A 111,492-nucleotide genomic window follows, 5' to 3' on the forward strand; every position below is an offset into this window, starting at 1 on the left:
CGGATCCAACACCGGCGTTGGCGCGCTGCAATCCGTCGAGACGGATGATGTCGAGCCCGGCATCCTCGGTGTACGGCCCCAACACCCTGGCCGCCGTGGAGCGCTTGCCGACGATCTCGATGATGTCGCCCTCGGAAAGGTTCATGTCCTTCATCAGCTTGGCCGGAAGGCGCGCGATGCCGTGCCCGCTGTCGATCGGAGGAAGATGGGCGACCTGGACTCGCCTCACCAAAGTATCGACCGTCGCCATCAAAATTCCTCTCGCTGTAGCTGTCACAAGACCCTTGGACGCGCCGCGTAAGGAACGGCAGCAGGGCATTCCGGTTCAATCTGGGGCCGGAACGAGCAGAAAAAAAGGCCGGGCGTCGCCGCCCGGCCTAAGTATCAGGAGAGGATGCCTTTAAAAAAGGCAGTTCTTTATCGCACTGCACAATGGATTTCGCAAGTGCAAAATCGCACTGCAACATGAATAATTCTTCAACTTCCCCTCTGAGTCGGCGCGACGCCCTTAATCTGGGGCAATTGCTGGTTTTAAGGTCGTGCTGCTGGTAGGTGATCGCAACTTTGGTTGGGGTGAGTGCAGCCATGGAACGCCGCTTGGCCGCAATATTGGCCGCCGATGTGGTCGGTTACAGCCGGCTGATGGGGGCTAACGAAGTCGGCACCCTGCAGGCCCTGCAGGACCTTCATGGGGAGCTGGTGAACCCGACGATCGCCGAGCATGGCGGCAGGATCGTCAAGCTCACCGGTGACGGCCTCCTGGCGGAGTTTTCGAGCGTGGTCGGCGCAATGGAATGCGCCATCACGATCCAGGATTCGATGCCGGCACGTAATGCAGACATCCCCGAAGATCGCCGGATCCAGTTCCGGGTAGGGATCAACCTCGACGATGTGATCGTGCAGGGCGACGATCTGTTCGGCGATGGCGTCAACATTGCTGCCCGCCTGGAGGGGGTGGCACGGCCAGGCGGAATCGCGGTCTCGCAATCGGTTCGGGACAATGTCGAAAGCCGGCTGAAGTTGAGTTTCGCCGACCGCGGCCAGCAACAGCTCAAGAATATCGCCATGCCCATCAGGGTGTTCGACGTCCTGCTGGAGTCCGGCAACGCTCCTGCAATGACCATGGCCGACCCGATGGCGGTGGTTATGGCAAGTCCTTCTATTGCCATCCTCCCCTTCACCAACATGAGCGGCGATGCGGAGCAGGAATATTTCTCCGACGGCATCACCGAGGACATCATCACCGACCTGTCGAAGATCAGCGCGCTGTTCGTTGTCGGGCGGCACACCAGCTTCGCCTACAAGAATATGTCGGGTCATCTCGACCGGATCGCAGCGGAGCTTGGGGTGCGTTTCCTGCTCGAAGGCAGCGTCCGCAAGGCCGGCAACCGGATCCGCATCACCGCGCAGCTGATCGACGGCTCGACCGGCGGTCACCTCTGGGCCGAACGCTACGACCGCGACCTCACCGACATCTTCGCCATTCAGGACGAGCTGACCAAGGCCATCGTGGAACAGCTGAGGTTGCGCTTGCTGCCGGAGGAAATGAGCATCTTCGGCGCGGCGCCGACCGAGAATGTCGAAGCCTATTCGCTCTATCTCAAGGGTCGGCAGTTCTTCCACAATGCGACCAAGAGCTTTCTCATGCTCGCCCGGCAGATGTTCGTCCGGGCAACGCAGCTTGATCCCAACTATGCGAAGGCCTTTGCCGGGATCGCCAATTGCGATGCCAGGATGGTCGGGTGGTACGGGGAAGATATCCCCGAGGAGCGCATCCTTGCCAATGCGGACAAGGCCTTGGCGATCGACCCCAGCCTCGCCGAGGCGCATGCAGCACGTGCCGATTCAATGAGCTTTGTTGAAGGGCATGACCCGGCCGAGGTTCTCGCCACGTTCGAACATGCGCTTTCGCTCGACCCGCACAGCCACGACGTGAATTTCCTCTATGCGCGCTACTGTACGCGGACGGCGCAGTTCGAACGCGCGGTTCCGCTCTATGTCCGAGCGCTCGAAATTCAGCCCGACGACTACACGTCGCCCGCAATGCTGGAGACGATCTGCAAGACGCTCGGGCGCTTCAACGACGTCTTCCTCTACGGCGAAATGGCCATCAAGCGGGCGAAAGAGGCGATGAGGCAGAATCCGGAATGGTCTCGCCCCGCCCAATTGGCTGCGGCAACGCTTGCGGGCATCGGTCGCAGGGAAGAAGCAATCGAATATCTGGAACGGGCCGTGGCGCTGGATCCGGACGATAGCCAGACCCTCTACAACGCTGCTTGTACCTGGTCGCAGCTAGGGGAACCCGAACGCGCCTTCGAACTGCTGGAGCGATGGTTTCCGCACGCCGGTCGCGAAAAAATGCTTTGGCTGAAGATCGACTCCGATTTCGATCCGCTTCGCGACGATCCCCGATTCCAGGACATTCTGGCTCGCGCGGACGCGCAGCTTACAGTTTGATCGAGCCTGCGGCCTTGCGCACCCAGCTGCGCGGGAAGAGGCGGTGCGCTTGTGCAGTCGACTTGTTCATCAGTCCCGGAATCACGATCGCCCGGCCCCTTTCGAGACCCTCCAATCCGGCGCGAACGACCGAGGCTGAATCTGCCGCCATGTCGACGAATATTTTGGCTGATGGCCCCGCGGGCTTCCACCCCGCGACCTCGCCGAATTCGGTCGCGGTGGGACCCGGGCACAGCGCAGAAACGATTACGCCGTTCTTCCGAACCTCCTCGTGCAGCGCCTCGCTGAACGACAGGACGAAGGCCTTGGTCGCGAAATAGACCGCCATGCCCGGACCGGGTTGGAACGCAGCAGTCGACGCGACATTCAGAATTGCGCCGGACTTTCGCTCGATCATGGACGGCAGAACCGCGTGCGCCAGCTCGACCAACGCTCCGCAATTGAGGTCGATCATCTGCCGCTGGCGCTTCGCGTCCAGCTTTGCGAATCGGCCCGCAAGACCGAAGCCCGCATTATTGACCAGCAACTCGACATGCTCGCCGTGAGCCGAGAGATCGGCCATCAGCCGGTCGGCCGCGCCGGGAACGCTGAGGTCGGCTTCCACCGCCCTTGCATTCCCGATCGCCGCCGCAAGCGCATCGAGCCGGTCCTTGCGTCGAGCCACAAGGACCAGTCGCTTGCCCTTAGACGCCAGTTGACGGGCGAAATCGACCCCCAGCCCGGCGGAAGCGCCGGTAATCAGCGCGATTGGCTGCGTCATCTGTTCACCTCGTCATTGCGAGCCGCGAAGCGGCGCGGCAATCCATGGATTGCTTCGTCACTACGCTCCTCGCAATGACAAGCTAACTGATCAGGCGACGGTCGCCTTCAGGATCTTGCCCGGCTCGCGCGGAGGCTCGCCGACGGGAAGCGCGTCGACATGCTCCATGCCGCTCTCGACCTGGCCCCAGACCGTATATTGCCGGTCAAGGAAGGTCGCATCGTCGAAGCAGATGAAGAACTGGCTATTGGCGCTGTTGGGGTTCTGCGCACGCGCCATGGAGCAGACGCCGCGCACATGCGGCTCGCTGTTGAATTCCGCCTTGAGGTCGGGAAGGTCGCTGCCGCCCATGCCCGTTCCGGTCGGATCGCCGCCCTGTGCCATGAAGCCCGGGATCACGCGATGGAACACGACGCCGTCGTAGAAGCCATCGCGCGCCAAACCGGCGATCCGCTCGACGTGGCCGGGCGCCAGGTCCGGACGAAGCTTGATGACGACGTCGCCGCCGCTGGAAAGGCTGAGGGTGAGGGTATTGGCGTCGGCCATCGTCATGTCCTTGGATAGATTGGTGTGGCCGCCATCTAGTCGCGTTGTGCGGGTTGCGCCAGTAGTCGCTCGGGCATAGGGAACTGGCACTCAGCAAAGAAGTCGAGCGAGGGGACGATCATGAGCGACAGCGACATCATCGCCACCCCTCCGCATGAGCCCGAGGCCGTCCACGCCGAAGATCGGATCCACGATGAGGAGGATCGGCTGCTTCCCGCCTTCGTTCGGGAGGTGCTCGACGCAGTTGCCGACGGCGACGACGAAGCCGCGCGCGAACTGGTCGCGGAACTCCACCCCGCTGACATCGCGGACCTGATCGAACTTGCCCCGGGCGACGAGCGCGGGGACCTGATCGAGGCGCTGGCCGGCATCGTCGACGCCGACGTTTACGCCGAACTCAACGAATATGTCCGCGAAGATGTCATCGACGAGATGGAGCCGCAGCAGGTCGCTGACCTCGCCGCGCAGCTCGATACCGACGACGCCGTCGCGCTGATCGAGGACCTCGAGCAGGACGAGCAGCTGGCGGTGCTTCGGGCAATGGAGCCCGACGACCGCGCAGCCGTCGAGGAAGCGCTGACCTATGGCGAGGAGACCGCCGGCCGCCTGATGCAGCGCGACCTGATCGCGGTGCCGGAGCATTGGAAGGTCGGCCAGGTCATCGACTATCTCCGCTCGTCCGACGAGCTTGCGACCGATTTCTGGGAAGTGTTCGTCGTCTCCCCGAACCACCACCCGGTCGGCACCTGCAAACTGTCGACCATTCTTCGCTCGCCGCGATCGACGCTGGTGAGCGAGATCATGGCGCGCAAGCAGACCCTGATCCCGGTCGACCTCGACCAGGAAGAGGTCGCGCTGAAGTTCCAGAAATATGCGTTGATCTCCGCCGCCGTCGTGGACTCCAGCGGCCGGCTGGTCGGCATGATCACCGTCGACGACATCGTCCACATCATCCAGGAAGAAGCGGGCGAAGACGTCCTGCTCCTGTCCGGTGCCGGCGAAGGCGACATCAACGAACCGTTGGTCGATACCTACAAGGCACGGGTCCGCTGGCTCGCCGCGAACCTGCTGACGGCGCTGGTCGCTTCGATGGTCATCAGCCAGTTCGAAAATGCGATCGAGCGAATGGCTGTGCTCGCCGCGCTGATGCCAATCGTTGCCGGCGTTGGAGGAAATGCGGGGACCCAGACGCTAGCCGTGACCGTTCGGGCGATCGCCACCAACCAGCTTACCGGCTCCAACCATTGGCGCGCGGTATGGCGTGAAATCCGGGTTGCGATGATGAACGGGCTGACGATCGCGGTGCTGATCGGCATCGGCGTGACGCTGGTGCTGGGCTCGGGCACCTTGGGAACGGTGATCGCCCTGGCGATGCTGACCAACATCGTCGTCGCCGGCCTGGCGGGCGTGCTGGTTCCGCTTGGGCTGGAAAAGGCCGGCGCCGATCCGGCCGTGGCGTCCAGCGTGTTCGTGACCATGGTGACGGACTCGATGGGTTTCCTCGTATTTCTCGGGCTTGCGACCGCCGCCGGGCTCTAGCCTATTGAAAGGGCGGGCCAATCCCGCCAATTCAGACCTGTGCCGTCCCTTCATCTGACCAAGGTCGCGGTTGGTTGTGCCAGCCTCGAAGCGCTTCAGAACCGCATCGCACGCCGGGTTTCGGGCGAGGGCGTCGTGCGCGTTCCGACGCGGATGCGGCCCAAGCGAATGGAAGAACTTGTCGGCGGCTCCCTTCACTGGATCGTCAAGCACCGGATGATCGCCCGCCAGCAGATCCTTCGGTTCGAGGACCGCAGCGACGGGCGGATCGACATCGTCTGTTCGGCCGAACTGGTCGTCATTCCGCCACGGCCAAAGCGCGCGCACCAGGGATGGCGTTATCTCGAGGACGGAAATGCCCCGAGCGGCGAGGACGACGGCAGCGGCCTGTCGGAGCTTCCGCCGCGTTTATATGGAAAACTGGCGGCGCTCGCGCTCGTCTGAGCTAGTAGCGCCCTTCCTTGCATCCGACGACACTGGCCGATCCCTTGGCGTTGACCGTGCAGGCGGGTTCGCCCGTCAGCGTAATCGAGGCGAGGCCGGTGGCGTCGACCTTTGCGCTGTTGGTGACCTGGGTCCGCACCGTCGACGGGCCTTCCGCGCCGATGACCGCGTCCTTGACCTCTAGCCTGTCGGCTTCGAACGTCGATGTGCCGCGAATGGTGCTGGTGAGCTTCGCGACCCGGCCCGCCATCCGGATGGTCCCCGCACCCGAAACGCTGATCTTCATCTGGTCGACATCGACCTCGCCCACGGAAGCGATGCCTGATCCCTGGATCGACATTTCGAATCCCAGGCCCTTCACGCGATCGACGTTCAGTGCACCGGCGCCATTGATGTAGGCGGCACTAAGATCATGAGTGCCAAGCTCAATCGTCACCGGTCCCCGGCCTTCGCCCGGATATCCGCCCCAGCCTCCACCACCGGAGCGGACGACCAATGTACGACCCTCGACCTTGATCGAAATATCATCGAGGGAGGCAGGCGTGCCGCTGGCCCGCGCATAGGGGGCGACATTGGTCCGGAGCTCGACCCGATAGGGGCCGTCGATCCGGATCCTGTCGAAGCCGTTGACGGAATAGTTGCGCTGGGTTGCCGGCGTCGCGGCGGCAACCGGCAGGCTGGCCAGCGCAAGCAAGGCAATAATGGGCAGACGATCGATCATCTGCCCATCTTCGCCTTACATGGTTAACGAATGACTACCCGCAGTTGACGCTGCCAGAGCCCGCCTTCGATACGGTGCACTTGGCGCCGCCGCTGATGTCGACGTCGCCCGACCCCATGATCGAGACATTGGCGCTTTCGCTTGCGCTTGCCTTGACGTTGCCGGAACCAGCGATCGAGACTTCGGCGGTGCGGCTAGCCAATCCGCCAAGGTTGATGTCGCCCGATCCCGCAATCGAGATGTCGACCGCGTCGGCCTTTCCGGCTGCCTCGACGCCGCCCGATCCGGCAATGTCGAACTTCACCTTGCCACCCGCAATCTGGCCGACCTTTAACCCGCCGGAGCCCGCGACTTCGCCTTCGAAGTCGCCGGAAACCTTGTCCACTTTCACGTCGCCCGACCCGGCGATCGACGCGCCGTGCAGCGCGGCTGCGTTGACGGTGAAGACGGCCTTGCCGTTCCGCCAGTTCCAGCGGACGCCCTTCTTCTTCTTGGGCTGGATCTTCAGGACACCATTCTCGACGAGCACGTCTGTCTCGGCGAGCAGGTTTTCGCCGCCCTTCGCGGTCACGCCGGCCTGTCCGCCGGTCACCACATTGACTTCATAGGGGCCAGCGACCTCCAACCGATCGAACGCGCCGACCTGGTAGCTGCGGGTTACTTCGGCGCCGGCTTCCCGGTCCTCGGCATCTGCTCCGACATGACATCCTGCGGCCAGCAAGCCCACGGCGGCCAGCGATGCGAAACGGATCGACATTAATATCCTCCTTTTGGCGTATTGCATTAGTAATACACCAAGGCAGTGAATGAGTGCAATGCAAAATTACCGGATTAGCGCCGGCAAACCGCGCCCTTGTCCTCGGACGACAGGCGCGTCAGCGATGTCGGCGCGGTGCTGATGACGATCCCTACGGATCCGCAGCGCCTCAACTGGAACCGGACCTTGCGCGACCGAAAATCCAGCGAGATTCGTCGAAACGTCTCCAACAGATCGGTTCCAAGCAGCAGCGCCGGTTCGTTGGTAAGTCCGAACACTTCGAATGGCGGAACATCGGCGAATGCGATCGGCACATTGCGAAGCGTTATGGACCCAAGCTTCAACTCGCCGATCCGGGCAAGCTGCATGTTCATGGTGACCCCCGTGACGCCGGTCGCGGCGATCGTAACGAACTTGTCCCGGTTTCCCTTGATCAACTTGTCGCGCAGCAGCGTGTTGCCGATCGTGATTTCCGATCCTGTATCGACCACCGCGTCGAGCGGAAGTCCGGCTGCCCTGACCTGCGTCAGGATCAACTGGCCGCGTTGGCGCCGGGCCCTCACAACGATTTCGCCATCCATCCGGATCGCAGGCTGGCTTGCGTCCTCCGCCTTGATCACGCGCTTCTCGAAATCCATCATCAACCGCTGTTCGACCAGCGCGTCGATCCCGATCATGCCCGCGCCGCCCAGGTCTCCTTCCTTCAGCGCGGGCAGCTCCAGGTTCTGGACGATGCTTGTGCCAAGGGTGAGCTCGTCGACCTTGACCCGGTCGACGATCGCGCTTCCCGTCATGCCGTGGACGGTGACCGGCGTCGTCAGCGGCAGTTGAAGCTGCTGCGCAAGGCGAAGTCCGACGACGGAACTATCGGCGCCGCTGTCGACCAGGAAGCGGTACGGGCCCTGCCCATTGATGCCCACCTCGACGGTCATTCGTGTTCGTATCTTGCGGGCGTCGATATCTTCGCCGGCGATTTGCAGCGTATCGTCGATGACCGCGGGCGGGAGCGGCGGCATGGGGGTGGTCGGAACTGGAATGGGCTTGTTGGGCTTGGGCGCCTGGGCCGAAACATCGCCGCCGATTGCCGAGCAGGCCAGCGCCAGAGCCGGGATCATGCTGAAACGAAACATCGACAAGCGCATCTTCTCCCCAAGATGACCGGTGGATCCTATCCTTCGCCTTCACCGGTTTCCATTCAAACTAGACGGATGGTCGCTTCGTTCGATGTGCGGAGGTGCCGAACGTCGAATTCCAGCCGGTGAACGCTCAAAATGAAAAGGGCGCCCGGTGAGGGGCGCCCTTGTTCGTTAGAAGGAAGCGAAGCCTATGCCGCTTCCTTGGCCTTGTGATGGATCAGCGCGGCCTTGTTCAGGACCTCGAGGATCTTGGCCAGCGCGGCCTTCTCGTCGGTCTGCTCCATCGCGGCCAGCTCGCGCGCCAGGCGCGACGAGGCGGCTTCGAAGATCTGCCGTTCCGAATAGCTCTGCTCCGGCGCATCGTCCGGGCGGAACAGGTCGCGGACCACTTCGGCGATCGACGTCAGGTCGCCCGAATTGATCTTGGCTTCATATTCCTGGGCGCGGCGCGACCACATGGTGCGCTTGACCTTCGGCTTGCCCTTCAGCGTTTCGAGCGCGTCCTTCATGGTCTTGTCGCTCGACAGCTTGCGCATGCCGACCGAGTCCGCCTTGGCGACGGGGACGCGGAGAGTCATCTTTTCCTTCTCGAAACGAAGGACGTAGAGATCGAGACTGGTTCCGGCGATTTCAGTGCTTTGTAGTTCAACTACCCGGCCAACGCCGTGCTTGGGGTAAACAACATAATCGCCAACATCGAAGCTAAGGGCCTTTGCAGCCATTCCGTCACCTCTTTCAATAGCCCACTTGCGTCATGCCGTTGCGCACCGTAATCGCCCCCCAATAGCGACCCCCCGGTCCGGCAATGACTCCGTGTGAACTTGAACCTGTATGAAACAACCGCCGCAGGTCGCGACGGCTGATGACAATTATATATCAGAAAAATTATCAGATTTCGAGTCCCAGCTGACGGGGCGATGACTCATCCTCATCCATGATGGAATGAAGCCCGAGGCCAAGCAGCCGAATCCCCTTCGGAACGGGAAGCAGCGCGTCCAGTAACGCCTGCCCTGCACTTTCGAACGACGCATAGTCCGGGACAGCCGCGGTGAAGCTTTTCGACCGGGTAATCTGCGTAAAATCGCCGAACTTGACCTTCAGCGTGACCGTCCGCCCGCGTACTTCCGATCGCTCGATCCGCTGCCAGGCATAGCCCGCGACGCGGCTCAATTCCCGCTTGAGGTCGTCCGCTTCGACATAGTCGACATCGAAGGTCCGTTCGGCGCTGACCGACTTGTACGGCCTGTCCGGTTTCACTTCCCGCTCGTCGATTCCGCGCGCGATTCGCCAATACCATCGTCCGGATGATCCGAACTGGGCTTCCAGCTCCGCGATCGGCCAGCGCGCCAGGTCAGCGCCGGTCATTATCCCGAGCTTCTCCATTTTTGCCGCAGTGACCGGACCAACTCCGTGGAAGCGTTTGACCGGAAGGGTCGCGACGAATTCGGGGCCCTTGTGCGGAGGGATGACGCAAATTCCGTCCGGCTTGTTCTGGTCCGACGCCAGCTTGGCGATGAACTTGCAGTAGCTGACGCCGGCCGAAGCGGTGAGCCCGGTTTCGGCTTTGATGCGGGCGCGGATATCCTCGGCGATTGCCTTGGCGCTGCCGAGACCGCGCCGATCCTCGGTAACATCGAGATAGGCCTCGTCGAGCGACAGCGGCTCGATCAGGTCCGTATAGTCGGCGAAGATCTCCCGGATTTGCTGCGACACGGCACGGTAGACGTCGAACCGCGGCTTGACGAAAACCAGGTCCGCGCAGCGCCGCTTGGCCGTCACCGACGGCATTGCGGATCGAACGCCGAATTTGCGGGCTTCGTAGCTTGCGGCAGCCACGACGCCGCGATGGCCGCCGCCAACCGCGACAGGCTTTCCGCGTAACTCCGGATCGTCGCGCTGTTCGACCGACGCATAGAAGGCGTCCATGTCGACGTGGATGATCTTGCGGATGGGTGGCACTGACCGTTCGTTTTCCCTGTCCTACCACCCCTTGCGAATCTATATCGCCTGCCGATGCGACACACTATCGCTCCCGGCCAGACTCGTTCGGGGCGGGCGCTTAACTTCACGAAAATGGTCGAATCGCCCATGCAAATAGTGAAGTTAAGGGGCCATTCGCGAGCTTTCCATTGCGCGCGCGATCTGCTTAAGGGCGCGGCAATTCATTCCATTGGGACGTGACTCATGAACATCCACGAATATCAGGCCAAGGATCTGCTGGCGAAGTTCGGCGTACCGGTCCCGGCGGGGCATGCCGCGATGACCGTCGAGGACGCGGTTCGCGCTGCCAAGATGCTTCCCGGGCCGCTGTGGGTCGTGAAGGCGCAAATCCATGCCGGTGGCCGCGGCAAGGGCAAGTTCAAGGAACTGGGCCCTGACGCGAAGGGCGGCGTCCGCCTCGCCAAGTCGATCGACGAAGTCCGCGCAGCAGCAGAAGAGATGCTCGGCAAGACTCTGGTGACGATCCAGACCGGCGCCGAGGGCAAGCAGGTCCAGCGCCTCTACATCACCGATGGCGTGGATATCGAAAAGGAATTCTACCTCGCATTGCTGGTCGATCGCGCGACCGGCCGCATTGCCGTCGTCGCCTCGACCGAAGGTGGCATGGACATCGAAGCTGTCGCTCACGACACGCCGGAAAAGATCGAAACCATCACTATCGATCCCGCTACCGGCCTGATGCCGCACCACGGCCGCGCCGTCGCGGCTGCGCTCGGCCTGTCCGGCGACCTCGCCAAGCAGGCGCAATATGTGCTGGCCAAGCTCTACGACGCATTCCTCGGCACCGACGCGTCGCAGATCGAGATCAACCCGCTCGCGATCACCGGCGACAACAAGCTGATGGTCCTCGATGCCAAGGTCGGCTTCGATAGCAACGCCATGTTCCGCCACAAGGACCTCGCCGAGCTCCGCGACTTCTCGGAAGAGGATCCGATGGAGATCGAGGCGTCGAAGTATGACCTCGCCTACATCAAGCTCGACGGAAACATCGGCTGCATGGTCAATGGCGCCGGCCTCGCCATGGCGACGATGGACATCATCAAGCTCAATGGCGCCTTCCCGGCCAACTTCCTCGACGTCGGCGGCGGCGCCAACAAGGAAAAGGTCACCGCGGCCTTCAAGATCATCCTTTCGGATCCGGCCGTGAAGGGCATCCTGGTCAACATCTTCGGCGGCATCATGCGCTGCGACATCATTGCCGAAGGCATTGTCGCCGCGGCCAAGGAAGTGTCGCTGTCGGTTCCGCTGGTGGTTCGCCTCGAAGGCACCAACGTCCAGCAGGGCAAGGACATATTGGCGATGAGCGGCCTGCCGATCGTCGCCGCCGACGACCTGGGCGATGCCGCCCGCAAGATCGTCGCCGAGGTAAACGAAGCCGTTGCGGCATAATTTTCCGTCACCCCGGCCTTGAGCCGGGGTCTGCCTTCCTTTCGAACGAACGAAGGAAGGCAGGCGGATGCCGGATCAAGTCCGGCATGACGAAGAAGGGACAGGTGGAATGAAACTATTGGTCGCCGTCAAGCGAGTGATCGATTTCAACGTCAAGCCGCGCGTCAAGATGGACGGCTCCGGCGTCGATCTCGCCAATGTCAAAATGTCGATGAACCCGTTCGACGAGATCGCGGTCGAAGAAGCGATCCGCCTCAAGGAAAAGGGCGCCGCGACGGAAATCGTTGCCGTCTCGATCGGGCCGGCCAAGGCTCAGGAAACGCTGCGCACCGCGCTGGCCATGGGCGCGGACCGCGCAATCCTGGTCCAGACCGAAGAAGAGGTTGAGCCGCTGGCCGTCGCCAAGATCCTGAAGGGTATCGCAGGCGAGGAGAACCCCGACCTCATCATCCTCGGCAAGCAGGCGATCGACGACGATTCGAACCAGACCGGCCAGATGCTGGCGGCGCTCCTGGGCTGGCCGCAGGGCACCTTCGCTTCGAAGGTCGAAGTCGCCGGCGGCGACCTCAACGTCACCCGCGAAGTCGATGGCGGCCTCGAAACGGTGAAGCTCGCAACGCCGGCGGTGGTTACCACCGACCTTCGCTTGAACGAGCCGCGCTATGCTTCGCTTCCGAACATCATGAAGGCCAAGTCGAAGCCGCTCGCGACCAAGTCGCCGGGTGACTACGGCGTCGACGTCGCACCGCGGATCGAAACGCTGAAGGTGACCGAGCCCGCCAAGCGGCAGGCCGGCGTAAAGGTCGGCTCGGTCGACGAGCTGGTGGGCAAGCTGAAGGCACTGGGAGTTGCCAAATGAAGACTCTGGTTCTCGTCGAACATGACGGTTCGAGCATCAAGGACGCGACCCTCGCCGCGGTAACCGCCGCGTCGCAGCTCGGCGAAGTCCATCTGCTGGTCGCTGGCTCGGGCGTTGGCGGTGTCGCCGACGCTGGAACGAAGATCGCTGGCGTTCAAAAGGTTCACGTCGCTGACGGCGGTCATCTTGAGCACCAGCTGGCTGAAGATGTCGCCCCGGTAGCGGCGAAGCTGATGGAAAGCCATGACGCCTTCCTCGCTCCGGCCACCACCACCGGCAAGAACGTCGCTCCGCGCGTCGCGGCGCTACTCGACGTGATGCAGGTTTCGGATATCCTGTCGGTCGAGGGTGCTGACACCTTCACCCGTCCGATCTACGCCGGCAACGCCATTGCGACGGTAAAATCCAAGGACGCCAAGAAGGTCATCACCGTTCGCGGCACTGCCTTCGAAAAGGCCGCACGCGACGGCGGCAGCGGCTCGGTCGAGGCCGTCGATGCCGGTGGTTCCTCGGGTAAGTCCAGCTTCGTTTCGGCGGAGCTGTCGAAGTCGGAACGTCCTGAACTCACCAGCGCCAAGGTCATCGTCTCGGGCGGCCGGGCTTTCGGTTCGAACGACCAGTTCCATGCATTGCTCGATCCGCTGGCGGACAAGCTTGGCGCGGCGGTCGGCGCGTCGCGTGCCGCGGTCGATGCCGGTTATGCGCCGAACGACTATCAGGTCGGCCAGACCGGCAAGATCGTCGCCCCGGAAGTCTATATCGCGATCGGTATTTCCGGCGCGATCCAGCACCTTGCGGGCATGAAGGATTCGAAGACGATCATCGCCATCAACAAGGACGAAGAAGCCCCGATCTTCCAGGTCGCGGACGTCGGCCTGGTCGGCGACCTGTTCAAGATCGTGCCGGAGCTGACCGAAAAGCTCTAGAGCTCTCTAGCGAGCCTGCATGACGGCGGCAGCGATGTCGATCGCCCGCCACAGGTTACCGATGCGCAGGTTTTCATCCTCCGCATGCTGGTTGTTGTCATGGTTGGCGAGGCTGACCGACACCGTCGGTGCACCGAGCGTTTCGCGGAACAAGTAGAGCGGAAGCGAGCCGCCGAGCGACGGCAAAACTACGGCGCCATAGGGCTTCATCGCGGCCGCGACGGACTGTGCGAGCGGATTGTCTAGTGCTGTGCGTTCGGCATTATAGCCGGGACCGACAATCACCGTCGCGATCCTGGGATTGCCCTGCCGTTCGGCCATCGTCGGCTCCCGATCGAGCACTAGGAAGCCCTGTGCCTGGATATGGCGGATCAGCTTCTCAACCTGCCGCTTGCTGTCGTTGCCCTTGACCAGGCGGAGGTCGAGCGCCGCGGCTGCCGATATCGGGATGACATTCCGAGCCTTGTCGCCGACATCGGCCGCACGGATTCCGTTGATGTTGAGCGATGGCTGCTGGATGGCATCGAGCAACGAGATCCCATTGCCTTCGGTCCAACCGAGGCCAAGCTCGGACTTCAGCTGGGCATCCGCTGCCGGAACCGCGCGGATCGCCGCTTGCTCCGCCTCGGTCAGCGGCACGACATCGTCGTACCAACCCGCGACGGTCACCCGGCCATCCTTGTCCTTCATCGAGGCAAGCAATTGGCTGAGCACCATCGCCGGATTGGGAACCCAATTGCCATAATGACCGCTGTGCAGCGGGCGGGTCGGCCCATGTACGGTCACATCGACATTGATGTCGCCGCGAACGCCGAGCGAAACCTGAGGGGCGCCGGACGGATGGGACGGACCGTCGAAGATCACCCAGCCGTCGGACTTCAGCGTATCCTGGTGCTTGGCGAGCAGGGCTGCGAGATTCGGCGATCCTTGCTCCTCCTCGCCTTCGAAGAAGACCTTGAGATTGTAGGCCGGACGTTTCCCCTGTGCCTTGAGCGTGTCGACTGCCTTCAGGATCGCCATGACGCCCAATTTGTCGTCCGACGCCGAGCGCGCGTAGATCCGCCATTCCGGGTCGATCGGCCGACCCGCGGCTGGGACCGCAATCTGCTTGCCGCCGCGGTCCAATCGGTCGGTGTAATATTTGGGCTCGAACGTTTGGGTCGACTTCCAGTCCTCGGGCGTAACCGGCTGGCCGTCATAATGCGCGTAGAGCACGAGAGTCTTTTTCGCCCCGGGCACCGGCCATTCGCCATAGATCGCCGGCGGTACATTGGCATTGTCGCCCTCCAGCAGGCGTGGAGCCAAGCCGCGCCGGGTCATCATCGCCATGATGTGATCGGCATTCCGCCTAATATCGGAAACGTTGGTCGCAACGTTCGGGATCGCGAGCAGGTCGATATACTCGGCCAGGATCGCTGCCTTTTCCTGTGCAGCCGGTTCCGCTTGGGCAGGCGCTGCCGCGATCACCGCAGCGACGAGAAGTAGCTTCAGCGTCATCAGGCTCTCCGCCTTAGGGTTTCAGGTCGCTCGGCAGCGTCGGCTCGGACAGGATCTTCTCCATCCGCGCCCAGCGTGCCTTGGGATCCGTTCCGGCCGCCTCGACATAGGCGCGCACCATGTCCTGCCCGAGGCCGTAGTTGATTACATAGGTCCGATACTGCTTGGTGAACTCCGTCATCTGCTTGGCTCGCTCGGCACTCACCAGCCCATATTTTTGGGTTAGTCGCGCGGCCTCGGCATCATCGATCCGGCCTTCCAGATATTCGCGGGCAATGGTGAAGCGCGCACCGGCTAGGTCCCGCATCGCATGGGTAAGCGCGAGGTAATCCGCCGCCTGCGCGGTCGGCAGTCCTGCCAGCGGATAAAGCGTCTTCGTCCCGAAGTTCAGCTGATCATCGCCCGGAAACGCCAGGTCGATCCCATAGTTGGCGGACCCTTCGGCGATCAGCGATTGCGGCGAATAGAGCGGGTAAACGCTGAACTCGATCCAGCCCCTTTCCTTCGTCAGCCGCTGCTCAAGCAGTGCATTCAGGACATGGTGTCCCGGATAGCCCTCATGGCATCCCAGATCGACGGCGCGGCTGATACGGATCGGAAGGTCGGTGTTGATCTCGATCCGGCTGTGGGCATTGCCCTGGTAATAATTATAGCCGCTCCAGCTTTTGCCGGTGACGAACGACATGTCGAACCGTTCGTCCTTCGGCATCTGGATATGCTCGAGCGTGCGGCGGCGGCATTCGCCGATCGCCGCGTCGAACACCCGCTTCAGCCGCTCCTTGGGAATGTTGAAGCGGTTCTGGAAGGCGTCGACACGATCCGCCAGTTCGCCGGTTCCGGGAACGAGCTTCTCGATCTTTGCGAGCACCGGATCGTAGCTGCTGAGCGGCTTCAATTCCGGAGCAACGCCGAACAATCCCTTGGCTTCTTCGTCGAAGGCCAGCTTCTCGCCCTTGAGCATCCGCAGCCGGGTCGCTGCTGCGGTCAGCTGCGCGGAAATGAACTTCGCGCGGCGCGCCTCCATCGGATCATCGGAAATGACCCCTTCCAGCTTCTTCCGGAGTTCGTCGGTCCGGTGCGCCAGTGCATCCAGGTCCTGGCCAGCTGCGTCGGCCTTCGCCTTCGCCTGCAGCTCTGCCGGGCCGTAGTAGGCATCGATATAGCCTTCTTCCTTCTCGCCGATCGTCAGGCTGAGAAGCACATATTCGCGGGCAATCGAGTCGAGACCATCTTGCCCTGCCGGTTTGGCTCCTCGCTGGCAGGCGCCGAGCGCGGTGGCGGCCAGGACGAGCGCGAGCAAAGGTCGGTTCATTTATGCACTCCGGAAGGGAGCGGTTGGTTTATCGGCGGAGTAATGACTGTCAATCGCGCGACCGCAGCCACTCCGGCAGCGGCAGCGAAGCGGCATCGGCGAGATCCAGCCGGCGCCTGACGAGCGCCCATCGATCGCCATCTACCAGCACCTCCGGCGTCAGCGGGCGGCTGTTGTAGCCGCTGGACATCGCCGCCCCGTAAGCGCCGGCTGTCCTGAAGATGATAAGGTCGCCTTCCGCGACCTCGTCCATCTCGCGCGCCATGGCGAACGTGTCGCCGCTTTCGCAAACTGGACCTACGACGTGTGCAGTTGCTCGCCGGCCCGAAGGGTGCACGGCTTCGACATGATGGTAGGCATCGTAAAGCGCCGGCCGCATCAAGTCGTTCATCGCCGCATCGACGATCAGCCAAGGATGGGTTTCGCCGGGCTTCACTCGCACGACGCGTGTTAACAAGACGCCAGCATTGCCGCTGATCAGCCGGCCAGGCTCAAAGGCCAGCCGGATGTTCCAGTCCCGCGTGACCCGTTTCACCATGTCGCCATAGGCTTCCGGTGTCGGCGGTTCAGGCTGGCCTGCCCCGTAGGGGACGCCGAGTCCGCCGCCGAGGTCCGCTATCTCAAGCTCGAACCCGTCGGCGCGAAGCTCGGCGATGATTGCGCCCAATCGTTCGAATGCGGCCTGCAACGGCGCAAGGCTGGTCAGCTGGCTTCCGATATGGACGGTGATGCCGGTGACGTTGAGATTGGGCAGGCCACGCAGCTCGCGGAACGCCGCCAGGGCATCCGCGGCTGGGATGCCGAACTTGTTGTCGCTCGTCCCCGTGGTGATCTTGGCGTGCGTGCCGGCTTCGACATCGGGATTGATGCGCAGTGCAACCGGCGCGATCGCGTCCATCGATCGGGCGACGATCGAAAGCGTATGCGCTTCTTCTACGGACTCCAGGTTGAACTGTTTGAGCCCACCCGAAATCGCCTCTGCCATTTCGGCGGCCGTCTTGCCCACGCCGGAAAATAGAATGCATTCGGGATCGATGCCCGCGGCCCGCGCCGCCCGATACTCGCCGATCGAGACGATGTCGGCGCCAAGTCCTTCGCGCGCCAGGACGGAAAGCACCGCAGGATTGGGATTTGCCTTTACCGCATAGGCGATTAGCGGGTTGTCGAGGTCGGCAAGGGCTGCCTTCAAGACGCGCGCATGACGGCGCAGCGTTGCAGCAGAATAAACATACACCGGCGTCCCGACTTCATCCGCGATCAGCTCCAGCGGAACCTCCTCGCAGTGAATGCTGCCGTTCTTAAGGTCGAAATGGTCCATGAATGGAAAACGCCTAGCGATCCTCGTCGGCGCCGAACAGCTCCGATGCATCACCGCTGTCCTGGCTTCTGCATTCCGATGGCGGCGCAAATCGAAGCACAAGGAAGCCGACAATCGCGGAAAGCAGTGACCCGGCGAGGATGCCTATCTTGGCCGCATCAACCAGCTGCGGCGATGCTGGGAACGCCAACGCTCCGATGAACAGGCTCATCGTGAACCCGATCCCGCAGAGCAGCGAGGCGCCATAGATTTGGAGCCACCCGGCACCGCCCGGGCGAGCGGCAATCCCCAGCTTTTCCGCCACCCAGATGGCGCCAAAGATCCCGACCTGCTTGCCGAAGAACAGTCCGGCGACGATGGCAAGAGGCAGTGGCTGAATGATTGTGCCAATCCCGTCGACCAGTTCGACGCCTGCCGAACTGAACCCGAATAGAGGTACGACGCCGAACATCACCCAGGGATGCACGCGATGCTCGAGCCGCTTTAACGGCGAATGCGCCTCGCCGCGGCCTAGCGGGATCGCAAGGGCGGTGAGCACCCCGGCAATTGTCGCGTGCACACCGCTGGCCAGCATCAACATCCACAGAAGCATGAAACCGGCCATGAAGGGCCATAGCCGCCGCACGCCAAACTGTCCCAGCGCTCCCAATGCGCCAGTTACCGCAAGTGCAGCGGCCAGCGCGGGAACGTTGAGATCGGCCGTATAGAATAGCGCAATGATGATGACCGCGCCGATATCGTCGACGATCGCGATGGTGACCAACAAAAGCTTGATCGACGCCGGTACGCGCCGGCCCAAAATAGCCATCACGCCAATTGCGAAGGCGATGTCGGTCGCCGCAGGAATGGCCCAGCCGTTGCGCAGCTGTGCATCGTTACCGACAACCGCGAGATAAATAAGCGCGGGGACCGCCATGCCGGCAGCCGCGGCGAGTATCGGCAGCCGGCGGTCGGCCGGCGTCGACAACTGCCCGTCGAACCATTCGCGCTTCACTTCAAGCCCGACGAGCAGGAAGAAGACGGCCATCAATCCGTCCGCGATCCAGTGATGCAGGTTCATCTGCCCGACGCGCGGCAATACGGGTCCGAGCTGCAGGTGAAGAAGACCCTGATATGTGCCTGCGAAAGGCCCATTGCCCGCCACGATCGCCAGTGCCGCTGCCGCGATCAGCAGCAGGCCGGCGTTTCGTTCCTGCTTCTGCTGGCGGTCAGTCTGGGAGTTCATCCCAGGACCGATAGCAAGCAAACATAGAGCTGGTCGAGAAGGTCCGACCGGCGCAGCTTCCGCGCCTCATGTGCCTACCGGCTTGTGGGGAGATGGGATCATTATGGTGCCAATCTGCAACAGAACAGATTCACTTGATTGAAGAACCGACAGTGAGAGGCGCTAGTTGAATGCCGTTCAGCAGCTGTAATCCAACGTTCAGCGCGCTTTCTAACGTTTGACTGCACTAAACGTCATGTCGCGGCCAACTGGCTTCAATTCCGCCCCTGCTGCCCGAAAACTGCACCTCTATGGACCGCGCCATCGCATTGATGGCCGCGGACAGGGAGGCATTATGAATCAGTATCGTTTGGTTACCAAGGCGGGCTTGCTCGCAAGCTCGGCAGCAGCGGCTTTCGCATTCTCATCGCCCGCCTTTGCTCAGGAAGCGCAGGACGCTCCTTCGATGGACGCGCAGGATAGCGGCGCAACCACGGGAGAGGTCGCCATCGAGGAAGCTCCGGCGGGCGACGAGATCGTCGTTACCGGAACGCTGATTCGCAACCCGAACCTGGAGCAGTCGACCCCGGTCAACGTGACCACGTCGGACGCCATCGAACTGAAGCAGTCGAACGTCGCTGAAGAAGTCCTGCGCGAACTGCCGGGCGTGGTTCCTGCGATGGGTTCGGCCGTCAACAACGGCAACGGCGGTTCGTCGTTCGTCGACCTTCGCGGCCTCGGCTCGATCCGCAACATCGTTCTGCTCGACGGCAACCGCCTGGTCCCGACCGGTCTTCAGGGCCGCGTCGACTTGAACAATATCCCGCTGGCCCTGATCGAGCGCGTCGACGCGCTGACCGGCGCCGCCGTGACCACCTATGGTGCGGACGCCATCACCGGCGTCGTCAACTTCATCACCCGCCGTGACTTCGCGGGCCTCGAACTTGCAGCCTCGGAGCAGATCACCGAAAAAGGTGACGGCAACTACCTACGCGCCGACCTTACTCTCGGTGCGAACTTCGATGACGGCCGCGGTAACGCCGTGGTCAGCTTCGGCTATCAGCAATCGGATCCTGTCTACCAGGGCGAGCGTGACTTCTCCGTCTTCCAGGTCAGCTCCTACTCCGGCGGACAGTCGGGTTCGGGCACGGCGGTTCCATCGCGCTTCTCGGGTCTTCGGTCGATTGACCCTGCGACCTGTGCGCTGGTCCCCAACACTCCGGATACCGGCAACCGCGGCGTAAGCCAGATCGAATGGCGTGACGGGCAGGCCTGCCGAGGTGGTTCCATCGCCAACAACTACGCGCCGTTCAACTTTAACCCGTACAATATCTTCCAGACGCCGTTCACCCGTTACAACATCTTCGGCCAGGCCAATTATGAAGTATCCGACGCCGTCGAAGTTTACGGTCGCGGTCTTTTCTCGAAAAACAACGTCAAGACCATCATCGCGCCTTCGGGCTCCTTTGGCGGATCCATTCCGATCAATCTCAACAACCCCTTCTTGCCAGCAACGCTGCGCAACCAGTTCTGCGCATTCGATGTCAATCCTTCACCAGCAGCCTACCAGGCCCGGTTCACGCAGGCGGAATGCGACGCGGCAGCGCTGGCAACCGGACCGAGCGATCCGAGATATCGGGTAATTGGCCAGGGTGGCGTGTTCACCCCTTACGACGTTAACGGCGACGGCGTAATCGGCCGGCATCCGATTACTCAAGCCATTATCGAAGGCTTTAATACCAATCCGGCAGTCGCCTTCAATCGCCGCACGACCGAGAGTGGACCGCGTATCAGCGAATTCCAGGCCACGACGTTCGATTCCCGCATTGGCCTCCGAGGTCCGCTGACCAGCACCGTCGACTGGGATGTATCCGGATCCTACGGCGTGGCAGAGAACATCCAGGACATTCAGGGATATACGCTGCAGTCGCGCTGGCGGGCGGGCAGCATCGTCCATGGTACTCGCGAAAACCCCACTTGCGCCACCGTTTCGGGCCAGCCGGCCTGCGTGCCGCTCGATCTCTTCGGCCCGGAAGGCAATCTAACGCCGGAAATGATGGATTTCCTGAGTGAAGATAGCTCAAGCAGCAACAGAACCTCGTTGGGCCAGCTTCGCGCAATTGTCTCCGGTGACTTCGGTTACGCACTTCCGTGGGCAGCCCAGCCGATCGGCTTCGCTGTCGGCACGGAATTCCGGAAGTATAAGGGCGAGCAGAAGTCCGACATTCTCGCAAAGACGGCGGGCGAACTAGGCGGAGCCGGCGGAGCGACGCCGGACGTGGTCGGCGGCTACGCGGTTTACGAAGGCTATGCCGAGCTGATTGCGCCATTGGTGGAAGACAAGCCGTTTGCCGAAAGCCTGACCCTCGAAGCCGGCGCGCGATATTCCCAGTATGAGATCGACGGAGCCGACGGCAGCACGGAGGCTTGGACCTGGAAGGCTGGCGGTAGCTGGGAACCGGGTTACGGCGTCAAGATCCGCGGCAATTACAGCAAGGCGGTTCGTGCGCCAAATCTCGCCGAGTTGTTCACGCCGCTGGTCGTAGGCCTGACCAACTTGGGCATCGATCCCTGTGCCGGTAGCGCACCGGCCAACAATGCGAACCTTCGCGCGGTCTGCATTGCGCAAGGCGCGCCGGTAGGAGCGATCGGCCTGATCGCAAACCCCACGGCCGCCCAGGCCAATGCGCAGCTGGGGGGCAACCTCCAATTGGACCCGGAAACGGCCAAGACGTGGACGCTTGGCGTCGTGTACCAGCCGGAGTTCCTGCCGCGTTTCTCGGTCTCGGTCGACTACTACAATATCCGCGTTACGGACGTTATCGCGAACAAGTTGCCGGGCGATGCGATCGGCGCATGCTTCGATAATCTTGATGCTTCCAGCGTCAACAACCCGGATTGCTTGATCATTCGCCGCAACCCCATCACCGGTGGTCTCGACGGCGATCCGGCAACCACTCCGGGCCTGTTCCTCCAGCTAGACAACCGCGGAGAGTTGTTCACCGATGGTGTCGACCTGATTGCCAACTATCGGACCGACGTTGGTTTTGGCGACCTGGCGCTGTCATTCGTCGGCAACTGGACGAACAATTCGGAATTCAACGCCAATGTTGAAAACCCGAATGGTTTCTTCCGTGAATGCGCCGGTCACTACAGCGTGAACTGCTCCTTCACCGGTTCAATCCAGCCCAAGCTGCAGTTCTCGCAGCGCACAACCCTTACCATGGGCAAGGTCGACCTATCGCTGCTGTGGCGCTGGATCGACAAGGTTACTCTGGAACCGCAGCAGATTGAAGATGATGCGCTTGCAGCTGACGCCGCAAACCGGGGATCGAATGGCCAGCTATTGCCGATTCACCCGAATGCGGCGGCCGGCGGCGGGTTCGGTAACGCTGCGTTCCAGCAGTGCCCGCTGTTCGACACGGACGACTACTACGGTTGTATGATCGAAGAAGAGTTCCGATCGATTTCGTCAGAGCATTATTTCGACCTGACGGCTCGCTTCAACGCTACCGACAACATGACCTTCACTGCGACGGTCCAGAACCTGTTCAACAACCAGCCGAAAGTCGTCGGCAACACGATCGGCAATACCGCCTTCAACAGCGGTAACGTCTTCCCGTCGTCCTACGACGCTCTGGGACGCCGCTACGCGGTCAGCGCCAAGTTGAAGTTCTAAGTTCCCCGAGCAAAGCACGCTCGATCCTATGGGGCGGCCAGAGATGGCCGCCCCTTTTTTCGTGAGTAACGCAGGCTGCGCGCAATCTAGAGCCAGGCTGTACGGTGAAGGTCGAAGGACGGAAGATCATGGAACCCGGCGACGGGCGCCTTAAGCGACGGTGCTAGTTCGGCGCGCGGTGCGCGAACTGCCGTTCAGGTCAACGCTTGCTTCAGCAGCTTGTTGTAGACCCGGCCGACCTTCAGCCTGGTGCCGTTGGTCAGATGCACTTCTCGCGAACTGACACCATTCCGCTTCACGGCTTCGATCGCGTCGATCCTGACGACTGACGATCGGTGGATCCTGATGAACTGAGCCGGATCGAGCCGGCTGAGGATGCCCCGAATGGTATCGCGGAGCAGATGGTTGCCAGTGCTGGTGTGAAGGCAGACATAGTCGTCGTCGGCCGAGATCCATTCGATCGATTCCACTGGTACGCGCAGCAAGCCGGTGACGTTCCTTCGGACCCAAAACTCCGCTTCGAACCGCTGGACGGGTTCACTACGCACTTCCTCGCGAAGCGTGCGGATGACTTCCTTCAGCTCGGCAATCCGTTCTTCCGAGGATCGGTTCTCAATCTCCGACCTGGCGCGATCAAGGGCCGATCGCAGCCGATCGTAACTGACTGGCTTCAGGATATAGTCGATGGCCCGGACCTCGAAGGCCCTTGCGGCATGATTATCGAATGCGGAAACGAAGATGACTGCGGGAGGGTCGCCGCCGATCAGCTTTTCGACAATGTCGAAACCGCTCCCGTCACGCATTCTGACGTCCAAAAGGATGACATCGGGCTGGTACTTCTCAATCAACTGCAACGCCTCGGCTTTGCCGCGAGCCGCTCCGACATGGGCTACGTCTGGAACATTCTCCAGGGCGAGCTGCAAGCGCCGCAGCGCCAGCGGTTCGTCATCAACCGTAAGGACGCGAAGCTGGCTCACAGGGCAAAGCTCTGTGGCAAAGTCTGGTGGGCGAGTAATGATCGAGGCGAGATGCGGCAGGCTTCGGACATGCGGCAATCATCCATTCGCCAGCTCGGGTTCATGCGGGCATTCGCGACCCCAACTGCCTTGCCGAGACGTACCTTGCGGTTCGCTCCGGACGATCCACAGTCATCCATGCCGATTGCCTTCAATGTGTTGCGAGGGGGGAATTGTGCCTGTTCCGTGCCGAGAGCTATCGAGCGCCGTGGGCGCCGCCGGACGCCGTTATCTTGCCGCGGCTGCGTCGCTACGGTCTCGTCATCTAGCGCGAGGCGATGAACGTTCATCGCTGCCTGCTCTCCAATGCAGCCAATTCGACCCGGTTCGCTCCCAGCGTCCTAAAAGCATATGCGTGAACGCCCGCACCGTCGATTGCCGTTAAGCCGCACAAAACGACCGTTTGCCGCACTCCACCATCCGCGTCCCTAGCGGCCTACCTGGTTCGGCAGCAACCGAGCGATTCCCGATATTTAGCACAAAACCGGGAGAGGTCGGACAAGTACCGCAACCGCGCCGCACGAAATCAGCCCGCGCATCAGATCCGTTCAGCCACACTATTCTGCATTTGGCCTAAGTTCCAACCGGCTGACAGGCATCGACGGGGAAGTTTGCCTCAGCCCGCTCCAACTCGAGATCGTCCACGCTTACCGAAAGAACGCTTGGGTACCTGGAGGATTCTGCCGACAGGTCAGGAGGATGGAATTTGACGCGCATCGTACATCTCGGAACGAAGCGGTCGGAACTAAGAAACGCCGAGCGGTTCACCCGAGCGGCGCTGGCTTCTCCAGCCCAATCTACGCGATCGGCTCCCAACATGTCTTCAAAGCCCCCGAAGGCGCGTTCCCTGGGTGCCGTTAGGCGGGTCCGCCCGGGGTCCGCTTCACAGAACCCGGCAGGCAGCTTCCGCTGCCTGCCGGGACCCGGCTCGATCGCTGCCGCACAACGGCAAGGGCGCGTACTGGCCTGCACCGCTTGATCGCCTCATCATACATCACCAGCGCGCATCGATCTCGCTCTTAAGGCGTCGTCGTCCCATCGAATCTTGATCAGCCTGGTTCCCGATCAACTGTGCTCAAGATGCGCACGGCGAAACGAAATGGATCCGATTGATTACCTGAACGTGCGCCGTTCGACCGCAGTTTCGTGAGGCTTACCGCGATACAGGCCGTCTGATTGCCGCTGGGCCAATCCGAACGGCCAATTAGCTGCTTAGCGCTATTTCTCGGATGCAGCTGGGATCACTGTTCTCGGACTGGCGGCGAGCCGCTGATCGCTCGCCGCAAACTGAGAAAGACAGCCGAGTGCAACAGATACGCTCCCAGTCGTTCAGCCTGGCCACCGCCGAACCGCCGATGGCCTTTGACTGGCAGGACATGCTAGCCAGGCAAGGTCGGGACGTCGACGGCACCGCGCAGTCATCCGATGCTGAAATTCACGAGATCCAGGGCCCCTTCCGTCATTGTGATGATCGCAGGTATCGCATTTTCCTGCCGACCAAGGGGGCCTTTGCCTATCGCACTTCGGATGGCCGCCGCATCGTGGCAGATGCAGTTCATCTGTTCGTCATCGCACCGGGAGAAATGCTGGATGTCGAGCCGTTGGGCAGGGTCGACAAATTCCGTGGACTGGTGCTCGTCGCTCCCGAAGAGTTGCGCCCATTGAACGCTGCGCCCAAGCGTCGCTTCAATGGCCAGGCGGAAGTCATGGCTGCCAATGCGCCGCTGGAAGCGCTGCTCCTCGCCAACCGCATTCATGTCATGTCATCCTTCGAAGAGAAAAATGCCTGCATGGAAGCGGCGACCCGACTGATTGCGATCGGCTTGTCGGCGCCGATCCTGCCCCGGATTTCGAAGAGCTCGCCAATCGTCGATAGACTCAAGGTCCAGCTGAATGAGACATTCCACCAAAGGTCGAGCCTGACCGACCTTTCCGCGCAGGTCGGGAAGTCGCCGAGCCTGCTTACGCAAATGTTCACCCGGTCGCAGGACATGTCATTCTACCAGTATCAACTGAAGATCAGGTTGAGTGCCGCGCTTGCCGGCCTGTTCGGTCGCCACAACATCACTGAAGTGGCCTATGACGTCGGGTTCTCCAGCCACAGCCATTTCTCGGTGCAGTTCCGCAGGGCGTTTGGCATGAGTCCATCACAGTGCCGGCTCTATCTGGCTTCACTATGAAGCTTGACGGTGCGGGCGCGATTATATTCCCGCTCGGACTGCTCCTGCTTGGAATAACAAGCCTTGCAAACGGGGCCTTTCTGCCAAATCTGCAACCGGTTCCGGCTACGTTCGAGATGCCTGGCAAAGCGGCGCACCTCAATGGCATTTTGATTGCGGTTCTTGCCGCAGGGATTTTCGTCAAGCGCTGCCAAGGGCCCGCCGCTGCGCTGCTGGCAGCCTATTTGTCTTCCTGGCTACTCGTCGCCCAACTTCCGCAACTTGGCCTGACGACCTTTGATATCACGCATCTCGTCAGCCTGCTGGAGCTCGCGGCAATTGTCGCCGCACTGACCGTCGTTGCATTTGGGATTGATGCGCGATCGGGTGTTCCCGCCAAGCTGGGGAGGGGCATCTACGGCTGCATGCTGCTGGTAATCGCGCTGGCACATATTCGACATCGAGACCTCATCACCTCGATGGTCCCGGCAGGGATTCCGCTAGCGGCGTTTTGGCCCTGGTTCACTGCGGCCGCGAGTCTGGCAGTCGCCATCAGTTTCATTACCGGGATTAAGGCTCAGCTGGGCGGCGCACTGATCGGTGCCATCTACATATCCTGGGTTCCGATCGTGCATTTGCCGCGAGCGCTCAATACGCCGGCAGCCATCGGCGAATGGACCGGGGGAGCCTTGGCAATCACGTTGGCGGGCGCAGCCTGGATCATCGCCGGTTGGGACTGCGACAAAGGCATCGAAGTCGCCCCGCTAGCCCCGGAACAAAAAGGCGCACTGCATTGAAATAAGGATTGGGCCTGATCCCCTGTCGCCGATTTAGCATCCCCAATATTGCGTGATCGGTAGGGGTCAGTCCCAAGGGCGGCGCCACTTCACCCTCTAGGCGTCGCCCACCTTCCCATCGCAAAATTGCTACGAATTGTTGGGAGGGCGCGACCCGTCGACGGGTCAGACTTGGTGGTTGTTGAAGGGATGGAGCGGAGGGGTGGATGGCAGAACCGCAGCGGCACTAGGGGCTCGGATGGCCCTCCGAAAGGTCAGCTCATTCCTCGCCTTCGTCGTCGATAAGGATCCGCATCGCCGCGCCATCCATGTCCTCGAACTGGCCGTCGCGCATGGCCCAGAAGAAGGCAGCGAGCCCGCAAAGTCCGAGGAACAGGGCAATCGGAATGAGAATGGCGATTCCGCTCATTTCGCCGCATTTCTCAGGCGCAAGGCATTCGCGACGACGATGATCGAGGAGCCGGACATGGCCAGCGCCGCGATCAAGGGGGTCACCTTGCCCATGAATGCCAGCGGCACGGCAACGACGTTGTAGGCGATGGCGATGGCGAAATTCTGCCGAACGATATGCATCGTCCTGCGTGCCGCCACGATGGCTTTCGCGACCGGAGCAAGGCTGTCGCCCAGGAACACGGCGTCGGCCGCATTCTGGCCCACGTCGCTTGCCGATCCGGGTGCCATCGAGACATAGCCGGCAGCCAGCGCAGGACCGTCGTTTAGCCCGTCGCCGACCATCAATACCTTACTTCCCTGTCCTTGGAGCCTGGCGATAAGATCCAGCTTGTCCTGGGGCTTCATGCTGGCCTGCGCGGTGACGCCCAGCCCACGGGTGACTGCGGAAACGGCGGACGCTCGGTCGCCGGTCGCGATTGAGGATTCAATCCCAAGCGAACGCAGCCGTTCGATCGTAAACCCGACATCGGGCCTGAGCTTGTCCTCAAAGTGAAGGACCACCGGGCCGGCCGATCCCTTGCAGAATGCCGTAGCGAGCGAATCCGTAGCCAACTGCTCCACGCGACCGAGGAAAATCGATGTTCCGTTGAATGTCGCGGTAACTCCGGTACCGGGCCGTTCCGCAAGATCCACGACCGTTTCCGGAACGACGCCCCTACGGTCGAGCTCCTTGCGTATCGCTTCCGCCAGGGGGTGGCGGCTCGCCCTGGCCAGCGCCAGGAGGATTGGAAGATTCGCCTCAGCTACGGCGTCGATATTGGTCCAGGTGGGACGGCCCAATGTTAGCGTACCGGTCTTGTCGAACAGGGCACGGTCCGCCTCGGCCAGCCGTTCGAGTGCGGTTCCATCCTTAACCAGCACGCCGGCACGCATCAGCGATCCCGCCGCGACGATCTGAGCCGCCGGAACCGCGAGTCCGAGTGCGCAAGGACAGGTGATGATCAACACTGCGGCGGCGATCAGAAGTGCCTGGTGCGCTCCGGCTCCCAGCCATAGCCAGGTCAGGAAGGAGCAGGCCGCCAGAGTATGCACGGCCGGCGCATAGAGACGAGCGGCACGATCCGCGACCCGAACATAGCGAGAGCGGCTCTGGCCGGCATGCTCCATCAGTCGCGCAATTTCGGCAACGCTGCTTTGGTCCGCCGCCGCGGTCACCCGAATCGTCAGCGGCCCGTCGAGATTCAACGCTCCGGCATGGATCCGGTCGCCCACCGTTATGGACTGCGGCGCGCTTTCGCCCGTCAACAAGGAAAGATCGGCGCTGCTCCCGCCGCTTTCGACAATGCCGTCGGCGGCAAGCCGTTCGCCCGCCGCTACCAGCATGAGCATCCCAGGCTGCAGGGATTCGGCCCGAAGCCATTCATTGCGGCCATCCGCTGCGATCGTCATCGCTCCGGCCGCGCGCTGTTTCAGCAGCGACGTGACACCGTCCCGCGCCCGGTCCCGCATGACGCTGTCGAGCGACCGACCGGCCAACAGGAAGAAAAGCAGCATAACCGCGCCATCGAAATAGGCATGTCGGCCGCCGGTCAGCGCCTCGTAAAGGCTGAGTGCGGTCACCAGCAGCACACCGATGGTGATCGGGACGTCCATGTTGGTCCGGCCATGCTTGAGCGCGCCCCAGGCTGAGCGGAAGAATGGCATGCCCGAATAGGCAACGGTCGGAATTGCGATCATTCCCGAAAGCAGGTGGAAGAGGTCGCGCGTCGCACCTTCCGCGCCTGACCAGACCGAAACGGACAGCAGCATGATGTTCATCGAAGCGAAGCCTGCGACCGCCGTCGCCCGAAGCAGCTGCCGGCTGTGACTGTCTGTTGAAAGCGTGGCCGCTTCCGCCAACGGCTGCGCCTCGAACCCGAGCCGGCCTACGGCAGAGACCAGCTCCGGCACTGTAAGTTCAAATGTATGAGCAACTGATAGTTGCTTGGACGTGACGTTGAGCCGTGCGGATATCAGACCGGTCAGGCCGGCGAGGCCGCTTTCGACCTTCGAGATACAGCCCGCACAATGAACGCCTGGCACCGCCAGCACCGTATGCTGCACCTCGCTGCCCGCGGAGACGACATCCAGCGCCGTCATTGCAGGGACTCGATCAGGCGGGCTTCGTCGGATCCGCGCTTTACCAGCAGGTGAACGTTCCAGCGGCCGGCAGGAAGTGGATTTGCCGACCGGAACCCGCCCTCCTGCGCAATGAATGTGAGAGGTACATCAGCCTCTCGGCCCAACGGATGCCGGGCAAATCCGCGCACCTCCGCTCCGGCCAGAGCGAGGCTAACGGTCACTCGTCGATCCGTATCGACGCCCGGAACGATCTTCCAGTTGAGCTGGTTCTGCCGCTCTGCCGCAGCCAGCCAGTCATTATATTTCTGGCTCGCGACATAGCTGTTTTCGACAACGACACCGCCAAACGTTCTGGTGGCGAAGGCAGCCATGGTGAGGTTGACCGCGACCACGACGCCGAAAAAGGCGACTAATGCCGCTGTGGCATGCCAGCCGGTGATGGGCCGAGTTGCCTTCATTTCCTTGGCCGCTCGAAAATCGCCTCGGTGCTGTCCATCTCGCCCTCTCCGTCGGTGGACCGGACGGTAAAGCCGAACTTCTCGCTTGCATCTCCACTACCAGGCGCAACGACGAACATCGGTAGTTTTGCCAGGGCGTCTGGTGGAACAACGACCTGGATCGACCGGCTCGCCTGGTCGCGGGTCTGACCGTCGCGCCACATGGACGCCCCGGGCAAGTTCGTCAGGTCAACGCGCATCTCGCGAGGCCGGGTCTGCATGTTTCGCAGTTTGATCGTATAGCTGTTGCGAACGCCCCCATCGGATAGCTGGACGTAAACCGGGTTGCGCTGTTGCTGAGCGCTGATGTCGAGCCGCGTGCGGTTGCCCAGCGCGAACAGCATGCCAAGGCCAACCGACGACCAGATAAGAGCATAGGCAATGGTTCGTGGGCGGAGGATGGATTTCAGCAGCGGCTTTGGCGGCCCTCCGGATTTTTCGACCGCGCAGTCCTCCAAAGTGGCATAGTCGATAAGACCGCGAGGACGGCCGGTCTTCTCCATCACCCGATCGCAGGCGTCGATGCACAGTGCGCAAGTGATACATCCGATCTGCGGTCCATTGCGGATATCGATGCCCGTTGGGCAGACAGCGACGCACTGGTTGCAATCGATGCAGTCGCCAAGCCCAAGGTCGGACAGTTCCCCCGTACGACGTCCCTTGCCTCGAGGCTCGCCTCGCCAGTCCTTGTAGGTGACCAGGAGCGATTTCTCGTCCATCATCGCGGTCTGGATGCGCGGCCACGGGCACATGTAGATGCACACTTGTTCGCGCATGAACCCGCCGAAGACAAAGGTCGTCGCCATCAGGATGGCCACGGTCGAATAGGCGACCAATGAAGCCTCGCCCGCAATGAACTGGCGAAGCAGGGTCGGGGCGTCGGCGAAATAGAAGATCCACGCCCCGCCGGTCGCAAGCGAGACCAACAGGAACAGCGAATATTTGAGGCTGCGCTTGCCGATCTTTTCAACGCTCCAGGGGGCTGCGGCGAGCCGGACTTGCGCGTTCCGGTCACCTTCGACCGCCCGCTCGATATGCTGGAAAACATCGGTCCAAACGGTCTGGGGACAGGCATAACCGCACCATGCGCGTCCGACGGCGGAGGTCACCAGGAACAGGCCGATCCCGGCCATGATCAGCAGGCCCGCGACGTAATAGAATTCGTGCGGCCAGATTTCGATCGGGCCGAAATAGAAGCGCCGGCTCGCAAGGTCGATCAGCACTGCCTGATCCGGGGCATAAGGTCCGCGATCCCAGCGGAGCCAGGGCGTCACATAATAGATGGCCAGGGTAACCGCCATGATCGCCCATTTGAGCCTGCGGAAATGGCCGTCGATCTTCTGCGGATAGACGGGCTGCCGCTTCTCGTAGAGGCTCTTGGGCCCTGTGGTCGAAACCTCGTTCATCTGTCTAAGGCTGCTGCATGCAGTCCGGCAGGAAGGCCGGCCTACTTGGCGGCCGTCTGCACCCTTTCCTCTTCGCCGCCACCTAGGGAATGCACGTAGGCAGCAAGCATGTTGATGGTCGCCGGGCTGAGCTTTTCTCCCCAGCGCGGCATGACGCCATAACGCGCATCGTGGATCGACTTGCGGATGCTGTCCGCGTCGCCGCCGTACAGCCAGATCGCGTCGGTCAGGTTCGGTGCGCCAAGCTCGCGATTGCCCTTGGCGTCCGAGCCGTGGCAGGCCGCGCAATTGGTCGCGAACAAGGCTGCTCCGCGCTGGGCCGCCGCATTGGCCGGCTGCTGCCGGCTGGCCGCACGAACGAAGGCGGTCAGTTCGTCGATCTCGGCGGGCTTCAGAAGGCCGTCGCGGCCGAACGCCGGCATCTGCGACATGCGCGTCTGCTCATGATCGGGATTGCGAATTCCATGTTCGATTGAATAGTGGATCGTGTTGATGTCACCGCCCCAGAGCCAGTCGTCATCGTTCAAATTGGGGTAACCCTTCGAACCGGCTGCCCCCGTTCCATGGCACTGGACGCAGTTGACGCGGAAGGCCGCGCGTCCGCCTTCGACGGCCGCCTGCAAGAGCTGCGGGTTGTTCTTCAGCTGGTCGACCGGCGTGCTGGCGATCGCGTTCACGATGGGCGCCTTGCCGGCATCCACCGCCGCCATTTCCTTCTTTAGCTCGTCACGGCTAGTCCAGTTAAGGACACCCGCGGTTGCCTCGCTGATCAACGGCCATGCCGGGTAAGCGACGGTATAGGCGATGCCCCAGACGATCGTGGCATAAAGCGTCCACAGCCACCAGCGCGGCAAAGGCGTATTCAGCTCCTCGATGCCGTCCCACTCATGGCCGACAGTCTCGGTGCCAGTGGGCTCGTCGATCCTCTTTTTTTCAGCCATTGTCGCGGTCCTTGAAAATCATGTTCGCGGCATCGCGATTGCGCTTGCGATTGCGCGGCAGGAACGCCCAGCCGACCAGCAACACATAGGCCAGCGCCATGAAGACCAGCCCCCAGCTGTCGGCAAAGTGGCGGAAGCTGTCGTAGCTCATCTCACCTGCTCCTGCGGTGCCGCGGCCTTGGTATCGACCAATGTTCCGAGCATCTGGAGATAGGCGACCAGCGCATCCATTTCCGTCAGCCGTTTGGGATCGCCGTCGAAGTCCCGGATCTGGGCCTTGGGATAGCGCTGCGCGAGATCCTCCGGATCAGCGTCCGGATTGGCCTGGGCCTGAAGGTCGTTGTTCGCCTTGTCGATCGACGCCTGGCTGTAAGGCACTCCGGTCAGCTTCAGGGCGCGAAGGTCGGAGCTCATGTCGCCTGTCACCAGATCCCGTTCGGCCAGGAATGCGTAACCGGGCATAATCGATTCAGGCACGGTGGAGCGCGGATCGATCAGGTGCTGGACATGCCACTCGTCCGAATATCGGCCGCCAACTCGCGCCAGGTCGGGTCCGGTCCGCTTCGACCCCCATTGGAAGGGATGGTCGTACATGGATTCCGCGGCCAGGCTGTAATGGCCGTAGCGTTCCACTTCGTCGCGGAACGGCCGGATCATCTGGCTGTGGCAATTGTAGCAGCCTTCGCGCATGTAGATGTTGCGGCCGGCCAGCTCGAGCGGGGTGTAGGGCCTGACGCCCTTCACTTTCTCGATCGTCGAATCGATCCAGAACAATGGCGCGATCTCGACAATGCCGCCGATCGTCACCACCAGCAGCGACAGCACGGCAAGGATGGTGACGTTGCGCTCGATCGGGCCGTGCGAAAGTTTCTTCTTCATACTGGCTTTCCTATTCGGCCGCGATCGGCTGGGCCTGGCTGGGCAGTTGGCGTGCCGGGACAGTCCGCGGTGGCAGCGGGCGATCCTTGACCGGATCGAAGGCGGCGTCGGTTAGCGGCTTTTCCTCGCGCAGCCGGCCCTTGGTGGTCTGGTAGATGTTCCAGACCATGATGCCGAAGCCGGCCAGGTACAGCGCACCACCTGCGGCCCTGATCAGGTAGAATGGGATCATCGCCGAGACGACTTCGCTGAACGAGTAGACCAGGTAGCCGTCAGCCCCATATTCGCGCCACATCAGCCCCTGCATGATGCCGGCGACCCACATCGACGCGGCGTAGAGTACGATGCCGAGGGTCGCGAGCCAGAAGTGCCAGTTGATCATGCGCAGCGAGTAGAGCCGGGTGCGGCCCCACAGCCGCGGTGCCAGGTAATAGACGCAGGCGAAGGTGATCATTCCGTTCCACCCAAGCGCGCCGGCATGGACATGGCCGACCGTCCAGTCGGTGTAGTGGGACAGGGAATTGACCGCCTTGATCGACAGCATCGGGCCTTCGAAGGTGGCCATTCCGTAGAACGCCAGCGCGACGACCATCATGCGAATGATCGGATCCGTGCGCACCTTGTCCCACGCCCCGTTGAGCGTCATCAGCCCGTTGATCATGCCTCCCCAGCTCGGCATCCACAGCATGATCGAAAAGACCATTCCCAGCGTCTGCGCCCAGTCCGGGAGCGCCGTGTAATGGAGGTGGTGCGGGCCGGCCCAGATGTAGAGGAAGATCAGCGACCAGAAGTGGATGATCGACAGACGGTAGCTGTAGATCGGACGTTCGGCCTGCTTGGGCACGAAATAATACATCATGGCGAGGAAGCCGGCAGTGAGGAAGAATCCCACCGCATTATGGCCGTACCACCACTGGGTCAGGGCATCCTGCACGCCGGCAAACAGGGAATAGCTCTTGGAACCGACCAGGCTCGCCGGAATGCTAAGGTTGTTGACAACATGCAGCATGGCAATGGTCAGGATGAAGCTGAGGTAGAACCAGTTGGCGACGTAGATGTGAGGCTCGTTGCGCTTCGCGATCGTGCCGATGAAGACGGCCGCATAAGCGATCCAGACGATCGTCAGCCACAGGTCGACATACCATTCGGGCTCGGCATATTCGCGGGCTTCGGTGATCCCGAGCAGATAGCCGGTCGCGGCCAGCACGATGAAGAGCTGGTACCCCCAGAAGACGAAGCGGGCGAGCGATGGAAAGGCCAGGCGCGCCCGGCATGTCCGCTGAACCACATAGAAGCTCGTCGCGATCAGGGCATTGCCGCCGAAGGCGAAGATGACGGCGGATGTGTGCAGCGGCCTCAGCCGGCCGAAACTGGTATATTCGAGGCCGAGGTTGAGCGCAGGATAGGCGAGCTGCAACGCAATGAAGACGCCGGCTGCAAGGCCCGCGACGCCCCAGAACATGGTGGCGATGACGCCCCATCGGATCGGGTCGTCATCATATCGCGACTGGTCGGCGCCCTTGGGTGCGGCCAATGGGTCGTAATCGCCGTTCCTGAGCGTAAAGATCATCGCGATGAAGGCAGCGGCGGCGATAATTGCCAGATGAACTGAAAAGCCGAAATCGGCCGATACGGCGATCAAGAAAGTTGCAACAAAGACGACCAGCAGCAAGCTGCCGGTTCTAGTCAGCAGAGTGTCCATACTTCCCGCTCCGGATCATCCGATGTCCGACAAGCCCTACTCTCGACGAAGGTGAAGGCGGATAAGGGAAGTTACGGAGAGACGCAGTTAAATTGCTTGATTTGCCGCGTCGTGGGATCGAGAGCGCAGGATGGCAGCCTTGAGCAAGGCTAGCGGCGTCAGCAGCGGCACCCCAACGCTGTGCTACCTGCCCTTACTCTCCAGGCTTCGGTAATGGTCGCGCGCCCTGCGCAGATAATCCAATATCGTCTCGCGCTCGCGCTCATTCCTGTAATCGTTGCGAGATTCCGCAGCGCCAATGACGCGGTCCATCCAGGCGGCGAAATAGCTGGCGTCCTGTGGAGCTGGAGGCGCGCCGCCGGGCAGCTCAAGATAGATTGGGCTGGTGGTGGCATAGGGGTAAATGTCGAGAACCTGCGGGTCGGCTCCGTCATTCCAGGCGCGCAGCAGAAGCCAGCCGGAGTTGACCTCCAATTCGCCCGCCGCATCAAATTTGCGGCGATCGCCGGTTAGCGAGAAACTCTTCACAACCTTGCCGTTGTGGACGAGCTCAAGGTTATCGACCGCAACCGGCGACCGCAGCGCGATCCGATAGGGGAGCTTGCCCGGCGAAGTTCCCGAAACCGTGTCGCCCGGCCGTTTCCCATCGAGCTCAAGGCCAATCAGGGGGCCATTGCTTGCAAATGTCCTGCCCGACTTAAGCGCAGCCTTTAGTGCCGCGGGCGTCATGTCGCCGCCAGTTTCAAGGAACACGCGATTCATGCCGACGGGCCCGCGCAGTGACGCGTAGTTGGCCATTGCGTCGGTTCCCGCTCCGGCCGGAAGGCGGAAACCGAGGTTGAGCAGGCGATACCATATGTTGGCGGTCGCCTTGTGGTCGGAAAAGCCGACGACCTCGATGTAATCCACCTTGCCATGGACGACATCGGCAGGAAGCTCGTTGCTCAGCGATTTCTCTTTCGCCGGATCGATGTCCCAGTCGAACGGATGGACATAGCCGACCAGGGCGCCCTGGGCGTGCGCCAGGTCGGCCACCATGCCGTTGTCGGGGAAAGGGCTGGCCAGCGCGGTGTGCTGGTAGGCGGAGAAATCGGGTGTCAGCAGATGGTCCGACAGACCGATCAGCCCGAGGTGGCCCCAGAAGCTGGTGTGAAATTCCTGGGCATGTATGATGAGCACGCCGTCTCCGCTTGCGGGGTCCGGATCAGTTCGGAAATAGCCGATGTCCGGGATCCGCTCCTCCTTGTTGACGATCAAATTGTAGACGACGTCGAGGTCCTCGGCGCGGGCCTGCCTCGCCAGATTTTCGGGTGAGTTTCGGTACGAACCGCCATAATTCATGTGGACGTGCAGGTCGGCGCTGCGCCACCTGCCGAATGACACGGGAAGATCATTCGCCTCAAGTTTCACGGCGAGCGTGCGATCGGTCCCCGCCGTCAGTTTCACAGTCTGCCGCCAGGGCAGGTAGCGAAAGCCGCGCTGCACCCACATCGAAGTGTCACCTGCCGGCGCGTCGAGCGTGCAGGGTGAGGCGCAATGGAAATAATGGGTTTCGCTCGATTGGCGCGCCCGATCGAACCCGTCGTCGGCGTGCATCCACGCCAAGTCGGGAGCGGCAGCCCTGCCGTCGGATCCGAGCACCGCGACCCGGGCCGGGACGCTGCGGCCCTGTTCGTCGCGAATGTCGATGGTGAGCTTCGCCTGCGCGGCCTTGTAGCGGCGATGGCTGGCCGTGATCGGGACCGTCGCGCCACCGACGACTTGCTGTACGACGAGGCTCGTATTTCCCCGCTCATTGCTGATGTAGGCGATCCGTTCGCCTTCAGGCGACCAGCGTGCATTTCCTCGATCAAATTCGCCGAAAGTCAGGGGCAGCGGCGCGGAACCGTCGGGTGTGGTCAACCACAACTGGCGCCACTGCCTGCCATGGTAACTAGCGAACAGCAGCTGCTTGCCGTCCGGTGAAATCTCGGGCCTGGCGCTCCAGCTGGTTTCTTCGTTCAATATCTTTCGCCGATCTGTCGGATCATCGACCGCAACCGACCAGATATCGCCCGTTCCCCAGGCAACTTCATTGTTGCTTACGAAGACTATGCGCTTGCCGTCAGGAGACCAGGATGGATTCAGCGCATGATCGTAAGCGGAATAATAGTATCGCTGGATGCGGCTCTGACGCTCACCAATCAGCGGGCGGGCGTTGCTCAATCCATTGGGCCCAACGTCGGCAATGAACAGGTTGAAGTGGCCAGTACCAAGTGTTGAAACCCAGGCGATGCGTTTGCCGTCGGGTGACAGCCGGGGCTCGACATTGACCGCGCCGCCGGAAGTCAGCCGCTGTTCGCGACCGCTCTGCAGGTCGAGCCGCCATAGTTCGAGCGCATCGCCATCATTGCGGGTGAATACGACATTCCCTCCATCGGGCGCGATGTCTGGCTGATAATCATAGGCGCCCTTCGGGTGCGTCAGCTCGATGGCCTCGTCCGAGCCAATGACCTGGTGCCAGAGCGACCCACCCATGCTGTACACGAGCGACGTTCCGTCAGGAGTGAAGCTTGCACCCGACGGCCCGGTCGTCAGCTGCGGGATGTAGAGCTCGCGCCAATAATAGCTATGCGGCAGGTCGACCTGTTTCAGCACAGGCTCGCGTCCGGCCTCGGCGGGTGCGGTCATGCCGAGCAGCAACGCCGCAACAACTGTCGTTTGGCGGAATATCAGCGGTCGTTCCCTTCGCGCTGACGGACGGTCAACTTCTCGATGCGCTTCTCGTTGATCGTGCTCTTCACGATGCGGTGCACATAGATGCCGGGAGTGTGGACGCAGTCGGGGTCGATCGAACCGGTCTCGACCAGCTCTTCGACCTCGACGACGGTCGTCTGTGCCGCGGTTGCCATGACCGGGTTGAAGTTGCGCGCGGTCTTGCGGAACTGGAGGTTCCCGGCAGTGTCCGCGCGCCAGGCCTTGATGATCGAAAGGTCGGCTCGCAGCCAGGTCTCGCGAACATAGAGCTGGCCGTCGAACTCCTCCTGGGGCTTTCCATCCGCGACGATCGTGCCGACGCCGGTACGGGTGAAAAAGGCCGGAATTCCGGCTCCGCCGGCCCTGATCCGCTCGGCGAGCGTTCCTTGCGGATTGAACTCAAGTTCCAGTTCGCCGGATAGGTATTGCTGCTCGAACAGCTTGTTCTCCCCAACATAGGACGAGATCATCTTGCGGATCTGCCGGGTCGCCAGCAACTGCCACAGGCCAAAACCGTCGGCCCCCGCATTGTTTGAAATGATGGTGAGGTCCTTCACCCCCGATGCTCGGATCTCAGGGATCAGGCTTTCGGGATTGCCGGCGAGGCCGAAGCCACCCGACATGATGGTCATGCCGTCGTGGAGGAGCCCATCAAGCGCCGCTCGGGGTGTATCGTAGACCTTGTTCACGGCGTACCGAAAAGAGTGTGGCTCTGTTCGCGCATGAACTGCGGGACGTACCAGCTGCCGAGGCCGCCCTTGCCCGAGGTTCCCGAACCCTTCCACCCGCAGAAAGTCTGGAAGCCGGGCCATGCGCCGGTGGTCGCGCCACTCGCGCGGTTGGCATAGAGGACGCCGGCCTCGATCGTCGTCAGGAAGAGATCCAGTTCCCGCTCATCCTGCGTGTAGACGCCGGCAGTGAGACCGAATGCGCTCCGGTTTGCGTCGGCGATGGCCGCATCCAGATCGTCGAACGGCAGCACGCTGATGAACGGCGCGAAAAGCTCGTCGCGATTGATCCGGTGTTCGGAAGGCAGGCCGATCACCACGGTTGGCTGGACGTAAGGACCGCGATCGAAAATGCCGCCGCCCAGGCGCTCGCCGCCGGCTACGATCGTACCGATGCTGGCCGCTTCGGTCGTCGCAATGGAGAAGCGATCGACCGCCTTCTCGTTGATGACCGGACCCATGAAGACTTCCTGCCGGCGAGGGTCGCCGACGGCGAGCTTCCCGGTCGCGGCGATTAGTGCTTCGAGGAACTGGTCGAGGATGTCGCGGGCGACATAGGCCTTGGACGCGGCGCTACATTTCTGGCCTGACAGGCCGAAGGCGGACCGCGCGACGCCGGAGGCGGCAACCGACAGGTCCGCACTCGCCGTGACGAAGGCCGGGTTCTTGCCGCCCATCTCGGCCAGCACCGGACGCATCGCCTGCGATGCCGCCGCGTGGCGGAGCATGGTCATGCCGACAGCATTTGATCCGGTGAAGGCCAGGCCGTCCACCTTCGGATGCCTCACCAGCGCCTCGCCAGTCATGCGCCCGCCCTGGATGAGATTGAGGACGCCGTCCGGAAGCCCGCCGGCCAAAAGCGCCTCAACCACAAGCCGGCCGGTGAGCCCAGCCGCGTCGCTTGGTTTGAACACGACCGTGTTCCCCGCAACCAGGGCCGCCGACATCATTCCAATGGACAGTGCGACCGGGAAGTTGAACGGCGCGATGACCCCGAAGACGCCGTAGGGGCGAAATACGACTCTGCACCGCTCTGCACTTGAGGCACCCGGCCGGTCGTCGCGGAAACCGTCCGTGCGCTCCATCTCCGAGCAATAATGGCGGATGAGGTCGATCGCCTCCTCGACCTCTCCCACGGCTTCCAGCCGCGACTTGCCGACCTCGACCAGGCAGGCAACCGATAGGTCCCACTTGCGGGCTGCCAGCACATCGGCACCGGCACGGAGGATCTCCACCCGCTTCGGCCATCCCATGTCCCGCCATGCGGGATAGGCGACGCGCGCGGCCTCGACCGCTTCGTCGACAAGGGATTCATTCGCCTGAGGAAATTCGCCGAGGACGATATCGCGGTCGATCGGGCTTAATGCGACGACGATCTGCCCTTCGATGCGGTCGCGGCCACCGATCAATGCGGGCCGGCTCTTGCCGAGCAGCCGTGCCTCCGCCTCAGGAATGAGCACATCGAGATGGGCATGTACCCCCGCGAAGTCTTCGCCGGTGTTCGAATAAGTGACACGCGGCAGGTTGCTCATTTCGACGGCCCTTCGAGGCGATTGTAGCGCTTCAGGATCACGCGAAGCTCGTCGTGCGGCAGGCCGTACATCGTATAGCCGTCAGCTCCGGTCGACGTTCGCGCCGCCACCATCGCGTTGACGATTGCTTCCTCTGTCGCCTGCACTGTCGCTTCGAAGACCGCATTTACCTCGCTTTCGGGCAAGGGCGTAGTCGGTGAGGGTGCTTTTTGGTCGGGTCCGTTGACCGCGTCGGGCACCGTCGAGAAGGCCAATATGATATCGCCGGAGCTTGTTCCCGAATAGGAGCCCAACCGGGCAAGGCCGAGCGCGGCCCGCTTGGCGACGCGCTGAAGCTGGAGCGGCATCAGCGGCGCATCGGTGCCGACGACGATAATGATCGATCCCTGGTCGGGCAGTGCTTTGCCGCCACCGCCGCACTTAGGTAGGTGCTCCGGCTTGGATTGTTTGGGATCGTAACAGGGCAGCCAGCTCTTCGTGAAAGCCTGCCCTACGGGTACGCCCGCAATGCGCAGAACCTTTCGGTCTCCCGTGTTGCACTGAACAAGCACGCCGACCGAATAGGGCTTTTCACCCGCGACGATCGCCCGGGACGAGGTACCGATGCCGCCCTTGAAGCTGAAACAATGCATTCCAGTGCCGCCACCGACATTGCCTTCCTCGACGGGTCCAGGCTTGGCGGCGTCGAGCGCCAATTTTGCCGTTTCGGGACGGACGTGAAAGCCGCTGATGTCGCTTTGCCACCCATCCCATGTCTCCGCGACGACCGGATATACGACCTCGCCGCCGTGCTGGACCGCCCATTCCTGAATCCCGGCGTAGACGTGGCCGATTGCGTTCGTGCTGGTAATGCCGATTGGCCCGCTGACGACCCCGAAATCCTCCAGGTAGGCGAGGCCCGTCATTTCGCCATTGCCATTGAGGTTGAAATAGCCGCCGTAGACCGGTTGCAGATTATTGCGGCCTCGCGGGAAGATGACCGTTACCCCGGATCGAATGGGTCCCTTGCCAACAATTAGTGGCCCTTCGCCAGAGATCAGGGTCTGCTGACCGACTTCGACACCAGGAACGTCGGTGATCGCATTGAGCGGCCCGGGCCTGCCTTCGAAAGGAATGCCGAGGTCGCGGCCGCGAGCATCGGCCTTGGCGGCAATCAGCGCCAGCGCCAAGAGCGCAGCGGACCTTACCAAGTTGCTTTCACCCGACCGGCCTCGATCGCCGGCAGTTCGCGGGGAACCAGTAATGTGGGCGCTTCGTCCAGCTCTCTTGCCCATTTGTGGCCCGTATAGACTGCTTGCTGGATGGCGCTCGGCGCCCAGCAATCGCCAATCCTCGTGACGGACGTGATGCCGGAATCTTCCCAGCGGTCGCGCACCAGTTCGAGGCCCATGTACAAGCCGTCAGTCGGCAAGCGCGCCGTGACCGACACCAGGGAAGCGCAGGGCAATTCGCTTGCCGCACCGGTGAGGCCGCTGACCAATTGCACCTTGGTTCCATCGAAGCCAACGACACTGGTGTAGGGGACCACCTCAACGCCCATTCGAGCCATGCGCTTGGCAATTGGCAGTGCTTCGAGCGTGTTGACGGTCCACGCCGAAACCATGGCAGCAGGCGTCACGATGATGGTTTCATGCCCGGCGTAGCGACATAATTCGGCGAGGACCCCGCCAAGGTAATAATGGTCGTCGTCCCAGATAATCACCGGGCCTTGTTCGGGATCGCGGCCAGCCATGAGGTCGTCGGGAGTGAAGACTGACGGACCATCGAGGCCAGGCAGTGGAAAACCGGAATCGCGGCCGACGCCGTCTTTGCGCCAGGTGGATCCGGTAGCGATCGCAACGTGGCGAGCGCCAAATTCAAGCACATGTTCGGCTTCGAGTTCGCTGTCGCGGTAGATCGAGACATTCTCCATCCGCTCCAGCTGGGTCACGCGCCAGTCACGCACTCGTGCCCATTCCGACAGTCCGGGTAGCCGGCTTTCGCGGGTCACACGGCCGCCCAGCTCAGACGTCGCTTCGGCGAGATGGACCTCATAGCCCCGCCGGGCCGCCGCCAGAGCTGCTTCCAGACCCGCAGGCCCCGCACCGACTACGAGTACCGATCCCTCGGACTTTTTCGGGGCGATGATCTCGGGATGCCAGCCGCGTCGCCATTCCTCGCCCATCGTCGGGTTCTGGGTGCAGCGGAGGTTGGTCGACGTATAGTCGCTCGACACGCACATGTTGCAGCCGATGCATTCGCGGATCTCGTCGATCCGGCCTTCCTCGATTTTCTTCGGCAGGAATGGGTCGGCGATCGATGGCCGGGCCGCGCCGATGAAATCCAGGACGCCCCGCCTGACCTGCGAAACCATCGTGTCCGGCGAGGTGAAGCGGCCGACGCCGACCACGGGCTTGCTGGTCACCTGTTTGACGAAGCGGGTATATTCTTCCTGGAACCCCTCCTTGGCGAAGCGCGATGTCTGGCTGTCGTTGGACCAGGTCGATAAGTTGATGTCCCAAAGGTCGGGGAGCTCGGCGAGCATCTCGACCACATCGCGCGCCTCGCCGTCATGTGTAAGACCGGCCTTGCCGATCAACTCGTCGGCAGCGAAGCGCACCGCCACGGCGCAGCGATCACCCACAGCGTCCTTGGTGTCTTCGATCAGTTCTCTCAGCAGGCGGGCCCGGTTCTCCAGGCTTCCGCCATATTCGTCGATGCGGTCATTCTTCCGGCGCTCGAGGAATTGCTGGGCGATCGACAAGTCGTGCGTCGCGTAGACATAGACGATGTCGAAGCCCGCCTTCTTTGAGCGGATCGCAGCGTCGCGATGCCATTGCCTGAGGTTACGGATGTCCTGCTTGTCCATCGCGCGAGCTTGCACCGGGTAGCCGTAGATGATCGGCCGATGGGACGGTGCAATTGGAGCCAGCCTCGTGCCCCAGTTCGCGCAGGACGCACCGTGATGCATGATCTCGATTGCCGCTAGCGAGCCATATTCGTGGACCGCGTCCGCCATCAGGGCGAGGGCCGGAATGTCCCGATCGTCCCACAGTCTCCCTTCATGAAATGGCTCGCAGTCGCCCGTCGGATGGATCTCCGTCTCCTCGGTCGCAACGACTGCCCAACCGCCTTCGGCCTTAATGCCGCGCAGCCTCGCCAGGGTTTCCGGCTGGGTCCAGCCGATGCCGGTGCAGTGTGGGACCTGGTAGAAGCGGTTGCGCGCTATCACCGGGCCGATGCGCACCGGCTCGAACAATATGTCGTAGCGCGGGTCCCGGGTCATGACGGCAGCACCGCTTCCACCGTATCGCCGAGCAGATCCACGATCGTTTCAAGCTCCTCGTCAGTTACATTATAGGGCGGCGCCAGAAGGATGTGGTCTCCGTGGCGGCCGTCGATCGTTCCACCGCCGGGATAGATCAGCAATCCGCGATCCATGGCATCGGCCTTGGCATGCTGATGCAAGGCAAGCTCGGGATCGAACGGAGCCTTTGTCGAGCGGTCCGCGACAAGCTCTATCGCCTGGAGCAGTCCGCGGCCGCGGATGTCGCCGACATGGGGATGGTTGCCGAAGCGTTCGGCCAGAAGTGACCTCAGCCGTGTTCCGGCTGAATTCACGCGATCGAGCAATGCTTCTTCACGAATGACCTGCTGCACCGCAAGCGCTGCGGCGCAGCCGACCGGATGTGCGTTGTAGGTCTGGCCATGCTTGAGGGCCCCCGATCCGTTTGCGACAGTGTCATAAACCTCGCTGGTGCAGACCACGGCGCCAATCGGTTGATAGCCCGCACCCAGGCCTTTGCCGAGGGTTACGATGTCCGGCACCACCCCGTCCTGCTCGCACGACAGGAAGGTGCCGGTCCTGCCCGAGCCGCACATCACTTCGTCGAGGATCATCAGGATGCCGTTGCGGTCGCAGATTTCGCGGATCTTGCGCAGATATCCGGGGACAGGCGGAACCGCGCCGGCGGTCGCGCCGACAACCGTCTCGGCAACGAAGCACATGACTGTTTCAGGGCCCAGCCGGGCAATCTCCCGTTCCAGGGCGTTTGCGGCCTTCGCCCCGTAGGCTTCTGGACTCTCGCCAGGCTCGGCGAAGCGATATTCAAAGCATGGATCGACAAGCGCGACGTCCATGAGCAACGGCTCGTACGGCAAACGCCGCCAAGCACTCCCACCGGCCGCGAGCGCGCCAAGGGTATTACCGTGATAGCTGAGGCGCCGGGCGATGACGTGGCGTCGGCCCTTCTCTCCCCGCTCGAGATGGTATTGACGCGCAAGCTTCAGCGCCGCCTCAATCGCTTCGGAGCCGCTGCTTGTGTACCACACCCTGTCGAGTGTGCCCGGCGACATTTTGGCGACCATCGCGGCCAGCCGTTCGGCTGCGTCGCTGGTGAAGAATCCCGTGTGGACATATTCAAGGCGAGAAGCCTGCTCCGACAGGGCCGCGGCGACCTTTGGATGGCCATGGCCGAGACAAGAGACGGCCGCTCCGCCGCACGCATCGATGTAGCGCCGGCCCTGTTCATCGATCAGATAGATGCCTTCGCCACGAACCGCCATTGGCGGCCGCTGCGTGGTTCGGTGAAGGACATGCTCGGCCCCCATCGTGCAAGCATGGTCCGCCCGATCGTTACGGGTCAAGCCACTGCGATCCGCTTCCGGCGCTTGAGGTAGTGAATCAGGCCGTTGATCGACAAGGCGACGAGCAGCAGGCTGTTCTGGCGGCTGAGCGTAAATTTCAAGGGGGTGGTGCCCAGGGACGGGGTCGAACCGCCGACACTGCGATTTTCAGTCGCATGCTCTACCAACTGAGCTACCTGGGCCCACGATCTGGCGCCGGTTGGCGCCGTGAGCGAGGGGCCGTCTAGCGGTCGCCCTCGTCGCTGTCCAGCCCTTGCGGATGGGCCGCTGGTCCGGGGATTTTATAGCCTTCACCCAGCCACTGCAGTAGGTCGCGATCCTTGCAGCCGCGGCTGCAAAATGGCGCATGTTCCTTCGCTGGCGGCTTGCCGCATAGTGGGCAATTCTTAGGGTCTTTCGGCATGGCCGGCTGAGATGGCGATGGATGCGTCGGCGCGCAAGGTAATGACGCCGCCTACTTGCATGCTGAGCCGGTCGAGCAGGGTCGGATTCCGCTCCAATACGGCGACCACCGCCGGGTGCGCTACGATACGAATTGAGCCCACTTCGCGTGCGGCCCAACGGTACAGAGCAGCGGCTTCAAAAAGCGCGCTGTCCGAAGCCAGTTCCAACAGCGAGGCATGGGTGCGGGGGCGGACGATCTGTAGGAAACCGAAGCCGTTGACCGCGGTCCGCTCGAACGGCTTGGGGAGCATTTCATCGACCGCTTCGGCCGCGGCGAGGCGGGCGGTTTTGCTCGCCACGGTAGGAAGGTCGATGCCAATCGATCCGCCGATGCCGTGTCGCCGGATCGCAGCCGCTGCGGCACGTGCCCCGGCGACCGCCAGCTCGGCTGGGGGGAGGGCCCCATCGACGTCGATCAGGGTCATTGCCGGGGTCAACGACACGCGAAGCTCGCCGCCGGGAAATCCAATCAGGCCGCTCCGCGCTTCGTCGAGCAGGTCCGACCAGCCGGCACTCTCCAGTTCGTCGGATGCCGCTGGGAACTGGAGGTCACGGCCCTGCAACGTAGGCGCGGGCCGGGGCGGAAGATCCGTCTTTCGGGCAAGCGGGCGCTTCCACGGCTCACTGCCGCCAAGCGCCTCCCGCGTGACTTCGATGTTGAGGCGAGCGCCTTCGGTGACGCCGGGGGCGCCCTTGGGCAGGAGATATTCCTGACCGTCGGCTATCGCGACGGCATTGCGGCCAGTACTCTTCAGCTGGGCGGTAAGCACGGTTCCCGCCGGTACGTCGCCGTCTCTTATGATGCGGGCCTCGATGATACGGCCGTCATCGACCAGGACAGCGCGGGTCTCGCCGATCCCGCGCTCGATCAGCCATTCAGGCGATGGCATAGCCCGCGCTTTTCAGGAGAAGCCGGGTTTCCGCCAAGGGAAGGCCGACGACGTTCGAATAGCTGCCGGCGATATGGCGGACGTAGACTTCGCCATAGCCCTGCAGGGCATAGCCGCCCGCCTTCCCATGCCATTCGCCATGGCCGGCGTAGAAATCGATTTCTTCGGGCGACAATCGCTTCATCGCGATCATCGTTTCGACGACGCGACTGCGTGTCGGCTGGCCGGGTATGGCGACCGCAACACCAGTCAGCACCCGGTGGCGCCGGCCGGACAACAACTTCATACACTCGCGTAGTGTGGCTTCGTCCTCGACCTTGGGAAGGATTCGGCGGCCGACCGCGACCACGGTATCGGCGGCAAGCACCAGCGCCTGGCTGTGCCGGGCGGCGACGGTCTCGGCTTTCTCCACCGCCAGCCGGAGCGCATGATCCCGCGGCAGCTCGCCGTCAGGAACGCTCTCATCGATATGCGCCGGGTCGATCGCATCGGGCTTGACGCCGATGCGGTCGAGCAGGTCGAGACGGCGAGGGCTCGCAGAAGCGAGAATGAGCCGCATTTAGGCGGGGCCAGGGCCTCCGCGCCCGGGCATGAAGCGGTAGGTGATGCGACCCTTGGTGAGGTCGTACGGGGTCAGTTCGACCAGCACTTCGTCACCGGTCAGGACGCGGATGCGGTTCTTGCGCATCTTGCCTGCAGTATGGCCGAGAATCTCGTGGCCGTTCTCCAGCTCTACGCGGAACATCGCATTGGGCAGCAGTTCAACCACCCGTCCGCGCATCTCGAGAAGTTCTTCCTTGGCCATAATCCTCGCGTGTTTCGTCAAAAAAAGTTGCGGAGCTTTACGCTGGCAATTCGCAAAATGGAAGGCGGGTGCGGCGAGAGCCCTAATCGACCGTCAGGATCGTTGATCCGACGGTATTTCGGGATTCGAGTGCGCGGTGCGCCTCGGCTGCCTCTGAAAGGGAAAAGCGCTGCCCGATATCGACCTTGACCTTGCCGGTGCGGACCGCGTCGAACAGGCTTTCCGCCGACCGGTCGAGTTCCTCCCGCGTCGCTACATAGTCGAACAGGGTAGGGCGAGTGAGATAGAGCGAGCCTTTCTGCGCCAGCAGGCCCGGCGCGAACGGTTCGACCGGACCCGAGGCCTGTCCGAAGCTGACCATCAAGCCTCGCTTCTGCAGGCAGTCGAGCGAACGGACGAATGTGTCGCGGCCGACCGAGTCAAACACGACCGGAAGCTTCTTGCCATCAGTCAGGTGAACGACTTCGGCAACGAAATCCTGCTTCGAATAGACGATCGGGTGATGGCAGCCATGGGCGCGGGCCAACTCCGCCTTCTCGTCGCTGGATACCGCGCCAATCACGGTTGCGCCGAGCGCCGCCGCCCATTGGCACATGATGAGGCCGACGCCGCCGGCGGCGGCGTGGATCAGGATCGTATCGCCGGCGTGCAGCGGCCAGACAGACCGGATCAGCATGTCGACCGTCATTCCCTGGAGCAGCATGGCCGCGGCCTGTTCGTCGCTGATATCGTCGGGAAGCTTGACCAGCCGGTCGGCGGCGATCAGCCGCTCCTCGGCATATCCGCCGATCGGACCCGCATAGCCGACGCGGTCGCCGGGCTTCAGTCCCTCGACATCGGGCCCGACCTGCTCAACGACACCCGCTCCTTCAACACCCGGGATGAACGGCGAGGGCTGGGGATAGAGGCCGCTGCGGTGATAAACGTCGATGAAGTTGAGACCGATAGCGGTTTGGCGAAGCCGGACCTGCCCGGGTCCCGGATCGCCGACTTCCACTTCCTCCCACGACAATTGCTCCGGACCGCCGGCTTGTCGGACGAGGATCGCGTGCGGCATCAATCGGACTCCCAATACTCATCGACCAGAATGGGCAGTCCAGCCCGCAAAAGAAAGCCCCGCCGCGGAAGAACCGGGCGGGGCCAAGAGTTTAACAGGATAGCTGTCGCTTAATGCGCCGCACCCTGTGCCGCCAGCGCGGCCAGAAGCAGCAGCGCGACGATGTTGGTGATCTTGATCATCGGGTTGACCGCCGGGCCGGCCGTATCCTTGTACGGGTCGCCCACCGTGTCGCCGGTGACCGCGGCCTTGTGGGCTTCGCTGCCCTTGCCGCCATAGTTACCGTCTTCGATATACTTCTTGGCATTGTCCCAGGCGCCGCCGCCCGACGTCATCGAAATGGCGACGAACAGGCCGGAGACGATCACTCCCAGGAGCAGCGCGCCGACGGCGGCAAGGCCCTGGGCCCGGTCACCGGCAACCAGCGAGATGCCGAAATAGACGACGATCGGCGCAAGCACCGGAAGCAGCGACGGCAGGATCATCTCCCGGATCGCAGCCTTGGTGACGAGGTCGACGGTACGCGCATAGTCGGGACGCGAGGTCCCATCCATGATGCCCGGATTGTTGCGGAACTGCTCGCGCACTTCCTCGACTACCGCGCCACCGGCACGTCCGACTGCGGTCATGCCCATCGCGCCGAACAGATAGGGCAGCAATGCACCCAGCAGCAGTCCGACGATGACATAGGGGTTGGACAGGCTGAACAGCGCGTTGAGGTCGGCATTGACGCCGATCTCCGCACCGAATTCCTGCAAGTCGGCGGTGTAGGCGCCAAACAGCACCAGCGCGGCGAGACCTGCCGAGCCGATCGCATAGCCCTTGGTCACGGCCTTGGTCGTGTTGCCGACCGCGTCGAGCGCGTCCGTCTTCTTGCGGACGTCTTCCTCGAGGCCCGACATTTCGGCGATGCCGCCGGCATTGTCGGTGACCGGGCCGTAGGCGTCTAGCGCGACCACCATGCCGGCCAGCGCAAGCATCGCCGAAGCGGCGAAGGCGACGCCCAGCGGGCCTGCCAGCTGGAAGCTGACGATCACGCCCGCGATGATGACGATCGTCGGGAGCGCAGTGGACTCCAGGCTGATCGCAAGGCCCTGGATGACGTTGGTGCCGTGGCCGGTCTGCGACGCCTTGGCGATCGACTTCACCGGGCGATAATTGGTGCCGGTGTAATATTCGGTGATCCAAACGATCAGCGCGGTTACGGCTAGGCCGACGATGCTGACCCAGACGAGATTGATCGCCGGGAAGCTGAGGCCGCCCTTGGTGGTGATTGTCTGACTGAGATCGCCAAGCGCATAGACCGACGCTGCGTAGATGGCCGGGATGGCCAGGATCGTCGCCGTCCAGAAGCCCTTGTAGAGGGCGCCCATGATCGATTCCTTGGCGCCGAGGCGAACCATGTAGGTGCCGATGATCGAGGTGATGATGCAGACGCCGCCGATCAGCAGCGGCAGACCCATCAACGGGAGAAGCAGCGGCGATGCGCCGATCGCCAGCGCAATGCTGACCATCGTGATACCGACCGTAACGACATAGGTTTCGAAGAGGTCGGCAGCCATGCCGGCGCAATCGCCGACATTGTCGCCGACGTTATCGGCGATAACGGCCGGGTTGCGGGGGTCATCCTCGGGGATTCCGGCCTCGACCTTGCCGACCAGGTCGGCGCCGACGTCGGCGGCCTTGGTGAAGATGCCGCCGCCCAAACGAGCGAAGATCGACACCAGCGAGGCGCCGAGCGCCAGCGCCGTGAGCGCGGTGACAACGGCCCGGTCATTGGGCGCATAGCCGCCCGGCCCGACGAGGTACCAGAACAGGACCGCAATCGCGAGCAAGGCAAGGCCTGCCACGAGCAGGCCGGTGACGGCGCCGGCGCGGAAGGCGACGGTGAGGCCGCTCTGCAGGCTGGTCCGTGCAGCTTCGGCGGTGCGGACGTTGGCCCGAACCGAGATGTTCATGCCGATGAATCCGGCAACACCCGACAGGATTGCGCCGATCAGGAAGGCGACAGCGCTGAGACCGCCGAGGAAGACAAAGACCAGCGCGGCGACAATGACGCCGACGATGGCAATGGTCGTATATTGGCGACGCAGGTAGGCGCGCGCGCCTTCCTGGATGGCGCCGGCCACTTCGACCATGCGCTGGTTGCCGGGCGAGGCGCGAAGCACCTGCTGGCTGGTGAGAATGCCGTAAAGCAGCGCGATAACGCCGCAGGCAATCGCGATGATGACCAGATTCATGAAGTGAAATTCCCCTAGTTGACCCCTGGCACGGAAATCCGGTTTGCCCGGACGCCGCGAGTAAGCGGACCGAAAGGTGTAACGGGGAATATGGCGGTGGCAACCCGCCTCTTTTCAGGCGGTTGGCGAGTTAGCCGAGAAGGAGGGCGGCCGCCATGCCGGACGCGAGTCCGGCGATAGCGATGATCAACTGACGGGCGCGCAGTTCAAATATTCTGGGCGCGGTGTTCATATCCAAGTCGCTCCGGCAACGGCACTTCGCCCGCGGCGTCGAAGAGCTTCAGCCCTTTGCCGCCGACGAGTTCGCCGATCCGGGCAAGGATGGTCCCGGGTGGTAAAGAAAGCCCTAACGGATCGAAGTCTGCCGGCAGGGCAGCGAGCAGCGCATAGTCGTCGCCGCCGGTCGCGGCGCCCAGACGGGCTCGGCGGCCTGCGCCCCGCTCGGCAACAAAGGCCCGCGAGAGAGGAAGTTGATCGAGCCGGATTTCCGCACCGCAACCGCTGGCCGCGCATAGCCGCGATGCATCGAGCAGGAGCCCGTCGGAAATGTCCATCATCGCCGTTGCATAAGGCGCCAGCAGCCGGCCTGTTGCGAGTTGCGGGACCGGTCGGCGATAGGCCTCGACCAGCGGTCCTTCCGCTTCGCTATCGTCCTTGAGCATCGCAAGGCCCGCCGCTGCGTCGCCAAGCAAGCCGACCACCCACAGCGCGTCGCCTGCCTTGCCCCCGGACCTTGAAGGAATTGAGCTGTCGCCGCGCCCGACGGCCGTAAGTCCGAACACCTTGGGCGCGTCGGGCGGAAGCGAGATCGTATCGCCGCCGATCAGTGGAAGCGAATAGGCTTCGCAGGCAGCAGCCACGCCTTCGATGAACTTCTCGTCCCATTCGCTATCGCTGCCGATCGTGAATCCCAACAGCGCGGCGACCGGCTCGGCTCCCTTGGCGGCGAGATCGCTGAGATTGACGGCAACCAGCTTCCACCCGACCGAGGCGGGCGGATCGATCTCTAGAAAGTGCACCCCTTCTGCGATCATGTCGTGAGTCATCACCAGATCGCCGATGACGGCGACATCGTCATCGAGGCCGCGCGCGGCGGGATCGGTCGCAATCAGCCTGAGGCGGTCGATGAGGGCGAGTTCATCCATGTGCAGCGGACCAGCTTAGTCCGACTTCTTCCGCGTGGAAGGGCTAAAAGCCCCTACTCAGGCCGGACGAGCGACCTTAGCGATGGCGTCGAGGAGGCCGTTGACGAAGGCTTTTTCGCGCTTGTCGTAAAAGGCCTCGGCGACATCGAGATATTCGTTGATGACGGTCGCGACCGGGACATCGGCCCGCGCCAGCAGCTCATAGGCGCCGACGCGCAGGATCGCCTTCATCGGCTTGTCGAGCCGCTGGAGGCTCCAGCCTTCGGCGAGCCGCTCCGCGATCATTGAGTCGATTTCCTCGCTCCGCGCCAAGGCACCGGAAACCAGATCGTCGAAAAAGCTGATCTCCGCCTCGGCATAGGTTTCGCCCTCGATTGTCGCGCCCAGCCGATGGTCGTGGAATTCATGGAGCAGGCGCGCGGTCGGCGTGCCTTCCATTTCCTGCTGATAGAGCGCCTGCACGGCAGCGAGCCGGGCGGCGGAGCGCGAGATGGAGCGAGTCATGATGGCCGGGCCTGTAGCCGCTCAGTCCGCGGCAAGGAAGGGGCCGAGGGCGGCAGCGACCTGGTCGGGCGCTTCCCACGGCGCGAAATGACCAACTCCCTTCAGGGGAATCACGTCAACATCGTCGCCGATCTCGCCAATGCCTTGAAGCTGGATCGGCAGCAGCGCCTTGTCCTCAAGCCCCCAGACGACGCGAACAGGAATGGCGATTTTCGGGAATGCGCGGAGCGTCCATTCCGGAAGATCGACCGTGATGCCGGGGAGCGGGACGACGACATGCGATGAGCGGTACCAGTTCAGCATCGCGGTCAGCGCGCCGGGCCTACTCCATTGATCGATGTAAATCTGGCGCTCGGAAGGTGAAATCCGCGCCATGTCGACATGCCTGGCGAAGCTCTTGTCGAAGAAAGTGTCGAAACCCATCGCTTCGATACCGGCTTCCATCCCGGGACTTCGGAAGGCACGCATATATTGGGACGCACCACGCTGCTCTTCGTCTTCGATCAGGCTCTTCTGGAAGATCAGCGGGTGCGGCGAATTGACGATTCCTAATCGAGTGATCCGCGGATTGGCGCGGATAGCCGCGGCCCAGGCGATGGCGCCGCCCCAGTCGTGGCCGACCAATGCGAACCGATCGATGCCAAGTGCGTCGGCCAGGGCGAAAATATCGGCGACCAGCGTGTCGGTGGCATAGGCTTCGACATCCTGCGGCCGGTCGCTTTCGCCGAAACCGCGAAGGTCAGGCATGACAAGGCGCAGCCGATCGCCGAGGCGCGGTGCAACTTCCCGCCAGGTGCGGTGGGATTCGGGAAAGCCATGCATCAGGATGACCGGCGGCGCGTCGTCCGGCCCGGCCAGCGCTACGTTCATCTCGATTCCGGTCGACAGCGCGACCCTGCGCTCACCGCTCACGGATAGGTGACCGTCAGCGGCACTTCGGGCAGCGGAATGAATTCCTGGTCGTCTCCGGGGACCAGCGGGAAGCGGCGCGCCTTCCAATCCTCCTTGGCCTGGTTGATCCGGTCGCGCGACGAAGAGACGAAGTTCCAGAAGACATGGCGCTGCGTCGTGAACGCTTCGCCGCCCAGCAGCATGACCCTCGACGGCGTTTCGGCACGGAGCGTCATCGCCTCGCCCGGGGCCAGCACATAGAGAGTGAAGGGCTCCAGCCGATCCCCGTCGAAGCTCGCATCGCCCTCGGTCACAAGCACCGCCCGCTCATCGGCGCCTGCATCGATCGGGATGCTCGACCCGCCGCCGAGCAAGATGTCGGCATAGATAGTCTCGCTATGCTGGGTGACGCCGGCGGTCTTGCCCCAGAGGGTGCCCATCAGGACGCGGGCGGATACGCCGTCGGCTTCCACCAGGGGCAGGGCGCTGCTTTCGACATGTTCGAACGCCGGGTCCAGCTCTTCCTTGCCGTCGGGAAGGGCGAGCCAGGTCTGCATGCCGTAGAGGGACGGACCATCGGCCCGAAGCGCGGACGGCGAGCGTTCCGAATGGACGATGCCCTTGCCGGCGGTCATCAGGTTGATGGCGCCCGGTACGATGACCGCATGACTGCCGATGCTGTCGCGATGCTCGATCGCGCCTTCGAAAAGATAGGTGACGGTGGCGAGGTTGATGTGCGGGTGCGGGCGGACGTCCATGCCCTTGCCCGGCGGAAGGCGCGCAGGGCCGAACTGGTCGACGAAGATGAAGGGACCGACCATCCGGCGGGGCTTGGAGGGGAGGGTCCGGCGGACCTTGAATTCGCCCAGGTCGTGGGTGGTTGGGATGATCGTTTCCATCAGCCTTCTCCTGGCGCTTTTGCCTTGATGGTTAGTGCATGGACCCGCTCGCGCATCAGATCGCCGAGCGCGGCGTAGATCTTGCGTTGCCGTTCGACGCGGTTGAGGCCGGCGAAGGCAGGGCTTTCGATGAGGAGCGCGAAATGGCTTTCGCCGCGTGGATCATGACCGGCGTGGCCGATATGCTGGTGGCTCTGGTCTTCAAGCTCCAGCCGGGTGGGCGACAGCGCGGCGGTCAGCCGCTCGATCATTTGGGCGGCAACGGGTCCGGTGGCGGCGTCAGGCATCGTTCCTATATAGAGGTGTTTGAGGAGCGAGGCACAAGTGGCGACACGGCAGACCAAATGGCACGGACGGGTAGATGGGGTGGAAACGCCCTGCTCGGTGCGCGGCTGCAAGGAGCCGGGGGAGTTTCGGGCGCCGCTGACGCCGTCGGATTTCGACGGGCCGGGCAATTGGCGCTGGCTGTGCCTCGAGCATGTGCGCGAACATAATGCCAAGTATAATTTCTTCGCCGGGATGAGCCCGGAGGAGATCGAGGCGGCCCAATCACCGATCGCGGGTTGGGAGCGGGCGACGCGCGCCTTCGCGCATAGCGGCGCGGACGCGGGCCCGACGTGGCGCGACTTCGCCGATCCGCTCGACGCCATCTCGGCGCGGTTCAGGCCGGAGGCGCGGCGGCGGGCCATTGACCGCTTCACCGCCAAGGAGCGCCATGCGCTGGGCGTGATGGGCCTCAAGGACGATGCGGACTTGCATAGGGTGCGCAAACGCTATTCCGAGCTAGTGCGACGCTATCACCCGGACCGGAACGGCGGCGATCGCAGCCATGAAAAGAAGCTGGGCGAGGTGATCGAGGCCTGGCAGACGCTGAAGGCCGCGAAGGCGTTCGAATGACGCACCTGAGGCTCTGGACGTTCGAGGTTCCCGCGGAGGCGGAGGAGCGGTTTGTCGCGGCCTATAAGTCGGACGGCGACTGGGCGCGGCTATTCGCGACCGCGCCCGGATTCATCCGAACCGAGCTGTGGAGGGCGGAAAGCGGGCTCTACTTGACCGCCGATTATTGGCGGTCGGCGGCGGATTTCGAAGCGTTCCAAGCGAACCTTGGCGAAACCTATCGTCAGCTCGATGAGGAGCTGGAGGGCGTTTCCGGGGTCGAGACGTTCGTCGGTGCCTTCGAGCTGGCTGGCTAGCCCTTCGATCCGCTGAGCCGTTCCAGCCGCTCGGTCCAGCCGCCGTGGAAGGAGCCCCATTCCCAGAGCGCGATGACCAGGAAGCTGGCGGTCGCGGCTATGTGAAGCGTCAGCGGCTCCGGATGGCCGACGAAGGCCCAGAGGCCGATGAGCGCAAACAGGACCAAGCCGGCGCAATGCGACAAGGGCCAGAATTGCTGGCCGCTGGTCATCCGCTTGAACAGCATGGCACCGCAGATGAAGAGGATCGCGCCGCCCACAAGCGCCGCGACGAAATAGGGTTCGAGGTGGCCGGTAGGGTGGGTCAGCACCTGCTCGTCGGCGACGGCGATGACGATGATCCCGGCGACGATGGGGATATGACCATAGGTATAGGCCTGCCGCCCGATGAGGCCGGGGCGGTCGTCATGCTCGATGAGTTCGCTGCCTCGCCGCGCCCCGACGTCGAAATAGATCCACCACATCGCGACCGATGAGATGAAGGCGCTGACGAAGGCGAGCACGGTTGCGTGCGACGGCTCCAGCTCCGCAAAAGTCGCGCCGGTGACGATGATGCTCTCGCCGAGTGCGATGATGATGAACAGTCCGGCGCGTTCGGCCATGTGAGCGCCACTGATGTTCCAGTCGGCAATGGTAGAGCGGCCGAGGCCCGGCACGTAGAAAAAGGTGGACGGACCCGAATATTCGACTGCCAAGGCCGCCATCCACCACAGCAGCCGGCGATTGGGATCGGAGTCCAGCCCGCCGGCGATCCACAAGCAGCCCGATACCGCGAAATAGATGGTCGCCCGAAGCATGTTCTTCGTCGAACCGCGGCCGAGGCCTTCTCTGGCCCATGCTGTGTAGAACGTCCGGCCAACCTGGATCGCGACATAGGCGAGCGCGAAGGAAAGGCCGGCGGGTCCAAATGCCGCCGGGATCGAACTGGACAATACCATGCTGAGTAGCATCACAAGCAGCAGCACAAGACGAACCGGCGCCCGCCCGGGATCTAGCCAGTTGGTTGCCCAGGCGGTGTAGATCCATGCCCACCAGACGGCGAGGAACATCACCAGCGTCTGGAGCGCCCCCGCCAAAGTGTGATGTTCCAGCAGATAGTGCGATAGCTGGGTGACCGCGAAGACGAACACCAGGTCGAAGAACAGCTCCAGCGGGCTGACGCTATTGTCGACCTTTTCGCGGTCGTCGCGGAGGTGGGATGGGCGAGCCATGGGCTGCATCAGTCGCATTTCGTTCCCGAAACGCAAGCCCGATGGACCTTCAGTCGCGGTCAGGGGCTCCCAACGGGAAGTAGGGGCGGAAGGGCCGAGCATTCTCGACGCAGCGGCTGACGGGCGGCAGCGCCAACAGCTCGGCGCGAAGTGCAATGAGGCGCGGGCAATCTTCCGGAATGCGTTCGACCCAGTCGGCGTAGAATAAAGACGGGGCGGCGGCGCAGGTCACCAGCGAGACATGCGGTGGCAGGCGGTTTTCACTGAGCCAGGTTTCAATCCAGCGATAGGCCTGCAGCAGGCCCTGCTTGCCGCCCTCAACCTCGGCGGGGTCGGGAGCCTCCGCATTGGCGATATAGGCGTTCACGACCCGCTGCAGGTTCGTCATGACATAATTGTCGAAAATGCGGTCGAGCATCCGGGCGACAACCGCTTCGGCCGGATCGGCCGGGATCAACGGAGCGCTGCCGGGGTGGTGGACCGCGAGATATTCGATAATTGAGGTCGCCTCGATAATCGTCGTTTCGCCGTCGACCAGGACCGGGAACTTGCCCGCAGGATGGACGCGCCGGAGATACTCCAGGTCGCCGGGATCGTAGGGCGTATATTCGCGGAATTCGAACTCGGTCCCGTTGGCGTAAAGCGGGATCAGCGCTTTCCACGAATAGCTGCTGAACGGGTGACCAAATAGCTGGAGGCTCATGCCTCTTCTTTCGACCATTTCTCCCGGCGTTCAAGTTCCGTCTCGCTCGGCTCTTTGGTTTCGAAGGTTCCGGTCTTCACGTCGCCCGCCGGCTCGTAGCTGGTGAGCACGACGCCGGTGTTGGTGACGAAGTGGTCGACCAGCTTCAACGTGCCGGGAGTTTCCGATCCGTCGAAGATGCGCTTGCCATGGCCCAGCACCACCGGGAAGGTCATCAGGACCAGCCGGTCGATCAGCCTTGCGGAAAGCAGCGGCGGATAGAGCATGCTGCTTCCCTGGATCAGCAGGTCGCGGCCTTCGCTTCGCTTGAGGTCGGCGATCGCTTCCGCCGTATCGCCGGACAGTCTCTCGCTATTGTCCCATTCCAGCGGATCGTCCGAGTGGGTCAGCACATATTTGTTGATGTGCTGGAATTTCTCCCCGATCGGATTGTCCTGGTTGTAGGGCCAGTAAGCGGCGAAAATATCGTAGGTCCGCTTGCCAAGCAGCAGATCATACTCGCCCATGATGACGTCTTCGAACGGGCCCATGTCCTCGCCCCACAGCGGCTGAACCCAACCGCCCAGGTTGAAGTCACTGGTGGGATCCTCTTCCGGACCGCCCGGCGCCTGCATGACCCCGTCGAGCGAGACGAAGACCGCGCCGGTGAGCTTACGCATTGACGGCCTCGCCCCTCAGCGCCGCCTCGATCGTGGCGACGTCGATCTTCTTCATCGGCATCATCGCTTCGAAGGCGCGTTTGGCAGCAGCCTTGTCGGGATTGTCCATTGCTTCCAGCAGCACGCGCGGCGTGATCTGCCAGAAGAAGCCCCATTTGTCGCGGCACCAGCCGCAGGCGCTTTCCTCGCCCCCATTGCCGACGATCGCATCCCAGTAGCGGTCGGTTTCTTCCTGGTCTTCGGTCACGACCATGAAGCTGACGGCTTCATTAGGCCTAAAATTGGGTCCGCCGTTGAGGCCGACGAAGGGTTGGCCGAGAACGGTGAATTCGACCGTCAATTCCTCTCCCGCATGGCCGCCGGGGAAATCCGTCGAAGCATCATGGGCCTTGCCGACATGCGTGTCCGGGAAGACGGACGCATAGAATTCCGCCGCTTTGCGGGCTTCGCCCTTGTCGTACCACAGGCAGGTGGTGAGCTTGTTGCTAGCCATTTTCCACTCCTTTTAGGCTTTGCGCGGTCCGACCAGGCCGAACGATGCGCCCTGCGGATCCATCCCGTTCAAGGCGAACTCACCGCCCGGGATTTCCATCGGACCGTTGAGGATCGAGCCGCCATTGTCGGTGATCGCCTTGGCGGCGCGGTCGATATCGTCGACACCGATGTAGAAGGTCCACAGCGACACCGGCATTTCCGGCATCCGAGGCATGATCGCGCCGATGCCCACGCCGTCATTCTGGACGAACCGATATTGGCCGAACTCGCCCATGTCCATCGAGCCTTCCTGGGTCCAGCCGAACTGGCGGGTGTAGAAGTCGACTGCGCCGTCGGCATCCGACGTCGACAGCTCGTTCCACCGGACCCGCTCAGGCTGATCCATGGAGAAGACGTCGCTGACAGCGGTGGGATCATGTTCCGGCGGGGTTGGATCCATCAGGTAGAAGGGTGCGCCCTGCGGATCCGTAACCATCGCCAGGCGGCCGACCCCGGCTTGATCCCAAGGCTCCATCATCGCCTGGCCACCTTCGGCCTTGATCGCCGCAGCCTTGGCGTCGACGTCCCTGACGTGGAGGTAGCCGAGCCATGCCGGCCGGGCGCCGCCCGACTTCATTTCCTCGTTCAGCGTCAATACGCCGCCGGCATTGCCGCCGTCGCTTCGCTGGATCATCCGATATTCGACTTCGGTCGGTACCCGCTCGCCGAACGTCCAGCCTTTGACTACTGCCGAATAGAATTTCCCGGCAGCCTCCGCGTCATCGGTCATCAGCTCATACCAGATGAAGCCGCCTTCACCGGACGAGGATTCGTCATTCGCCGGCCGTGCAGGCGCATCCGTCACTTCGGACATGATCCGTTCCTTTCCCTAGTAAGGCCGGGCCGCTCAGGCGTCGGCGGACTCGCGAGACGCGGCGGTGTCGAGGATCGGCTCGAAACCGCCCCAGAACATCCGCTGGCCGGAGAAGGGCATTTCGCCTTCGGGCTTCAGGCTCTCGTCGGACATGATCTTCTGCCAGGCCTGATCGCGGGTGTCCTTGTCCGGCCACTCGATAAAGGAGAAGACGACCTTCTCATCGTCTTCCGCCTTCACGGCGCGATAGAAGTCGGTGACTTCGCCTTTGGGAACGTCATCGGAAAGCGCCTCGATCACGCGGGTCGCGCCATGCTCCCTGAAGACCTTGGCCATTTTCGCCGCGAGCTGCTGATAATCGCCGCTCTTGCCCTCCGGCACGGGGACTACGAAGCCGTCGGTGTATCCACCAGCGGCGCTGCCCTCTTCGACGATTGCATCGAACCCGCCATAGATCATGCGCTTGCCGTCGAACGGCATGGTCTGGCCCATGCCCTCCATGCGCGGATCGCTCCGCATCTTCGCATTGGCTTCGTCGCGGACTTCCTTCGAGGGATATTCGAACCAGGCGAATACCACCTTTTCGTCCGGCTTTGCGTCAACTGCCTTGCGGAAATCGGTGACCTTGCCTTCGGAGACATCGCTGTCCCAGGCTTCGACATGGCGCTCGACCCCCAATTCCTTGAAGATCGGTGCCGCGTCGGCCGCGTGCTTCCGGTAGCTTTCCTTGTTGGCTTCCGGAACGGCCGCCACAAAACCTTCGAAATAGGTCATCGTTGCTCTCCTTCGAATATCGTCTGCCGCCTCATGCGGCCTCGGGTTGGTTCTCCCTGAACACGGCGAGCTGGTCGGCGAGGGCCCGCTGGAAGGCCGGCCTTGCTTCGCCGCGCGCGACCAGTGCGGCCAGTCGCGGTTCGCCGGCGACAAGCTCTGTATGACGCAGGTTCCTTAGCACAGAGACCATCATCAGGTCGCCGATGCTGAATTCTTCCTCTAGCCAGTCCCGCTCGCCAAGGGCTTCGGCCAACAGCTTCAGGCGTGCCTCGATCTTTTCGACGACCTGCGGACGGCGTTCGCGCGTCCAGTCCTGGCCGCGATTGAAGATGTCGATGTTGACGAGCTCAAAAATCATCGGCTCGACGCTGTTCAGCGCGGCGATGAGCCAGGCGATCGCCCGGCCCCGTCCGTTCGCATCCTCGGGAAGCAGGCGATCGTCGCCAAGCCCGAGGTGAATGAGGATCGCGCCGCTTTCGAACAGCTGCACTTCATCGTCGCGATAGGCCGGAACCTGGCCGAACGGTTGTTCCAGGAAATAGTCGGCCGGGCGGGGGTTCAGGGCGTCGAGCAATCGTACCCGGTAGGGTCGCCCGATTTCTTCCAGCGCCCAGCGGATGCGGAGGTCGCGAACCAGCCCGGCGGCGAAGTCCGGTACCCAGCGAAATGCGGTGATTTCCGCGGTGGCGGCGGGGTCGACCGGCATCGATCAGGCTTCCTGGAACGCCGACGCGCCCTGTTCGGCGGCTTTCGGATCCATCCACACCGCCTCCCAATGGTGCCCGTCGGGATCTTCGAAACTGCGTTCGTACATCATTCCACCCAATTCCTGTTTCGGCCCTGGGTCCGTAGCTCCCCCAGCCGACCCCGCCTTCTGGACCAGGGCGTCAACTTCGGCGGGGCTATCGACCGAAAGAGCAAGGATCACCTGGCTCGACCGGTGCGCATCGGCAATCGGCTTGCCGGTGAACGTTGAATAGAAGGGATGTTTCAGCAGCATGACGTAAATGGCGTCGGACAAAACCATCATCGCCGCATTGTCGTCTGTGAACTTGGGCTCGTTCCGGGCGCCGATCGCCTCGTAGAACAACTTCGAGCGTTCGAGGTCCGCCACCGGCAGGTTGATGAAGATCATCTTCGACATCGCGTTTGCCTCCATTGCGACTCGATTCGGCTTGAAGGGTGACCGTGAAGGTTATAAAAAGCAACTATGCAGTTAGATAATGTAACTAAAGCGGGACGGACTGACGACAAAAGGCGATATGACGATGCCTGTGCCGCTGCACATGGTATGGACCTGATCGGCGAACGCTGGTCGATGCCGCTGATACGCGAGCTGCTGCTCGGACCCCGCCGGTTCGGCGACCTTAGAACGAGCCTGAACGGAATTAGTGCCAATGTTTTGACCCAGCGGCTCGAAGGGCTGGAGGCCGCAGGAGTGCTCGTCCGCCGCCGATTGCCGCCGCCAGCATCGGTACAGGTCTATGAGCTGACGCCCTGGGGCTATGAGGCGGCACCGATATTCCAGGCGCTCGGTCGGTGGGCGGTGAGAAGCCCCTATCACGATGCGACGAGACCGTTCAGCCCGGTATCCTTGATGCTGTCGCTCAGAACGATGATCAGCGGGGAGGCCGCGGGCAACCTCAAGGCCCGGATCCAGCTCTACATGAACGGCGAGCCCTTCTTCTGGGCACGAAACAAGAAGGGCGACATCCGGATCGGGCGCGGCCTCGTCGAGGAGCCCGATCTCATCCTTCGGGGCTCTCCCAGCGACATTGCGGGCTATATCTACGCCGGCGCCCCCTTGGCCTTGATCGAGGTGGAAGGGGACCTGAAGCTGGCCGCCAAGCTGCCGCGTTTCTTCCCGATGCCGGAGAAAGCAGAGCGATCCGCTGCTTGAGGCCTCCTCACGAAACGCTTAAGGCCGCCTCATGACCGAAATTCCGAACGTTACGCTAGACAGCCGCTCCGACACGATCCTGTCGTCGCCCGACAAGATGGTGAAGGTTCGCGAGGCATTCGGGGTCGACAGCGACCTTGAAGTGCCGGCGTTCAGCGAGGCCGACGAGCGGGTTCCTGACCTCGACCCGGCCTATGTGTTCGATCCCGACACGACCATGGCGATCTGCGCGGGATTCGCGCGGAACCGCCGGGTCATGGTCCAGGGCTATCACGGCACCGGCAAGTCGACCCACATCGAGCAGGTGGCGGCGCGGCTCAACTGGCCCTGCATCCGCATCAACCTCGACGCGCACATCAGTCGTATCGACCTGATCGGCCGCGACGCAATCGTGCTTCAGGACGGGCAGCAGGTCACCGAGTTCCGTGAAGGGCTGCTGCCCTGGGCGCTGCAGCATCCGGTCGCGCTGGTATTTGACGAATATGACGCGGGGCGCCCGGACGTGATGTTCGTCATCCAGCGCGTGCTGGAAACCGACGGCAAGCTGACGCTTCTCGACCAAAACCGCGTGATCCGGCCGAACCCTGGCTTCCGCCTGTTCGCGACGACCAACACCATCGGCTTGGGCGATACGACCGGCCTCTACCATGGCACGCAGGCGCTGAATCAGGGCCAGCTCGACCGCTGGAACATCGTCACGACGCTCAATTACCTGCCGGCGGAGACCGAGGCGCAAATCGTCCTCGCAAAGTCCGGGGAATATGATCATGACGGCGGGAAGGAAGAGGTCGGCAAGATGGTCCAGGTGGCGAACCTCAGCCGCCAGGGCTTCATCAACGGCGACATCTCCACGGTGATGAGCCCGCGTACGGTCATCAGCTGGGCCCAGAATGCGCTGATCTTCGGCGACATCGGCTTCGCTTTCCGGGTGAGCTTCCTCAACAAGTGCGATGAGGCGGAGCGGCCGCTGATCGCCGAATATTACCAGCGCGTGTTCGGCAAGGACCTGCCTGAAAGCATCGCGCACCGCGCCTGACGGATGGCAGCACAGAACCCTCTCGACCGCTTCCGGACCGTGCTGGCGGGAGCGACGCGGGCCATTGCCGAGGATCCCGAAGCTGAGGTGGTCTTCGCCTCCGACGCCAGCGGCCAATCTCCGGGCAAGGTCGCGCGGGTGGTGTCGCCCGGGCCGGGCCTGGAGCCGAGGCTGATCGCGGAGGCTCGCGGCGCGGCGGATGCGCTGGCGCTGAGGCTCAAGCATCACGATCCGAAGTTGCATGCCTCGCGCGCACCGGGCGGCGACAGCGATGCTCGCGAAGTGTTCGATGCATTGGAACAGGCGCGAGTCGAGGGGCTCGGCGCTCGGTCGATGGATGGGATCAGGGCCAACCTCAACGATCTGGCGGAAGCGCGGGTACGGCTGGACGCGATCACCCGGGCGAGAACGGCGGAAGAGGTGCCGCTCGCCACTGCCGTGGGCTTGCTGGCGCGCCAGCGGTTGACCGGCGAGGCGCCGCCCGTGGCAGCGCGGGCTGGGCTCAAGCTGGTTGCTTCGTGGATCGAGGAGAAGGCCGGGGCAGAGCTGGATGCGCTGGCACTGACGATCGACGACCAGGCGTCTTTCGCGACGCTGTCGCGGCGACTGCTCGAGGATCTTGAGCTGGCGGCGGACGAGCCTTCCGACCAGGAACCGGACGAGGGCGGCGACGAGGGGCAGGGGGAGGATGAAGGCCCCGACGAGACTGATGACTCCGATACCGACGGCGCAGATGCAGGCGGAGAAATGGAAATGCGCTCCGAGGAAACGGAGCAGGACGATGGCGAAGACGAGAGCGCCGACAGCGAGGCCGACACGGAGGAAGGCGAGGCAGCCAGCGCCCAGGAGGGCGCCGACCAGGCGCGCGCCAACGCTCTTCGCCGGAATTGGCAGGACGAGCCGGTCACCGACTATCGGCCGTTCACGACCCGGTTCGACGAAATCGTCGCGGCGGCCGAGCTGTGCGATGAAGAGGAACTCACTCGACTACGCGCCTATCTCGACCAGCAGATGATGAGCCTGGGCGGGGTCGTAACCCGCCTCGCCAACCGCTTGCAGCGCAGGTTGATGGCTCAGCAAGCCAGAAGTTGGGATTTCGACCAGGAAGAAGGATTGCTCGATGCGGCGCGGCTGGCGCGCGTTATCGTCGCGCCCGCGCATTCGCTAAGCTACAAGGTCGAGCGCGAAACCGAGTTCAAGGACACGGTGGTCAGCCTGCTGATCGACAATTCAGGATCGATGCGGGGGCGGCCGATTTCGATCGCAGCGACCTGCGCAGACGTGCTTGCTCGAACCCTGGAGCGATGCGGCGTTGCGACCGAGATCCTCGGCTTCACGACGCGCGGTTGGAAAGGTGGCCAGAGCCGCGAACAATGGCTGTCCGAGGGACGCGTACCGCATCCGGGGCGCCTCAATGACCTTCGCCATATTGTCTACAAGCGGGCCGACGAACCCTATCGTCACGCCCGGCGGAGCCTCGGCCTGATGATGCGCGAGGGCCTGCTAAAGGAGAATATCGACGGAGAGGCGCTGCTATGGGCGCACAGCCGGCTGCTTGCGAGGCCCGAGGAGCGGCGGATCTTGCTGGTAATCAGCGACGGTGCACCGGTCGACGATTCGACCGCGTCGGCTAATGGCGGAACCTATCTTGAGCGACATCTTCGGCAGGTGATCGGGTGGATCGAAGGACGTTCGAATATCGAACTGGCGGCGATCGGGATCGGTCACGACGTCACGCGATACTATTCGCGTGCCGTGACGATCATGGATGCGGAACAGCTTGGCGGCGCTCTGATCGAGCAGCTCGCAGCCTTGTTCGACAAACGCTGATGCGAAAAAAATTGGGCCCGGAGCAACAACGCACTCCGGGCCCCCCTCGATACGCGACGCGAGGGATTTCAGTTCGCCGTCACCGGCGGTCAGACGAGGAAAAAGGGGGAAACCTCGTCCATGAGCTGCTTATGGCTGATTCGCAGTTGAACGGGGCTGAACGGGCCTTGCAGCATTCGTTAAGCAAAGCGTGTATTTTCAATGGGTTGCTAATGGCCTGTGCAGTTGCCGCAACCTATGCACCGATGCGCGAGATGCCACAGCGACCGGAATTACCGGCCGCCCAAACTGCCCTCACCTATCGACCGGCAGATGTGGCGCCTGTTCCCGGTCCGCTTCGAATTGTCGGGGCATGGGTGTTGACTACCGATGACCGCCGGTTCGGCGGCCTGTCGTCATTGACCTTGGACGAAGGCCGCTTTCTCGCGGTCAGCGACCGCGGCGCGGTAGCCCGCTTCGATCCTCCAACCAGCGCCGTGCCGGTCGCGGACATCGCGGATCTAAGAGCAGGGCCGGGGCCGTGGGGAAAGAAATGGTCGCGCGACGCCGAATCCCTGGCGCCGGACCCTGAAGGGCGCGGCTGGTGGATCGGCTATGAGCAGCGTCACTCGCTTTGGCTCTACGATCCCGGATTCAGCCGCGCCATTTCGAGCGTCGACCTGAATCGTGACGACTGGTGGGAAAATCGCGGGGCCGAGGCGCTGATCGCGGACGGCGATGGTCTGCTAGTGCTGGGAGAGAATGGTCGCGACGCTATGCGGGTCGAGCCAGCGGGCCTCCAGCGTTTGCCGGTGAAAGCCGACGCTGACGTGGCGGAAGCCGCCCGGGCTCCGGATGGAAACATATGGGTGCTGCTGCGATCGAAGAGCTGGAAGGGAATCGGCCAGCGGATCGCTCCTTTGGTTCGAACGGCAAGCGGTTATGCAGCAGGGCAGGGCTTTTCCCTGCCGAAGGGCGCGTTCGACAATTTCGAAGGGATGGCGATCGAGCCGCTTCTCGACGGGAACTGGCGCTTCTGGCTGGTCACCGACGACGGTCACCGGGTGATGGCGCGGACCTTGCTGGTCGCGCTCGACTATGTGCCGTCCGCCAGACACGACAAAAGCCCGGCGACTGGCGCCGGGCCTTCGAAGTAGCCGTCAGACCAAGCCCGAAGGCTCAAGCCGCGGCCTTAGCCTTCTTGGCGAGCTCGCGCTTCAGCTTGGCTGCACGCGGCGAGAGCTTGTCTTCGCTGGTCTTGGTCAGCCAATTGTCGAGGCCGCCGACATGCTCGACCGAGCGCAGGCCATGCGTCGAAACGCGCAGCTTGATGCTCTTCTCAAGCGCTTCCGAGATCAGCGTGACGTTCTGCAGGTTGGGCAGGAACGTACGCTTGGTCTTGTTGTTGGCGTGGGAAACATTGTTGCCCACCTGCCGGCCCTTGCCGGTCAGCTCGCAAACCCGCGACATGGAACACATCCTAATCTGAAGTGGGCGCAGAAGCGCCCGGAAAGCGCCGCCCGATACTAGGGGGAGGCCGATCCGTCAACCGACTCAAGGTCGCAATCGGGCAACTTCACGGGACAATGGTGCGTTTCCTCGCTCACATTGCCGGCAGCAAGAGGAAAAATTCATGCGCACAGTCCTGCTCATCCTGATCCTGGGGATTGTCGCCCTGATCGCATTGTTCGCGTCGGGCCTTATTAATGTTTCGCAGACTCGTGAGGCCCGAGCGCCGCAGGTCGAGGCGGTCGACGGATCGATTCGCGCCGAGGAGGGTCAGTCGCCAGCTTTTGAGGTACAGACGGGCTCGGTCCAGGTCGGAACGCGCGAAGCCAATGTCGCCGTGCCGAAAATTGAGGTAAAGCCTGGCCAGGCACAGGTGAAGGTGCCGAGCGTTGAGGTCCGCCAGGCCAGGGAAGGCGAGGGCAACGCCGCCAACTGATACTTTATTGCCGCGACTTGCAGGCATGACAGGACCGTCGCTCCGCTGTAGCGACCCGCCTGTCATGTCATTTCCGCTGCCATATCCCATGCGCCGGGCCCTGGACCTTGCCGCCGTCGCAGCGGATGCAGGGGAGGTGCCGGTCGGAGCGGTGATCACCAAAGGCGAGGAGATCATCGCCGAGGCGCGCAATGCGATGCGCGGGAACCTCGATCCCACGGCTCACGCCGAAATGGTCGCAATCCGGCACGCGGCCACACGGCTCGGGCAGCCAAGGCTCGACGGTTGCACGCTGTGGGTGACACTGGAGCCTTGCGCGATGTGCGCCGCGGCCATCGCCATATCACGGATCGATGCGCTGCGCTTCGCGGCGGAAGATCCCAAGGGCGGCGGGGTGGTCAATGGGCCGCGTTTCTTCTCGCAGCCGACCTGCCATCATCGGCCTGATGTACTTGGTGGGATTGGCGAAGACGAAGCAGCGGCCCAGCTGCGATCATTCTTCGAATCGCGGCGTGCATGAGACGTCAGCGATGGGTGCGGATATTGCTTTACTGGCTTGCGATCCTTGGCATCGCCCTTGCCAGCTGGCTGATGGGATCCCGGAGCCAGTTTGAGTTTTCGAACCTGATTACCGCGGTCGCATTCGCCGGACTCGCGGCCTATTTGGTCTGGTACAGATGGGACGTGGCGGCCGTCCTTGGCCAACGGCGACGTCTGTTGGCCAAGCGGAAACGTACTATCGCTGACGCCGCGAAGCGGTGCGAGGTCAGTAACCTGGCTGAGTTACCGGGACGACCTTGATTTCCACACGGCGGTTCTCGGCGCGACCGGCGTCGGTATCGTTCGTCGCGATCAGCTGGGTTTCGCCATAGCCGCGCGTGCCGATGCGGGCCCGCGCTACACCGCGCCCGGCGAGGTAATCGGCGACAGACTGCGCGCGCCGCTCGGACAGGGCCTGGTTATAAGCATCGCTGCCGGTCGAATCAGTGTGTCCCAGCACATCAATGTAGGTCTGGTTGTAGCTCGCAAGCGTTTGCGCGACCTGGTCGAGGGTCGACTGGAATTGCGGCTGGATGTTGGATTGATCGACCTGGAAGGTTATTCCGGAGGGCATCCTGAGGACCAGCTCATCGCCTTGCCGGTAGACGTCGACCCCGGTTCCGGCAGTCTGCCGCCGAAGCTCCGCCTCTTGCTGGTCCATGTAATTGCCGACAACGCCCCCGGCGAGTGCACCGATGCCGACACCGATGACCTTGGCGTTACGGTCATGATCGCCGCCGATCACGTCACCGAGCAAATAGCCGCCCAAGGCGCCCACGCCAATGCCGACCGCGGTCCGATTAATGGTCTGCTGACCGGTGTAGGGATCGGTCATGCAGGCGGTTGTAGCCAGGACCAATGCCATCGACGCTGCAGTGTACATCAAGGTTTGGCGACGCATCTTCACTCCCCGAAATTCATTCACATCAGATGTCCGAGGGAACAGCGTCTCCCGGCGACAGTTCCGCTGCCATATCGATCCGGTGCTTGCCCCCACATGAATTTGACGGCATGGAATCTCACTAACCTATGAGCGACGCGCTCCTTCCCTTCCCCTGGTTCGACCTGGTCCTGATCCTCGCACTGGTTGCGGTGAACGGGGTTCTGTCGATGAGCGAGCTGGCAATCGTCTCCTCACGCGAGGCGCGGCTGAAGGCGATGGCGAAATCTGGCTCGCGCGGCGCGAAGTGCGCATTGGACCTTGCATCGGAGCCTGGCCGCTTCCTGTCGACCGTGCAGATCGGCATCACGCTGATCGGGATTTTGGCCGGCGCCTATTCGGGTGCGAGCCTGGGCGAGCCGGTCGCGCAACGAATCGCGCGTCTTGGAATAGATGCCGAGACCGCCGAAACAGTCGGATTTGGTCTGGTCATCGTCGTCACAACCTTTGTGAGCCTCGTCATCGGTGAACTGGTTCCAAAGCAGTTCGCGCTGCGCAATCCCGAAGCCATCGCCGCGATCGTCGCCCGCCCGATGGGCTGGCTCAGCAAGATCACGGCGCCATTCGTTTGGCTTCTCGATCAGACGAGCGCGCTGATCTTCAGGCTGCTGGGACTGAACCGCGAAGCAAAGAATGTGGTTACGGCCGAAGAGCTTCAGCTGGTCGTGGCGGAAGCGCAAACGGCCGGGGTTCTCGAGGAAAACGAGCGCGCCATCATTTCAGGCATCGTCCGGCTTGCCGACCGGCCAGTGCGAGAGGTGATGACCCCGCGCACCGATATCGACTGGATCGACATCCGCTGCACCGGCCCGGAGATCAGGGCTGCGCTTTCCGAAACAACGCACAGCCGACTGCCGGTGGCGGATGGTTCGGTCGACAATATCGTCGGGGTCATTGCGACGCGCGATATGCTGACCGCGATGCTCGACGGGGAAGAGCTCAACCTTCAGCGCCTGACCAAGACAGCGCCGGTTATCCCGGACCTGATGGACGCCATGGACGCACTTGCGGTGCTTCGCTCCGCCGAGGTCCCGCTGGCGCTGGTCCATGACGAATATGGGCACCTGGACGGCATTGTGACGCCGGGGTCGATCCTCTCGGCGCTGGCCGGAGCATTCAAACATGATCTCGAGGAAGGCGACGAGCCGCCCTGTGTCGAGCGCGACGATGGAAGCTGGCTGGTTTCAGGTTCGGCCAACGCCGATGTGCTGTCCGACCGCATCGGGGTCAGCATGTCTGGAGACCGGGATTATTCGACCGTCGCCGGCTTCGCACTGTCAGTCCTGAAACGAATTCCCGAGACCGGCGAGGTCTTCAAGTTCGACGGCTTCCGGTTCGAAGTCGTCGACATGGACGGCAGGAAGATCGACAAGCTCCTTGTCAGTCGGCCGAAACGGCGCAGGTCGGAACAGGAAGAAGGCGAAGCCTCTTCGGCCTGACCGCTCAGAGCTTTCCGAACTTGCTTTCGTAGGCGCCGATGTCGCCACGGGCGAGGTAGCCCGCCTGCTCCTGGATACGATCCCGCTCGAAGCGGCCGCGGAACGCGCCGAGCGACGCATCGATCGTCTCCACCTGACCTTCGGACAGCTTGGCGATCTGATCGAACCGGGTGATGCCCCGCTCGTTGAGCATGGCGGCAAGCTTGGGCCCCACGCCTTTTAGTTGAAGCAAGTCATCGGGTGGTCCGGAGGCGCCCGGGAGCTCCTCATGGACCTTGGTACGAAGCAGATGGCCGGCGATATCGCTCGCTGCTGCCGCGGCCTCGTCCGCGATATTCTTGCCCTCGCTGGGTTTCTTCGGGGAGTGCGTCATGTGCGGCCTGAGCGGCACGCTGTCGCTAAGCCGGACATTCTGCTTTGGCCGAAAATAGAGGTAGCCGACGATGATGCCGATAAGCACCGCGACGAGGAGTACCGGCCAGTAGATTTGGAAGAATTCCATGCGCCCTAGATCCTTCTTTTCCACCGGTTCGCCCGGCGCCTGAGTTCGCCAATATAAGCCAACACGAAGCCAATCGCGAAGCCGACCAGTGCAAGTAGCTGAACTTCAACTGCCAAGGGAATCATCGTGCCGCCCCCGTTTCCTGTGGAAGGGACGCAGGATCCCATCGCACCTCGAGAACGCCCGGCGTTTCATCGAGCATGCGAACCAGCTCAGACCGCTGGAAATCGTCTGCCGGGCCGCTGAGGATCAGCCGGCGCGACAACGGGCCGCGCTGCAGTTTTGCCTGGATCATCGGCAGCTCATAATAGTCGAGGGTCCGGCGGGCTGTGGTCTCGACGTCGCTCGCCAGTCGTTCGCCCGCACCGAGGGGTCCATGCCACAGGCCGGCGAAGCCGATGGTGGCGGCAAGACCCAGCAGCACGATCGTCCGACGGTTCATGCGGTGCGCTCCAATTCCCGCCACCCGATATCGCGGCGATAGAAACCGTCCGCGAAATCGATGACCCCAATCGCTTGATAGGCTCGTTCCCGCGCTTCGCCGAGCCCCGCTCCTCGCGAGGTCACGGCGAGGACCCGGCCGCCGCTGGCGACCAGCTGTCCATCGGTCATTGCCGTGCCGGCCTGGAAAACGATGGCTCCGGATACCTGGCCGGCCTTGTCCAGGCCGTGGATGGCTCCGCCCTTGGCCGGCGTACCAGGATAGCCCTTGGCCGCCATGATGACCGTCATGGTCGTATCGTCCGACAGGCTCGGCGCGTCAAAGTCCGCCCCTGCCGCGACCCGGTGGAGCAATGCGGCGAAGTCGCCCTCGATACGGGGCATGATGGCTTCGCATTCGGGGTCCCCGAAGCGAACATTATATTCGATGAGCTTGGGTCCGTCCGACGTCAGCATCAGGCCGGCATATAGCACGCCGCTGAACGGTGTCCCCGCCTCGGCCATGGCCCGGGCGGTGGGTTCCACGATCTCCCGCATTGCCCGTGCTTCGAGATCGGGCGTTAGGACAGGTGCGGGAGAATAGGCGCCCATTCCGCCGGTATTGGGGCCGGTATCGCCTTCGCCAACCCTTTTGTGATCCTGGGCCGAAGCCAATGCGACTGTGCGGGCACCATCTACCAACGCGAAGAGGCTGGCTTCCTCGCCTTCTAGAAATTCTTCGATGACCATCGGACCGTCGCCGGCAGCGCGGATCGCTGCCTCGGCCTCTTCCCGGGTCATGGCGACCGTGACTCCCTTTCCAGCGGCGAGGCCATCGGCCTTGATGACGACGGGAATCGCGAAACGGCCGAGGGCGTCGAGGGCCTCGGACTCCCGTTCGACCCGGACATAGTCGGCGGTAGGAATTCCTACCCGGGCGCAAAGATCCTTGGTGAAACCCTTGGACCCCTCAAGCTGTGCCGCCGCGGCGCTAGGCCCGAACGTCGCAATGCCTACGGATCGAGCGGCATCGGCGACACCGGCGACGAGCGGCGCTTCCGGGCCGACGACGATCAGGTCAACCGAACGCTCCCTCGCCAGTCCGACCACCGCATTGGGGTCGCAGGGGTCGATGGCAACGCATTCCGCCCAGCGGGCAATGCCAGGATTGCCCGGCGCCGCGATCAGCGCATCGCAGCTTGGCGATTGCCTCAAGCGCCATGCCAGCGCATCTTCGCGCCCGCCCGAACCCAGCAGCAGGATGTTCATGCCTCTCCCCGACGATCTTGAAGCCAACCGCCTCCTAGCCGAGCAGGCGAGCGGCGACAACGCGCCCGCGCAGTCGGTCAGCGAACTGTCGGGGGCGCTGAAGCGGACCATCGAATCGGCGTTCGGATTTGTCCGGGTGCGGGGCGAGATCTCGGGCTGGAAGCGGCACGCCTCGGGCCATTGCTATTTCACACTGAAGGACGAGGCGGCCTGTATCGACGCGGTGATCTGGAAGGGGCAGGCGGCAAGCCTTGCCTTCCGCCCGGAGGACGGCGCGGAAGTGATCGCGACCGGCAAGCTCACCACTTACGCTGGACGGTCGAAATACCAGATCGTGGTCAACCGGATGGAGCTTGCCGGCGAAGGCGCGCTGATGGCCTTGCTGGACAGGCGGCGCAGGGCGCTTGCGGCGGAAGGGCTGTTCGACGAATCGAGGAAGCGCAGGCTACCCTTCCTTCCGCGCATCATAGGCGTAGTGACGTCGCCGACCGGCGCCGTAATCCGCGATATCCTCCACCGCCTGGAAGATCGCTGCCCGACCCATGTGATCGTGTGGCCCGTCCCAGTGCAGGGCGAGGGGTCGGCGGGTAAGGTCGCAGCAGCCATTCGCGGCTTCGCCAACATCGAACCGCGTCCCGACCTGTTGATCGTTGCCAGGGGTGGCGGGTCGATCGAGGACCTTTGGGCCTTCAACGAAGAAGAGGTGGTTCGCGCAGCGGCCGAATCGCCCATCCCGCTGATTTCCGCCGTGGGCCATGAGACGGATACGACACTGATCGACTTCGCATCCGACCGACGTGCACCGACGCCCACAGCCGCCGCGGAGATCGCCGTTCCGGTTCGGGCCGAGCTTGCGGCAATGCTTGGCGAGCTTGGCCATCGGATGTCGGCTTGCGTTACCCGCACGTCGGCCCGATCCGCCGAGAGGCTGGAGCTTGTGGCGGAGCGATGGCCGGAAGCCGCCAACCTTTTCGCGCCCTTCGCTCAGCGCATCGACGATTCGGCCGAACGCCTGCCGCGAGCGCTCGTCCAGCGAACGGCGCACGCCAGGGCGGACCTCGCGGAAGTCGCCCCGCGCCTCCAATCCCGCCTGCTCAGCGAGCGCGTGCACCGGGCGCAGGAGAAGCTGGCCGCGCTATGGCGGCTCGCCGACCTCGCCCATCCGGAACGTCCGCTGCAGCGTGGTTTCGTCAGGGTCACCGACCGGGCAGGCAAGACGATCATCCATGCGGCCGATGCGCGCGCCGCGGCCCAGATCGACCTGCATTTTGCCGACGGTCGGGTGGCTGCCCATGTTGGAGACGGGGCGGGTCCAATTCCCTTCCGTCCGGCCAAACGGCTTGAGCGAAAGGGCCGCGACACCTATCTGCCTGGTCAGGCAGACTTATTCGACTCCGAGGATTGACCAATGTTGATGGGCAGCGGCCATCGCGAAGCCAGGATCCACTATCTGGACAGCACGTTCCGGCTGCTTGCGGCGGGCGATCATGTTCGCTGCGCAATCACCGGTGTCGCCATCCCGCTGGATGAGCTGCGCTATTGGTCGGTCGCGCGGCAGGAGGCTTATGCCGACGCGGCAGCCAGCCTGGAGGCCGAGCGGCGCGCCGGCGCGATTTGAGAATCAGCCGACCCGCTTGCCCTTCACACCGCGCTTGTTGGTTCCGATCCGCAACACATAGCTGCCCAGCGTGCCGCGCTTGATCCAGATTTTGTCGCCGGAACGCGGCTCCCGCATGGTGCTGAAGGTTTCCGTCGTTTCCCAGACGGCATTGCCCTCGGCGATGGTCATCCGGAACTTGCCGTAGCCGATTCCACTCGCCTTCGTGACGGTCGATTCCAACGTGTCCGAAACTTCGTCCGCCGATTTGTCCCCGGAGAAGAAGGGCAGATTCGGCATTGCAAAACCGAACAGCGACTTCCGCGCCTTGCGAACCTCGGCCTTGTCGACCACAGCAACATCGCCGGTCTGCGCCGCAGTTACGAGAGCGGCGGCTTCCTTGTCGTAACAGGCCAGTCGTTGGGTCGGATCGGCGATCGCACGGCAAGCTTCCAGCGCGCCTACCAGGGGCGATTGCTTGGGCGGGTCCTTGGCCAATGCCGGTCCGGCAAGAAGTGCAATGACGACGATCGGCAACAGCTTGTTCATATAATCCCGCCCCTGGCTGGTTCGCCGCCGAAACTGACATGCAAGATGGCAAATTCAATCTGTGTTGCAAATGTCACAGCTCTGTCGCGAATTGCGCTGGCCCCTCTGCGATCCGTTGCCTCGACGCACAGCTTCACCCTAGGAAGAGGAGCATTTGTCGGCATGCCGACTGCGTAATTGCGTGCTCAATGCGCCGAAGAGCGCTTTGTAAGGGGAAGACAATGTCGAATCGAATTTATCGGGCTTCGCTGCTTGCGACGACCGTTATTGCGGGGATGGCTTACGCCTCTCCTGCGTTTGCGCAGGAAACGCCTCCGCCGGCCGAAAACACGGCCACTGACGACCAGGCTCCGGGCGTAACCACCCAGGAAGCCGCCGTCCAAGAAGCAGCATCCGAAGGCGAAGACATCGTCGTTACCGGTACGCTGATCCGCAACCCGAACCTCGAGCAGTCGACCCCGGTCAACGTGACCACGTCGGATGCGATCGAACTGAAGCAGTCGAACGTCGCTGAAGAAGTCCTGCGCGAACTGCCGGGCGTCGTTTCGTCCATCGGTTCGGCCGTCAACAACGGCAACGGCGGTTCGTCGTTCGTCGACCTTCGCGGCCTCGGCTCGATCCGCAACATCGTTCTGCTCGACGGCAACCGCCTGGTCCCGACCGGTCTCGCCGGCCGCGTCGACTTGAACAACGTCCCGCTGGCCCTGATCGAGCGCGTCGACGCGCTGACCGGCGCCGCCGTGACCACCTATGGTGCAGACGCCATCACCGGCGTCGTCAACTTCATCACCCGCAAGGACTTTGCCGGCATTGAAGTTGCGGCTTCGGAGCAGATCACCGAAAAGGGTGACGGCAACTACTTCCGTGCCGACCTTACTCTCGGCGCGAACTTCGATGACGGCCGCGGTAACGCGGTGGTGAGCTTCGGCTACCAGGAATCGGATCCCGTCTATCAGGGCGACCGTGACTTCTCGATCTTCCAGGTCAGCTCCTACTCGGGCGGCAATGCCGGTTCGGGAACGGCGGTTCCGTCGCGCTTCTCCGGTACCCGTGACATCGTCAATGCAACCTGCGCGCTCGTCGCTCCGCTTCCAGGCACGGGCAACCAGGGCGTCAGCCAGATCAACTGGGGCGGCGATCCGAACACGAACTGCCAGGGTGCTGCTGCAACGGGCAACTATGCCCCGTTCAACTTCAACCCGTACAACATCTTCCAGACGCCGTTTAAGCGCTACAACATCTTCGGCCAGGCCAATTATGAAGTGTCTGACGCCGTAGAGGTTTATGGCCGCGGTCTGTTCTCGAAGAACACGGTCAGCACCATCATCGCTCCGTCGGGATCGTTCGGCGGCGCGGTACCGATCAACCTTAACAACCCGTTCCTGCCGGCGACCCTGCGTAACCAGTTCTGCGCATTCGACGTCAATCCGTCGGCAACGGTCTACACGCCGCGCTTCACGCAGGCCGAGTGCGACGCAGCTGCAGTGGCTACCGGCCCGAGCGATCCGAATTATCGTGTCGCTGGTGGAGCAAGCGTCTTCGTGCCGTTCGACATCAACGGCAACGGCGTGATTGCAACCCACCCGATCACGGGTGCGATCACCGAAGGTTACCAGACCAATCCGGGCATCACGCTCAACCGTCGTACGACCGAAGTCGGACCGCGCCTCAGCGACTTCCAGACGACCACATTCGACTCGCGCATCGGGCTTCGCGGTCCGCTGACGAGCACGGTCGACTGGGATGTCTCGGGCGCCTACGGTCAGTCGGAAAACATCCAGGAAATCGGTGGTTACACGCTGCAGTCGCGCTTCCGGGCCGGCAGCGTCGTGCAGGGCACGCTTGCCAACCCGACCTGCGCCACGGTTGCGGGTCAGCCAGCTTGCGTTCCGCTCGACATCTTCGGTCCCGAAGGTTCGCTCACGCCGGCAATGGTCGACTTCCTCAACGAGTCGAGCACGACGCGGGTCAAGACTGAGCTTGGCCAGCTCCGCGGCGTCATCTCGGGTGACGTCGGTTACTCGCTGCCTTGGGCCGCTCAGCCGATCGGCTTCGCGGTTGGCACCGAGTTCCGCAAGTATAAGGGCGAGCAGTCGGCCGACATCCTGTCGCAGACTCCGGGCGAACTGGGCGGCGCCGGTGGCGCAACCCCGAACGTCAAGGGCGGCTATTCGGTCTACGAAGGCTTCGGCGAGCTCATCGCTCCGTTGGTCGAGGACAAGGAGTTCTTCGAGAGCCTGACCCTCGAAGCTGGCGTCCGTTACTCGAAGTATGAGGTCGACGGCGTTGATGGCGGCACCAACACCTGGACCTGGAAGGCCGGCGGTAGCTGGGAACCGGGTTATGGCGTCAAGATCCGCGGTAACTACAGCAAGGCGGTTCGCGCTCCGAACCTCGGCGAACTCTTCACGCCGCTGTCGGTCGGTCTCACCAACCTGGGTATCGATCCCTGCGCTGGTGCGGCTCCGACGCTCGATGCGAACCTCAACGCGGTTTGCCAGGCGCAGGGCGCTCCGGCAGGTGCGATCGGCCTGATCACCAACCCGACTGCGGCCCAGGCCAACGCGGTGTTCGGTGGCAACATCAACCTGGATCCGGAAACGGCCAAGACCTGGACGCTCGGCGTCGTGTTCCAGCCGGAATTCCTGCCCAGGTTCTCGGTCTCGCTCGATTACTACAACATCCGGGTGAAGGACGTTATCGGCACCAAGCTGCCGGGTGACGCGATCAATGAGTGCTTCGGTGACATCACCGCTGCCAGCGTAAACAATCCGGCTTGTACGATTATCGTTCGTAACCCGATCACCGGCGGTCTCGACGGCGATCCGGCAACCACTCCGGGCCTGTTCCTTCAGACGACTAACCTCGGTGAACTGTTCACCGACGGTGTCGACCTGATCGCGAACTACCGGACGGATGTCGGCTTCGGCGACCTGGCTCTGTCGTTCGTCGGTAACTGGACGAACAATTCGGAGTACAACGCCAACGCTGCCAACCCGGATAGCTTCTTCCGTGAATGCGCTGGCCACTACAGCGTCAACTGCTCCTTCACTGGCTCGATCCAGCCGAAGCTGCAGTTCTCGCAGCGTACCACGCTCACCATGGGCAAGGTCGACCTGTCGCTCCTGTGGCGCTGGATCGACAAGGTCACGCTCGAGCCGCTGCAGATCCAGTCGGACCTCGAAGCGGCGATCGCGGCCGGTGTCAGCCCGACGACGGGTTGCCCGGATCCGACCGGCGCCGATCCGAACGGCTGCATGATCGAAGAAGAGTTCCGTTCGATCCCGTCGGAGCACTATTTCGACCTGACGGCTCGCTTCAACGCGACCGACAACATGACCTTCACTGCGACGGTCCAGAACCTGTTCGACAACCAGCCCAAGGTGGTTGGCAACACGATCGGTTCGACGACCTTCAACAGCGGTAACGTCTTCCCGTCGACCTACGACGCTCTGGGACGCCGTTACGCGGTCAGCGCAAAGCTGAAGTTCTAAAGACTTCGGTTAGTTAAAGGGGAAGGGCGGGCAGAAATGCCCGCCCTTTTTCTATGCCCGGCGTCTCTTGATGCGAGGCGCGGCCGGAGGCACGGCAATCCAGGCTGGATTGCTTCGTTTTGCTCGCACTGACGGAAGGGGCCAGTCAGGCCAGTGGAAATGGCAATTCCAACGAAACGCCACGGCGTTCACCGACGACGCGAATCCATTCGGCGACCTTTTCAATTTCGTCACCATAGACTTCGCGGGCTCTAGCCTGGTCGAGCTGTCGCTCGCCCCGTTCGAAGCCGGCGCCCGACTTGCTGTTACGGCTGATCGCCGGATGACCGGCGTATTCCGCCGGAGCTGCGGTCTTAAGACCGAAATGTGATGCAACCTTGGCCACCGACGCAGCCGGATCGCCGGTTAGCTTCTCGCTATCCTGGCTTGCTATCCGGTCGGCCCCGAAATGCTTGGCTATCCGATGGAACTGCATCTGCTGGGCCAGCCAGCCGACCCCGGCAACCTGCAGATCGGTCTGGCGAAGGAAATCGCGTGGCTCGAAACCCAGATCGACCATGCCTTGTTGCAACAATCTTTCCAGCAGCTCCCGCGCCCAAAGCCGGCACCACATGCCCTTCCGGGCAATAGACAGCAGAAACTCTTCCAGCGGGGCATGAAGCAGAAGTGCCTTGGACTCCGGACGCAGTCCAAGAGCGCCAAGGGCAAGGCCATTGAAGACATTGGACGGCTTGACGACGACCGCCTCGCCGGGCGCCCAAGGTCGAGAAAGCTGCCCGAGCACATTGTCCATCACCCTGGCCTGTATCTGGACATCGGCGCCGCGTGATCGCCAACCGACCATGTCGTTCAGGATGACAGGTTCTGATATGCCCATTGCGCTGCCGGGGACATCCAGCGCCCGAACGAGCATCGTCGAGGCGCAATAGGCGGAATGGAAGATGAAGTGGATGGGCGCCTGTTCGCCCAGCAGTCCTGCCGCCTCATCGCGAGGGATAACGACTGGATTTTCTTCCTTGCCCAGATAGTCATCGGTAGCGAAACCGACTTCAGCATGTCGGCCGCGCGTCACGTGCCGATACTGAAACGTATCGGCCTGTTCGTCGTAACGGTGCGCGAGCCATTCGGGATCGGCTACGATATCGGCGGCGCTATACGTCATCTTCCTGACCTTGCCGTCAGCCCCGCCCGCTGGCAAGCAACCGGAATGTCACAAACGGTCCAGCAAGCCGCAGCCGCCAATAGCCAAGGCATGAATGCCTTGCGCCAAGGCGATTTCGGCGCCGCGGCGAAGTATTTCGAACAGGCCGTTGCGGCTGATCCCCATTCCGGGGCTCTGCTGCGCAATCTCGCTTCGGCACATCGCGGGGCCGGCAACGACGAGGCTGAGCTCAATGCCCTGGATCAGGCGCTCGATATCGACAGGCGGGACCTCGTCGCATGGATGAGGAAGGCCGAACTTCACCAGCGCCGCGAGGAGAAGGGGGAAGCCTTCCAGGCCTGGAATGTGGCACTGCAGCTTGCCGAACCGCTTCGACCGTGGAGCGGCCCGATGGCGGAAGCCCTTGCTCTGGGTCAGGCCTTTGCCGGCAATGCCGGCCAGGTCATCCGCGCATCAGTGGAATCGGCAATGGCGCCGATGCAGGACGATCTCGGCGAGACTGAACGTCGCCGGGTGAAGGCATTCGTCGACATAGCGGTGGGCCAGCGGCGGATCTTCGCCAATGAATGCCATGGGCTGTGTTATCCCTTCCTGCCGGCCGACGAGTTCTTCGACGAGGGCCATTTTCCATGGTTCGGCGAACTGGCTGCCAAGACGGAAGCCATTCGTGACGAGCTGATCGAGTTGATGAAGGATCCGGGCGAGGCGCTTAGGCCTTACGTCAACATGGAGTCGGGGATCGGGGATAATAAGTGGAGCGGCCTCGACCATAGTCTTGATTGGGGAGCGATATTCCTTTGGGAATATGGAGCGCCCAACAAACCGGTCCTCGAGCGATGCCCGGAAACAGCGGCGATACTCGATTCGCTGCCCGGGGCGAAGATACCTGGCCGGGCGCCGAGCGCCTTCTTCTCGATGCTGAAGCCGAGGACACGGATACCGCCGCATACCGGCGTCACGAACACCCGTGCGATCATTCACCTGCCGCTGATCGTCCCCGGCGGCTGCGGCTTTAGAGTGGGGGGCGATACTCGCCCCTGGGTCGTCGGTAAGCCGTTCGCATTCGACGATACCATCGAGCATGAAGCATGGAACGACAGTGACGAACTGCGCGCCGTGCTGATCTTCGATGTGTGGAATCCGCACCTTTCGAAGCAGGAGCAGGATGCTATCGCGCGCTATTATGCGGCCGCTGACTCTGCAGGCTATAATCCGCAATTGAGCGAATAGCTGTTCATCCCAAGTCGATTTGGAGTATGGGATATGAGCTGTCCGATACGGCAAGCTCTGGGGATGGAGCATGTCAATTTGTATCGAAGGAGCTTGAAATGCGGGTTGTTTCTATCGTCGCGTTGGGCCTTTTAATCACCGCTCCGGCAATTGGAGCGGAAAGTCAGGCGCCGAGCCGGTCACCGACACAAATGTCGCCGAGCGAAATCAAGGCGCATAACGCGTCTCTTGACGCCACCGATCCCAATTACATCAAATGCCGCAAGTCGGAAGTGATGGGGTCATTGGTCAAGAAGCAGCGCACCTGCCGTACCAACGCGCAATGGAAGGAAGCCAATGCGCTGGGTAATGAAGGCACGCGAGACATGGTCGAGGGCTTTGCAAGGTCCGGCGGCTCAAACGGCAATTAGGTTTGGTCAAAAGGGCGCGATTGGGGCGCGCCCAAAAGATAGAGGGAAGCTGATATGCGTCTTGTCCTTGTTGCCGCACTGAGCCTTTGCATGGCCGCGCCTGTTGCTGCGGGCGGTGACAAACAGCCGCCGGACCGGATGCCGTCCGAAATGACCCCGACCGAGATCAAGGCCTACAATGCCGATATCGAGCGCAGTCATCCTTACTACATTACCTGCCGGAAGACCGAGGTCATGGGCTCGCTCGTCAAGAAGCTTCGCGTCTGCCGCACCAACGATCAGTGGCGCGAAGCTTCGTTCAAGGGCAATGAGAACGCCGCCGACACGCTCGAAGCGATGCGCCGGGCGCCGGTCAACAGCAGCAATTAGGCCGCTCAGGCGGGCTGGAGTACCAGTCCGCCGTCGCCTTCATCGACTTTGACCGTGGAGCCGTCGGACACCCGTCCGGCGAGGATTTCGTCGGCCAAGGGATCTTGCAGATATTTCTGGACGGCACGCTTCAACGGGCGTGCGCCATAGACCGGGTCGTATCCGACGCGGCCGAGCCATGCCCGCGCTGCGTCGGAGAGGTCGAGGTGGATCTTGCGGTCGTCGAGCAGCTTTTGGAGCCGCTTCACCTGGATATCGACGATCGGGCCCATATGGCTGGCCGATAGCCGGTGGAACAGGATGATCTCGTCCAGCCGGTTGAGGAACTCCGGCCGGAAATGGCCGCGCACAACCTCCATCACCTGCGCTTCGACATTGGTCGGATTCTCATCCTCGCCGAGCGAGGCGAGATATTGCGAGCCGAGGTTCGATGTCAGGATGATGATGGTGTTAGTGAAGTCGACCGTGCGGCCCTGGCCGTCAGTCAGCCGGCCGTCGTCGAGCACCTGCAGAAGGATGTTGAAGACGTCGCCGTGAGCTTTCTCGACCTCGTCGAACAGCACGACCTGATAAGGCCGGCGCCGGACAGCTTCGGTCAGTACGCCGCCTTCCTCATAGCCGACATAGCCGGGAGGCGCGCCGATCAGGCGGGCGACGGCGTGCTTCTCCATAAATTCCGACATGTCGATGCGGACCATCGCGCCGGGATCGTCGAACAGGAATTCGGCGAGCGCCTTGGTAAGTTCGGTCTTGCCGACGCCGGTGGGGCCCAGGAACAGGAAGGAGCCGAGCGGGCGGTTGGGGTCCTGGAGACCAGCGCGAGCGCGGCGGACGGCCGCCGAAACGGCTTTCACCGCATCGGCTTGCCCGATGACCCGGGCGCCGATCGCCTCCTCCATGTTGAGCAGCTTCTCGCGCTCGCCCTCCATCATCCGCTCGACCGGAATTCCGGTCCAGCGGCTGACCACGGCGGCAATGTCCTGGTCGGTCACTTCCTCGCGAAGCATGGCGCCCTTTGACGCCTGAGCAGCGTCGGAAAGCTGCTTCTCCAACTCGGGGATGCGGCCGTATTGAAGCTCGCCGGCCTTGGCGAGGTCGCCGCTGCGCTGCGCCTGCTCAAGCTCGATCCGGGCGGCGTCGAGCTGCTCCTTGATCTTGGCTTCGCCGGCGATCTTTTCCTTCTCCGCCTGCCAGCGGGTGGTGAGTTCGGTCGACTGCTGCTCGAGGTTGGCGAGCTCCTGCTCCAGCACCTTCAGCCGGTCCTTGGAGGCCGCGTCGCTTTCCTTCTTCAGCGCCTCTCGCTCGATCTTCAGCTGGATGATGCGGCGGTCGAGATTCTCGATCTCCTCAGGCTTGGATTCCACTTCCATGCGAAGCCGGCTGGAGGCTTCGTCCATCAGATCGATCGCCTTGTCCGGCAAGAAGCGGTCGGTGATGTAGCGGTTGCTCAGCGTCGCTGCTGCGACGAGGGCGGCGTCGGTTATGCGGACGCCGTGGTGCAGTTCATATTTTTCCTTGAGCCCGCGCAGGATCGAGATGGTGTCGGGGACGGTCGGTTCGCCGACGAACACCGGCTGGAAGCGACGTTCCAGCGCCGCATCCTTTTCGACGTGCTTGCGATACTCATCCAGCGTGGTCGCGCCGATGCAGTGCAGCTCGCCTCGGGCAAGCGCGGGCTTCAGCAGGTTGGACGCGTCCATGGCGCCTTCGCTCTTCCCGGCGCCGACCAGCGTGTGCATTTCGTCGATGAACAGGATGATGTCGCCCGCGGCCTGTTTCACCTCGTCCAGAACGCCCTTCAGCCGCTCTTCGAACTCGCCGCGATATTTTGCGCCGGCAATGAGCGAGCCCATGTCGAGCGACAGCAGGCGGCGGTCCTTGAGGCCGTCCGGAACGTCGCCGTTGGCGATACGCAGCGCCAGCCCTTCGGCGATGGCGGTCTTGCCGACGCCCGGCTCGCCGATGAGGACGGGATTGTTCTTGGTGCGGCGGGCCAGGACCTGGATGGTGCGGCGGATTTCCTCGTCGCGGCCGATGACCGGATCGAGCTTGCCCTCGCGTGCAACAGCTGTGAGGTCGCGTGCATATTTCTTCAGCGCGTCATAGCGATCCTCGGCGCCCTGCGTGTCGGCCGTGCGACCGCCGCGTAGCTTGTCGATCGCCGCATTGAGGTTCTGCGGGGTGAGGCCAGCCTTCGCCAGCGCGCCACCGACGTCGCTATTCTTGGCCAGCGCCATCGCCAGCAGAATGCGCTCGACCGTGACATAGCTGTCGTTGGCCTTGGTCGCGATTTCCTGCGCCTGATCGAGCAGCCGAATGAGGTCGCCGTCGATGCCGGGAGCCTGGGTCGCGCCGCTGCCCGTCACCGCCGGCTGCTTGGCGACCAGCGCATCGATTTCACGCCGTGCCGCGGCTCCGTCGCCGCCGGCGGCATTGATCAGGCCGACCGCCATTCCCTGCTCGTCGTCGAGCAACGCCTTGGCATAATGGGCCGGCGTGATCCGCTGGTGATTTTCCCTGACCGCGATGGTTTGGGCCGCTTGCAGGAAGCCTCGGGCGCGGTCGGTCAGTTTCTCAAGATCCATGGATACCCCTCGGTTTTGAGGCCATGTGGTGTGTTAGCCCTGCAACACAAGTCCCAACAATATCAATGTTGCGGCGCAAGAGGGTCAGGCGGAGATATCGACTGATCGGCGGGCGCTCGTTCGGAAGGCTGCGGCACCTGTTCGGCCTTGACTGCTTCGAGAGCCGTTGCCTCCGGCGCCGTGGTCACTTGCGGCTGGGGAAGGGCCCGGCCAACGCTCGCAAAGTCCGGCGGCCGGACGATCGGCGGGCAATGAGATGCGACCGCCGGATCCATGTTCCACCGGCGATATTTCGTCGTGTCCACGTGGAAGCGGAGGAATGCATAGAAGCCCAGCCCAACGCCATAAGCCGGACCGCGACGCCCGTGCGCGGTGCACAAGGTCTGCATCAGCTGCTCGCGCGTGGTCTGACGGAGCGGGACCAAATCGATCGCCGAATAATGTTTGTGTGCGCTTTCCGGAGCGCCGCCTGCGCAGACGTTTAGGGCCGGATTGCGGTAAGCCGAAACCGGCTCGACCGGGCCGACCGCCGGAATGACATAGTCGCGAACGTAGCGGAGGGTCTGGACGATGTTGGGCCATTCGCTGGTCGGCGGAATCTCGAACGGCTGTCCGGCGCATCGCTGCCACGCAGTCGCCGTCCGGAACAGCTGCCAGGTGGGGACGATGCCCGCGACGTCATAGGTGCTGAGGTATTCATTGAACATCTTGACCTGGTACGACCGCGAAGGGAGCGCCATGAACCAGGAGCGGTAGCCAAGCTCGTCCTGCCCGGCGGTTATATATTCGGAAGCCGGGTCCCAATGCGGCGACTCCGGCGTGCCCTGCGCGAGCGTTGGTGATGCAAGCAGAAGCGACAGGATCAGGGCCAGCAAGCGGATCATTTCCCATTGAAACTCCGCAGCGATTGAAAAGCAACGCCGGGCACCGCATCTTTCCTCCATGCAACGTCCAATTGATGTCGACCTGCCGCACAAACTTGGCCGCGAAGAAGCGCGGCGGAGGATCGCAGGCAATTTCCACAAGCTTCGCGACCATATTCCGGGCGGCGCCAGCCACATCGACGAGCAATGGAGCGGGGATCGGCTGAACCTCACCGTCCATGCGATGGGCCAGGCGGTGGAGGCGGTGATCGATGTGGAAGACACCAAGGTCCATTGCCGGATCCAGTTGCCAGGGATGCTTGCCTTTTTCGCAGCGCCGATCGAGGCGATGCTGAAGGCAAAAGGCGGCGACTTGCTGCTGGAGGACAACAGCAAGCGCTAATCGTCGTGCCAGCGCAGGCTGGCATCCATGCACCTATTTATTCTCCGAGTGCTGCATTGACATGGACCCCAGCCTTCGCTGGGGTGACGCCAAATAGCGATCGGAGCATGCGCATGCGGCATTTCGCAATTGTGGGTTCGGGACCGGCGGGCTTCTACACCGCCGAAGCGCTAGTGAAGGCCTATGGCGACCAGGCCCGGATCGACATCATCGACCGCTATCCCGTTCCCTATGGCCTAATTCGCTTTGGCGTTGCTCCCGATCACCAATCGCTGAAGGCCGTGTCGAAGCGTTATGATCAGGTCGCGGAAAGCGAGCAGGTTCAATTCGTCGGCAATGTCAGCGTAGGTAGCGACGTTTCCGCCGACGACCTCAGGGCCCTTTATGACGCGGTGATCCTGGCGATTGGCGCGCCGCATGACCGTAAGCTTGGAATTCCGGGAGAAGAGTTGGAGGGCGTGGTCGGTTCGGCTGAGTTCGTCGGCTGGTACAATGGCCATCCTGATTTCGCGGACCTCGCCCCGCCGCTGGACGGAAGCCATGTCGCCGTAATCGGCAACGGGAATGTCGCCCTGGACTGCGCTCGGGTCCTTTCGAAGAACCACCATGAGTTCGAAGGGTCGGACATTGTCGGTCATGCGCTGGAGGCGCTCGATCGATCGGCGGTGGAGACCGTCACCATCCTCGGCCGGCGCGGCCCGCACCAGATTTCGATGACCCCGAAGGAATTGGGAGAGCTGGGACATTTGGAAGCCGCGACACCAGTGGTCGATCCCGCCGATTTCCCGCCACAGGAGGCCGACGAAGCACTTGAGCCCGGGCATCGAAAGTCGATTACAATCCTGCGCGAGTTCGGCGCCTCCGGCCCGGACGCATCCAAGTCCAAGCGGATCGTCTTCGATTTCTTCGCCAAGCCGGTCAGGATTGAAGGCGACGGGAAGGCCGAGCGGCTGATCGTCGAGCGGACTGTGCTCGATGAGACGGGCGCTGCCAAGGGCACCGGAGAGCTTTACGAAGTTCCGGCCAGCCTGATCGTGACTTCCATCGGCTACCAGACCCCGCGCATCGATGGCGTTCCCTATGACGAGCGCGGCGGGAAATTCGCCAACGACCATGGCAAGATCGATGATGGGTTGTACGCGGTCGGCTGGGCCCGGCGCGGACCGACGGGGACGATCGGGACGAACCGGCCGGACGGCTATGAGGTTGCCGAGCAGGTTGCGGCCGTGATGGCACCAGGATCGGACGGCGGAAAGTCGGGCGGCGCAGGCCTGAAAAGCCTATTGGCGGAGCGCGGCGTCGAACCGACCAGCTTCGACGACTGGCGCAAGATCGAGGCGGCCGAAGTCGCGGCAGCGCGCCCTGGAAGTCCCCGCGAGAAGTTCGTTCGCCACACCGACTGGCTAAAAATTCTCGGGCGCTGAGCGCTGCCCTTGCGCAATGCCAAGCCGCCCGCTAGGAGGCCGCTCGCCCTGCACCGGACCTTTGGGTCCGGGAGCCCGGTCGGGGAGTAGCTCAGCCTGGTAGAGCACTGTCTTCGGGAGGCAGGGGCCGGAGGTTCGAATCCTCTCTCCCCGACCATTACGATTTCCAGGACCATGTGGGGCATGGTCCGAAATCGTAATTTCAATTCCCGCTGTCCGGGGGACAGCGGAAATTGAAAGATCATCCAGCGTCAAATTTACGCCTCAACCTCGTCAGCAACCTCCTGCGTCACCTCGTCAAGCGTCTGCAGCAGGATATTGGCCGCCGGTTCGCTCGACGCCGGATTTTGACCGGTAATAAGCAGGCCGTCGCGGACCGCATAAGGCTGGAAGTCGCCAACCTTGGTGAAGTTGGCGCCAAGCTCGGTCAGCTTGTCCTCAAGCAGGAACGGAACAACGTCGGTCAGCCCGACGGCCGCCTCCTCGCTGTTGGTAAAGCCAGTGACCTTCTTGCCCTGGACCAGCGGCGAGCCGTCCTCGGCCGTTACATCCTTCAGAACCGCGGGGGCATGGCAAACCAGCGCTGCCGGCTTCCCTGCGCGGATGATATGTTCGATGATCGAGCGCGACTTGGTGCTTTCGGCTAGGTCCCAAAGCGGACCGTGGCCGCCTGGATAGAAGACGGCGTCAAAGTCGGCAGGTTCAATCTCATCGAGCCTTGTGGTGGAAGCCAGGGCGGCCTGGGCCTCGGTGTCGGCCTTGAACCGTTTCGTTGCTTCAGTCTGGAAATCCGGAGAGTCACTTTTGGGATCGAGTGGTGGCTGGCCGCCCTTTGGACTAGCCAAGGTTGTCGTATGGCCTGCATCCTTCAGCACATAATAGGGCGCTGCAAACTCCTCGAGCCAGAAACCAGTCTTCTCGCCCGTGTCGCCGAGCTGGTCATGGCTGGTGAGGACCATCAAAATGTTCATGGCGATCTCCTTGGCCGCCCCCCGGTCCGAGAATTTGCATAGGCCGATCCGGTTACGTTTTCGAGGCCGAAGCGCGGCCTAGCCGAGCGCGCGCGAGTCGACAGCCAACTGGCTGAATATCGACCGCAGGCGGGGCGCAGCAAAGTCGAGGAATGCGCGAACCTTGGGGACCGAGGCGCGGCCTTGCGGGGTCAGCAAATGGATTGGCAACGCGGGGAACTCGGCATTGCCGAGGACGACTTTCAGCTGACCAGCCTTCACCGCCTCCGCCACATGATAAGAATAGAGCCGGGTCAGCCCATGCCCTTCGAGTGCCGAGGCCAATGCTGCCCGGACCGACGTGACCATCAAACGCGGAGTGAAATTCACGCTACGCGGGACAGTTGAGCGCGGGCCGGGGGCAAAGCTCCAGCTGTCGAGGCCGAAATTGCTGAAGGCGATGATGCGGTGCTGCGCGAGATCGGATGGCTGCTCGATCGGGGAATGAGCGGCAAGATAATCGGGCGAGGCCACCACTACACGGCGCACATCGGTTCCTATGCGCGTCGCGATCAACGACGAGTCCGGCAGCTGCGCAACACGCATGGCGACATCGACGCCTTCCTCGACCAGGTTGACCGCCCGATCGAGCAACAGCAGCCGCGCCGACACCAGCGGATAAGCATCGAGAAACTCGTCCACGATCGGCCGCAGTATATCTTCTCCGCTGATCGGCGGCGCCGAGAAGGTCAGCACTCCTCGCGGAGCCGATTCTTCTCCAACCGCGAGGATCTCGGCTTCCTCAAGTTCCGTAAGGATGCGGCGGCAGGCCGCGGCATAGCGCTCACCCGCTTCGCTCAGCCGGAGCGATCGCGTCGTGCGGTGGAGCAGCTCGACGCCGACATGCGCTTCGAGGAATGCGATTGCCCGGCTGACGGCTGCAGGCGAGCGGCTCAGTAGCCTGCCCGCGCCTGCGAGACTGCCCTTGTCCAGCGTGGCGACGAACACCTTCATCGCTTCGATGCGGTCCATTTCCACAGAATAGCGATTATTGCGAAAATCGGAAGAGTGACCGTCGAACGACGAATATTCTCTCGATTGTTGAACAGGCCCAAATAGCCGGCAGCGGCGCAATCAGGCGCCAGACATTAGTAAATTGGAGCTGTTCAAATGAGTGATTCACGCAAAGTCGCCGTCGTAACCGGCGCTTCCCAGGGCATCGGCGCAGGCTTGGTCGAGGCCTATCTGGCAAAAGGCTATCGGGTCGTCGCCACCTCGCGCTCGATCAAGCCGAATGGCAATCCCGACGTGCTCGTCGTTCCAGGCGACATCGGCGATCCGGCAACCGGCCCTCGGGTGATCGAAGAAGCGTTGAAGACGTTCGGCCGCATCGATACGCTGGTCAACAATGCCGGCATCTTCATCGCCAGCCCGTTCACCGCCTACACCGCCGAGCAATATGGCGACATGCTTTCGACCAATATCGACGGCTTCTTCCACATCACGCAGGCGGCGGTCGACGCGATGGAAAAGCAGGGCTTTGGCCATGTCGTCAGCATCACGACGACGCTGGTCGACCAGCCGAAGTCCAAGGTGCCGTCGGTGCTCGCTTCACTGACCAAGGGTGGCATCGCCGCCGCCACCAAAAGCCTCGCGGTCGAATATGCCGGACGCGGGATCCGCGTGAATGCCGTGTCGCCCGGCATCATCGAGACGCCGATGCACTCGCCGGAAATTCATGAATTCCTTGCCGGACTCCATCCTGTCGGCCGGATCGGCGACGTTGCGGACGTCGTGAACGCGGTGCTTTACCTCGACGACGCCAATTTCGTCACCGGCGAGATCCTCCATGTCGATGGCGGCCAGATCGCCGGAAGCTGAGGCCTAGATGTTAAGGGAGAAGCATCATGCCAATGGTAACCGTTCAGGTGACCCGCGAGGGAACCAAGCCGGGCGTCGATCATGTCACGGCCGAAGAAAAGGCGGCGATCTACAAGGGCATTAGCCAGGTCCTGTTTGATGTCCTGGGAAAGCCGCCCGAATGGACCTGGGTTGTGTTCGAGGAAGTCGAGCTGGAAAATTGGGGCTGGGGCGGGATGCCCGTCGCCGACTATCGGAAACATGTGGCCGGCAAAGGCTAGTAGTTCTACTCAAACAAGGCATGGCCGGCGCTCGTCGCCGGCCATTTCGCATAAGTGCACTGCATTGCCCTTCATCGCACCGAAGCCTAGTTAGCCCCCATGACCGGACAATCCGACGAGGTCCAGGTGCATCGCCGATTTCGCGGACCGCCGGCCTCGGGCAATGGCGGCTATGTCGCGGGGCTCGTCGCCGAGTGGGTCGACGGACCCGCCGACGTCCGCTTGCTGGCGCCGATCCCGCTTGAAGTCACCCTGCATCGGCGACGCGAAGACGCCGAGGTGATGCTGTACGACACGGCCACCAACTTTGTCGTCGCGAGGCCGCTCGACGCGCCGCTCGACGTCGATCCGCCGTCCCGGCCCACCGAAGACGAACTGGAAGCCGCGGCCCTGAATTTCCCGGGACCGTCCGGCCATCCGATCCCCGGCTGTTTCGTGTGCGGGACGGAAAGGAGCGCCGGCGACGGCCTCTGCATCTATCCTGGTGAAAGCCCCCACCGCGACGTGGCGATTGCGGAATGGATTCCGGATGAGGATCTGGCCGACGAGCATGGCCATGTCGCCGAGCGTTACATCTGGTCGGCGCTGGATTGTCCCAGCTACTTTGGTCTGTGCGAACCTCGGCCGCTGGCATTGCTTGCCCGTTTGTCAGCCTCGATCGAGCGCCCGGTGGCGCCGGGAGAGCGTTTGACCGTCACCGGCTGGGAGATTTCGCGCGAGGGCCGCAAGCACCACAGCGCGACCGTCATTCACGATCAGGCCGGTGAAATTGTCGCAGTTGCCCGGGCGCTGTGGATCGAAGTGGACAGGGTCCCGACTTAGGTCGCGAAGCTCGGATCCAGGCGGTAGGCCTTACGCTTCAATGCAGGCCAGGCCAGCATGTTTGCCACGAGGGTCAGGCCCGCCGCACCCTGCTGCCCCGCGATCTCGGCTGCGCCCTGCGGCGGATTGCTGGCCTTGTCGCCCGCTGAGAGCGCCATGATTTGAGCCTGGCACGCACGCTCGAGGAAATAGAGCTTCACGAAACATTCGCCGACGTTGCTGCCGACGGCCATCGTGCCATGGTTGCGAAGCAGCATGGCGTCCTTGTCACCCAGGTCGGCGACAATCCGCTCGCGCTCGTCGAGGTCGACCGCAATCCCTTCATAGTCGTGGAACGCAAGGTCTCCGCGGATGATCATCGCCGTCTGGGTGAGGGGCAACAGCCCATCCTCGTGAGCGCTGACGGCCTGTCCCGCAGGCGTATGGAGGTGCATCACCGCATGGGCATCCTCGCGCGCCATGTGGACCGCGGAATGGATGGTGAAGCCGGCGGGATTGGTGATGAACGGGGTCGGCTCGACGGGATTGCCGTGGACATCTACCTTCACCAGCGAGCTGGCCGTCACTTCCTCGAACATCAGCTGGTACGGGTTCAGCAGGAAATGATGCTCGGGCCCGGGGATCCGGGCCGACAGGTGGGTGAAGATCAGGTCGTCCCAGCCATAATAGGCGACCAGCCGGTAGGCAGCGGCCAGATCGACGCGGATCGCCCATTCCTCCTCGCTGACCTTGTCCTTCATGCTTGGGATTTGGATTTGGGAAAGCGCTTCGACGCCTTCCATTCCGCGGGTCATCGTGTCGACGCGGTTCATCTCATTGCTCCTGTCGGTCGGGGTGTGCGGCAGCGAAGGCCGCATGAGCGCTGGCCGTTTCATCGGCCCTGCGCAAAGTGGGATAGTCGGTGATCGGCACGGAGAAGCGCCGCGCATTGTAAAGCTGCGGCACCAGGCAGACGTCGGCGATCGTGGGTGAGTCCCCGAACAGGAAGGCGCCGGCACGGGGGCGGGCCATTTCCTCCAGCGCGGCGAGTCCTTCGGCAACCCAGTGGCGATACCATTCGTCCTTGGCCTCTTCCGAGACGCCTAGGTCGTTCTTTAGATATTTGAGCACCCGCAAATTATTGAGCGGGTGGATGTCGCAAGCCACGGCGAGCGCGAGCGCGCGCACATGGGCGCCATCCGAGGGGTCGCGCGGCATCAGCGGCGGATCGGGATAGACCTGGTCCAGATAGACCATGATCGACAGGCTCTGGGTCAGCCGGTGTCCGTCGATTTCGAGCATCGGCACCAGGCCTTGCGGGTTCAGCGCCTTGTAGGCGGGGTCGTTCTGCGCGCCCTGGACCAAACTGACCGGCCGCTGCTCATAGTCGATGCCCTTGAGGTTTAATGCGATCCGCACCCGGTAGGACGCCGAGGACCGAAAGTAATCGTAGAGGACCGCACGAGCCATGGGACGAAGCCTGCGCCCGTCAGGCGGCCTTCGTCAATTGCCCATAAACGGAGCGATGACCTCAGGGGGAACCCGTAGAGGCCGTCCGCTGGCCTTGTCGATGATCGCCCATTGGGTGACGGCCCGGACCCGGACCTTTCCGTCCTCGCCGACGAATTCCATGTGACGGTCGAAGCGGGCACCCTTGGGCGCTTCGCCGACCCATGTCCGGCCGGTCAGGACCTCGCCTTCAAACGCGGCGCGGAGATAGTCGATCTCATGCCGCACCACGACCCAGATATAATCGTCCTGATGCTGCGGATCGGCGATGCTGTACCAGTGGGCCAGCGCAACCTCCTGGATCCACTGCACCCATACCGCATTGTTGACGTGACCGAGCTCGTCGATGGCCTCGGACGGGGCAATGATGCGGTGCTCGAAGACTGGGCGGGCCATGAGCCCGTCCTAGCAGGGCCGCTTTCCACTGGACAAGTGAGTTGGCGATCTAATACAGTAAAGCAATGAGCTTGTTGCTGATATCCGCGGCACTGGCCGCGTCAGGACCCCCGATGCCTGAAGGTCCCGCGCTGCGCGCGTCGATCGAGGCACGGGATGCGGAGCTGTTTGAACTCTTCTTCCAGGGCTGCGACCCGGCAAGGCTTCGGCCGATGCTGGCCGACGACATCGAATTCTATCACGACAAGGGCGGGCTGGTGTTCCGCAATGCGGAAGAAATGGTCGCCGATTATGCGAAAAACTGCGCCGAACGGGCCAAGCCTGATAGCTGGCGCTCACGGCGCGAACTGGTGGCGGCCAGCCTGATCGTCGATCCCGTGCCGCGCTATGGAGCGATGGAGGCCGGCGAACACCTCTTCTACGAACGGAAGGGCGATGGGCCGGAGAAGCTGGCCGGAAGAGCGAGCTTCGCCGTGGTCTGGGTGTGGAGCGAGGGAAGCTGGAAGCTCTCGCGCGTGCTGAGCTACGATCACAAGCCTGCCGAACAATAAGTCCGACCGGCGCGTTTAGGCGCCATGCCTTCAACCGTCATCAAGCGTTTCGACTATTGGCCGGACAGCCAGGAGCTGGTGATCCTGTTCACGACAGGAAGGCGCTATCTCTATTCGGAAGTGTCCGAGGAGGCAGTCGGGGAATTCCGCGCGGCCTTCTCGAAAGGTGTTCATTTCAATCGCTACATTCGGGATCGCTATCCCTGCACGGAGCTTGGCGAGCCCGCGCCTAGCACCAGCTAATCTTGAATCCGGTATAGCGGTGGGCAAGCCCCTCATCGATCAATTTGGCGCCGATTGAATCGCCGTTGCGACGAAGGACCATCATGTAGCGGCCGTTCCGGTCTTCGCGCTGGAGCCGGTGCGCGATCATGTGGAACTGCCCCTGATTGAGAAGCTCGAGAAGCCGCGCCGCCGAACGGCGCCCAAGCTCGGCTTCGGCCGGACACAGCGGCTTCCCGATCTCCGGAGCGTCGATTCCGGTGATGCGGATGGTCCGGTCGCCCAGCCGGAAAGTGTCGCCATCGATGACGCACGCCGGGTCGGCGCCGCCCGAGCAGGCCGTAAACCTGGCGGTCACCACTTCAGTCGCGCCCAATGGGCCGATCGGTCCGATCAGCTTCGGATCGAGCAACCCGCCCAGCAGGAGCAAGCCGGGGACGACGAGCAGCGCCAGCTTAATATCTCGTCGCTGGGGCTTGAACGACGGAGTTCGCCGAGTCGGCTTGAAGCGTTTGGTGGCCATTAAACCAGAGTTAAGCGCACAGTTGCCCGGCGCGCTAGCCCACCGGCAGGCCAGTCCCGTTATGAGCCGCCTTCTTCCTCTTCGAAGAGGATGGCGACATCGGCATTCGCGGACAGCCTGACCTGATCGCCTTCGACCTCCGCGACCAGTCCCCTGGAGACGAAGTGATGATGGCCCGCATGCTCGCCGGTACCGCTGTCCGCCTTGGTCAGCTTGATCCGGTCGCCCTCGATGCGATCGACCGTGCCCAGATGCACGCCATCGGCACCAATCACTTCCATATGTTCACGGATATCCTCAAAGCCGCTCATCGCTTTCTCCTTTCGTGACAAGGCCGCAACGAACCGTCGGGGCTGCGGTTGCAGGCGGACTCGATAATTATGCCAGCGCTGTTTCACATGGAAGACACGCCGTATGACTGTCCCAAGCGGCGCGGTCGCGGTGGAACCGGGGGCGGCAAGCTTCGTTCGTTTCGGTAACGAAAATGGAGTTCAGGGAGTAAAACATGGCTGACGAACATGATACCAACGACCGGGTGACCATCGTCGAGACCGACGGCGGCGGCGGAAGCGGCGGCGTACTGGCCGTGGTCCTCCTGGTGATTGTCGTCCTGGTGCTGCTGTTCCTGTTCCGCGACCAACTCGGATTTGGCGGCGATACCGACATCAACATCCCGGACAAGGTTGAGGTGAACGTCAACTGACGTCTTAATTGCTTGTCTTTGAAGAGACGCGTAACGACCCCCTCGCTTCACGGTGAAGTCGAGGGGGTTTGCGTGCCTGTGGCGAACGCGACGAACGAGATCCGATATCTGACCGGGTTCGGCGGTCATTTCGAAACCGAGGCGGTGCCAGGCGCATTGCCCAAGGGCCGCAACAGTCCGCAGCGGCCGGCCTTCGGCCTCTATGCCGAGCAATTGTCCGGCAGCGCATTCACAGCGCCAAGGCATGAGAACCGGCGCAGCTGGCTCTATCGGATGCGGCCTACCGCCGATCATCGGCCCTTCAAGCCATATAGTGGCGGGCCAGCTCTGATCGCCGGAGCAGCGGAGGGGCCGATCGCGCCCAATCGCCTGCGTTGGGACCCGCCGTCCGACCTGCCGGAAGGCACGGATTTCGTCGACGGCCTTGTGACCATGCTGGTCAATCGCGATCCTTCCGAACTCACGGGCGTTTCGGTCCACTTGTATCGCGCGAACCGGTCGATGACTGGCCGGGTGTTCATCGATGCCGACGGCGAGCTACTGATCATTCCGCAGTCGGGAACGCTTCGGATCTTCACCGAAATGGGCCGGTTGGAAGTGGCCGCGGGATGGATTGCGCTGATCCCGAGGGGCGTTCGCTTCCGCGTCGAGATTGACGGCGAAGCGCGCGGCTATGTGGCTGAGAACCAGGGCGCGACCTTCCGCCTGCCGGAGCTTGGGCCGATCGGCTCCAACGGCCTCGCTAATGGCCGCGATTTCGAGACGCCTGTCGCTGCCTTTGAGGATGTCGACGCTCCGTGCGAGGTCATCCAGAAATATCAGGGTGCGTTGTGGTCGACGACGCTCGACCATAGCCCGCTGGATGTCGTTGCCTGGCACGGCAACCTCGCTCCGTGCCGCTACGAGCTCGCGCGCTTCAATACGATCGGAACGGTAAGCTTCGACCACCCCGATCCGTCGATTTTCACCGTTCTCACCAGTCCGAGCGAAACGCCGGGACGGGCCAATGCCGATTTCGTGATTTTCCCGCCGCGCTGGATGGTTGGTGAGGATACGTTCCGGCCACCATGGTTCCACCGTAACGTGATGAGCGAGGCGATGGGGCTTATCCACGGCGAATATGACGCGAAGGCGGAAGGCTTCCAGCCGGGCGGCCTCAGCCTCCACAATCTGATGAGTGGGCACGGGCCCGACGTCGAAAGCTGGAAGGGTGCGAGCGCCGCCGAGCTGAAGCCCGTCAAGATAGAAGGGACGATGGCCTTCATGGTCGAGAGTTGCTGGCCATATCGGCCAACCCAATTTGCGCTGGAACGGGCGCAGCAGGATTATGACCTGGCATGGGCCGATTTCCCGAAGGCGCAGCTTCCGAAATGACCTCGACGATCGACGAAACCCACAATCCGGACCTGCAAAGCTGGGTCGGCAGCGCGAACGGGCATATCGACTTTCCGATCCAGAACCTTCCGCTCGGCGTCTTCTCGGTAGGCTCGAAGGGTCCGCATATCGGCGTCGCGATCGGCGATTCGGTTCTGGACCTTCATGGCGTCGCCAATGCCGGGCTGCTGGATAGCCATTGGACGCTGGCGCTCAGCCTTGGATGCCTGAACGCCTGGTTTGCCCACGGTCCGGACGACAGCGCCAGCTTGCGCCGCCGCTTGTCGGAGCTCCTGTCGCAGGAAAGCAATCGCGCCAAGGTCGAGCCGCATCTCGTGGGCAGGGAGCGGGTGACCATGCACCTTCCCTGCACGATCGGCGACTACACCGACTTTTATGTCGGCATTCATCATGCGACCAATGTCGGGAAGCAGTTCCGCCCGGACAATCCGCTGCTTCCCAACTATAAATATGTGCCGATCGGCTATCACGGACGCGCCAGTTCGGTCCGCGTTTCAGGACACCAGGTGGTCCGCCCGAAGGGGCAGCGCAAGCCGCCGGACGCCGACGTGCCCGATTACGGGCCAAGCCGGCGGCTCGATTATGAGCTGGAGCTTGGAATCTTCATCGGGCGGGGCAACGAACTTGGAAGCCCAATCCCGATTGGCGACGCAGGAGGCCATATCGCGGGATATTGCCTGCTTAACGACTGGTCCGCGCGAGACCTTCAGGCGTGGGAATATCAGCCGCTCGGCCCCTTCCTGGCCAAGAACTTCCTGACCAGCATTTCGCCTTGGGTCGTCTCGCCCGAAGCGCTTGCGCCGTTCCGCCGGGCGATGCCGCTGCGGCCGGAAGGAGACCCCGATCCGCTGCCCTATCTTTGGGACGAGTGCGACCAGCAGGCCGGCGGCCTTGGCATTGGCCTTGAAGTAAGCCTGCAGACCTCCGCGATGCGGGACGCCGGGATGGCGCCTCACCAGCTGAGCAAGGGCGAAGCTGCCGCCGCCATGTACTGGTCGGCGGCACAGATCGTCGCACACCATTCGTCCAACGGCTGCAATCTCCAGCCCGGCGACCTGATCGGGACCGGCACGCTGTCCACCAGCTCTAGAGATGGTCTGGGTTCGCTCCTGGAAATCAGCCAGGGCGGAAAGGCGCCGATCGAGCTGCCAAGCGGAGAGCAGCGCAGCTTTCTCGAAGACGGGGATGAATTGATCTTGGCGGCCCGCTGCGAGGCGGAGGGGGCCGTAACGATCGGCTTCGGAAGCTGCACCGGCAAGGTGGTGCCGGCCAACTGATCAGGAACATAGGTCGTCACTTTTTCGTTGTGCGGGCGGAGAAGGGAGAACCCATATGTTTGCCCGCTCAACCCGGAAAACCAGTACATTGGTCGCGTTCGCGCTGGTGGCGTCCGCTAGTGGCGGTGCGTCCACTGCCGTTGCCCAGCAGGAAGGACAAATCGTCGTCCGTGGTGTCGCCCAAGGCACCAAAATGGTCCTTGTGAACTATCGCGACCTGAACCTGAATTTCGAAGCTCATCGCGATGTTCTTTATGGGCGGGTCGGCGACGCGGTGCGGGAGGTTTGCAACTTTGACCAGGTAAGGGGGCCCGGAACCGACTATCGGGAATGTACCTCCAGGTCATGGACCGGCGTCATGCCGCAGATGTATCGGGCCTTCACCCAGCATTATCAGAGGGCGCAAGTTCGCCGTTAACCGGCGAGCGGATAACCAGAGTCGCGCGCGAATTTCTGCCACGTTTCCGGCCTGATCTCGAAAAATCGCGTTCGAAATATGAACGCCAGATGTCTCCGTTCGGCCATTGGTCGATGCTCCCCGGCGCTTCGACGCGACGAACGGCTCTTGCCGAAATCGAACCGTCATCCGGTCGAAGTCGCCGTGCAAACTACCAATATTAGAGGCATCTCCCGGTCACCTCTTCGTGACTGAAGATGAAAGGGAGAATTGAGATGCTTAGCCGTGTTGCGCGGATTTCCGCAGCCGTTTTGTCAGGGGTCACGGCATCTCTTCTGGTAACTGCTGCCACTGCACAGGCGGCACAAGAACGGCCGGTCGTCGTCTATGCCGATCGCCATGTGAACATTGAACGCGTACCCTATGGCGACCTTAATCTGGCCGCGTCGGCCGATCGGAAATCGCTGTATAGCCGCGTAGGAAGTGCGGTTCGCAACGTCTGCAATTTCGATTCAAGGGGCATTTCCGCCGATTATCGGACTTGCGCGTCACTTTCATGGGCGGACGCTCGCCCGCAGATCAACAAGGCGCTCGCGCAGGCCGACCAGATGGCCGCGCTTGGCCAGCCGGCCTTTGCGGCGGGCGCCATCACGATTAGCGCGCGTCTCCGCTAATCTGACCGCCTGAGCCTGAACGCGCGGTGCCTGTCCGAGGCGCCGCGCGTTTTCGCATCCGGCACCGGCAATTTAAGTTTGTGAAAGCCGGTGAGTTTCGATTGCCGCATAATCAGGAAATCCCGCTCCTTCCCGGCGTCCCGAACGGGGAGGGGAGAGAGGGGTCACGCGGCCAAACCCCCAAAATTGGACAGCTCTTGGCCGCGTGGCCTTTCTCACTGGAACTTGGGCGCGCCTCCTAGGCAGCGCCACGTTCGATATTGCGCTTCAGCGCGTCCGTCCCCTGCTGGACCAGCGGAAGCATCTGCTCGGCGAATTCATCCGGAAGGAAGTCCGCGATCCAGACGAATCGGCATCGCGCTTCACCCTCGGGTATCAATTGCATCGAGGCATTGTGATGCGTCATCGGTGTCCCGCTTATGACGGAATAGGCAAGGCGCCGCCGCTCATCGTTGATGTCGATAACGCGTTCGCGAACGACCATCCCGTTCGCGAAGGTTACGGTGCGGATGTCGCCATCGAGCCGTCCGTCAATCAGGACGTCAGCAAATAGCCGGTGAGCAAGGCTCACCTGCCGCAATGCCGACCAGGCACGATCCGCGCCTACATTGATGATCGTCTCATGCAGAAGGGAGGCCATGCTCGACTCCGCGGAAAGAGGAATCTCCGGAAGAGCTTATCATTCGCCCGGTTTCAGTCTTCCGAGATTTGCCGCCCCTGCCGGTAGGGCAAGGGTGGCCAGTGGCCGCTGGATAGGCCGAGCAGGTGAACAATGTGAGGTGGTGCCGCTTAGGTGACTCGAACACCTGACCCCATCATTACGAAGGCAGGGGAAGCGTTTCGCAAAAAGCTAATAATTCAAGGACTTGGCATTACCATTCGGTGCGTCCCTTTGGCTTACCCAGCGACGACCCAAACGCGCCAAGTTTGCACGAAATCGCTTTGCCTAGCGAAAGTGCTTTGGGCCTATCGCCGGCCGGAATCTGACCCCGTGCGGACCCACAAGCTCTTGTGTCCGCTTTCGAGCCATTCCGGTCATTAGCGGCGGTGCGGCAGCTGCATGTGGAAGGTCGCACCACATCCATCGCCTGGCGAGACCCACAGTCGCCCACCATGCTCCTCGATGATGGTCCGGGAGAGCGATAGGCCCAAGCCAGTCCCGGTAGCTTTGGTCGTGAAAAACGGTTCAAAGATCTGCGCCATTCTATCCGGTGAAATGCCGGCGCCGGTATCGCTCACATCGAGCTGCACATTCTGTTCATCCAGCAGGACGGACCGGATGGCGATGTTCCGCGGTCGCCTGCGTGTCTGGACCATGGATTCGATCGCATTGGTGAGCAAGTTGATGAGGACCCGCTGAATCTGAACTCTGTTAGCCAGAATTGGCGGCAAGCTATCATCCAGCGAAAGTTTCAGGGAGACTTTCCGGGCAGCAAGCTCCCTGTCCATTAGCGATGCGGTTTCACGGGCCAGATCATTCAGGCTGATTTCACTCCGCGTTCCCTCCTCTGTAACGAAAGTGGCCCGGACACTCTTGATGACATCGAACGTCCGCTCGCTGGAATCGGCAGCTTCATGCAACGATCGGATTGCCATTTTGGTGTCCGGCTCTGAGCGATTGAGCCAGCTCAGCGCGGTGGAAACGCTGAGCTTTGCTGCGACAAGCGGTTGCGCCACCTCATGGGCTATCGCTGCCGCAACGGCGTCCATCGAAATCAGTCGCGCGTCGCGCTCTCGATCCCGCGCCGCTGTCGACAAGGCAAGCCGCGCGTAAAGCCGATTGGACTCGGTAATCAGGGCCAGCATCACGATGAGGTTCGATACGAGCGTGAGAACCAGGAAGACGTAGGCGCCAAGGCTGAACCGTGATTGCAGCGGGAGGTTCAGCAGCGACTGCGCCAGCCATGCGGACAGCGCGACCAGCAGCCACAGGTCTAGAACGGACCGCTCCTGCCGAAGCAGCATGACCATCGCCGCGACCGTCCATGCAATCACCACGACGTTCACGGTGATCAGCGTGGACTGAATGACCTGGTTCTGATCGATGAAGAAGGACGGCAGCAGGTCGTGCCCAAGCGTTGCGAGCAACGTGACGAAGATCACGAGCGCGAATGAAATCAGCAGGCCTTGGACAATTCTTGCAGGAGGCCGTTCCGCCAGCGACCGGTCGGTCGCATCTGCCCGCTTGAGCCAGCCATAGAAGAAGACGGCAATCGGCACCGAGAGCCGCCATGCTACAGCGATCCAGCCTGTGGTGTTGACCTTGGCGCCAAGCAATCCGGCAGCGGAAAAGGCGCCGGGAAAGGTGAGCGCCCACGGGATGAGGAGCAACCCGCTGATGACATAGCCCGAAGCCAACACGGTCAGGGCGCGCGATCGAAAAACGACGGCCTGAGCGTAAAGGATGGCGGCACTAATCAAGTCGCAAACGAGCATTCCGGCGTCGAGCGCGGGGATGAGTCCAGGGATCGCACCAACGTAGATATTATGTACCGGCGTAGCGACTATGAGGGTGATGAACACCAGGGCAACAATCGCCAGCCCGATCCGGATTTCTTGCCGGACCGGTGCAGTGTCGAACAACCCCAGCGTTTCCTGCGCCACTGACCTCCCCTTTGGGTTCCGAGCCTACCTATTGTCGCGCTGCAACCTAATCAAATCACGCCAACGATTTGACGGATAGCGGACAACATAACTTGCAGCCAATGTCCGCTTTCCACCCAATGCGGTCATTAGCGGTTGAGAGAATGCGGCGGTCAAAACGGCGTTCGAATCAAGATAAGAATCGACGGTTGCAGGGCTTCCTGTTCGGGGCCGGCTTTGGGATGGTCTTCACCGCGATCTTTTTCTTGCGACACTAGGGTCAGAAGCGTCTGCCGGCAAATGGCCGAACAGTGGCTTCGTTTATCACGACAGGTAGGCAATTCGCAGGATTCGAGCATTGGCAGGCAGAAAGACAGGCGTCGGACCGAATACTCGGATGGATCCTACTGGTTAGCGCTCCGTTCGGTGGGCGTTGCGACTGCGCTGATATGAGTAGAACCCCCAATCATCCCGGCCGCTTCGGTCAAATGAGCATCGGTTAACGCGCAGATCGATAATATGCGGCATGGCTCATCTCCAATGGCGATATAGGCGTGTCCCATCTCGCTATCGAAATAGACTGAATCGCCCTTCTCCAGGCGCACCGGCGTGTACATATCGAGATGCAATTCGAGGGTTCCTTCGAGCACATAGACAAACTCCTCGCCCGCGTGCCGCATGAGTTCGTCATACTCTTCGATGCTCTTAGCAAAGACCTCTCCGACAATCGGAGTAATTCTCTTGTTCAGCAGTTCCGATGCCAGATAGAGAGAATTGCCCTTGGGATTTTCGATCGACTGGCCATCTCCCGCACGGGCGACGCTACGGCGCGTCGCACTTTGGATTTTCGGCCCCTCTTTTGCTGTCGGGGAAATTAGCTCAGTCAAGTCGACGCTAAGGCCGTCGCTGATGCGTAAGAGTTTCTCGAGAGTCAGCGCCACCTTGCCATTTTCGATCTTCGACAAGGTCGAGACATTCATACCGGTCAAGTAACTGACATCTGCCAGGGTTAGGCCACGCTTTGCTCGCAAAGCCTTCAACGCCGCACCGGGGCGCGCTTGGACTTTACCTTTGTGGTCATCGCTAGCCATCAAATCTCCTATGACGCGAAACTAGTGTGCGCTGGTTGTCGGACCAAGGGTTTTCAATTTCAAAGAAAGTTTTTCCCTAGGGCGAGTTCTTGCTCGCTGGGCAAGCCCAACCTTTCAGGACTCATTTTTGAAACGTCGATCCCCAAATCGTGCAAGTCGTAGCCATCCGCTTTCCAGCTCGGGGATTCACTCAAAATCTGGCCGGCCGCGATCCTGCTCAAGGCCGGTGCGGTCTGAATCCCATAACCTCCAAGTGCAGCAAACCAGAAAAAGCTCGGTTGCAGGCGATCGAAACCAATCACCGGCGACCTATCCTGGACGAATGACCTTAGGCCGGCCCATTTGCTAGCAATCCGCCTGACTTGAAGGGTTGTGGCCTGCTCCAGCCGATCAACAGCTATGGCAATGTCGAGTTCGTCGGCTTGCGCGTCACATGGGTCCGTGAGGGTTTCATCGGCAGGCGAGAGTAGCAACATTCCGGCATCCGGCTTCAGATAAAAATCCTCTTCCACGTTCACCAACATCGGCCAGTCGGCAGTATTGAGTCCGGTGGGTGCTTCGATCAAACAAGCCGTGCGTTTGAGCGGCTGGAGGCCGATATCCGTCGCCCCGGCGAGTAACCCAATTTCCCCCGCCCAGGCACCTGATGCGTTGACAATGATCTGTGCGCGGACTTCGGTATCCGCCATCCTTATCCGCCAGCCCTGCGTATCTCGCTCTAGTCCGATGACCGGTGATGACATTGCGGCAATTCCGCCTCTCTGGCGGAAAAGGCGCAGATATCCCTGCTGAAGTTCATTGACATCTATATCCGCGGGACTGGTGGTCAGCGCCGCTCCAATCAGGACCTCCGGCCTGAGAATCGGACAAAGCGCCAATGCTTCTTTCAACGATTGGAGTTCGACGTGACCGGCCTCTTTTGCAACCGCCACAAATTGATCAAACGCGCATTCTTGACCTTGGCGTGCGGTTAAAAGAACCCGCCGGGGCGTCACCAAAGGGGCCGTCGCGAAGCCCAGCGGAGGTTTGTAAAAGAACTCGCGGCTCGCCCGTGTGAGTGCGCGGACCAACTCATTGCCATACGCCTCCGAAAACACGGCAGCGGACCGGCCGGTCGAATGGTAGCCGGGATGGTCTTCCATCTCGAACAGCTGAACTTTCCTGTGTGCGGCTAGATGCGCGGCGATCGATGAGCCAGCAATACCGGCGCCGATAACGGCAATGTCCGGTTGGAATGTCATCAAGTTTCCACCGCGGTGGACCCGCAAGTATAAGGGCCATTCGGAATTGGCGTCCATATTGCAGGAGTATCGCTCCCGATTGGCAGACGCTGTTGGTCCACGAGATCAACAGAATTTCGATGGAGCAGCGGTGCAATGGAGCGATAGCTCGGCGGATTGGTGAATTGTGACACGTTGACTCGACAGCCCTCCGGAAAAAGCTTGTTCCTCGGGTGCGGGAAAATTTCAACAAAAATTGCTGGTTTAGAAAACTAATTGCGCGAAACGATATTCTAGTTAGATTTCTGCGGGTGATTAATTGGAAGAGATTGATGAAGCGCACTCAAGCAGATTTCTCGACGGCACTGGCCATTCTATTGACGTTCATTGCCGGTGCGCCGCCCGCGGTCGCGCAGGACATTCCGAGCCGCACGGCCGATGCCGCTCCCGCGGCTCCGATTGCCCCCGAGAAGATCGACGACACCGTCGCGAGGGCGATGAAGGCGTTCAACGTTCCTGGCATGGCGGTAGCGATCGTCAAGGACGGCAAGCAACTCTTTGCCAAGGGGTATGGCGTCCGCCAAGCGGGGGCGGCCGGCCGCGTCGACGCAGAGACGATCTTCCAAATCGGTTCCAACACCAAGGCGGTCACCACTGCTGCTCTGGCTATTCTCGTGGACGAGGGGAAACTGCGTTGGGATGACAAGGTCATCGACCATCTCCCGCAATTCAGGATGTATGATCCCTACGTCACGCGCGAGTTTACCGTCCGCGACCTTCTGACCCACCGCAGTGGCCTCGGCAAGGGTGCCGGGGATCTCATGTTCTTTCCTGCCACCGACATGAGCCGCGACGAGGTCATCCATGGTCTACGGTATCTTAAGCCGGTTTCGAGTTTCCGCGAGAAATTCGACTACGACAACCTGCTCTACCTGGTGGCAGGCCAGCTCATTCCAGCAGTGACCGGGCAATCATGGGAAGATTTCGTGACCAAGCGCGTGTTTGCGCCACTCCAGATGACCGGATGCTCGGCTAGGTACGATCTCATCACGGACCGAAGCAATGTTGCTTCGCCGCATGTCGTGATTGACGGACAGGTCCAACCCATTCCCGTGGTGGACATGCGGGTGATCGGTCCGGCAGGTACAATCAACTGCAGCATTGCGGACATGTCCAAATGGCTCGCGGCTCAACTTGCTGGCGGCCTGGCGCCAAGCGGCCAACAGCTTTTCAGTGCCAAACGCGGCGAGGAAATGTGGGATGTTGTGACGCCGACGCCGCTCAGCCCGATCCTTGCGGGCATGTATAATACGCATTTTTCCGGTTATGGCCTTGGCTGGGCCCTTAGCGATGCGCATGGATTCCGGCGCATCCATCACACTGGCGGCGTCCTCGGCACCGTGACGTGGGTCAGTATGATCCCCGAACTCAATCTAGGCGTGCTGGTCTTTACCAATCAGCAGAACGAAGCAGCAATGGAAGCGGTGGGCGGCCAGATCCTGGATGCCTATTTGGGCGCAAAACCGAAGGATTGGGTTGCAATTGCCCAGGCCATGATGGCCCAACGCGCGGCGAGTGCTGCGAAAGTCGAGGCCGCGGCAGCAACAGTAGCGGCGAAAGCTGCACCGCCCTCCCTCCCGCTGGATGCCTATGCCGGAACCTATCATGATGCCTGGCGCGGCGACGCGACGGTCCGGCGCACCGGAAGCCAGCTTGTGCTAAAGTTTAGCCGAACCGCGAGCCTGGAGGGGTCGTTGACGCCTTACAACGGAAACATCTTCATCGTTCGCTGGAATGACCGTAGTCTCGAGGCGGATGCCTTTGTCCGCTTCGAGCAGGGGTTCGACGGCAAAGTGACCGGCATGACCATGCGCGCGGTCTCGCCGGCCACCGACTTCAGTTTCGACTTCCAGGACTTGGACTTCAAAAAGAAGGACTAGCCAGGTCCCGCTCGTCGACAAAGCTCCTGTTTCCCTAGCCGCGTCGACCAAAGCTGTTCGCGCTTCCGGTCAAACCGCTGGACGCATCGGCGGCCATCAAATTTCTTCGATCGAGAGGCCATGCCAGGTCAGGACATCATTGGCCGCATAAAGCGTAGTGAAACTCTTTGCCGCTTGACAAGCAAATTTGTCCAGAACAGAAATAAAAGTCAGTTTTAGAAAAAAAATAGGCCATGGCTCCCGGGGGAGGGGATAGATGATGCGATTGTCACGATTTGGGTTCTTGATGGTGAGCGCCGCAACGTTAACCCTACTGCCTGGTCAGGCCTACGCTCAGACTGCAAGCGCGCCGGCAGAAACCGAGAATGCCGCCAAGCCTGACGATCAGGATGTCGCTCCGCCGGAAGACATCGTGGTGGTGGCAACTAAGCGGCCGGAGGCGGTCAGGGACATCTCAGGCTCGGTAACTGTGCAAACCGGCGAGCAGCTGGAAAAGCTGGGTGCCGACAGCATGGAAGACTATCTTACACGCACACCCGGCGTGGTCTTCAATGCTTCCACTCCCGGCCAAGGCAATGTGACCATTCGAGGCGTTTCCACCACAACCGGGTCAGAGGCTGGGCAGGCAACCACTGGTATCTTCATCAACGAAGTTCCGTTGACGGACCCTGCCTTTTCGCTTGGCACGCCTGACATCGATACTTTCGACGTCGACAATGTTGCGATTCTCCGCGGTCCTCAGGGCACATTGTTCGGTTCATCCTCGCTGGGCGGGGCCGTCAATTACCAGGCAGCCAAGCCGGATCTCGACCGCTGGGAAGCACATGGCCAGGCAACGCTCCGCGATACGCATGGTGGTGCCATGGGCGGCGCCGGCAAGATCATGCTCAACGCGCCGGTGGTCGACGGCAAACTCGGTATCAGGGGTGTCTTCGTCTATCGCGAGGACGGCGGATTTATTGACAATATCGGCACCGACAAAACCAACGTAAACCAAACAGTCACTAAAGGCGGTCGGATCCTCGTGACTTGGAAGCCTACTGATACCACCGACCTCAACTATCTTTATCTTGAGCAGCATCAAGACACCGACGATGATGGGTATCGGCAGGCCGACCTGGACGGCGGACTTCTGAAAAACACAGCTCTTTCCGAATTCTTCAAGCTCAAAACGCGCATTCATCAGTTGCGTGTCGACCAGGATCTTCCGATTGGAACGCTGACTGCAACTGCCACGCGGCATAAAAAAAGCCGCAGCTTTGCGAGCGACTACAGTGTGGCCCTGAGCCCCGCCCTTTTTGGGCTCGCCCCTATTGCAAATTTTGGCGACGGGACCAGCAAGGGTGACACGTTTGAAATACGGCTGGCTTCGGCCCCGGGGGGCAAATTCGACTACCTAATCGGCGCGATGTACGACGAAACGAAGATGAAGCAGGGACAGGAAATCATTGCCGTCGGCCTTGCTGATTTCCTTGACGTGTTTGGGCCATTCCTCGGACTGGATCCTAACATGGGCCAGCTGCTCGCTCCGAACGACCTGCTGGTCAATGCCCAGTTTCCGGCCAAGGCAAGGGAAGTGGCGCTGTTTGGCGAGGGCTCATATCACTTCAGCGATCAGTGGAAGTTGACGTTGGGTGGTCGCTTGTTCGAACAGCGTTTGACCAATTCATCAGACGCATTCGGTACCTATGTACTGCTCACCGAAGGGACATATACGCTGTCCACCTCGGACACGCGCAAATTTAACGGGTTCAGCCCAAAGGCGTCTGTTACCTGGACGCCTAACGACGATCTGATGGTTTATGCGCTGGCTTCCAAGGGCTACCGGTTCGGTGGCGCCAATCTGATCACGTTCGCGAACGTTCCAAAGTCCTTCGATAGCGATTCCCTTTGGAACTACGAGTTGGGTGCCCGCGCTGATCTATGGGACCGCAAACTGCTGCTCGATCTGACTGGCTTTTATGTTGATTGGACCGACATTCAGCTCAGGCGCCAGGCGTCTGGAGTCAATTTCGTCGATAATGCGGGGGATGCGCGGATCTTCGGCCTCGAAGCGAGTGCAACGTTGCGCCCGACCCGTGGCCTCAATCTTACTAGCAACGTCACCTACCTCGATGCGGAGCTGAGCAAGACGTTCGATCCCGATCCGTCGAATCCGACGGACACCGTTTTCCCGAAGGGAACGCGGCTGCCTGGCGCGGCCAAGTGGCAAATTTCCAATACCATTAGCTATGATTTCGTAGACACGAAGTTTAACCCATCGATCCTGCTTTCGCATCGGTACATATCGAGCTCGCCAAGCCAGCTCGAGGCATCGACCAGCCAAGGCGGCTACAGCCTGTTCGACGCGCGTGTAGGCGTCGACCTGGGCAAAGTTGGTGCCACACTGTTTGCTGAGAACATCAGCGACAAGCGCGGCGTTTCGACCAGTGTAGATAGTCCGCCAGTCCAGGAATATGTTGTCCGTCCCCGGACTGTCGGCGTGACATTCGACGTCAAGATCTAGCTACATGGGGGTCCAGCCCGTCTGGCTGGACCGCCACTCTTAACGTCCGTGAGCTAGCTCAGCTCGGAACCTGACAGAAGGACATCGTACATGCGGCAAACAGACCATGGCGCCCTCAAGCCAAGTGTGCCGGCGAATGGATTGATCGGTAATTCTCTCGCTAGCATGTCCTTCGATCAGGAATTCCGCGCGAAGCCGGGGCAGGAGAAAATCATGCGCCGCCGGTTCGCCAGAATGATCGCCGGCTTGGCCGCCGCCACGGTTCTGGCAATCTCACCGGCGAATGCGCAACAATCCGTTCCGCAGACCACCACAATCGCGCCCCTCGTCGATCATCACGTTCATCTCGGAAGCGCCGCCCTGAGCGATCAGGTGGACGAAATGCAAAAGTTGGATCCATCTGCGTTTGAGCATCTATCCAAGGACATTTTCAGCAGGCCAACACCGGCCGACGCCATCCATATCCTGGACGAAGCAGGCGTGAAGCGGGCCGTGCTCATTTCGACGGCCTACTTTTTCATGCTAACGCCTGATCCCGCGGAAGCGGCGCGCAAGATGCGTGAGGAAAACAGGTTCATCGTCGATACAGCGCTGTCCTCGAACGGGCGGCTGATTGCCTTCATTGCCGTCAACCCATTGGCTGCAAACGCCCGCGAAGAGCTCAAATACTGGGCAGGCAAGCCTGGCGTTAGCGGCATCAAGCTTCATTTGGGGGCGGCCGGCTTCAAGGCGAGCTCGCCCGAGCAGGTCGCCAAGTTGGCGACGTTCTTCACAGCGGCACAGGAAGCACATTTACCGCTACTCGTGCATCTTCGTGGTGGCGGCGCTTTTCCCAAGGCGGAAGTCGAGACCTTCATCGATAAGGTACTGTCCCAGGCGGGCGACCTTCCTGTCCAGATCGCCCATGGTGGCGGCTATGCGGGTGCGGATCCCGCGACGATTGGATCGCTTGAGGCCTTTGACGAGGCGATCGCGCGCAAGGCTCCGGGCACCAAGAATCTGGTGTTCGACATTTCCGGGGTGGTTTTGCCGGAGGAAACGGCGAAGGCGCTCGGCAGTAGTGACGAGCAGCTGAAGACCTTTGTCGGGTTGATGCGCAAGATTGGAATCGAACGGTTCGTGATCGGTAGCGATTGGCCGGCTATCGGTCGCATCGCACCTTATTTCGCACTGATGCGCGAAAAGCTTCCGGTTACCGACGCCGAATGGGCGCAGCTCTGCAACAATCTTGCGCCGTATCTGAAGGCCACCGTCGCGAGCCCATCCCAAACCAACCTCCCAAGTAGTCATTGAGGGGAGGGTGGATGCCAGTTTGGAACTCACGAGAATTCGATGATCACGAGCAAGTTTGCTTTTTCTCTGATGCGGCGACTGGGTTGCGCGCCGTAGTTGCAATCCACTCAACGGCACTTGGTCCAGCTGCCGGTGGCACACGGTTCAAGCATTATGAGCATGACCAGCTTGCGTTGGACGATGCCCTCCGGCTCTCGAAGGCGATGTCTTACAAGTCGGCGTTGGCTGGCCTGCCTCTCGGCGGTGGGAAAGCGATTATCATCGGCGAGCCGACCAAGTTGAAAAACCGCCCACTCCTCCATGCCTTTGGCCGCTATATCGATCGGATTGGCCGGTATTTTGCGACAGGAGAGGACGTCGGCATGTCGGTCGCCGACATTGATACCGTCCATGAGGTGACGCCGTTCGTCGGTGGCACGTCGGCGGGAACAGGCGATCCGTCAATTTATACTGCGATCGGAGTCATTCACGGTCTTCGTGCCGTAATGCAGCGTCAGTTTGACAGATCTGACTTCGATGGTGTGCGAATTGCAATCCAAGGTCTGGGCGCCGTTGGCTGGGGTGTCGCCGAGCGGCTGCATCAGGCCGGAGCCAGGCTGGTTGTTGCCGATATTCGAGACGAGAAAGTTCGGGAGGCAGTCAATCGATTTGGCGCAGAAGCTTCGGACACGGCCGGAGTCCATGCAGCAGATGTCGACGTCTTTATGCCTTGTGCGCTGGGTGGGATTATCACCGAGCGCAGCGCGGGGGAGATTTCGGCCCGGGCCGTCGCAGGTGCCGCGAATAATCAGCTCGCTACGCCAGCCGCTGGTGACGCCCTGGCACGTCGCAGCATCCTCTTTGCACCCGATTATGTAATCAATGCCGGCGGCATCATAAGCGGGCTGGAAGCTTTGGCCGATATGCCCGGTCGGATACGGCCTGCACTGGGACCCCTGGAAGAACGTCTTGCTGCTATTCATCAACGCTTGGCGAGCATATTTGAGCGCTCATCCAGGGACGGAACTACGCCGGAGGTAACCGCGGAGATTATGGCGCGCGAACTTATTACGCGCGCGGGATTGTCAGGGGCACGTCCTTCGGACGACTCTGTGTCGACCGTTGGAATGACCTCTAGCGTCAACTGAGGGGGCGAACATGCTGGCTGCTCTTCTGGTTCCGATCATCATCGCGAGCCTGTTTTACTGCGGCATCTTGATCCGTGCAGCCATTCAACGTGGCGCGGTTCCGGACATTGAGGCAGTGGCCCTGGGCGCAATCACCAATTTCTTCGACACGCTTGGGATCGGGTCCTTCGCGCCCACAACGGCATGGCTTAAGTTCCGGGGCATGGTTGCCGACCGGCTCATTCCCTGCACGATGATCGTCGGGCATACCCCGCCGGCAATGTTGCAGGGGATCATCTTTTTGATCCTGCTTGGGGTGTTCGTCGATCCCGTCTTGCTGGTCGGGTGCGTCATTGCATTGCTGATCGGGGGACTGGTTGGGGCTCCGCTCGTCGCAGTGGTGCGCACCTGGATCATTCAGCTAGTTGTCGCTTTGGCCCTGGTAATTGCAGCTGTGCTTTATGTGATGGCAAACCTGGACCTTATGCCCGGCGGCGGGACAGCGACGTCGCTGCCACTGTCACTGATGATCGTTGCCATCCTTGCGAATTTCGCATTTGGGGTTCTCCTAAATTTTGGCATTGGCAACTACGCGCCGACGCTGGTCATGCTCAGCCTGATGGGCATGGACCCGCGGCTCTGCTTTCCAATTATGGCCGGCGGTGCCGCCCTTGCCGGAGCAGCAGCTAGCAGTCGGCATGTTTTTATCGGGGAGGTAGATTTGCGCATTGCGACGGGTATTGCGCTTGGGGGCATTCCCGCTGTCCTTGTAGCGGCCTTCATTGTGCAAAGCATGCCGGTTGAAATGCTCCGTTGGTTGGTGATCATCGTCGTTCTTTATGCAGCGGCAGTTATGCTGAAATCCGCTGCTGCCGGGCGTCGAAATGAAAGGTCCGATCCGGCCCTTGCCGCCGCGGAATGACTTCCGTCGGAACCTCACTGTAAGATGGTCGATGCAAGCGCCGGCGTTTGACTTCTACGGAGGGCAGCAATCCGATTTTCTGCCTTCGATCATTGCGCTCGTTTATGACCTCGGCGGTGGTACGTTTGACGTAGCTCTCGTGAAAATCACTGAGGGCGAGCTGACGGTGGTTGATCACGAGGGGGACAATTACCTGGGCGGCTCGGACTTCGATGCGCTGGTCGTCGAGATGTTGATCGTTCCGGAGATTTGTCGACGGGGCTCATTTTCCAATCTTCTTCAGCAAATGAAGAGTGAAAAGGGAAAGTATAATGCCCTCTGGTATCGCCTGCTTCATGCTGCTGAGATGGCGAAGGTAGAGTTGTCTACTAAAACGTCGGCCAGACTATATCTGCCCTCGCCATCTAGTCGCCATCGGTGGCGCGCCGGGGCCCCGCCGGTGCCTTCGTTCAAGATGATCGCGACGTGGCGGTAGTCGAGCCCGATGCTTTTGAGTGCCCCGATGATTTGGGCTCGGGTCGCAACACCTTCCTCTATGCATGCCCTTATCAGAACGATCGCGACGGCGTGCTTGTCTTTCGGCCAGCCACAAGCTGATTTCAGCCCGCGGAGACGTTCGAGAAATTCGCTCGATGGGCCACCCTCATGATCATTGGTCATTGTTTGAACCTTCCTGAATCTTGGCCGCTCCCCCGCGAAAAAAAATAAAGGGGGCGGCAAATGCCCCGGACATCACTGAAGATGCCCGGGGTTGAGTTGATGGGATTGACTAAAGGCTAGCCATCTTCGCCGCTCCCGCCTCGACGGCGGCCAGCAAGCTTTCCTGGGTGAGGAAAGAGTACCTTTCGCTACTTTTCAGGTCGCGATGTCCGAGTAACTTGGACACCATGAAGAGCGAGGCGCCTGAGTTCACCAACCCGGAAGCGCAATGATGCCGGAGATCGTGAACCCGCAGGCCAGGTAAATGCGCCTCTCTCCTGGCCGTCTGCCAGGCTCTCTTAATGCTCACAAAAGGCTTTCGCGTCTCTGGGTTCGGGACAAGGTAAGGACAGCCCTCGAACCGCTGCAGGGCCTTGATGACTGTGACCGCGGCACTGGCGAGCGGCACGTGTCGTCCCTCACCATTTTTGGAGATCAAGATGTGCCAGGTCCTGCGCTCGAGATCGAATTGCTCCCAACGGCTGTGCAGCAGCTCGGACACGCGGGCGCCGGTCAGCATAAGCAAATGGATAATGGGCCTTAGCTGCGGGTTGGGTGAGCGTCCCGCGGCGACGAGGAGCCGCTCGACCTCGTCTGTCGACAGGTACCGGCTTCTTCGGTTGTCGAAGGCGGGTCTGCGAACGGCTCGGACTGGGTTGCTTTCCCCGCCCGGCAGTTGCCACTCCCCAGCAAGTGCGAAGCTCTTGCCCATGACGACACGGATTTTCTCTGCCGTCGCCGGCTTGAGGCCTTCGGCCGCCGCCTTCTCAGCCAGCCATTTCGCGATGTCTTGAGATTTGATCTCGTCGAGCCGCATCCGGCCCCAACGTGGCAACAGGTGCTTTCGGATGATGCCCTCGGTGCTCCACCACGACCGTTGGTAGGTCTTCGCGTGGGCGATGTGCTGCTCCGCGAGCGAACCGTAAGTCGGAACGGCGCGCTTTGTCCGTTTGGTGGCCAGGGGATCGCCGCCTAGGACGACTTCGGAGCGCAGGCGCTTGGCGGCCTTCTGGGCCTCGGCGAACGTCGCGTCATTGAAGCCGGCGATGCGGCTCTGACGCTGGCGGCCCGACTGATCGAAGTAGCGGAGGTAGTATGTTTTCCCGCCGCTCCCGCGGACCTCCAGCACGAAGCCGGTTGTGATCGTATCCCAGTAATCGATCTTACGCTTGCCAGCTGGGCACGCGGCCGTGAGGCAGAAGGTGGCATCGAGTTTAACTTTCGGCATGGGTAGTCTCCTTGAATCAGTTGACGGATGCCGCTCGCGCCAAGGCGAGCGACGGGTCCTGTTCGGTTGATGTGAAGTGATGCCCGGCGCGGGCAGGTGGGCAGTTTTTGGGCAACGCAAAACGGAAAGCCGTTGCGTTTCAAGGCAGTAGCCACCGGTAGACACCGAGGGCGGTGGGGGGAGGTGGCACCGGTCTCGCCGAATTTCCGGCCGCTGTCCGCATCCTCGCGGCCCGATTTCGGCACCAACTGCTACCCTCCCCCCACCAGGAGGTTATTCAGGCTCGTCGAATTCAGCGGGATTGAATTGATTACGGAATTGAGATTTGAGCGGTATCCGCCACTTGTCACGCCCCTGGATGCGCTTGGGTGCGCCCAGGTAATCCCGGAGTACTGCTGCGCATTCCTTGCACTCCGTGTTGGTCGGTCGCTCGACCCCCAGCACAACGAGCAGTTGCCGCGGGATCATGGCTGGTAGATTGCCGTCCCTCGCACGGTCCAGGTCAAGCGCATCAAGAACCAAGTCCGCGACGGCGCTCACCGTTCGATGCGCGCGGTTTTCATAGTCAAGCGATGCCTCTTCATGGTCGTCGAGCCACCACTCTGCGCCCGCGTGCAACTCTTCGGCCAGTTGCGCGA

General features: G+C 62.0%; 111 protein-coding genes and 2 tRNA genes (2 of these 113 running past the window's edge). 43 read left to right on the forward strand and 70 right to left on the reverse strand.

The features are described from left to right. Positions 1 to 250, reverse strand: partial view of a CDC48 family AAA ATPase gene (locus LZ496_RS09330; protein WP_249904358.1) — the 5' portion only. 2,084 nt of this gene lie to the left of the window's left edge; only the first 250 of its 2,334 coding nucleotides appear in the window; it begins with the start codon at positions 248 to 250; the stop codon falls past the left edge of the window. Between the two features lie 127 nt (positions 251 to 377). Further along, positions 378 to 587, reverse strand: coding sequence for a hypothetical protein (locus LZ496_RS09335; protein ID WP_249904359.1), 210 nt, complete (start codon positions 585 to 587; stop codon positions 378 to 380). Between LZ496_RS09335 and LZ496_RS09340 the strand changes: the two genes are divergently transcribed. Further along, positions 586 to 2,457, forward strand: coding sequence for an adenylate/guanylate cyclase domain-containing protein (locus LZ496_RS09340; RefSeq protein ID WP_249904360.1), 1,872 nt, complete (start codon positions 586 to 588; stop codon positions 2,455 to 2,457). The genes LZ496_RS09335 and LZ496_RS09340 overlap by 2 nt on opposite strands. Here the strand turns inward: LZ496_RS09340 and LZ496_RS09345 are convergent. Continuing rightward, positions 2,447 to 3,217, reverse strand: a complete 771-nt coding sequence (locus LZ496_RS09345) for an SDR family NAD(P)-dependent oxidoreductase (protein ID WP_249904361.1) — start codon at positions 3,215 to 3,217, stop codon at positions 2,447 to 2,449. The two genes, LZ496_RS09340 and LZ496_RS09345, sit on opposite strands and share 11 nt — an antisense overlap. Positions 3,218 to 3,307: 90 nt before the next feature. Continuing rightward, complete coding sequence (locus tag LZ496_RS09350; RefSeq protein ID WP_249904362.1) at positions 3,308 to 3,763, reverse strand: peptidylprolyl isomerase; 456 nt, start codon at positions 3,761 to 3,763, stop codon at positions 3,308 to 3,310. 120 nt (positions 3,764 to 3,883) lie between these two features. Between LZ496_RS09350 and mgtE the strand changes: the two genes are divergently transcribed. Together mgtE and LZ496_RS09360 are read left to right on the forward strand one after the other, a co-directional pair. Further along, positions 3,884 to 5,302 carry a magnesium transporter gene (gene mgtE / locus LZ496_RS09355; protein WP_249904363.1) on the forward strand — a complete coding sequence of 473 codons (1,419 nt, stop codon included), beginning with the start codon at positions 3,884 to 3,886 and terminating at the stop codon, positions 5,300 to 5,302. A gap of 39 nt (positions 5,303 to 5,341) precedes the next feature. Further along, positions 5,342 to 5,746, forward strand: a complete 405-nt coding sequence (locus LZ496_RS09360) for a DUF1489 family protein (protein ID WP_249904364.1) — start codon at positions 5,342 to 5,344, stop codon at positions 5,744 to 5,746. A 1-nt stretch (position 5,747) separates the two neighbouring features. Here the strand turns inward: LZ496_RS09360 and LZ496_RS09365 are convergent, their stop codons facing one another. The 5 genes from LZ496_RS09365 to dinB all read right to left on the reverse strand — a co-directional run bounded on the left by LZ496_RS09365 (position 5,748) and on the right by dinB (position 10,319). Next, positions 5,748 to 6,467: a GIN domain-containing protein gene (locus LZ496_RS09365; protein WP_249904365.1), complete on the reverse strand. Its 720-nt coding sequence runs from the start codon at positions 6,465 to 6,467 to the stop codon at positions 5,748 to 5,750. A 34-nt stretch (positions 6,468 to 6,501) separates the two neighbouring features. Further along, positions 6,502 to 7,224 carry a head GIN domain-containing protein gene (locus tag LZ496_RS09370; RefSeq protein WP_249904366.1) on the reverse strand — a complete coding sequence of 241 codons (723 nt, stop codon included), beginning with the start codon at positions 7,222 to 7,224 and terminating at the stop codon, positions 6,502 to 6,504. Between the two features lie 74 nt (positions 7,225 to 7,298). Further along, positions 7,299 to 8,354: a retroviral-like aspartic protease family protein gene (locus LZ496_RS09375; protein WP_249904367.1), complete on the reverse strand. Its 1,056-nt coding sequence runs from the start codon at positions 8,352 to 8,354 to the stop codon at positions 7,299 to 7,301. Between the two features lie 194 nt (positions 8,355 to 8,548). Next, positions 8,549 to 9,082 (reverse strand): CarD family transcriptional regulator, encoded by a 534-nt coding sequence (locus LZ496_RS09380; RefSeq protein WP_249904368.1) that lies wholly within the window; start codon positions 9,080 to 9,082, stop codon positions 8,549 to 8,551. 166 nt (positions 9,083 to 9,248) lie between these two features. Continuing rightward, the gene (dinB, locus tag LZ496_RS09385; protein WP_366516716.1) at positions 9,249 to 10,319 is read right to left on the reverse strand and encodes a DNA polymerase IV; all 1,071 of its coding nucleotides are present in this window, start codon (positions 10,317 to 10,319) and stop codon (positions 9,249 to 9,251) included. A gap of 225 nt (positions 10,320 to 10,544) precedes the next feature. Here dinB and sucC point away from each other — a divergent pair, with 225 nt between their 5' ends. The 3 genes from sucC (at position 10,545) to LZ496_RS09400 (ending at position 13,535) form a co-directional block, all read left to right on the forward strand. After that, positions 10,545 to 11,750: an ADP-forming succinate--CoA ligase subunit beta gene (sucC, locus tag LZ496_RS09390; protein ID WP_249904369.1), complete on the forward strand. Its 1,206-nt coding sequence runs from the start codon at positions 10,545 to 10,547 to the stop codon at positions 11,748 to 11,750. Between the two features lie 109 nt (positions 11,751 to 11,859). Beyond that, positions 11,860 to 12,609, forward strand: a complete 750-nt coding sequence (locus LZ496_RS09395) for an electron transfer flavoprotein subunit beta/FixA family protein (protein WP_249904937.1) — start codon at positions 11,860 to 11,862, stop codon at positions 12,607 to 12,609. Further along, positions 12,606 to 13,535, forward strand: a complete 930-nt coding sequence (locus tag LZ496_RS09400) for an electron transfer flavoprotein subunit alpha/FixB family protein (RefSeq protein WP_249904370.1) — start codon at positions 12,606 to 12,608, stop codon at positions 13,533 to 13,535. The genes LZ496_RS09395 and LZ496_RS09400 overlap by 4 nt, the downstream gene beginning before the upstream one ends. 6 nt (positions 13,536 to 13,541) lie before the next feature. Here the strand turns inward: LZ496_RS09400 and LZ496_RS09405 are convergent, their stop codons facing one another. The 4 genes from LZ496_RS09405 to nhaA are packed head-to-tail and all read right to left on the reverse strand — an operon-like array spanning position 13,542 to position 18,887. Then, a complete protein-coding gene (locus tag LZ496_RS09405; RefSeq protein WP_249904371.1) occupies positions 13,542 to 15,032 on the reverse strand; it encodes a M20/M25/M40 family metallo-hydrolase in 1,491 nt (496 codons plus the stop codon). A 13-nt stretch (positions 15,033 to 15,045) separates the two neighbouring features. Further along, complete coding sequence (locus tag LZ496_RS09410) at positions 15,046 to 16,344, reverse strand: hypothetical protein (protein ID WP_249904372.1); 1,299 nt, start codon at positions 16,342 to 16,344, stop codon at positions 15,046 to 15,048. 49 nt (positions 16,345 to 16,393) lie between these two features. Beyond that, entirely contained in the window at positions 16,394 to 17,662 is a 1,269-nt protein-coding gene (gene lysA / locus LZ496_RS09415; RefSeq protein ID WP_249904373.1) for a diaminopimelate decarboxylase, read from the reverse strand. A gap of 13 nt (positions 17,663 to 17,675) precedes the next feature. Next, positions 17,676 to 18,887, reverse strand: a complete 1,212-nt coding sequence (gene nhaA / locus LZ496_RS09420; protein ID WP_249904374.1) for a Na+/H+ antiporter NhaA — start codon at positions 18,885 to 18,887, stop codon at positions 17,676 to 17,678. Between the two features lie 334 nt (positions 18,888 to 19,221). On the opposite strand from nhaA, the gene LZ496_RS09425 reads away from it, so the two are divergent. After that, on the forward strand, positions 19,222 to 22,545 hold the full coding sequence (locus LZ496_RS09425; RefSeq protein WP_249904375.1) for a TonB-dependent receptor domain-containing protein: 3,324 nt from the start codon (positions 19,222 to 19,224) through the stop codon (positions 22,543 to 22,545). Between the two features lie 194 nt (positions 22,546 to 22,739). On the opposite strand, the gene LZ496_RS09430 is transcribed toward LZ496_RS09425, so the two are convergent. Further along, on the reverse strand, positions 22,740 to 23,522 hold the full coding sequence (locus tag LZ496_RS09430; RefSeq protein WP_249904376.1) for a LytR/AlgR family response regulator transcription factor: 783 nt from the start codon (positions 23,520 to 23,522) through the stop codon (positions 22,740 to 22,742). 1,343 nt (positions 23,523 to 24,865) lie between these two features. On the opposite strand from LZ496_RS09430, the gene LZ496_RS14060 reads away from it, so the two are divergent. Together LZ496_RS14060 and LZ496_RS09440 are read left to right on the forward strand one after the other, a co-directional pair. Beyond that, entirely contained in the window at positions 24,866 to 25,741 is an 876-nt protein-coding gene (locus LZ496_RS14060) for a helix-turn-helix transcriptional regulator (RefSeq protein WP_249904377.1), read from the forward strand. A gap of 116 nt (positions 25,742 to 25,857) precedes the next feature. Beyond that, complete coding sequence (locus tag LZ496_RS09440; protein ID WP_249904378.1) at positions 25,858 to 26,517, forward strand: hypothetical protein; 660 nt, start codon at positions 25,858 to 25,860, stop codon at positions 26,515 to 26,517. A 259-nt stretch (positions 26,518 to 26,776) separates the two neighbouring features. Here LZ496_RS09440 and ccoS read toward each other — a convergent pair whose 3' ends face one another. From ccoS to LZ496_RS09570, 26 genes are all read right to left on the reverse strand, one after another. Continuing rightward, entirely contained in the window at positions 26,777 to 26,926 is a 150-nt protein-coding gene (gene ccoS, locus LZ496_RS09445) for a cbb3-type cytochrome oxidase assembly protein CcoS (protein WP_249904379.1), read from the reverse strand. Further along, a complete protein-coding gene (locus LZ496_RS09450) occupies positions 26,923 to 29,049 on the reverse strand; it encodes a heavy metal translocating P-type ATPase (RefSeq protein WP_249904380.1) in 2,127 nt (708 codons plus the stop codon). The genes ccoS and LZ496_RS09450 overlap by 4 nt, the downstream gene beginning before the upstream one ends. Next, positions 29,046 to 29,489, reverse strand: coding sequence for a FixH family protein (locus LZ496_RS09455; RefSeq protein ID WP_249904381.1), 444 nt, complete (start codon positions 29,487 to 29,489; stop codon positions 29,046 to 29,048). The genes LZ496_RS09450 and LZ496_RS09455 overlap by 4 nt, the downstream gene beginning before the upstream one ends. After that, complete coding sequence (gene ccoG, locus LZ496_RS09460; protein ID WP_249904382.1) at positions 29,486 to 30,934, reverse strand: cytochrome c oxidase accessory protein CcoG; 1,449 nt, start codon at positions 30,932 to 30,934, stop codon at positions 29,486 to 29,488. The genes LZ496_RS09455 and ccoG overlap by 4 nt, the downstream gene beginning before the upstream one ends. A gap of 41 nt (positions 30,935 to 30,975) precedes the next feature. Further along, positions 30,976 to 31,875, reverse strand: a complete 900-nt coding sequence (gene ccoP / locus LZ496_RS09465) for a cytochrome-c oxidase, cbb3-type subunit III (protein ID WP_249904383.1) — start codon at positions 31,873 to 31,875, stop codon at positions 30,976 to 30,978. Next, entirely contained in the window at positions 31,868 to 32,026 is a 159-nt protein-coding gene (locus tag LZ496_RS09470) for a cbb3-type cytochrome c oxidase subunit 3 (protein WP_249904384.1), read from the reverse strand. Before LZ496_RS09470 ends, ccoP begins: the two co-directional genes overlap by 8 nt. Then, entirely contained in the window at positions 32,023 to 32,754 is a 732-nt protein-coding gene (gene ccoO, locus LZ496_RS09475) for a cytochrome-c oxidase, cbb3-type subunit II (protein WP_249904385.1), read from the reverse strand. The genes LZ496_RS09470 and ccoO overlap by 4 nt, the downstream gene beginning before the upstream one ends. A 10-nt stretch (positions 32,755 to 32,764) precedes the next feature. Continuing rightward, a complete protein-coding gene (ccoN, locus tag LZ496_RS09480) occupies positions 32,765 to 34,456 on the reverse strand; it encodes a cytochrome-c oxidase, cbb3-type subunit I (RefSeq protein ID WP_249904386.1) in 1,692 nt (563 codons plus the stop codon). A gap of 183 nt (positions 34,457 to 34,639) precedes the next feature. Then, positions 34,640 to 37,126: a CehA/McbA family metallohydrolase gene (locus LZ496_RS09485; protein WP_249904387.1), complete on the reverse strand. Its 2,487-nt coding sequence runs from the start codon at positions 37,124 to 37,126 to the stop codon at positions 34,640 to 34,642. A 41-nt stretch (positions 37,127 to 37,167) separates the two neighbouring features. Further along, complete coding sequence (locus LZ496_RS09490) at positions 37,168 to 37,881, reverse strand: CoA transferase subunit A (protein ID WP_249904388.1); 714 nt, start codon at positions 37,879 to 37,881, stop codon at positions 37,168 to 37,170. Beyond that, the gene (locus LZ496_RS09495) at positions 37,878 to 39,452 is read right to left on the reverse strand and encodes an aldehyde dehydrogenase family protein (RefSeq protein ID WP_249904389.1); all 1,575 of its coding nucleotides are present in this window, start codon (positions 39,450 to 39,452) and stop codon (positions 37,878 to 37,880) included. The genes LZ496_RS09490 and LZ496_RS09495 overlap by 4 nt, the downstream gene beginning before the upstream one ends. Next, positions 39,449 to 40,642 (reverse strand): DmpA family aminopeptidase, encoded by a 1,194-nt coding sequence (locus LZ496_RS09500; protein ID WP_249904390.1) that lies wholly within the window; start codon positions 40,640 to 40,642, stop codon positions 39,449 to 39,451. Before LZ496_RS09500 ends, LZ496_RS09495 begins: the two co-directional genes overlap by 4 nt. Beyond that, entirely contained in the window at positions 40,636 to 42,717 is a 2,082-nt protein-coding gene (locus LZ496_RS09505) for an oxidoreductase (protein WP_249904391.1), read from the reverse strand. The genes LZ496_RS09500 and LZ496_RS09505 overlap by 7 nt, the downstream gene beginning before the upstream one ends. Then, positions 42,714 to 44,042: an aspartate aminotransferase family protein gene (locus LZ496_RS09510; protein ID WP_249904392.1), complete on the reverse strand. Its 1,329-nt coding sequence runs from the start codon at positions 44,040 to 44,042 to the stop codon at positions 42,714 to 42,716. The genes LZ496_RS09505 and LZ496_RS09510 overlap by 4 nt, the downstream gene beginning before the upstream one ends. Before the next feature lie 142 nt (positions 44,043 to 44,184). Continuing rightward, a tRNA-Phe gene (locus LZ496_RS09515) sits at positions 44,185 to 44,260 on the reverse strand. 41 nt (positions 44,261 to 44,301) lie between these two features. Further along, entirely contained in the window at positions 44,302 to 44,481 is a 180-nt protein-coding gene (locus LZ496_RS09520) for a DNA gyrase inhibitor YacG (protein WP_249904393.1), read from the reverse strand. After that, on the reverse strand, positions 44,465 to 45,412 hold the full coding sequence (locus LZ496_RS09525) for a ribonuclease (protein WP_249904394.1): 948 nt from the start codon (positions 45,410 to 45,412) through the stop codon (positions 44,465 to 44,467). The genes LZ496_RS09520 and LZ496_RS09525 overlap by 17 nt, the downstream gene beginning before the upstream one ends. Further along, positions 45,399 to 45,971, reverse strand: a complete 573-nt coding sequence (locus LZ496_RS09530) for a Maf family protein (protein WP_249904395.1) — start codon at positions 45,969 to 45,971, stop codon at positions 45,399 to 45,401. Before LZ496_RS09530 ends, LZ496_RS09525 begins: the two co-directional genes overlap by 14 nt. After that, entirely contained in the window at positions 45,972 to 46,217 is a 246-nt protein-coding gene (infA, locus tag LZ496_RS09535; protein ID WP_249904938.1) for a translation initiation factor IF-1, read from the reverse strand. Between the two features lie 82 nt (positions 46,218 to 46,299). After that, on the reverse strand, positions 46,300 to 47,274 hold the full coding sequence (locus LZ496_RS09540) for a quinone oxidoreductase family protein (RefSeq protein ID WP_249904396.1): 975 nt from the start codon (positions 47,272 to 47,274) through the stop codon (positions 46,300 to 46,302). Between the two features lie 110 nt (positions 47,275 to 47,384). After that, positions 47,385 to 49,514, reverse strand: coding sequence for a sodium-translocating pyrophosphatase (locus LZ496_RS09545; RefSeq protein WP_249904397.1), 2,130 nt, complete (start codon positions 49,512 to 49,514; stop codon positions 47,385 to 47,387). 206 nt (positions 49,515 to 49,720) lie between these two features. Continuing rightward, entirely contained in the window at positions 49,721 to 50,659 is a 939-nt protein-coding gene (gene thiL, locus LZ496_RS09550; protein ID WP_249904398.1) for a thiamine-phosphate kinase, read from the reverse strand. 57 nt (positions 50,660 to 50,716) lie between these two features. Further along, positions 50,717 to 51,166, reverse strand: a complete 450-nt coding sequence (gene nusB, locus LZ496_RS09555) for a transcription antitermination factor NusB (RefSeq protein WP_249904939.1) — start codon at positions 51,164 to 51,166, stop codon at positions 50,717 to 50,719. A gap of 18 nt (positions 51,167 to 51,184) precedes the next feature. Then, positions 51,185 to 52,075, reverse strand: a complete 891-nt coding sequence (locus LZ496_RS09560; protein ID WP_249904399.1) for an alpha/beta fold hydrolase — start codon at positions 52,073 to 52,075, stop codon at positions 51,185 to 51,187. Then, on the reverse strand, positions 52,072 to 52,953 hold the full coding sequence (locus tag LZ496_RS09565) for a pirin family protein (protein ID WP_249904400.1): 882 nt from the start codon (positions 52,951 to 52,953) through the stop codon (positions 52,072 to 52,074). Before LZ496_RS09565 ends, LZ496_RS09560 begins: the two co-directional genes overlap by 4 nt. Beyond that, the gene (locus tag LZ496_RS09570; RefSeq protein ID WP_249904401.1) at positions 52,953 to 53,240 is read right to left on the reverse strand and encodes a BolA family protein; all 288 of its coding nucleotides are present in this window, start codon (positions 53,238 to 53,240) and stop codon (positions 52,953 to 52,955) included. Before LZ496_RS09570 ends, LZ496_RS09565 begins: the two co-directional genes overlap by 1 nt. 19 nt (positions 53,241 to 53,259) lie before the next feature. Here LZ496_RS09570 and LZ496_RS09575 point away from each other — a divergent pair, with 19 nt between their 5' ends. After that, a complete protein-coding gene (locus tag LZ496_RS09575) occupies positions 53,260 to 53,850 on the forward strand; it encodes a DnaJ domain-containing protein (RefSeq protein ID WP_436286465.1) in 591 nt (196 codons plus the stop codon). Beyond that, positions 53,847 to 54,146, forward strand: a complete 300-nt coding sequence (locus LZ496_RS09580) for an antibiotic biosynthesis monooxygenase family protein (protein WP_249904403.1) — start codon at positions 53,847 to 53,849, stop codon at positions 54,144 to 54,146. Before LZ496_RS09575 ends, LZ496_RS09580 begins: the two co-directional genes overlap by 4 nt. Here the strand turns inward: LZ496_RS09580 and LZ496_RS09585 are convergent. Genes LZ496_RS09585 through LZ496_RS09625 form a run of 8 tightly spaced genes read right to left on the reverse strand, consistent with a single transcriptional unit; the run spans position 54,143 to position 59,985 of the window. Further along, positions 54,143 to 55,357, reverse strand: a complete 1,215-nt coding sequence (locus LZ496_RS09585) for a low temperature requirement protein A (protein ID WP_249904404.1) — start codon at positions 55,355 to 55,357, stop codon at positions 54,143 to 54,145. The genes LZ496_RS09580 and LZ496_RS09585 overlap by 4 nt on opposite strands. A 49-nt stretch (positions 55,358 to 55,406) precedes the next feature. Beyond that, the gene (locus LZ496_RS09590; protein ID WP_249904405.1) at positions 55,407 to 56,060 is read right to left on the reverse strand and encodes a glutathione S-transferase family protein; all 654 of its coding nucleotides are present in this window, start codon (positions 56,058 to 56,060) and stop codon (positions 55,407 to 55,409) included. Continuing rightward, the gene (locus LZ496_RS09595) at positions 56,057 to 56,719 is read right to left on the reverse strand and encodes a dihydrofolate reductase family protein (protein ID WP_249904406.1); all 663 of its coding nucleotides are present in this window, start codon (positions 56,717 to 56,719) and stop codon (positions 56,057 to 56,059) included. Before LZ496_RS09595 ends, LZ496_RS09590 begins: the two co-directional genes overlap by 4 nt. Next, positions 56,712 to 57,212, reverse strand: a complete 501-nt coding sequence (locus tag LZ496_RS09600; RefSeq protein WP_249904407.1) for a VOC family protein — start codon at positions 57,210 to 57,212, stop codon at positions 56,712 to 56,714. The genes LZ496_RS09595 and LZ496_RS09600 overlap by 8 nt, the downstream gene beginning before the upstream one ends. Before the next feature lie 12 nt (positions 57,213 to 57,224). After that, positions 57,225 to 58,067: a VOC family protein gene (locus LZ496_RS09605; protein ID WP_249904408.1), complete on the reverse strand. Its 843-nt coding sequence runs from the start codon at positions 58,065 to 58,067 to the stop codon at positions 57,225 to 57,227. Positions 58,068 to 58,100: 33 nt separating this feature from the next. Continuing rightward, positions 58,101 to 58,841 carry a DUF1428 domain-containing protein gene (locus tag LZ496_RS14125; protein ID WP_436286466.1) on the reverse strand — a complete coding sequence of 247 codons (741 nt, stop codon included), beginning with the start codon at positions 58,839 to 58,841 and terminating at the stop codon, positions 58,101 to 58,103. A 31-nt stretch (positions 58,842 to 58,872) separates the two neighbouring features. Further along, positions 58,873 to 59,547, reverse strand: coding sequence for a glutathione S-transferase family protein (locus LZ496_RS09620; protein WP_249904409.1), 675 nt, complete (start codon positions 59,545 to 59,547; stop codon positions 58,873 to 58,875). Between the two features lie 3 nt (positions 59,548 to 59,550). Continuing rightward, entirely contained in the window at positions 59,551 to 59,985 is a 435-nt protein-coding gene (locus tag LZ496_RS09625; RefSeq protein WP_249904410.1) for a VOC family protein, read from the reverse strand. Positions 59,986 to 60,051: 66 nt separating this feature from the next. Between LZ496_RS09625 and LZ496_RS09630 the strand changes: the two genes are divergently transcribed. The 4 genes from LZ496_RS09630 to LZ496_RS09645 all read left to right on the forward strand — a co-directional run bounded on the left by LZ496_RS09630 (position 60,052) and on the right by LZ496_RS09645 (position 64,743). After that, a complete protein-coding gene (locus LZ496_RS09630; RefSeq protein WP_249904411.1) occupies positions 60,052 to 60,741 on the forward strand; it encodes a winged helix-turn-helix transcriptional regulator in 690 nt (229 codons plus the stop codon). Between the two features lie 31 nt (positions 60,742 to 60,772). Continuing rightward, on the forward strand, positions 60,773 to 61,777 hold the full coding sequence (gene cobS / locus LZ496_RS09635) for a cobaltochelatase subunit CobS (protein WP_249904412.1): 1,005 nt from the start codon (positions 60,773 to 60,775) through the stop codon (positions 61,775 to 61,777). Positions 61,778 to 61,780: 3 nt separating this feature from the next. Continuing rightward, entirely contained in the window at positions 61,781 to 63,607 is a 1,827-nt protein-coding gene (cobT, locus tag LZ496_RS09640; RefSeq protein WP_249904413.1) for a cobaltochelatase subunit CobT, read from the forward strand. 245 nt (positions 63,608 to 63,852) lie between these two features. Next, positions 63,853 to 64,743, forward strand: a complete 891-nt coding sequence (locus LZ496_RS09645; RefSeq protein WP_249904414.1) for an esterase-like activity of phytase family protein — start codon at positions 63,853 to 63,855, stop codon at positions 64,741 to 64,743. Positions 64,744 to 64,765: 22 nt separating this feature from the next. Here LZ496_RS09645 and rpmB read toward each other — a convergent pair whose 3' ends face one another. Beyond that, a complete protein-coding gene (gene rpmB, locus LZ496_RS09650) occupies positions 64,766 to 65,056 on the reverse strand; it encodes a 50S ribosomal protein L28 (protein ID WP_249904415.1) in 291 nt (96 codons plus the stop codon). A 163-nt stretch (positions 65,057 to 65,219) separates the two neighbouring features. Between rpmB and LZ496_RS09655 the strand changes: the two genes are divergently transcribed. Together LZ496_RS09655 and LZ496_RS09660 are read left to right on the forward strand one after the other, a co-directional pair. Continuing rightward, the gene (locus LZ496_RS09655) at positions 65,220 to 65,531 is read left to right on the forward strand and encodes a hypothetical protein (protein WP_249904416.1); all 312 of its coding nucleotides are present in this window, start codon (positions 65,220 to 65,222) and stop codon (positions 65,529 to 65,531) included. An 88-nt stretch (positions 65,532 to 65,619) separates the two neighbouring features. Continuing rightward, positions 65,620 to 66,051: a nucleoside deaminase gene (locus LZ496_RS09660; protein ID WP_249904417.1), complete on the forward strand. Its 432-nt coding sequence runs from the start codon at positions 65,620 to 65,622 to the stop codon at positions 66,049 to 66,051. A 246-nt stretch (positions 66,052 to 66,297) separates the two neighbouring features. Here LZ496_RS09660 and LZ496_RS09665 read toward each other — a convergent pair whose 3' ends face one another. Then, complete coding sequence (locus LZ496_RS09665) at positions 66,298 to 66,972, reverse strand: OmpA family protein (RefSeq protein WP_249904418.1); 675 nt, start codon at positions 66,970 to 66,972, stop codon at positions 66,298 to 66,300. A 128-nt stretch (positions 66,973 to 67,100) separates the two neighbouring features. Between LZ496_RS09665 and LZ496_RS09670 the strand changes: the two genes are divergently transcribed. Next, positions 67,101 to 68,450 carry a hemolysin family protein gene (locus LZ496_RS09670; RefSeq protein WP_249904419.1) on the forward strand — a complete coding sequence of 450 codons (1,350 nt, stop codon included), beginning with the start codon at positions 67,101 to 67,103 and terminating at the stop codon, positions 68,448 to 68,450. 4 nt (positions 68,451 to 68,454) lie between these two features. On the opposite strand, the gene LZ496_RS09675 is transcribed toward LZ496_RS09670, so the two are convergent. The 3 genes from LZ496_RS09675 to purD all read right to left on the reverse strand — a co-directional run bounded on the left by LZ496_RS09675 (position 68,455) and on the right by purD (position 70,641). Continuing rightward, entirely contained in the window at positions 68,455 to 68,952 is a 498-nt protein-coding gene (locus tag LZ496_RS09675) for a hypothetical protein (protein ID WP_249904420.1), read from the reverse strand. 121 nt (positions 68,953 to 69,073) lie between these two features. Continuing rightward, positions 69,074 to 69,394 carry a hypothetical protein gene (locus LZ496_RS09680; RefSeq protein WP_249904421.1) on the reverse strand — a complete coding sequence of 107 codons (321 nt, stop codon included), beginning with the start codon at positions 69,392 to 69,394 and terminating at the stop codon, positions 69,074 to 69,076. After that, positions 69,391 to 70,641 carry a phosphoribosylamine--glycine ligase gene (gene purD / locus LZ496_RS09685; protein ID WP_249904422.1) on the reverse strand — a complete coding sequence of 417 codons (1,251 nt, stop codon included), beginning with the start codon at positions 70,639 to 70,641 and terminating at the stop codon, positions 69,391 to 69,393. Before purD ends, LZ496_RS09680 begins: the two co-directional genes overlap by 4 nt. Between purD and xseA the strand changes: the two genes are divergently transcribed. Beyond that, a complete protein-coding gene (gene xseA / locus LZ496_RS09690; protein ID WP_249904423.1) occupies positions 70,634 to 72,046 on the forward strand; it encodes an exodeoxyribonuclease VII large subunit in 1,413 nt (470 codons plus the stop codon). The genes purD and xseA overlap by 8 nt on opposite strands. Positions 72,047 to 72,049: 3 nt before the next feature. Then, the gene (locus tag LZ496_RS09695; protein WP_249904424.1) at positions 72,050 to 72,259 is read left to right on the forward strand and encodes a DUF2093 domain-containing protein; all 210 of its coding nucleotides are present in this window, start codon (positions 72,050 to 72,052) and stop codon (positions 72,257 to 72,259) included. Positions 72,260 to 72,262: 3 nt separating this feature from the next. Here the strand turns inward: LZ496_RS09695 and LZ496_RS09700 are convergent, their stop codons facing one another. Further along, positions 72,263 to 72,787 carry a type VI secretion protein gene (locus LZ496_RS09700; RefSeq protein ID WP_249904425.1) on the reverse strand — a complete coding sequence of 175 codons (525 nt, stop codon included), beginning with the start codon at positions 72,785 to 72,787 and terminating at the stop codon, positions 72,263 to 72,265. 221 nt (positions 72,788 to 73,008) lie between these two features. On the opposite strand from LZ496_RS09700, the gene LZ496_RS09705 reads away from it, so the two are divergent. Next, complete coding sequence (locus LZ496_RS09705; protein WP_249904426.1) at positions 73,009 to 76,281, forward strand: TonB-dependent receptor domain-containing protein; 3,273 nt, start codon at positions 73,009 to 73,011, stop codon at positions 76,279 to 76,281. Positions 76,282 to 76,426: 145 nt separating this feature from the next. Here the strand turns inward: LZ496_RS09705 and LZ496_RS09710 are convergent, their stop codons facing one another. Further along, positions 76,427 to 77,443 carry a hypothetical protein gene (locus LZ496_RS09710; protein ID WP_249904427.1) on the reverse strand — a complete coding sequence of 339 codons (1,017 nt, stop codon included), beginning with the start codon at positions 77,441 to 77,443 and terminating at the stop codon, positions 76,427 to 76,429. Between the two features lie 45 nt (positions 77,444 to 77,488). Here LZ496_RS09710 and LZ496_RS09715 point away from each other — a divergent pair, with 45 nt between their 5' ends. The 3 genes from LZ496_RS09715 (at position 77,489) to LZ496_RS09725 (ending at position 79,452) form a co-directional block, all read left to right on the forward strand. After that, positions 77,489 to 78,673, forward strand: a complete 1,185-nt coding sequence (locus LZ496_RS09715; protein ID WP_249904428.1) for an aspartyl/asparaginyl beta-hydroxylase domain-containing protein — start codon at positions 77,489 to 77,491, stop codon at positions 78,671 to 78,673. Between the two features lie 98 nt (positions 78,674 to 78,771). Next, complete coding sequence (locus LZ496_RS09720) at positions 78,772 to 79,083, forward strand: hypothetical protein (protein ID WP_249904429.1); 312 nt, start codon at positions 78,772 to 78,774, stop codon at positions 79,081 to 79,083. A gap of 54 nt (positions 79,084 to 79,137) precedes the next feature. After that, positions 79,138 to 79,452, forward strand: a complete 315-nt coding sequence (locus tag LZ496_RS09725; RefSeq protein ID WP_249904430.1) for a hypothetical protein — start codon at positions 79,138 to 79,140, stop codon at positions 79,450 to 79,452. 5 nt (positions 79,453 to 79,457) lie between these two features. On the opposite strand, the gene clpB is transcribed toward LZ496_RS09725, so the two are convergent. Then, complete coding sequence (gene clpB, locus LZ496_RS09730; RefSeq protein WP_249904431.1) at positions 79,458 to 82,037, reverse strand: ATP-dependent chaperone ClpB; 2,580 nt, start codon at positions 82,035 to 82,037, stop codon at positions 79,458 to 79,460. Positions 82,038 to 82,099: 62 nt separating this feature from the next. Then, the gene (locus tag LZ496_RS09735) at positions 82,100 to 82,921 is read right to left on the reverse strand and encodes a D-Ala-D-Ala carboxypeptidase family metallohydrolase (RefSeq protein WP_249904432.1); all 822 of its coding nucleotides are present in this window, start codon (positions 82,919 to 82,921) and stop codon (positions 82,100 to 82,102) included. 58 nt (positions 82,922 to 82,979) lie between these two features. Here LZ496_RS09735 and LZ496_RS09740 point away from each other — a divergent pair, with 58 nt between their 5' ends. The 3 genes from LZ496_RS09740 to LZ496_RS09750 all read left to right on the forward strand — a co-directional run bounded on the left by LZ496_RS09740 (position 82,980) and on the right by LZ496_RS09750 (position 84,884). After that, positions 82,980 to 83,303, forward strand: coding sequence for a polyhydroxyalkanoic acid system family protein (locus LZ496_RS09740; RefSeq protein ID WP_249904433.1), 324 nt, complete (start codon positions 82,980 to 82,982; stop codon positions 83,301 to 83,303). A gap of 113 nt (positions 83,304 to 83,416) precedes the next feature. Further along, on the forward strand, positions 83,417 to 84,727 hold the full coding sequence (locus LZ496_RS09745) for an FAD-dependent oxidoreductase (protein ID WP_249904434.1): 1,311 nt from the start codon (positions 83,417 to 83,419) through the stop codon (positions 84,725 to 84,727). An 80-nt stretch (positions 84,728 to 84,807) separates the two neighbouring features. Then, positions 84,808 to 84,884 (forward strand) — tRNA-Pro (locus tag LZ496_RS09750). 100 nt (positions 84,885 to 84,984) lie between these two features. Here the strand turns inward: LZ496_RS09750 and LZ496_RS09755 are convergent. Both LZ496_RS09755 and LZ496_RS09760 read right to left on the reverse strand, forming a co-directional pair. Continuing rightward, a complete protein-coding gene (locus tag LZ496_RS09755; protein WP_249904435.1) occupies positions 84,985 to 85,698 on the reverse strand; it encodes a type 1 glutamine amidotransferase domain-containing protein in 714 nt (237 codons plus the stop codon). A 78-nt stretch (positions 85,699 to 85,776) separates the two neighbouring features. Further along, positions 85,777 to 86,709: a LysR family transcriptional regulator gene (locus LZ496_RS09760; protein WP_249904436.1), complete on the reverse strand. Its 933-nt coding sequence runs from the start codon at positions 86,707 to 86,709 to the stop codon at positions 85,777 to 85,779. A 138-nt stretch (positions 86,710 to 86,847) separates the two neighbouring features. Here LZ496_RS09760 and LZ496_RS09765 point away from each other — a divergent pair, with 138 nt between their 5' ends. The 3 genes from LZ496_RS09765 to LZ496_RS09775 all read left to right on the forward strand — a co-directional run bounded on the left by LZ496_RS09765 (position 86,848) and on the right by LZ496_RS09775 (position 88,640). After that, positions 86,848 to 87,558 (forward strand): SDR family NAD(P)-dependent oxidoreductase, encoded by a 711-nt coding sequence (locus tag LZ496_RS09765; protein WP_249904437.1) that lies wholly within the window; start codon positions 86,848 to 86,850, stop codon positions 87,556 to 87,558. A gap of 26 nt (positions 87,559 to 87,584) precedes the next feature. Continuing rightward, positions 87,585 to 87,818: a tautomerase family protein gene (locus tag LZ496_RS09770; RefSeq protein WP_249904438.1), complete on the forward strand. Its 234-nt coding sequence runs from the start codon at positions 87,585 to 87,587 to the stop codon at positions 87,816 to 87,818. Between the two features lie 99 nt (positions 87,819 to 87,917). Beyond that, a complete protein-coding gene (locus tag LZ496_RS09775; protein ID WP_249904439.1) occupies positions 87,918 to 88,640 on the forward strand; it encodes a PaaI family thioesterase in 723 nt (240 codons plus the stop codon). Here the strand turns inward: LZ496_RS09775 and LZ496_RS09780 are convergent. The 3 genes from LZ496_RS09780 to LZ496_RS09790 form a co-directional block, all read right to left on the reverse strand. Then, positions 88,637 to 89,380 carry a class II aldolase/adducin family protein gene (locus LZ496_RS09780; RefSeq protein WP_249904941.1) on the reverse strand — a complete coding sequence of 248 codons (744 nt, stop codon included), beginning with the start codon at positions 89,378 to 89,380 and terminating at the stop codon, positions 88,637 to 88,639. The genes LZ496_RS09775 and LZ496_RS09780 overlap by 4 nt on opposite strands. 73 nt (positions 89,381 to 89,453) lie before the next feature. After that, on the reverse strand, positions 89,454 to 90,089 hold the full coding sequence (gene maiA, locus LZ496_RS09785; RefSeq protein ID WP_249904440.1) for a maleylacetoacetate isomerase: 636 nt from the start codon (positions 90,087 to 90,089) through the stop codon (positions 89,454 to 89,456). Between the two features lie 33 nt (positions 90,090 to 90,122). After that, on the reverse strand, positions 90,123 to 90,524 hold the full coding sequence (locus LZ496_RS09790; protein WP_249904441.1) for an acyl-CoA thioesterase: 402 nt from the start codon (positions 90,522 to 90,524) through the stop codon (positions 90,123 to 90,125). Positions 90,525 to 90,589: 65 nt separating this feature from the next. On the opposite strand from LZ496_RS09790, the gene LZ496_RS09795 reads away from it, so the two are divergent. Together LZ496_RS09795 and LZ496_RS09800 are read left to right on the forward strand one after the other, a co-directional pair. Further along, complete coding sequence (locus LZ496_RS09795) at positions 90,590 to 91,075, forward strand: nuclear transport factor 2 family protein (protein WP_249904442.1); 486 nt, start codon at positions 90,590 to 90,592, stop codon at positions 91,073 to 91,075. 24 nt (positions 91,076 to 91,099) lie between these two features. Beyond that, positions 91,100 to 91,318, forward strand: coding sequence for a KTSC domain-containing protein (locus tag LZ496_RS09800; RefSeq protein WP_249904443.1), 219 nt, complete (start codon positions 91,100 to 91,102; stop codon positions 91,316 to 91,318). Here the strand turns inward: LZ496_RS09800 and LZ496_RS09805 are convergent. Beyond that, positions 91,305 to 91,820, reverse strand: coding sequence for a thermonuclease family protein (locus tag LZ496_RS09805; RefSeq protein WP_249904444.1), 516 nt, complete (start codon positions 91,818 to 91,820; stop codon positions 91,305 to 91,307). The genes LZ496_RS09800 and LZ496_RS09805 overlap by 14 nt on opposite strands. 59 nt (positions 91,821 to 91,879) lie before the next feature. Then, positions 91,880 to 92,131: a DUF2171 domain-containing protein gene (locus tag LZ496_RS09810; protein ID WP_249904445.1), complete on the reverse strand. Its 252-nt coding sequence runs from the start codon at positions 92,129 to 92,131 to the stop codon at positions 91,880 to 91,882. Between the two features lie 194 nt (positions 92,132 to 92,325). On the opposite strand from LZ496_RS09810, the gene LZ496_RS09815 reads away from it, so the two are divergent. The 5 genes from LZ496_RS09815 (at position 92,326) to LZ496_RS09835 (ending at position 96,266) form a co-directional block, all read left to right on the forward strand. Further along, the gene (locus tag LZ496_RS09815) at positions 92,326 to 92,523 is read left to right on the forward strand and encodes a hypothetical protein (protein WP_249904446.1); all 198 of its coding nucleotides are present in this window, start codon (positions 92,326 to 92,328) and stop codon (positions 92,521 to 92,523) included. A gap of 78 nt (positions 92,524 to 92,601) precedes the next feature. Next, the gene (gene hmgA / locus LZ496_RS09820) at positions 92,602 to 93,897 is read left to right on the forward strand and encodes a homogentisate 1,2-dioxygenase (protein ID WP_249904447.1); all 1,296 of its coding nucleotides are present in this window, start codon (positions 92,602 to 92,604) and stop codon (positions 93,895 to 93,897) included. Then, positions 93,861 to 95,195, forward strand: coding sequence for a fumarylacetoacetase (fahA, locus tag LZ496_RS09825; RefSeq protein ID WP_436286467.1), 1,335 nt, complete (start codon positions 93,861 to 93,863; stop codon positions 95,193 to 95,195). The genes hmgA and fahA overlap by 37 nt, the downstream gene beginning before the upstream one ends. Positions 95,196 to 95,250: 55 nt before the next feature. Then, positions 95,251 to 95,613, forward strand: a complete 363-nt coding sequence (locus tag LZ496_RS09830) for a UrcA family protein (protein WP_249904448.1) — start codon at positions 95,251 to 95,253, stop codon at positions 95,611 to 95,613. Between the two features lie 254 nt (positions 95,614 to 95,867). Continuing rightward, positions 95,868 to 96,266, forward strand: a complete 399-nt coding sequence (locus tag LZ496_RS09835) for a UrcA family protein (RefSeq protein WP_249904449.1) — start codon at positions 95,868 to 95,870, stop codon at positions 96,264 to 96,266. Between the two features lie 238 nt (positions 96,267 to 96,504). Here the strand turns inward: LZ496_RS09835 and LZ496_RS09840 are convergent, their stop codons facing one another. From LZ496_RS09840 to LZ496_RS09855, 4 genes are all read right to left on the reverse strand, one after another. Beyond that, entirely contained in the window at positions 96,505 to 96,906 is a 402-nt protein-coding gene (locus LZ496_RS09840) for an SRPBCC family protein (protein WP_249904450.1), read from the reverse strand. A 398-nt stretch (positions 96,907 to 97,304) separates the two neighbouring features. Next, positions 97,305 to 98,870: a sensor histidine kinase gene (locus LZ496_RS09845; RefSeq protein WP_249904451.1), complete on the reverse strand. Its 1,566-nt coding sequence runs from the start codon at positions 98,868 to 98,870 to the stop codon at positions 97,305 to 97,307. 383 nt (positions 98,871 to 99,253) lie between these two features. After that, complete coding sequence (locus LZ496_RS09850; RefSeq protein ID WP_249904452.1) at positions 99,254 to 99,940, reverse strand: helix-turn-helix domain-containing protein; 687 nt, start codon at positions 99,938 to 99,940, stop codon at positions 99,254 to 99,256. 59 nt (positions 99,941 to 99,999) lie between these two features. Beyond that, entirely contained in the window at positions 100,000 to 101,181 is a 1,182-nt protein-coding gene (locus LZ496_RS09855; RefSeq protein ID WP_249904453.1) for an NAD(P)/FAD-dependent oxidoreductase, read from the reverse strand. Positions 101,182 to 101,492: 311 nt separating this feature from the next. Between LZ496_RS09855 and LZ496_RS09860 the strand changes: the two genes are divergently transcribed. From LZ496_RS09860 to LZ496_RS09885, 6 genes are all read left to right on the forward strand, one after another. Then, a complete protein-coding gene (locus LZ496_RS09860) occupies positions 101,493 to 103,100 on the forward strand; it encodes a serine hydrolase (protein ID WP_249904454.1) in 1,608 nt (535 codons plus the stop codon). Between the two features lie 256 nt (positions 103,101 to 103,356). Then, positions 103,357 to 105,606 carry a TonB-dependent receptor gene (locus LZ496_RS09865; protein WP_249904455.1) on the forward strand — a complete coding sequence of 750 codons (2,250 nt, stop codon included), beginning with the start codon at positions 103,357 to 103,359 and terminating at the stop codon, positions 105,604 to 105,606. 213 nt (positions 105,607 to 105,819) lie between these two features. Further along, positions 105,820 to 106,899: an amidohydrolase family protein gene (locus LZ496_RS09870; RefSeq protein WP_249904456.1), complete on the forward strand. Its 1,080-nt coding sequence runs from the start codon at positions 105,820 to 105,822 to the stop codon at positions 106,897 to 106,899. 11 nt (positions 106,900 to 106,910) lie between these two features. After that, on the forward strand, positions 106,911 to 108,026 hold the full coding sequence (locus LZ496_RS09875) for a Glu/Leu/Phe/Val family dehydrogenase (protein WP_249904457.1): 1,116 nt from the start codon (positions 106,911 to 106,913) through the stop codon (positions 108,024 to 108,026). Positions 108,027 to 108,036: 10 nt separating this feature from the next. After that, on the forward strand, positions 108,037 to 108,927 hold the full coding sequence (locus LZ496_RS09880; RefSeq protein WP_249904458.1) for a sulfite exporter TauE/SafE family protein: 891 nt from the start codon (positions 108,037 to 108,039) through the stop codon (positions 108,925 to 108,927). 31 nt (positions 108,928 to 108,958) lie between these two features. Continuing rightward, positions 108,959 to 109,402 (forward strand): Hsp70 family protein, encoded by a 444-nt coding sequence (locus LZ496_RS09885; protein WP_283937994.1) that lies wholly within the window; start codon positions 108,959 to 108,961, stop codon positions 109,400 to 109,402. 294 nt (positions 109,403 to 109,696) lie between these two features. Here LZ496_RS09885 and LZ496_RS09890 read toward each other — a convergent pair whose 3' ends face one another. Further along, on the reverse strand, positions 109,697 to 110,854 hold the full coding sequence (locus tag LZ496_RS09890) for a tyrosine-type recombinase/integrase (RefSeq protein ID WP_249904459.1): 1,158 nt from the start codon (positions 110,852 to 110,854) through the stop codon (positions 109,697 to 109,699). 273 nt (positions 110,855 to 111,127) lie between these two features. Continuing rightward, positions 111,128 to 111,492: the 3' end of a virulence-associated E family protein gene (locus LZ496_RS09895; protein ID WP_249904460.1), read on the reverse strand. 1,042 nt of this gene lie beyond the right edge of the window; 365 of the gene's 1,407 nt are visible here — the last part of the coding sequence; its start codon lies off the right edge, out of view — the gene reads right to left on this strand; the stop codon is at positions 111,128 to 111,130.

The sequence above is a fragment of the Sphingomonas caseinilytica genome, from assembly GCF_023516455.1.
Taxonomy (GTDB): domain Bacteria; phylum Pseudomonadota; class Alphaproteobacteria; order Sphingomonadales; family Sphingomonadaceae; genus Sphingomicrobium; species Sphingomicrobium caseinilyticum.

Excerpts from the sequence above, each read along its gene's own strand:
- purD (WP_249904422.1), bottom strand. The coding sequence starts at position 70,641 with ATGAACATCCTGCTGCTGGGTTCGGGCGGGCGCGAAGATGCGCTGGCA.
- LZ496_RS09565 (WP_249904400.1), bottom strand. The coding sequence starts at position 52,953 with ATGGAAACGATCATCCCAACCACCCACGACCTGGGCGAATTCAAGGTC.
- LZ496_RS09455 (WP_249904381.1), bottom strand. The coding sequence starts at position 29,489 with ATGAAGGCAACTCGGCCCATCACCGGCTGGCATGCCACAGCGGCATTA.
- LZ496_RS09450 (WP_249904380.1), bottom strand. The coding sequence starts at position 29,049 with ATGACGGCGCTGGATGTCGTCTCCGCGGGCAGCGAGGTGCAGCATACG.
- LZ496_RS09780 (WP_249904941.1), bottom strand. The coding sequence starts at position 89,380 with ATGAAGGACAAGGTCAGCGAGGAGGAATGGGCGATCCGCGTCGATCTG.
- LZ496_RS09875 (WP_249904457.1), top strand. The coding sequence starts at position 106,911 with ATGCCAGTTTGGAACTCACGAGAATTCGATGATCACGAGCAAGTTTGC.
- LZ496_RS09680 (WP_249904421.1), bottom strand. The coding sequence starts at position 69,394 with ATGAACCGTCGGACGATCGTGCTGCTGGGTCTTGCCGCCACCATCGGC.
- LZ496_RS09345 (WP_249904361.1), bottom strand. The coding sequence starts at position 3,217 with ATGACGCAGCCAATCGCGCTGATTACCGGCGCTTCCGCCGGGCTGGGG.
- LZ496_RS09755 (WP_249904435.1), bottom strand. The coding sequence starts at position 85,698 with ATGAACATTTTGATGGTCCTCACCAGCCATGACCAGCTCGGCGACACG.
- ccoG (WP_249904382.1), bottom strand. The coding sequence starts at position 30,934 with ATGAACGAGGTTTCGACCACAGGGCCCAAGAGCCTCTACGAGAAGCGG.
- LZ496_RS09600 (WP_249904407.1), bottom strand. The coding sequence starts at position 57,212 with ATGGCTAGCAACAAGCTCACCACCTGCCTGTGGTACGACAAGGGCGAA.
- LZ496_RS09340 (WP_249904360.1), top strand. The coding sequence starts at position 586 with ATGGAACGCCGCTTGGCCGCAATATTGGCCGCCGATGTGGTCGGTTAC.
- LZ496_RS09745 (WP_249904434.1), top strand. The coding sequence starts at position 83,417 with ATGCGGCATTTCGCAATTGTGGGTTCGGGACCGGCGGGCTTCTACACC.
- LZ496_RS09740 (WP_249904433.1), top strand. The coding sequence starts at position 82,980 with ATGCAACGTCCAATTGATGTCGACCTGCCGCACAAACTTGGCCGCGAA.
- LZ496_RS09400 (WP_249904370.1), top strand. The coding sequence starts at position 12,606 with ATGAAGACTCTGGTTCTCGTCGAACATGACGGTTCGAGCATCAAGGAC.
- LZ496_RS09375 (WP_249904367.1), bottom strand. The coding sequence starts at position 8,354 with ATGTTTCGTTTCAGCATGATCCCGGCTCTGGCGCTGGCCTGCTCGGCA.
- LZ496_RS09425 (WP_249904375.1), top strand. The coding sequence starts at position 19,222 with ATGAATCAGTATCGTTTGGTTACCAAGGCGGGCTTGCTCGCAAGCTCG.
- infA (WP_249904938.1), bottom strand. The coding sequence starts at position 46,217 with ATGGCCAAGGAAGAACTTCTCGAGATGCGCGGACGGGTGGTTGAACTG.
- LZ496_RS09380 (WP_249904368.1), bottom strand. The coding sequence starts at position 9,082 with ATGGCTGCAAAGGCCCTTAGCTTCGATGTTGGCGATTATGTTGTTTAC.
- ccoP (WP_249904383.1), bottom strand. The coding sequence starts at position 31,875 with ATGGCTGAAAAAAAGAGGATCGACGAGCCCACTGGCACCGAGACTGTC.
- LZ496_RS09410 (WP_249904372.1), bottom strand. The coding sequence starts at position 16,344 with ATGAACCGACCTTTGCTCGCGCTCGTCCTGGCCGCCACCGCGCTCGGC.
- LZ496_RS09805 (WP_249904444.1), bottom strand. The coding sequence starts at position 91,820 with ATGGCCACCAAACGCTTCAAGCCGACTCGGCGAACTCCGTCGTTCAAG.
- LZ496_RS09580 (WP_249904403.1), top strand. The coding sequence starts at position 53,847 with ATGACGCACCTGAGGCTCTGGACGTTCGAGGTTCCCGCGGAGGCGGAG.
- LZ496_RS09705 (WP_249904426.1), top strand. The coding sequence starts at position 73,009 with ATGTCGAATCGAATTTATCGGGCTTCGCTGCTTGCGACGACCGTTATT.
- LZ496_RS09625 (WP_249904410.1), bottom strand. The coding sequence starts at position 59,985 with ATGTCGAAGATGATCTTCATCAACCTGCCGGTGGCGGACCTCGAACGC.
- LZ496_RS09775 (WP_249904439.1), top strand. The coding sequence starts at position 87,918 with ATGACCGGACAATCCGACGAGGTCCAGGTGCATCGCCGATTTCGCGGA.
- LZ496_RS09520 (WP_249904393.1), bottom strand. The coding sequence starts at position 44,481 with ATGCCGAAAGACCCTAAGAATTGCCCACTATGCGGCAAGCCGCCAGCG.
- rpmB (WP_249904415.1), bottom strand. The coding sequence starts at position 65,056 with ATGTCGCGGGTTTGCGAGCTGACCGGCAAGGGCCGGCAGGTGGGCAAC.
- cobS (WP_249904412.1), top strand. The coding sequence starts at position 60,773 with ATGACCGAAATTCCGAACGTTACGCTAGACAGCCGCTCCGACACGATC.
- LZ496_RS09840 (WP_249904450.1), bottom strand. The coding sequence starts at position 96,906 with ATGGCCTCCCTTCTGCATGAGACGATCATCAATGTAGGCGCGGATCGT.
- LZ496_RS09470 (WP_249904384.1), bottom strand. The coding sequence starts at position 32,026 with ATGAGCTACGACAGCTTCCGCCACTTTGCCGACAGCTGGGGGCTGGTC.
- LZ496_RS09830 (WP_249904448.1), top strand. The coding sequence starts at position 95,251 with ATGTTTGCCCGCTCAACCCGGAAAACCAGTACATTGGTCGCGTTCGCG.
- LZ496_RS09715 (WP_249904428.1), top strand. The coding sequence starts at position 77,489 with ATGTCACAAACGGTCCAGCAAGCCGCAGCCGCCAATAGCCAAGGCATG.
- LZ496_RS09645 (WP_249904414.1), top strand. The coding sequence starts at position 63,853 with ATGCGCGAGATGCCACAGCGACCGGAATTACCGGCCGCCCAAACTGCC.
- LZ496_RS09405 (WP_249904371.1), bottom strand. The coding sequence starts at position 15,032 with ATGACGCTGAAGCTACTTCTCGTCGCTGCGGTGATCGCGGCAGCGCCT.
- LZ496_RS09510 (WP_249904392.1), bottom strand. The coding sequence starts at position 44,042 with ATGGGGGCCGAGCATGTCCTTCACCGAACCACGCAGCGGCCGCCAATG.
- cobT (WP_249904413.1), top strand. The coding sequence starts at position 61,781 with ATGGCAGCACAGAACCCTCTCGACCGCTTCCGGACCGTGCTGGCGGGA.
- LZ496_RS09770 (WP_249904438.1), top strand. The coding sequence starts at position 87,585 with ATGCCAATGGTAACCGTTCAGGTGACCCGCGAGGGAACCAAGCCGGGC.
- LZ496_RS09620 (WP_249904409.1), bottom strand. The coding sequence starts at position 59,547 with ATGCCGGTCGACCCCGCCGCCACCGCGGAAATCACCGCATTTCGCTGG.
- LZ496_RS09885 (WP_283937994.1), top strand. The coding sequence starts at position 108,959 with ATGCAAGCGCCGGCGTTTGACTTCTACGGAGGGCAGCAATCCGATTTT.
- LZ496_RS09495 (WP_249904389.1), bottom strand. The coding sequence starts at position 39,452 with ATGAGCAACCTGCCGCGTGTCACTTATTCGAACACCGGCGAAGACTTC.
- LZ496_RS09655 (WP_249904416.1), top strand. The coding sequence starts at position 65,220 with ATGCGCACAGTCCTGCTCATCCTGATCCTGGGGATTGTCGCCCTGATC.
- LZ496_RS09335 (WP_249904359.1), bottom strand. The coding sequence starts at position 587 with ATGGCTGCACTCACCCCAACCAAAGTTGCGATCACCTACCAGCAGCAC.
- LZ496_RS09505 (WP_249904391.1), bottom strand. The coding sequence starts at position 42,717 with ATGACCCGGGACCCGCGCTACGACATATTGTTCGAGCCGGTGCGCATC.
- ccoN (WP_249904386.1), bottom strand. The coding sequence starts at position 34,456 with ATGGACACTCTGCTGACTAGAACCGGCAGCTTGCTGCTGGTCGTCTTT.
- LZ496_RS09605 (WP_249904408.1), bottom strand. The coding sequence starts at position 58,067 with ATGTCCGAAGTGACGGATGCGCCTGCACGGCCGGCGAATGACGAATCC.
- LZ496_RS09675 (WP_249904420.1), bottom strand. The coding sequence starts at position 68,952 with ATGGAATTCTTCCAAATCTACTGGCCGGTACTCCTCGTCGCGGTGCTT.
- LZ496_RS09370 (WP_249904366.1), bottom strand. The coding sequence starts at position 7,224 with ATGTCGATCCGTTTCGCATCGCTGGCCGCCGTGGGCTTGCTGGCCGCA.
- LZ496_RS09880 (WP_249904458.1), top strand. The coding sequence starts at position 108,037 with ATGCTGGCTGCTCTTCTGGTTCCGATCATCATCGCGAGCCTGTTTTAC.
- LZ496_RS09870 (WP_249904456.1), top strand. The coding sequence starts at position 105,820 with ATGCGCCGCCGGTTCGCCAGAATGATCGCCGGCTTGGCCGCCGCCACG.
- LZ496_RS09810 (WP_249904445.1), bottom strand. The coding sequence starts at position 92,131 with ATGAGCGGCTTTGAGGATATCCGTGAACATATGGAAGTGATTGGTGCC.
- LZ496_RS09735 (WP_249904432.1), bottom strand. The coding sequence starts at position 82,921 with ATGATCCGCTTGCTGGCCCTGATCCTGTCGCTTCTGCTTGCATCACCA.
- LZ496_RS14125 (WP_436286466.1), bottom strand. The coding sequence starts at position 58,841 with ATGACCTATTTCGAAGGTTTTGTGGCGGCCGTTCCGGAAGCCAACAAG.
- LZ496_RS09590 (WP_249904405.1), bottom strand. The coding sequence starts at position 56,060 with ATGAGCCTCCAGCTATTTGGTCACCCGTTCAGCAGCTATTCGTGGAAA.
- lysA (WP_249904373.1), bottom strand. The coding sequence starts at position 17,662 with ATGGACCATTTCGACCTTAAGAACGGCAGCATTCACTGCGAGGAGGTT.
- ccoS (WP_249904379.1), bottom strand. The coding sequence starts at position 26,926 with ATGAGCGGAATCGCCATTCTCATTCCGATTGCCCTGTTCCTCGGACTT.
- LZ496_RS09630 (WP_249904411.1), top strand. The coding sequence starts at position 60,052 with ATGCAGTTAGATAATGTAACTAAAGCGGGACGGACTGACGACAAAAGG.
- LZ496_RS09365 (WP_249904365.1), bottom strand. The coding sequence starts at position 6,467 with ATGATCGATCGTCTGCCCATTATTGCCTTGCTTGCGCTGGCCAGCCTG.
- LZ496_RS09860 (WP_249904454.1), top strand. The coding sequence starts at position 101,493 with ATGAAGCGCACTCAAGCAGATTTCTCGACGGCACTGGCCATTCTATTG.
- LZ496_RS09710 (WP_249904427.1), bottom strand. The coding sequence starts at position 77,443 with ATGACGTATAGCGCCGCCGATATCGTAGCCGATCCCGAATGGCTCGCG.
- LZ496_RS09540 (WP_249904396.1), bottom strand. The coding sequence starts at position 47,274 with ATGCCGCACGCGATCCTCGTCCGACAAGCCGGCGGTCCGGAGCAATTG.
- mgtE (WP_249904363.1), top strand. The coding sequence starts at position 3,884 with ATGAGCGACAGCGACATCATCGCCACCCCTCCGCATGAGCCCGAGGCC.
- LZ496_RS09350 (WP_249904362.1), bottom strand. The coding sequence starts at position 3,763 with ATGGCCGACGCCAATACCCTCACCCTCAGCCTTTCCAGCGGCGGCGAC.
- LZ496_RS09440 (WP_249904378.1), top strand. The coding sequence starts at position 25,858 with ATGCCTGGCAAAGCGGCGCACCTCAATGGCATTTTGATTGCGGTTCTT.
- LZ496_RS09395 (WP_249904937.1), top strand. The coding sequence starts at position 11,860 with ATGAAACTATTGGTCGCCGTCAAGCGAGTGATCGATTTCAACGTCAAG.
- fahA (WP_436286467.1), top strand. The coding sequence starts at position 93,861 with ATGGGCCGATTTCCCGAAGGCGCAGCTTCCGAAATGACCTCGACGATC.
- LZ496_RS09725 (WP_249904430.1), top strand. The coding sequence starts at position 79,138 with ATGCGTCTTGTCCTTGTTGCCGCACTGAGCCTTTGCATGGCCGCGCCT.
- LZ496_RS09670 (WP_249904419.1), top strand. The coding sequence starts at position 67,101 with ATGAGCGACGCGCTCCTTCCCTTCCCCTGGTTCGACCTGGTCCTGATC.
- LZ496_RS09530 (WP_249904395.1), bottom strand. The coding sequence starts at position 45,971 with ATGCGGCTCATTCTCGCTTCTGCGAGCCCTCGCCGTCTCGACCTGCTC.
- LZ496_RS09660 (WP_249904417.1), top strand. The coding sequence starts at position 65,620 with ATGCGCCGGGCCCTGGACCTTGCCGCCGTCGCAGCGGATGCAGGGGAG.
- LZ496_RS09595 (WP_249904406.1), bottom strand. The coding sequence starts at position 56,719 with ATGCGTAAGCTCACCGGCGCGGTCTTCGTCTCGCTCGACGGGGTCATG.
- xseA (WP_249904423.1), top strand. The coding sequence starts at position 70,634 with ATGTTCATGCCTCTCCCCGACGATCTTGAAGCCAACCGCCTCCTAGCC.
- LZ496_RS09835 (WP_249904449.1), top strand. The coding sequence starts at position 95,868 with ATGCTTAGCCGTGTTGCGCGGATTTCCGCAGCCGTTTTGTCAGGGGTC.
- LZ496_RS09795 (WP_249904442.1), top strand. The coding sequence starts at position 90,590 with ATGAGCTTGTTGCTGATATCCGCGGCACTGGCCGCGTCAGGACCCCCG.
- LZ496_RS09570 (WP_249904401.1), bottom strand. The coding sequence starts at position 53,240 with ATGCCTGACGCCGCCACCGGACCCGTTGCCGCCCAAATGATCGAGCGG.
- LZ496_RS09585 (WP_249904404.1), bottom strand. The coding sequence starts at position 55,357 with ATGGCTCGCCCATCCCACCTCCGCGACGACCGCGAAAAGGTCGACAAT.
- LZ496_RS09800 (WP_249904443.1), top strand. The coding sequence starts at position 91,100 with ATGCCTTCAACCGTCATCAAGCGTTTCGACTATTGGCCGGACAGCCAG.
- LZ496_RS09485 (WP_249904387.1), bottom strand. The coding sequence starts at position 37,126 with ATGACCGCACCCGCCGAGGCCGGACGCGAGCCTGTGCTGAAACAGGTC.
- LZ496_RS09765 (WP_249904437.1), top strand. The coding sequence starts at position 86,848 with ATGAGTGATTCACGCAAAGTCGCCGTCGTAACCGGCGCTTCCCAGGGC.
- LZ496_RS09720 (WP_249904429.1), top strand. The coding sequence starts at position 78,772 with ATGCGGGTTGTTTCTATCGTCGCGTTGGGCCTTTTAATCACCGCTCCG.
- LZ496_RS09850 (WP_249904452.1), bottom strand. The coding sequence starts at position 99,940 with ATGGCTAGCGATGACCACAAAGGTAAAGTCCAAGCGCGCCCCGGTGCG.
- LZ496_RS09700 (WP_249904425.1), bottom strand. The coding sequence starts at position 72,787 with ATGAACAAGCTGTTGCCGATCGTCGTCATTGCACTTCTTGCCGGACCG.
- ccoO (WP_249904385.1), bottom strand. The coding sequence starts at position 32,754 with ATGAAGAAGAAACTTTCGCACGGCCCGATCGAGCGCAACGTCACCATC.
- LZ496_RS09525 (WP_249904394.1), bottom strand. The coding sequence starts at position 45,412 with ATGCCATCGCCTGAATGGCTGATCGAGCGCGGGATCGGCGAGACCCGC.
- LZ496_RS09855 (WP_249904453.1), bottom strand. The coding sequence starts at position 101,181 with ATGACATTCCAACCGGACATTGCCGTTATCGGCGCCGGTATTGCTGGC.
- LZ496_RS09890 (WP_249904459.1), bottom strand. The coding sequence starts at position 110,854 with ATGCCGAAAGTTAAACTCGATGCCACCTTCTGCCTCACGGCCGCGTGC.
- clpB (WP_249904431.1), bottom strand. The coding sequence starts at position 82,037 with ATGGATCTTGAGAAACTGACCGACCGCGCCCGAGGCTTCCTGCAAGCG.
- LZ496_RS09760 (WP_249904436.1), bottom strand. The coding sequence starts at position 86,709 with ATGGACCGCATCGAAGCGATGAAGGTGTTCGTCGCCACGCTGGACAAG.
- LZ496_RS09545 (WP_249904397.1), bottom strand. The coding sequence starts at position 49,514 with ATGAATCTGGTCATCATCGCGATTGCCTGCGGCGTTATCGCGCTGCTT.
- LZ496_RS09790 (WP_249904441.1), bottom strand. The coding sequence starts at position 90,524 with ATGGCCCGCCCAGTCTTCGAGCACCGCATCATTGCCCCGTCCGAGGCC.
- LZ496_RS09815 (WP_249904446.1), top strand. The coding sequence starts at position 92,326 with ATGGCTGACGAACATGATACCAACGACCGGGTGACCATCGTCGAGACC.
- LZ496_RS09695 (WP_249904424.1), top strand. The coding sequence starts at position 72,050 with ATGTTGATGGGCAGCGGCCATCGCGAAGCCAGGATCCACTATCTGGAC.
- maiA (WP_249904440.1), bottom strand. The coding sequence starts at position 90,089 with ATGGCTCGTGCGGTCCTCTACGATTACTTTCGGTCCTCGGCGTCCTAC.
- LZ496_RS09865 (WP_249904455.1), top strand. The coding sequence starts at position 103,357 with ATGATGCGATTGTCACGATTTGGGTTCTTGATGGTGAGCGCCGCAACG.
- thiL (WP_249904398.1), bottom strand. The coding sequence starts at position 50,659 with ATGGATGAACTCGCCCTCATCGACCGCCTCAGGCTGATTGCGACCGAT.
- LZ496_RS09665 (WP_249904418.1), bottom strand. The coding sequence starts at position 66,972 with ATGCGTCGCCAAACCTTGATGTACACTGCAGCGTCGATGGCATTGGTC.
- sucC (WP_249904369.1), top strand. The coding sequence starts at position 10,545 with ATGAACATCCACGAATATCAGGCCAAGGATCTGCTGGCGAAGTTCGGC.
- nhaA (WP_249904374.1), bottom strand. The coding sequence starts at position 18,887 with ATGAACTCCCAGACTGACCGCCAGCAGAAGCAGGAACGAAACGCCGGC.